Annotated in this window: 104 protein-coding genes, 1 tRNA gene and 3 pseudogenes; 38 read left to right on the top strand and 70 right to left on the bottom strand. The window is 68.1% G+C overall.

All coding sequences use genetic code 11. The features are described from left to right. The first annotated feature begins 46 nt into the window (after positions 1 to 46). The 5 genes from hpf to LGN10_RS21155 all read left to right on the top strand — a co-directional run bounded on the left by hpf (position 47) and on the right by LGN10_RS21155 (position 3,858). Positions 47 to 406 (top strand): ribosome hibernation-promoting factor, HPF/YfiA family, encoded by a 360-nt coding sequence (gene hpf / locus LGN10_RS21175; RefSeq protein ID WP_006477786.1) that lies wholly within the window; start codon positions 47 to 49, stop codon positions 404 to 406. Positions 407 to 601: 195 nt separating this feature from the next. Next, entirely contained in the window at positions 602 to 1,114 is a 513-nt protein-coding gene (locus LGN10_RS21170) for a PTS sugar transporter subunit IIA (protein WP_413227156.1), read from the top strand. Positions 1,115 to 1,243: 129 nt separating this feature from the next. Then, positions 1,244 to 2,212 carry an HPr(Ser) kinase/phosphatase gene (gene hprK, locus LGN10_RS21165; RefSeq protein ID WP_006483133.1) on the top strand — a complete coding sequence of 323 codons (969 nt, stop codon included), beginning with the start codon at positions 1,244 to 1,246 and terminating at the stop codon, positions 2,210 to 2,212. A 74-nt stretch (positions 2,213 to 2,286) separates the two neighbouring features. Further along, on the top strand, positions 2,287 to 3,195 hold the full coding sequence (gene rapZ, locus LGN10_RS21160; protein ID WP_059575656.1) for an RNase adapter RapZ: 909 nt from the start codon (positions 2,287 to 2,289) through the stop codon (positions 3,193 to 3,195). Between the two features lie 27 nt (positions 3,196 to 3,222). Beyond that, positions 3,223 to 3,858, top strand: coding sequence for an LON peptidase substrate-binding domain-containing protein (locus LGN10_RS21155; RefSeq protein ID WP_011546241.1), 636 nt, complete (start codon positions 3,223 to 3,225; stop codon positions 3,856 to 3,858). 113 nt (positions 3,859 to 3,971) lie between these two features. On the opposite strand, the gene mutY is transcribed toward LGN10_RS21155, so the two are convergent. Both mutY and mutM read right to left on the bottom strand, forming a co-directional pair. After that, positions 3,972 to 5,078: an A/G-specific adenine glycosylase gene (gene mutY, locus LGN10_RS21150; RefSeq protein ID WP_059642623.1), complete on the bottom strand. Its 1,107-nt coding sequence runs from the start codon at positions 5,076 to 5,078 to the stop codon at positions 3,972 to 3,974. A gap of 24 nt (positions 5,079 to 5,102) precedes the next feature. Then, positions 5,103 to 5,928 (bottom strand): annotated as a pseudogene (gene mutM, locus LGN10_RS21145) (bifunctional DNA-formamidopyrimidine glycosylase/DNA-(apurinic or apyrimidinic site) lyase). A 246-nt stretch (positions 5,929 to 6,174) separates the two neighbouring features. On the opposite strand from mutM, the gene LGN10_RS21140 reads away from it, so the two are divergent. The 8 genes from LGN10_RS21140 (at position 6,175) to hisC (ending at position 13,341) form a co-directional block, all read left to right on the top strand. After that, the gene (locus tag LGN10_RS21140; RefSeq protein WP_059575650.1) at positions 6,175 to 7,998 is read left to right on the top strand and encodes a tetratricopeptide repeat protein; all 1,824 of its coding nucleotides are present in this window, start codon (positions 6,175 to 6,177) and stop codon (positions 7,996 to 7,998) included. Then, positions 7,998 to 8,618 (top strand): lipoprotein insertase outer membrane protein LolB, encoded by a 621-nt coding sequence (gene lolB / locus LGN10_RS21135; protein ID WP_059575648.1) that lies wholly within the window; start codon positions 7,998 to 8,000, stop codon positions 8,616 to 8,618. The genes LGN10_RS21140 and lolB overlap by 1 nt, the downstream gene beginning before the upstream one ends. A 28-nt stretch (positions 8,619 to 8,646) precedes the next feature. After that, a complete protein-coding gene (gene ispE / locus LGN10_RS21130; protein WP_226224926.1) occupies positions 8,647 to 9,528 on the top strand; it encodes a 4-(cytidine 5'-diphospho)-2-C-methyl-D-erythritol kinase in 882 nt (293 codons plus the stop codon). Between the two features lie 55 nt (positions 9,529 to 9,583). Next, positions 9,584 to 9,660 (top strand) — tRNA-Gln (locus LGN10_RS21125). Positions 9,661 to 9,704: 44 nt separating this feature from the next. Further along, the gene (locus LGN10_RS21120) at positions 9,705 to 10,667 is read left to right on the top strand and encodes a ribose-phosphate pyrophosphokinase (protein WP_059575643.1); all 963 of its coding nucleotides are present in this window, start codon (positions 9,705 to 9,707) and stop codon (positions 10,665 to 10,667) included. 161 nt (positions 10,668 to 10,828) lie between these two features. Further along, positions 10,829 to 11,434, top strand: a complete 606-nt coding sequence (locus tag LGN10_RS21115; protein WP_059575641.1) for a 50S ribosomal protein L25/general stress protein Ctc — start codon at positions 10,829 to 10,831, stop codon at positions 11,432 to 11,434. A 118-nt stretch (positions 11,435 to 11,552) separates the two neighbouring features. Further along, a complete protein-coding gene (gene pth / locus LGN10_RS21110) occupies positions 11,553 to 12,155 on the top strand; it encodes an aminoacyl-tRNA hydrolase (protein ID WP_226224925.1) in 603 nt (200 codons plus the stop codon). Between the two features lie 118 nt (positions 12,156 to 12,273). Continuing rightward, positions 12,274 to 13,341 (top strand): histidinol-phosphate transaminase, encoded by a 1,068-nt coding sequence (gene hisC / locus LGN10_RS21105; RefSeq protein ID WP_059642635.1) that lies wholly within the window; start codon positions 12,274 to 12,276, stop codon positions 13,339 to 13,341. 80 nt (positions 13,342 to 13,421) lie between these two features. Here the strand turns inward: hisC and LGN10_RS21100 are convergent, their stop codons facing one another. From LGN10_RS21100 to rsmD, 3 genes are all read right to left on the bottom strand, one after another. Further along, positions 13,422 to 13,688 carry a YfhL family 4Fe-4S dicluster ferredoxin gene (locus LGN10_RS21100; protein ID WP_006477774.1) on the bottom strand — a complete coding sequence of 89 codons (267 nt, stop codon included), beginning with the start codon at positions 13,686 to 13,688 and terminating at the stop codon, positions 13,422 to 13,424. Between the two features lie 59 nt (positions 13,689 to 13,747). Beyond that, the gene (coaD, locus tag LGN10_RS21095) at positions 13,748 to 14,245 is read right to left on the bottom strand and encodes a pantetheine-phosphate adenylyltransferase (RefSeq protein WP_014895999.1); all 498 of its coding nucleotides are present in this window, start codon (positions 14,243 to 14,245) and stop codon (positions 13,748 to 13,750) included. Positions 14,246 to 14,356: 111 nt separating this feature from the next. After that, positions 14,357 to 14,971 carry a 16S rRNA (guanine(966)-N(2))-methyltransferase RsmD gene (gene rsmD, locus LGN10_RS21090; protein WP_124862546.1) on the bottom strand — a complete coding sequence of 205 codons (615 nt, stop codon included), beginning with the start codon at positions 14,969 to 14,971 and terminating at the stop codon, positions 14,357 to 14,359. 218 nt (positions 14,972 to 15,189) lie between these two features. Here rsmD and ftsY point away from each other — a divergent pair, with 218 nt between their 5' ends. Next, on the top strand, positions 15,190 to 16,350 hold the full coding sequence (gene ftsY / locus LGN10_RS21085; protein WP_089465160.1) for a signal recognition particle-docking protein FtsY: 1,161 nt from the start codon (positions 15,190 to 15,192) through the stop codon (positions 16,348 to 16,350). Between the two features lie 59 nt (positions 16,351 to 16,409). Here the strand turns inward: ftsY and maiA are convergent, their stop codons facing one another. After that, positions 16,410 to 17,054, bottom strand: a complete 645-nt coding sequence (maiA, locus tag LGN10_RS21080; protein WP_099316832.1) for a maleylacetoacetate isomerase — start codon at positions 17,052 to 17,054, stop codon at positions 16,410 to 16,412. Positions 17,055 to 17,234: 180 nt separating this feature from the next. Here maiA and ybiB point away from each other — a divergent pair, with 180 nt between their 5' ends. After that, entirely contained in the window at positions 17,235 to 18,206 is a 972-nt protein-coding gene (ybiB, locus tag LGN10_RS21075; protein ID WP_060312535.1) for a DNA-binding protein YbiB, read from the top strand. Positions 18,207 to 18,584: 378 nt separating this feature from the next. Next, positions 18,585 to 20,231 carry a 2-isopropylmalate synthase gene (gene leuA, locus LGN10_RS21070; protein ID WP_060312532.1) on the top strand — a complete coding sequence of 549 codons (1,647 nt, stop codon included), beginning with the start codon at positions 18,585 to 18,587 and terminating at the stop codon, positions 20,229 to 20,231. A gap of 155 nt (positions 20,232 to 20,386) precedes the next feature. Here the strand turns inward: leuA and LGN10_RS21065 are convergent, their stop codons facing one another. Continuing rightward, the gene (locus LGN10_RS21065) at positions 20,387 to 20,770 is read right to left on the bottom strand and encodes a nuclear transport factor 2 family protein (protein WP_099316833.1); all 384 of its coding nucleotides are present in this window, start codon (positions 20,768 to 20,770) and stop codon (positions 20,387 to 20,389) included. Between the two features lie 45 nt (positions 20,771 to 20,815). Beyond that, a complete protein-coding gene (locus LGN10_RS21060) occupies positions 20,816 to 21,385 on the bottom strand; it encodes an acyloxyacyl hydrolase (RefSeq protein WP_226224962.1) in 570 nt (189 codons plus the stop codon). A 359-nt stretch (positions 21,386 to 21,744) separates the two neighbouring features. Here LGN10_RS21060 and rpoH point away from each other — a divergent pair, with 359 nt between their 5' ends. From rpoH to LGN10_RS21030, 6 genes are all read left to right on the top strand, one after another. Next, complete coding sequence (rpoH, locus tag LGN10_RS21055) at positions 21,745 to 22,680, top strand: RNA polymerase sigma factor RpoH (RefSeq protein ID WP_060966632.1); 936 nt, start codon at positions 21,745 to 21,747, stop codon at positions 22,678 to 22,680. Between the two features lie 375 nt (positions 22,681 to 23,055). After that, complete coding sequence (cydP, locus tag LGN10_RS21050; RefSeq protein WP_264163220.1) at positions 23,056 to 23,331, top strand: cytochrome oxidase putative small subunit CydP; 276 nt, start codon at positions 23,056 to 23,058, stop codon at positions 23,329 to 23,331. Further along, positions 23,321 to 24,901, top strand: coding sequence for a cytochrome ubiquinol oxidase subunit I (locus tag LGN10_RS21045; RefSeq protein WP_059575619.1), 1,581 nt, complete (start codon positions 23,321 to 23,323; stop codon positions 24,899 to 24,901). The genes cydP and LGN10_RS21045 overlap by 11 nt, the downstream gene beginning before the upstream one ends. A gap of 31 nt (positions 24,902 to 24,932) precedes the next feature. Beyond that, a complete protein-coding gene (gene cydB / locus LGN10_RS21040) occupies positions 24,933 to 26,069 on the top strand; it encodes a cytochrome d ubiquinol oxidase subunit II (RefSeq protein WP_059575617.1) in 1,137 nt (378 codons plus the stop codon). Positions 26,070 to 26,138: 69 nt separating this feature from the next. Further along, positions 26,139 to 26,261, top strand: a complete 123-nt coding sequence (gene cydX / locus LGN10_RS21035) for a cytochrome bd-I oxidase subunit CydX (RefSeq protein ID WP_006477761.1) — start codon at positions 26,139 to 26,141, stop codon at positions 26,259 to 26,261. A gap of 591 nt (positions 26,262 to 26,852) precedes the next feature. After that, positions 26,853 to 29,324 (top strand): family 20 glycosylhydrolase, encoded by a 2,472-nt coding sequence (locus LGN10_RS21030; protein WP_226224924.1) that lies wholly within the window; start codon positions 26,853 to 26,855, stop codon positions 29,322 to 29,324. A 176-nt stretch (positions 29,325 to 29,500) separates the two neighbouring features. On the opposite strand, the gene nagE is transcribed toward LGN10_RS21030, so the two are convergent. From nagE to imuA, 8 genes are all read right to left on the bottom strand, one after another. Then, on the bottom strand, positions 29,501 to 31,270 hold the full coding sequence (nagE, locus tag LGN10_RS21025; protein ID WP_059642664.1) for an N-acetylglucosamine-specific PTS transporter subunit IIBC: 1,770 nt from the start codon (positions 31,268 to 31,270) through the stop codon (positions 29,501 to 29,503). 87 nt (positions 31,271 to 31,357) lie between these two features. Next, complete coding sequence (ptsP, locus tag LGN10_RS21020) at positions 31,358 to 33,940, bottom strand: phosphoenolpyruvate--protein phosphotransferase (protein WP_226224923.1); 2,583 nt, start codon at positions 33,938 to 33,940, stop codon at positions 31,358 to 31,360. Positions 33,941 to 33,955: 15 nt separating this feature from the next. Beyond that, positions 33,956 to 34,981 carry an SIS domain-containing protein gene (locus LGN10_RS21015; RefSeq protein WP_226224960.1) on the bottom strand — a complete coding sequence of 342 codons (1,026 nt, stop codon included), beginning with the start codon at positions 34,979 to 34,981 and terminating at the stop codon, positions 33,956 to 33,958. Next, positions 34,974 to 36,077 carry an N-acetylglucosamine-6-phosphate deacetylase gene (gene nagA, locus LGN10_RS21010; protein ID WP_099316839.1) on the bottom strand — a complete coding sequence of 368 codons (1,104 nt, stop codon included), beginning with the start codon at positions 36,075 to 36,077 and terminating at the stop codon, positions 34,974 to 34,976. Before nagA ends, LGN10_RS21015 begins: the two co-directional genes overlap by 8 nt. Before the next feature lie 123 nt (positions 36,078 to 36,200). Then, positions 36,201 to 36,935 carry a GntR family transcriptional regulator gene (locus LGN10_RS21005; protein WP_059575605.1) on the bottom strand — a complete coding sequence of 245 codons (735 nt, stop codon included), beginning with the start codon at positions 36,933 to 36,935 and terminating at the stop codon, positions 36,201 to 36,203. 311 nt (positions 36,936 to 37,246) lie between these two features. After that, positions 37,247 to 40,465 (bottom strand): error-prone DNA polymerase, encoded by a 3,219-nt coding sequence (locus LGN10_RS21000; protein WP_226224921.1) that lies wholly within the window; start codon positions 40,463 to 40,465, stop codon positions 37,247 to 37,249. A 6-nt stretch (positions 40,466 to 40,471) separates the two neighbouring features. Continuing rightward, positions 40,472 to 41,968 carry a Y-family DNA polymerase gene (locus tag LGN10_RS20995; protein WP_226224919.1) on the bottom strand — a complete coding sequence of 499 codons (1,497 nt, stop codon included), beginning with the start codon at positions 41,966 to 41,968 and terminating at the stop codon, positions 40,472 to 40,474. Next, positions 41,901 to 42,608, bottom strand: a complete 708-nt coding sequence (imuA, locus tag LGN10_RS20990; protein ID WP_226224917.1) for a translesion DNA synthesis-associated protein ImuA — start codon at positions 42,606 to 42,608, stop codon at positions 41,901 to 41,903. The genes LGN10_RS20995 and imuA overlap by 68 nt, the downstream gene beginning before the upstream one ends. A 212-nt stretch (positions 42,609 to 42,820) precedes the next feature. Here imuA and LGN10_RS20985 point away from each other — a divergent pair, with 212 nt between their 5' ends. Further along, positions 42,821 to 43,129: a VF_A0006 family four-cysteine protein gene (locus LGN10_RS20985; RefSeq protein ID WP_226224916.1), complete on the top strand. Its 309-nt coding sequence runs from the start codon at positions 42,821 to 42,823 to the stop codon at positions 43,127 to 43,129. Positions 43,130 to 43,133: 4 nt separating this feature from the next. Here LGN10_RS20985 and LGN10_RS20980 read toward each other — a convergent pair whose 3' ends face one another. The 3 genes from LGN10_RS20980 to LGN10_RS20970 all read right to left on the bottom strand — a co-directional run bounded on the left by LGN10_RS20980 (position 43,134) and on the right by LGN10_RS20970 (position 46,468). Beyond that, on the bottom strand, positions 43,134 to 43,466 hold the full coding sequence (locus tag LGN10_RS20980) for a DUF1493 family protein (RefSeq protein ID WP_226224914.1): 333 nt from the start codon (positions 43,464 to 43,466) through the stop codon (positions 43,134 to 43,136). Positions 43,467 to 43,800: 334 nt separating this feature from the next. Beyond that, entirely contained in the window at positions 43,801 to 44,616 is an 816-nt protein-coding gene (locus tag LGN10_RS20975) for a MetQ/NlpA family ABC transporter substrate-binding protein (protein ID WP_059576148.1), read from the bottom strand. A gap of 211 nt (positions 44,617 to 44,827) precedes the next feature. Further along, positions 44,828 to 46,468, bottom strand: a complete 1,641-nt coding sequence (locus tag LGN10_RS20970; protein WP_124862578.1) for a methyl-accepting chemotaxis protein — start codon at positions 46,466 to 46,468, stop codon at positions 44,828 to 44,830. Between the two features lie 240 nt (positions 46,469 to 46,708). Between LGN10_RS20970 and LGN10_RS20965 the strand changes: the two genes are divergently transcribed. After that, the gene (locus tag LGN10_RS20965; protein WP_006477740.1) at positions 46,709 to 46,999 is read left to right on the top strand and encodes a YciI family protein; all 291 of its coding nucleotides are present in this window, start codon (positions 46,709 to 46,711) and stop codon (positions 46,997 to 46,999) included. A gap of 139 nt (positions 47,000 to 47,138) precedes the next feature. Here the strand turns inward: LGN10_RS20965 and LGN10_RS20960 are convergent, their stop codons facing one another. From LGN10_RS20960 to LGN10_RS20940, 5 genes are read right to left on the bottom strand one after another with little or no spacing between them, the layout of a single operon-like run. Then, positions 47,139 to 47,756, bottom strand: coding sequence for an SCO family protein (locus LGN10_RS20960; protein WP_226224912.1), 618 nt, complete (start codon positions 47,754 to 47,756; stop codon positions 47,139 to 47,141). Between the two features lie 18 nt (positions 47,757 to 47,774). Further along, positions 47,775 to 48,677 carry a heme o synthase gene (gene cyoE, locus LGN10_RS20955; protein ID WP_059576139.1) on the bottom strand — a complete coding sequence of 301 codons (903 nt, stop codon included), beginning with the start codon at positions 48,675 to 48,677 and terminating at the stop codon, positions 47,775 to 47,777. 8 nt (positions 48,678 to 48,685) lie between these two features. Further along, positions 48,686 to 49,798 carry a COX15/CtaA family protein gene (locus tag LGN10_RS20950; protein ID WP_059576136.1) on the bottom strand — a complete coding sequence of 371 codons (1,113 nt, stop codon included), beginning with the start codon at positions 49,796 to 49,798 and terminating at the stop codon, positions 48,686 to 48,688. Between the two features lie 25 nt (positions 49,799 to 49,823). Beyond that, positions 49,824 to 50,450, bottom strand: a complete 627-nt coding sequence (locus LGN10_RS20945) for an SCO family protein (protein WP_059576133.1) — start codon at positions 50,448 to 50,450, stop codon at positions 49,824 to 49,826. A 60-nt stretch (positions 50,451 to 50,510) separates the two neighbouring features. Further along, on the bottom strand, positions 50,511 to 51,221 hold the full coding sequence (locus LGN10_RS20940) for an SURF1 family protein (protein ID WP_226224910.1): 711 nt from the start codon (positions 51,219 to 51,221) through the stop codon (positions 50,511 to 50,513). Between the two features lie 84 nt (positions 51,222 to 51,305). On the opposite strand from LGN10_RS20940, the gene LGN10_RS20935 reads away from it, so the two are divergent. Continuing rightward, entirely contained in the window at positions 51,306 to 51,515 is a 210-nt protein-coding gene (locus tag LGN10_RS20935) for a twin transmembrane helix small protein (RefSeq protein ID WP_226224909.1), read from the top strand. A gap of 184 nt (positions 51,516 to 51,699) precedes the next feature. On the opposite strand, the gene LGN10_RS20930 is transcribed toward LGN10_RS20935, so the two are convergent. The 8 genes from LGN10_RS20930 to LGN10_RS20895 form a co-directional block, all read right to left on the bottom strand. Next, positions 51,700 to 52,557: a cytochrome c oxidase subunit 3 gene (locus tag LGN10_RS20930; protein ID WP_006486364.1), complete on the bottom strand. Its 858-nt coding sequence runs from the start codon at positions 52,555 to 52,557 to the stop codon at positions 51,700 to 51,702. Positions 52,558 to 52,709: 152 nt separating this feature from the next. Next, a complete protein-coding gene (locus LGN10_RS20925; protein WP_059576130.1) occupies positions 52,710 to 52,910 on the bottom strand; it encodes a DUF2970 domain-containing protein in 201 nt (66 codons plus the stop codon). 16 nt (positions 52,911 to 52,926) lie between these two features. Further along, positions 52,927 to 53,538 (bottom strand): cytochrome c oxidase assembly protein, encoded by a 612-nt coding sequence (locus tag LGN10_RS20920; protein ID WP_034208453.1) that lies wholly within the window; start codon positions 53,536 to 53,538, stop codon positions 52,927 to 52,929. Positions 53,539 to 53,573: 35 nt separating this feature from the next. Then, positions 53,574 to 53,714 (bottom strand): cytochrome oxidase small assembly protein, encoded by a 141-nt coding sequence (locus tag LGN10_RS20915; protein WP_006486385.1) that lies wholly within the window; start codon positions 53,712 to 53,714, stop codon positions 53,574 to 53,576. A gap of 80 nt (positions 53,715 to 53,794) precedes the next feature. Next, positions 53,795 to 55,402, bottom strand: coding sequence for a cytochrome c oxidase subunit I (gene ctaD, locus LGN10_RS20910; protein ID WP_006477731.1), 1,608 nt, complete (start codon positions 55,400 to 55,402; stop codon positions 53,795 to 53,797). 43 nt (positions 55,403 to 55,445) lie between these two features. After that, positions 55,446 to 57,032: a cytochrome c oxidase subunit II gene (gene coxB / locus LGN10_RS20905; protein ID WP_226224908.1), complete on the bottom strand. Its 1,587-nt coding sequence runs from the start codon at positions 57,030 to 57,032 to the stop codon at positions 55,446 to 55,448. A 56-nt stretch (positions 57,033 to 57,088) separates the two neighbouring features. Next, positions 57,089 to 57,613, bottom strand: a complete 525-nt coding sequence (locus LGN10_RS20900) for a DUF2244 domain-containing protein (RefSeq protein ID WP_059576125.1) — start codon at positions 57,611 to 57,613, stop codon at positions 57,089 to 57,091. A gap of 195 nt (positions 57,614 to 57,808) precedes the next feature. Then, on the bottom strand, positions 57,809 to 58,774 hold the full coding sequence (locus LGN10_RS20895; protein ID WP_060312482.1) for a methyltransferase domain-containing protein: 966 nt from the start codon (positions 58,772 to 58,774) through the stop codon (positions 57,809 to 57,811). 81 nt (positions 58,775 to 58,855) lie between these two features. Here LGN10_RS20895 and LGN10_RS20890 point away from each other — a divergent pair, with 81 nt between their 5' ends. After that, positions 58,856 to 59,647, top strand: coding sequence for a ComF family protein (locus LGN10_RS20890; RefSeq protein WP_226224907.1), 792 nt, complete (start codon positions 58,856 to 58,858; stop codon positions 59,645 to 59,647). A 99-nt stretch (positions 59,648 to 59,746) separates the two neighbouring features. Further along, positions 59,747 to 60,219, top strand: a pseudogene (trmL, locus tag LGN10_RS20885) (tRNA (uridine(34)/cytosine(34)/5-carboxymethylaminomethyluridine(34)-2'-O)-methyltransferase TrmL). Between the two features lie 33 nt (positions 60,220 to 60,252). Here trmL and LGN10_RS20880 read toward each other — a convergent pair. The 5 genes from LGN10_RS20880 to LGN10_RS20860 all read right to left on the bottom strand — a co-directional run bounded on the left by LGN10_RS20880 (position 60,253) and on the right by LGN10_RS20860 (position 63,190). After that, positions 60,253 to 60,777: an O-acetyl-ADP-ribose deacetylase gene (locus LGN10_RS20880; RefSeq protein ID WP_059642699.1), complete on the bottom strand. Its 525-nt coding sequence runs from the start codon at positions 60,775 to 60,777 to the stop codon at positions 60,253 to 60,255. A gap of 109 nt (positions 60,778 to 60,886) precedes the next feature. Then, the gene (locus tag LGN10_RS20875) at positions 60,887 to 61,885 is read right to left on the bottom strand and encodes an NAD(P)H-dependent glycerol-3-phosphate dehydrogenase (protein ID WP_059642703.1); all 999 of its coding nucleotides are present in this window, start codon (positions 61,883 to 61,885) and stop codon (positions 60,887 to 60,889) included. A 26-nt stretch (positions 61,886 to 61,911) separates the two neighbouring features. After that, positions 61,912 to 62,403 carry a protein-export chaperone SecB gene (secB, locus tag LGN10_RS20870; RefSeq protein WP_059576108.1) on the bottom strand — a complete coding sequence of 164 codons (492 nt, stop codon included), beginning with the start codon at positions 62,401 to 62,403 and terminating at the stop codon, positions 61,912 to 61,914. A 107-nt stretch (positions 62,404 to 62,510) separates the two neighbouring features. Further along, on the bottom strand, positions 62,511 to 62,771 hold the full coding sequence (grxC, locus tag LGN10_RS20865; protein ID WP_006477722.1) for a glutaredoxin 3: 261 nt from the start codon (positions 62,769 to 62,771) through the stop codon (positions 62,511 to 62,513). Next, positions 62,768 to 63,190: a rhodanese-like domain-containing protein gene (locus LGN10_RS20860; RefSeq protein ID WP_040142128.1), complete on the bottom strand. Its 423-nt coding sequence runs from the start codon at positions 63,188 to 63,190 to the stop codon at positions 62,768 to 62,770. The genes grxC and LGN10_RS20860 overlap by 4 nt, the downstream gene beginning before the upstream one ends. A 135-nt stretch (positions 63,191 to 63,325) precedes the next feature. On the opposite strand from LGN10_RS20860, the gene gpmA reads away from it, so the two are divergent. From gpmA to LGN10_RS20845, 3 genes are all read left to right on the top strand, one after another. Continuing rightward, positions 63,326 to 64,072, top strand: coding sequence for a 2,3-diphosphoglycerate-dependent phosphoglycerate mutase (gene gpmA, locus LGN10_RS20855; protein WP_060966616.1), 747 nt, complete (start codon positions 63,326 to 63,328; stop codon positions 64,070 to 64,072). Between the two features lie 267 nt (positions 64,073 to 64,339). Continuing rightward, positions 64,340 to 65,893: a S41 family peptidase gene (locus LGN10_RS20850; protein WP_060966615.1), complete on the top strand. Its 1,554-nt coding sequence runs from the start codon at positions 64,340 to 64,342 to the stop codon at positions 65,891 to 65,893. Between the two features lie 104 nt (positions 65,894 to 65,997). Then, positions 65,998 to 66,750 carry a HesA/MoeB/ThiF family protein gene (locus LGN10_RS20845; RefSeq protein ID WP_226224906.1) on the top strand — a complete coding sequence of 251 codons (753 nt, stop codon included), beginning with the start codon at positions 65,998 to 66,000 and terminating at the stop codon, positions 66,748 to 66,750. 96 nt (positions 66,751 to 66,846) lie between these two features. Here LGN10_RS20845 and ptsP (LGN10_RS20840) read toward each other — a convergent pair whose 3' ends face one another. The 7 genes from ptsP (LGN10_RS20840) to LGN10_RS20810 all read right to left on the bottom strand — a co-directional run bounded on the left by ptsP (LGN10_RS20840) (position 66,847) and on the right by LGN10_RS20810 (position 74,274). Beyond that, complete coding sequence (gene ptsP / locus LGN10_RS20840; protein ID WP_060312566.1) at positions 66,847 to 68,619, bottom strand: phosphoenolpyruvate--protein phosphotransferase; 1,773 nt, start codon at positions 68,617 to 68,619, stop codon at positions 66,847 to 66,849. 201 nt (positions 68,620 to 68,820) lie between these two features. Further along, complete coding sequence (locus tag LGN10_RS20835; RefSeq protein WP_006477716.1) at positions 68,821 to 69,090, bottom strand: HPr family phosphocarrier protein; 270 nt, start codon at positions 69,088 to 69,090, stop codon at positions 68,821 to 68,823. Positions 69,091 to 69,163: 73 nt separating this feature from the next. Then, complete coding sequence (locus LGN10_RS20830) at positions 69,164 to 69,640, bottom strand: PTS sugar transporter subunit IIA (protein ID WP_059576100.1); 477 nt, start codon at positions 69,638 to 69,640, stop codon at positions 69,164 to 69,166. Positions 69,641 to 69,871: 231 nt separating this feature from the next. Then, the gene (gene gshB / locus LGN10_RS20825) at positions 69,872 to 70,828 is read right to left on the bottom strand and encodes a glutathione synthase (RefSeq protein ID WP_059642711.1); all 957 of its coding nucleotides are present in this window, start codon (positions 70,826 to 70,828) and stop codon (positions 69,872 to 69,874) included. Between the two features lie 27 nt (positions 70,829 to 70,855). Next, the gene (gshA, locus tag LGN10_RS20820) at positions 70,856 to 72,145 is read right to left on the bottom strand and encodes a glutamate--cysteine ligase (RefSeq protein WP_059576095.1); all 1,290 of its coding nucleotides are present in this window, start codon (positions 72,143 to 72,145) and stop codon (positions 70,856 to 70,858) included. A gap of 244 nt (positions 72,146 to 72,389) precedes the next feature. Further along, positions 72,390 to 73,898, bottom strand: a complete 1,509-nt coding sequence (locus LGN10_RS20815; protein ID WP_226224905.1) for an ammonium transporter — start codon at positions 73,896 to 73,898, stop codon at positions 72,390 to 72,392. A 37-nt stretch (positions 73,899 to 73,935) separates the two neighbouring features. Continuing rightward, positions 73,936 to 74,274: a P-II family nitrogen regulator gene (locus LGN10_RS20810; protein ID WP_006398175.1), complete on the bottom strand. Its 339-nt coding sequence runs from the start codon at positions 74,272 to 74,274 to the stop codon at positions 73,936 to 73,938. 356 nt (positions 74,275 to 74,630) lie between these two features. On the opposite strand from LGN10_RS20810, the gene LGN10_RS20805 reads away from it, so the two are divergent. Together LGN10_RS20805 and LGN10_RS20800 are read left to right on the top strand one after the other, a co-directional pair. After that, on the top strand, positions 74,631 to 74,882 hold the full coding sequence (locus LGN10_RS20805) for an accessory factor UbiK family protein (RefSeq protein WP_006489451.1): 252 nt from the start codon (positions 74,631 to 74,633) through the stop codon (positions 74,880 to 74,882). A gap of 291 nt (positions 74,883 to 75,173) precedes the next feature. After that, a complete protein-coding gene (locus tag LGN10_RS20800) occupies positions 75,174 to 76,778 on the top strand; it encodes a YifB family Mg chelatase-like AAA ATPase (RefSeq protein ID WP_226224904.1) in 1,605 nt (534 codons plus the stop codon). 333 nt (positions 76,779 to 77,111) lie between these two features. Here LGN10_RS20800 and LGN10_RS20795 read toward each other — a convergent pair whose 3' ends face one another. Further along, positions 77,112 to 77,684, bottom strand: coding sequence for a hypothetical protein (locus LGN10_RS20795; protein ID WP_226224903.1), 573 nt, complete (start codon positions 77,682 to 77,684; stop codon positions 77,112 to 77,114). A gap of 171 nt (positions 77,685 to 77,855) precedes the next feature. Here LGN10_RS20795 and LGN10_RS20790 point away from each other — a divergent pair, with 171 nt between their 5' ends. After that, positions 77,856 to 78,392, top strand: a complete 537-nt coding sequence (locus LGN10_RS20790) for a peroxiredoxin family protein (protein WP_059576053.1) — start codon at positions 77,856 to 77,858, stop codon at positions 78,390 to 78,392. Positions 78,393 to 78,463: 71 nt separating this feature from the next. Here LGN10_RS20790 and LGN10_RS20785 read toward each other — a convergent pair whose 3' ends face one another. The 9 genes from LGN10_RS20785 to LGN10_RS20745 all read right to left on the bottom strand — a co-directional run bounded on the left by LGN10_RS20785 (position 78,464) and on the right by LGN10_RS20745 (position 91,542). After that, a complete protein-coding gene (locus tag LGN10_RS20785; protein WP_060966609.1) occupies positions 78,464 to 79,816 on the bottom strand; it encodes a sigma-54-dependent transcriptional regulator in 1,353 nt (450 codons plus the stop codon). A 97-nt stretch (positions 79,817 to 79,913) separates the two neighbouring features. After that, positions 79,914 to 81,923 (bottom strand): sensor histidine kinase, encoded by a 2,010-nt coding sequence (locus LGN10_RS20780; protein WP_059642724.1) that lies wholly within the window; start codon positions 81,921 to 81,923, stop codon positions 79,914 to 79,916. Between the two features lie 4 nt (positions 81,924 to 81,927). After that, positions 81,928 to 83,220 carry a dicarboxylate/amino acid:cation symporter gene (locus LGN10_RS20775; RefSeq protein WP_059576044.1) on the bottom strand — a complete coding sequence of 431 codons (1,293 nt, stop codon included), beginning with the start codon at positions 83,218 to 83,220 and terminating at the stop codon, positions 81,928 to 81,930. Positions 83,221 to 83,588: 368 nt separating this feature from the next. After that, the gene (locus LGN10_RS20770; RefSeq protein ID WP_226224901.1) at positions 83,589 to 85,274 is read right to left on the bottom strand and encodes a cation acetate symporter; all 1,686 of its coding nucleotides are present in this window, start codon (positions 85,272 to 85,274) and stop codon (positions 83,589 to 83,591) included. Positions 85,275 to 85,285: 11 nt separating this feature from the next. After that, the gene (locus tag LGN10_RS20765) at positions 85,286 to 85,591 is read right to left on the bottom strand and encodes a DUF485 domain-containing protein (RefSeq protein ID WP_059576041.1); all 306 of its coding nucleotides are present in this window, start codon (positions 85,589 to 85,591) and stop codon (positions 85,286 to 85,288) included. A gap of 194 nt (positions 85,592 to 85,785) precedes the next feature. Further along, positions 85,786 to 86,991: a CaiB/BaiF CoA transferase family protein gene (locus LGN10_RS20760; RefSeq protein WP_060966608.1), complete on the bottom strand. Its 1,206-nt coding sequence runs from the start codon at positions 86,989 to 86,991 to the stop codon at positions 85,786 to 85,788. Positions 86,992 to 87,020: 29 nt separating this feature from the next. Beyond that, a complete protein-coding gene (locus LGN10_RS20755) occupies positions 87,021 to 88,166 on the bottom strand; it encodes an acyl-CoA dehydrogenase family protein (RefSeq protein WP_226224899.1) in 1,146 nt (381 codons plus the stop codon). Positions 88,167 to 88,180: 14 nt separating this feature from the next. Next, positions 88,181 to 89,377 carry an acyl-CoA dehydrogenase family protein gene (locus tag LGN10_RS20750; RefSeq protein ID WP_124658676.1) on the bottom strand — a complete coding sequence of 399 codons (1,197 nt, stop codon included), beginning with the start codon at positions 89,375 to 89,377 and terminating at the stop codon, positions 88,181 to 88,183. A 29-nt stretch (positions 89,378 to 89,406) separates the two neighbouring features. Next, the gene (locus LGN10_RS20745; protein WP_226224897.1) at positions 89,407 to 91,542 is read right to left on the bottom strand and encodes a 3-hydroxyacyl-CoA dehydrogenase NAD-binding domain-containing protein; all 2,136 of its coding nucleotides are present in this window, start codon (positions 91,540 to 91,542) and stop codon (positions 89,407 to 89,409) included. Positions 91,543 to 91,803: 261 nt separating this feature from the next. On the opposite strand from LGN10_RS20745, the gene LGN10_RS20740 reads away from it, so the two are divergent. Continuing rightward, complete coding sequence (locus LGN10_RS20740; RefSeq protein WP_226224895.1) at positions 91,804 to 92,766, top strand: LysR family transcriptional regulator; 963 nt, start codon at positions 91,804 to 91,806, stop codon at positions 92,764 to 92,766. Between the two features lie 95 nt (positions 92,767 to 92,861). After that, complete coding sequence (gene ggt, locus LGN10_RS20735) at positions 92,862 to 94,739, top strand: gamma-glutamyltransferase (RefSeq protein ID WP_226224893.1); 1,878 nt, start codon at positions 92,862 to 92,864, stop codon at positions 94,737 to 94,739. Between the two features lie 49 nt (positions 94,740 to 94,788). Here the strand turns inward: ggt and LGN10_RS20730 are convergent, their stop codons facing one another. The 6 genes from LGN10_RS20730 to LGN10_RS20705 all read right to left on the bottom strand — a co-directional run bounded on the left by LGN10_RS20730 (position 94,789) and on the right by LGN10_RS20705 (position 100,011). Next, a complete protein-coding gene (locus LGN10_RS20730; RefSeq protein WP_060312449.1) occupies positions 94,789 to 95,757 on the bottom strand; it encodes an ABC transporter permease subunit in 969 nt (322 codons plus the stop codon). Beyond that, complete coding sequence (locus LGN10_RS20725; RefSeq protein ID WP_226224891.1) at positions 95,757 to 96,554, bottom strand: taurine ABC transporter ATP-binding protein; 798 nt, start codon at positions 96,552 to 96,554, stop codon at positions 95,757 to 95,759. The genes LGN10_RS20730 and LGN10_RS20725 overlap by 1 nt, the downstream gene beginning before the upstream one ends. A 40-nt stretch (positions 96,555 to 96,594) precedes the next feature. After that, complete coding sequence (tauA, locus tag LGN10_RS20720) at positions 96,595 to 97,611, bottom strand: taurine ABC transporter substrate-binding protein (protein WP_059576016.1); 1,017 nt, start codon at positions 97,609 to 97,611, stop codon at positions 96,595 to 96,597. Between the two features lie 257 nt (positions 97,612 to 97,868). Further along, a complete protein-coding gene (lipA, locus tag LGN10_RS20715) occupies positions 97,869 to 98,861 on the bottom strand; it encodes a lipoyl synthase (protein WP_059576014.1) in 993 nt (330 codons plus the stop codon). After that, on the bottom strand, positions 98,854 to 99,600 hold the full coding sequence (gene lipB, locus LGN10_RS20710; protein WP_226224889.1) for a lipoyl(octanoyl) transferase LipB: 747 nt from the start codon (positions 99,598 to 99,600) through the stop codon (positions 98,854 to 98,856). The genes lipA and lipB overlap by 8 nt, the downstream gene beginning before the upstream one ends. An 84-nt stretch (positions 99,601 to 99,684) precedes the next feature. Beyond that, complete coding sequence (locus tag LGN10_RS20705) at positions 99,685 to 100,011, bottom strand: DUF2917 domain-containing protein (protein WP_059642796.1); 327 nt, start codon at positions 100,009 to 100,011, stop codon at positions 99,685 to 99,687. A gap of 102 nt (positions 100,012 to 100,113) precedes the next feature. Here LGN10_RS20705 and LGN10_RS20700 point away from each other — a divergent pair, with 102 nt between their 5' ends. Continuing rightward, positions 100,114 to 101,103 (top strand): transcriptional regulator GcvA, encoded by a 990-nt coding sequence (locus LGN10_RS20700; RefSeq protein ID WP_226224887.1) that lies wholly within the window; start codon positions 100,114 to 100,116, stop codon positions 101,101 to 101,103. Between the two features lie 22 nt (positions 101,104 to 101,125). Here the strand turns inward: LGN10_RS20700 and LGN10_RS20695 are convergent, their stop codons facing one another. The 10 genes from LGN10_RS20695 to LGN10_RS20650 form a co-directional block, all read right to left on the bottom strand. Beyond that, a complete protein-coding gene (locus LGN10_RS20695; RefSeq protein WP_011546305.1) occupies positions 101,126 to 101,434 on the bottom strand; it encodes a YbeD family protein in 309 nt (102 codons plus the stop codon). Continuing rightward, positions 101,434 to 102,360 (bottom strand): D-amino acid aminotransferase, encoded by a 927-nt coding sequence (locus LGN10_RS20690; protein WP_226224886.1) that lies wholly within the window; start codon positions 102,358 to 102,360, stop codon positions 101,434 to 101,436. Before LGN10_RS20690 ends, LGN10_RS20695 begins: the two co-directional genes overlap by 1 nt. Before the next feature lie 48 nt (positions 102,361 to 102,408). Continuing rightward, positions 102,409 to 103,719 (bottom strand): D-alanyl-D-alanine carboxypeptidase family protein, encoded by a 1,311-nt coding sequence (locus LGN10_RS20685; protein WP_099316857.1) that lies wholly within the window; start codon positions 103,717 to 103,719, stop codon positions 102,409 to 102,411. A gap of 508 nt (positions 103,720 to 104,227) precedes the next feature. Then, positions 104,228 to 104,872, bottom strand: coding sequence for an alpha/beta hydrolase (locus tag LGN10_RS20680; RefSeq protein WP_124658671.1), 645 nt, complete (start codon positions 104,870 to 104,872; stop codon positions 104,228 to 104,230). Between the two features lie 13 nt (positions 104,873 to 104,885). Beyond that, positions 104,886 to 105,203, bottom strand: coding sequence for a (2Fe-2S) ferredoxin domain-containing protein (locus tag LGN10_RS20675; protein ID WP_027785549.1), 318 nt, complete (start codon positions 105,201 to 105,203; stop codon positions 104,886 to 104,888). A gap of 144 nt (positions 105,204 to 105,347) precedes the next feature. Further along, positions 105,348 to 106,499, bottom strand: a complete 1,152-nt coding sequence (locus tag LGN10_RS20670) for a VanZ family protein (RefSeq protein WP_060312439.1) — start codon at positions 106,497 to 106,499, stop codon at positions 105,348 to 105,350. Positions 106,500 to 106,542: 43 nt separating this feature from the next. Next, a complete protein-coding gene (locus LGN10_RS20665; protein WP_059575998.1) occupies positions 106,543 to 107,166 on the bottom strand; it encodes an ABC-type transport auxiliary lipoprotein family protein in 624 nt (207 codons plus the stop codon). A gap of 38 nt (positions 107,167 to 107,204) precedes the next feature. Beyond that, positions 107,205 to 108,134 carry an MlaD family protein gene (locus LGN10_RS20660; RefSeq protein WP_059575996.1) on the bottom strand — a complete coding sequence of 310 codons (930 nt, stop codon included), beginning with the start codon at positions 108,132 to 108,134 and terminating at the stop codon, positions 107,205 to 107,207. A 17-nt stretch (positions 108,135 to 108,151) separates the two neighbouring features. After that, positions 108,152 to 109,066, bottom strand: a complete 915-nt coding sequence (locus tag LGN10_RS20655; RefSeq protein WP_226224884.1) for an ABC transporter ATP-binding protein — start codon at positions 109,064 to 109,066, stop codon at positions 108,152 to 108,154. Then, the gene (locus tag LGN10_RS20650) at positions 109,063 to 110,187 is read right to left on the bottom strand and encodes an MlaE family ABC transporter permease (RefSeq protein WP_059575991.1); all 1,125 of its coding nucleotides are present in this window, start codon (positions 110,185 to 110,187) and stop codon (positions 109,063 to 109,065) included. Before LGN10_RS20650 ends, LGN10_RS20655 begins: the two co-directional genes overlap by 4 nt. 334 nt (positions 110,188 to 110,521) lie before the next feature. On the opposite strand from LGN10_RS20650, the gene LGN10_RS20645 reads away from it, so the two are divergent. Next, positions 110,522 to 112,591, top strand: a complete 2,070-nt coding sequence (locus tag LGN10_RS20645; RefSeq protein WP_226224882.1) for a bifunctional 2',3'-cyclic-nucleotide 2'-phosphodiesterase/3'-nucleotidase — start codon at positions 110,522 to 110,524, stop codon at positions 112,589 to 112,591. Positions 112,592 to 112,599: 8 nt separating this feature from the next. Continuing rightward, positions 112,600 to 112,779: pseudogene (locus LGN10_RS20640) on the top strand (sel1 repeat family protein); the annotation flags it as partial. Positions 112,780 to 112,859: the final 80 nt, after the last annotated feature.

Here is a 112,859-nt window from a genome sequence, read left to right as displayed (position 1 = left end):
GCGCCGCCTCGATGCGGCCGGGTGGTCACTCGCTTGGAGAAGCACTATGAACCTGAAGATCAGTGGACATCATCTCGAAGTCACGCCTGCAATTCGCGAATACGTGATCACCAAGCTGGACCGGGTGCTACGGCATAGCGATCAGGTGATCGATGGCACTGTGATCCTCTCGGTCGACAACCACAAGGAAAAGGACAAGCAGCAGCGCGCGGAAATCAACCTGCACCTGAAGGGCAAGGACATCTTCGTCGAAAGCGCGAACGGCAACCTGTACGCCGCGATCGATCTGCTGATCGACAAGCTGGATCGCCAGGTCGTCAAGCACATGGAGCGCCTGCAAACGCACGCGCACGACCCGATCAAGCTTCAACCGTCGATCGACCAGATCGAGCTGCCGCCGCAGTGATCGTCACCGCAACACGCACGCCGCCCGGTTCGCCGGGCGTTTTTTTTTGCCACTCCGAGCGCAGGTGCAACCGGTCCGACCGTGCTGCGCCACGCGCGCGGCTGTGCTCTATAATGTCCCGGTTATCGCCGGGGGGTGTTGGATGCGGTAGCGGCGTTGCAGGTTGCCATGCCACATGCCTTGATATCGCCGAACATGGAAAATCAGTCCGCCACCGCAAGGAGACCCCAGGCCGCCCAATCGCCTGCCAACATGAATCGCCCAGCCAAAATCCTGCCCATAGAGAACGTCGTCATCGACCTCTCGGTCACCAGCAAGAAACGCGTCTTCGAACAAGCCGGGCTGATGTTCGAGAATCAGAACGGCATCGGCCGCAGCACCGTCACGGACAACCTGTTCGCGCGCGAGCGCCTCGGTTCGACCGGGCTCGGCGAAGGTGTCGCGATTCCGCACGGCCGCATCAAGGGCCTCAAGCATCCGCTCGCCGCGTTCGTCCGCCTCGCCGATGCGATTCCGTTCGAAGCGCCCGACGGCCAGCCGGTCAGCCTCCTGATCTTCCTGCTCGTCCCCGAGCAAGCCACGCAGCAGCACCTCGAGATCCTGTCGGAGATCGCGCAACTGCTGTCCGATCGCGACGCGCGCGAGCGTCTGCACAACGAAACGGATATCGCCGAGTTGCATCGCCTGCTCACTCAGTGGCAACCTTGAGTTGTTCCGGGCGGAATATTTCCCCGTACGAGGCGGCGCATGTCGCCGTCCAGGGCCGCCCGGCGCCGGCCCGGCATGGCGACGTCCGTCGCCGCGCGCCCGCACCGGCCCATTGGAGTGACGAGAGTCATGGATACGTCCAGCATCAACGCCCAGAGCATCTTCGACGACAACGCAGCCACGCTGAAACTGAGCTGGCTGACGGGGCATGAAGGCTGGGAACGCGGCTTTTCGGCCGACACGGTCGGCAACGCGACATCGAGCGCCGACCTCGTCGGCCACCTGAACCTGATCCACCCGAACCGGATCCAGGTGCTCGGCGAAGCCGAAATCGACTACTACCAGCGCCAGACCGACGAAGACCGCTCGCGCCACATGGCCGAGCTGATCGCGCTCGAGCCGCCGTTCCTCGTCGTCGCCGGCGGCGCGGCGGCGCCGCCCGAACTGGTGCTGCGCTGCACGCGCTCGTCCACGCCGCTGTTCACGACGCCGATGTCGGCCGCCGCGGTGATCGACAGCCTGCGGCTCTACATGTCGCGCATCCTCGCGCCGCGCGCGACGCTGCACGGCGTGTTCCTCGACATCCTCGGGATGGGCGTGCTGCTGACCGGCGATTCGGGCCTCGGCAAGAGCGAGCTCGGCCTCGAGCTGATCAGCCGCGGCCACGGCCTCGTCGCCGACGACGCGGTCGATTTCGTCCGTCTTGGCCCCGATTTCGTCGAAGGGCGCTGCCCGCCGCTGCTGCAGAACCTGCTCGAAGTGCGCGGCCTCGGCCTGCTCGACATCAAGACGATCTTCGGTGAAACCGCGGTGCGGCGGAAAATGAAGCTGAAGCTGATCGTCCAGCTCGTGCGGCGCCCCGACGGCGAATTCCAGCGCCTGCCGCTCGAAAGCCAGACCGTCGACGTGCTCGGCTTGCCGATCAGCAAGGTCACGATCCAGGTCGCGGCCGGCCGCAACCTCGCGGTGCTCGTCGAGGCGGCCGTCCGGAACACGATCCTGCAGTTGCGCGGAATCGACACGTTGCGCGATTTCATGGATCGGCAACGACTCGCGATGCAAGATCCCGACAGTCAGTTCCCCGGCAAACTGGTGTAACCCGCACGCGCCGGCCGCGCAACGCCGACGCGTCGAGCCGGTGCTATGATGAAACGTCAGGATTCTCTGCTCCCATGCGCATCGTCCTCATCACCGGCATCTCCGGCTCAGGCAAGTCCGTCGCGCTGAACGCGCTCGAGGACGCAGGCTATTACTGCGTCGACAACCTGCCGCCGCACGTGCTCCCCGAACTCGCCCGCTACCTTGCGCAGGACGGCCAGCGCCGGCTCGCGGTCGCGATCGACGCGCGCTCGAGCGCGTCGCTCGATGAAATGCCCGGCCTGATCCGCGAGCTGTCCCGCGAGCACGACGTGCGCGTGCTGTTCCTCAACGCGAGCACCCAGGCGCTGATCCAGCGCTTCTCCGAAACGCGTCGCCGCCATCCGCTGTCCGGCTCGCGGTCGCACGATGCCGACGTCGGCCTGCTGTCGTCGCTCGAGGAAGCGATCGAGCGCGAGCGCGAGCTCGTCGCGCCGCTCGCCGAATTCGGCCATCAGATCGATACCAGCACGCTGCGCGCGAACGCGCTGCGCACCTGGGTCAAGCGCTTCATCGAGCAAAAGAACAACGACCTGATGGTGATGTTCGAATCGTTCGGCTTCAAGCGCGGCGTGCCGCTCGACGCCGACCTGATGTTCGACGTGCGCGCGCTGCCGAATCCGTACTACGACCACGAGTTGCGCCCGCTCACCGGGCTCGACCAGCCGGTCATCGCCTTTCTCGACGCACTGCCGATCGTCCACCAGATGATCGACGACATCCATGCGTTCCTGATGAAATGGCTGCCGCACTTCCGCGATGACAACCGCAGCTACCTGACCGTCGCCATCGGCTGCACGGGCGGCCAGCATCGCTCGGTGTTCATCGCGGAAACGCTCGCCGCGCGCCTGGCGCGCGAGGCGAACGTGATCGTGCGGCATCGTGACGCGCCGGTGGATGTCGACGCGTCGTCGCGGCTCGTCTCCGAGGTCGACCGACCCTAGCGACACCCGCCCCCACGCCCGCGCGCCATGTCCTCCCTATCGACCACCCTGATCGACCTGCCGCTGTTTCCGCTGCACACGGTGCTGTTTCCGGGAGGGCTGCTCCCGCTCAAGGTGTTCGAGGCGCGCTATCTCGACATGTCGCGCGCCTGCCTGCGCGACGACGCGCCGTTCGGCGTCTGCCTGCTCAAGAGCGGGCCCGAAGTCGCGCAGGACGGCGCGGTGTCGGTGCCCGAGACCATCGGCTGCATGGCGCGCATCACCGAGTGCGATACCGGCGAATTCGGGATGCTGTATCTGCAGGCGGTCGGCACGCAGCGTTTCGAGCTGCTGTCGTATCGCGTCGAAGGCAACGGGCTGCTGGTCGGCATCGCGGAGCCGCTGCCCGACGACATCCCGCTCGAAGGCGAACAGGCGCTCGCGCAGTTCGGCTCGTGCGCCGAGGTGCTCGAGCGCATCATCGACGCGCTGAAGAAGTCCGATCCGGAGAAAATGCCGTTCGGCGAGCCGTTCCGCCTCGACGATCCGAGCTGGGTATCGAACCGCCTCGCGGAACTGCTGCCGCTCGACCTGCGCGCACGGCAGAAGCTGATGGAGTTTCCGGACGTCGGCGCGCGCATCGACGCCGTGCACCACGTGCTCGACCGGCACGGCTGGCTGTAACGCCCGCGCCCGCTCCGTCGCGCATCGCGCGTCGCGCCCGCCCGAAAACCTCTCCTGCGCGCGGCCACCCGGCGCCTTCCCGCACGCGGCCCGCGCCGTGCCCTTCCCGCTCGTTACAGCAGCGGCCCGCTCAGCGCGTCGAGCAGCTTGCGCACGGGCGCCGGCACGCCGTACGCGTCGAGCCGGCTCAGCGGCACCCACGCGGTGTCCGCGTCCCGCGCCTGCGACGGCAGGCCGCCGCCGTCCGCCACATCGCTCAGCCGCGGCTCGATCTCGAGCCGGAAATGCGTGAACGTGTGCGTGAGCGGCGCGAGCGGCACCGTGCCGCCGCCGCCGAAGCCGCGCGCGAGATCGGCCAGCGCGGCATCGCCGTCCGCTTGCGGCAGGCTCCACAGCCCGCCCCAGATGCCGGTCGGCGGCCGTCGCTCCAGCAGCACGGCGTCGCCGTCGCGCAGCACGAGCATCCAGGTCTTGCGCGTCGGCACGGCCTTCTTCGGCCGCGCGGCCGGCAGTTCGCGCTGGCGGCCGGTCGATTGCGCGACGCAGTCGCCCGCGAACGGGCAGCGCGCGCAGTCGGGCTTGCCGCGCACGCACAGCGTCGCGCCCAGATCCATCAGCCCCTGCGTATACGCGCTCACGTCGGCCGCGTTCGCGGCATCGGGCAGCAGCGATTCGGCGAGCGCCCACATGTCGTTCTCGACACGCTTCTCCCCCGGAAAGCCCTCGACGCCGAATACCCGCGCAAGCACGCGCTTCACGTTGCCGTCGAGGATCGTCGCGCGCGCGCCGTACGCGAACGACGCGATCGCGGCGGCCGTCGAGCGGCCGATGCCCGGCAGTTCGGCCAGCGCGTCGGGCGTCGCCGGAAACGCGCCGCCGTGCTCGGCGACGACGACCTGCGCGCAGCGGTGCAGATTGCGCGCGCGCGAGTAGTAGCCGAGCCCCGCCCACAACGCCATCACGTCGTCGCTCGGCGCGGCCGCGAGCGCGGCGACGTCGGGGTAGCGGTCGAGAAAGCGCGTGTAATACGGAATGACGGTCGACACCTGGGTCTGCTGCAGCATGATTTCCGACAGCCAGATCCGGTACGGATCGCGGGTGTTCTGCCACGGCAGGTCATGGCGGCCATGCTCGCGCTGCCACGCGACGAGACGCGTGGCGAACGTGCGATGCAGCGGCGTGACGGGGAACGGAGCGGGGGCGATGCGGGGCGGCTTCAAGTTGTCTGATCGTGGAAAAGGGTTTCAACGCTGGCACGTCGGGCAGAAATAGGTCGACCGCTGGCCCTGCACGATCTGGCGAACCGACGTGCCGCAGACGCGGCACGGCTGGCCCGCACGATCATAGACGAAGCAGTCGAGCTGGAAGTAGCCGCTTTCGCCGTTGCTGCCGACGAAGTCGCGCAACGTGCTGCCGCCGCGCTCGATCGCGTCGGCGAGCGTCGCGCGCACCGCGTCGGCCAGCCGCTCGTAGCGCGCCAGCGAAACCTTGCCGGCGGCCGTCGTCGGCCGGATGCCGGCGCGAAACAGGCTCTCCGACGCATAGATGTTCCCGACGCCGACGACCATGTCGCCCGCGAGCAGCGCCTGCTTGACCGATACCGTGCGGCCGCGCGTGCGCGCGTGCAGCAGCGCGCCGGTGAACGCCGGCGAGAACGGCTCGACGCCGAGGCTCGCGAGGAGCGGATGCGCATGCACGTCGCCTGCTTCGCGCGGGTGCCACAACACGGCGCCGAAACGGCGCGGATCGCGAAACCGCAGCACGAACTCGTCGAAGATCCAGTCGATGTGGTCGTGCTTCGCGGCGACCGGCACGCCGGCCACGGGCAGCACACGCAGCGTGCCGGTCATCCCGAGATGGACGATGAACCAGCCGGCATCGACTTCGAACAGCAGGTACTTGCCGCGGCGCTCGACGGCGAGCACCTCGCGCGCGCAACTGCTCGGCGAGCCCCGCCGGCACGGGCCAGCGCAGCATCGCGGTACGGACGTCGACACGCTCGACGCGGCGGCCCGCGACAAAGGGCTCGATGCCCCGGCGCGTGACTTCGACTTCTGGCAACTCTGGCATGTTTTGCGGGTCTGAGGCTACGGTCTGCTTGCATGGGGAACGCGCATGCGCCGCCGCGCGAGCGGCCGCTCTCGCGACTCCCCCGAATGAAACACGGGAATGCCCGAAATCGCCCGCCCGGCAGCACGCGAGGCGCGCGATTTCGGGCATTCGCATGGGGATTCCACAGGCAAGCGGACCCTATCACGATCGTGCGTGTATTGTAGCGAGCGCGTTACAATCGGTTGAAACATCGAACGGATTTCCATGACTCTGCCCTCGAAGCTGCTTCAGAAGCGCCCCGCCGCCGTGCGCGGCGCGCGCGCCTTCCCGGTCCGTCGTGCACTCGGCGCCGCGCTGTTTGCCGCCTGGACCCTCACCGCCTTCCCGGCCCACGCGCAGGATCCGGCATCGGACGACGCGCAGCCGCAGGGTGCGTTCGAGCATGTGATGCCGGACGAGCAGAAGAATCTCCCCGGCGTGCCGCTGACGAGCCAGATCGTCTACCAGGTGCTCGCCGCCGAGGTCGCGCTCCAGCGCAACCAGCCGGCGCCGGCCTACCAGACCTACCTCGCGCTTGCCCGCGACACGCGCGATCCGCGCATGGCGCAGCGCGCGACCGAAATCGCGCTCGGCGCGCAGAGCCCGGCCGACGCGCTGTCCGCCGCGAATCTGTGGCGTCAGTACGCGCCGGATTCGAACCGCGCGTCGCAGGTCGACGCCGCGCTGCTGGTGCTCGCCGGCAAGCCGGCCGACGCGCAGCCGATGCTCGCGCGCGAGCTGGCCCGCGCGACCGGCGAGACGCGCGGCCCGGCGATCCTCGCGCTGCAGGCGCTGCTCGTGCGCGGCCCCGACCGCGTCGGCGGCCTCGCGGTGCTGAAGGACATGCTGAAGAACGACCTGAGCCGCCCCGAGGCGCAGCTCGCGATCGCACGCCAGCAGCTCGCGGTCGACGACAAGGACGGCGCCGCGCAGTCGCTGAAGCAGGCGCTGCAGATCCGTCCCGACTACCTGCCGGCTGCGCTGATGCTGTCGCAGATGGGGCCGGCGGAACGCGCGGCGGGCATCGCGTCGTTCGAGAAGTATGTTCAGCAGAATCCAAAGTCGCGCGACGCACGGCTCGCGCTGTCGCAGCTCTATCTCGCCGACGACCGCCTCGACGACGCGCAGAAGCAGTTCGAGACGATGCGCAAGCTCGACGCGAAGGATCCGACGCCGCTGATGGCGCTCGCGCTGATCAAGATCCAGCAGAAGAAACTCGACGAGGCGACCGGCTACCTGAAGCAGTACGTGCAGCTCGGCGACAAGCAGCCGAACCTCGACGTCGGCCAGGGCTACATCTACCTCGCGCAGATCGCGATCGACCAGAACAACGACGCGCAGGCGTCGCAATGGCTCGACAAGGTCGACCAGACGAGCCAGCACTACCTGCCCGCGCAGATCACGCGCGCGCAACTGCTGCAGAAACAGGGCAAGACCGACGAGGCGCGCAAGGTGCTCGACAACCTGCCGATCACGGATCCGCGCGACGCGGCCGTGGTGGCGCGCACGGATGCGTCGATCCTGTTCACCGCGAAGCGCTATCCGGAAGCGGAAGCGCGGCTCGGACAGGCCGTCCAGGACTTCCCGGACGATCCCGACCTGCGCTACGACTACGCGATGGCGGCCGAAAAGACGGGCCACTACGCGACGATGGAAAAGCAGTTGCGCGAGCTGATCCGTACGCAGCCCGACAATCCGCAGGCCTACAACGCGCTCGGCTATTCGCTCGCCGACCGCAACCAGCGCCTGCCCGAGGCCAGCAAGCTGATCGACAAGGCGATGTCGCTCGCGCCGAACGACGCATACATCATGGACAGCCTCGGCTGGGTGAAGTACCGGATGGGCGACACGGCCGGCGCGACGAAGGTGCTGCAGCGCGCATACGAACTGCAGCCGAACGCCGAAATCGGCGCGCATCTCGGCGAAGTGCTGTGGAAGAGCGGCGCGCAGGACGACGCGCGCAACGCGTGGCGCGCCGCGCGGAAGCTCGAACCCGACAACGAAACGCTCGTGCAGACGCTGAAACGCCTGCAGATCAACGACCTTTGATGCGGATGTTCCCGATGTTTTCCCTGCCCTCGCGCGCGCAGCGCACGCTGGCCGCGGCCGGCGCGGCGCTCGCGCTCGCCGGCTGCGCGAGCACGCCGCCGTCGGCCAACGCGCCGACGGGCGCCGTGCTGCAGACGGCGGCGACCCATGCGTACCACGGCCGCTTCGCGGTGCGGTACGACGATCGTCTCGGCAACCCGCAGAACGTGTACGGCAACTTCGACTGGCAGGAGCACGGCGACGACGTGTCGCTCGAACTGCGCAGCCCGCTCGGCCAGACGCTCGCGGTCGTGAAATCGACGCCGCGCGCGGCGTCGCTCGAATTGCCGAACCGTCCGACCCAATATGCGCCGGACGTCGGCGACCTGATGCAGAAAGCGCTCGGCTTCGAGCTGCCGCTCGCGGGCCTGCGCTACTGGCTGCTGCCCACCGCCGCGCCGGCGACGCCCGCGGAAACGGTGCGCGACCCGGCCGACGGCACGCGCATCAAGCAGCTTCGCCAGGACGGCTGGACGATCGACTACCTTGCCTACGCGGATGCCCCGGCCACGGGCGTCAAACGCGTCAACCTCGTGCGCGCGACGCCGCCGCTCGACATCAAGCTCGTGCTCGATCAGTGAGCACGCGCGCTTAAGCCTCGATACCCGCATGACCGATTCGACCCGCTCGCTGCGCAACTGCCTGGCGCCCGCGAAACTCAACCTGTTCCTGCACATCACCGGCCGCCGTCCGAACGGCTATCACGATCTGCAGAGCGTATTCCAGCTGCTGAACTGGGGCGACACGCTGCACTTCACGCGCCGCGACGACGGCCGCGTCGCACGCGTCACCGACGTGCCCGGCGTGCCCGAGGAAAGCGATCTCGTCGTGCGCGCAGCCAATCTGCTGAAAGCGCATACGGGCGCGGCGCACGGCGTCGACATCGAGATCGACAAGATCCTGCCGATGGGCGCCGGCCTCGGCGGCGGCAGCTCCGATGCGGCGACGACGCTGCTCGCGCTGAACCGCCTGTGGCAACTGGATCTGCCGCGCGCGGAACTCCAGTCGCTCGCGGTCAAACTCGGCGCCGACGTCCCGTTTTTTATTTTCGGAAAAAATGCGTTCGCGGAGGGTATCGGAGAAGAATTAGCTGAGGTAGAATTGCCGACTCGCTGGTTCCTGGTTGTGACGCCACGCGTTCATGTCCCGACCGCTGAAATATTTTCAGATGAGTTGTTGACAAGAGATACGAAGCCCGTCACAATTGCTGACTTTCTTGCACAGCAAACCAGCGATGCGGGATGGCCAGATAGCTTCGGCCGGAACGATATGCAGGAAGTTGTAACAAGGAAGTACGCGGAAGTTGCGCAGGTGGTCAAATGGTTGTATGATGTGACCCCCGCGAGGATGACCGGCTCCGGAGCAAGCGTGTTTGCAGCGTTTCACAGCGAGCACGAGGCAGAAGCGGCGAAAGCCAAACTGCCCGCCAGTTGGAATGGCGCAGTTGCCGAGAGCCTGAACGAGCATCCGCTCTTCGCTTTCGCGTCATGAAGTTTTACTTTGCCGAACGGCCTACACGAGTTCGGTGAAGTTATCAGTTAAGTGTAGGGGAGTCGCCAAGTTGGTCAAGGCACCGGATTTTGATTCCGGCATGCGAGGGTTCGAGTCCTTCCTCCCCTGCCAAAAATTTTCCCGCATTTCCCGCCCAAGCCTGAAGCAGGTGCACGATGAGCAGCCACAGCCATGATGGCCTGATGGTCTTTACTGGCAACGCGAATCCCGCGCTCGCCCAGGAAGTCGTCAGTATCCTTGGTATTCCCCTCGGCAAAGCAATGGTCAGCCGTTTCTCCGACGGCGAGATCCAGGTCGAGATCCAGGAAAACGTGCGCGGCAAGGATGTCTTCGTCCTGCAATCCACGTGCGCACCGGCGAACGACAACCTGATGGAACTGATGATCATGGTCGATGCGCTCAAGCGCGCATCCGCTGGCCGGATCACCGCTGCCATCCCCTACTTCGGCTACGCCCGTCAGGATCGCCGCCCGCGTTCGGCGCGCGTCGCGATCTCGGCGAAGGTCGTCGCGAACATGCTGGAAATCGCCGGCGTCGAGCGGATCATCACGATGGATCTGCACGCCGACCAGATTCAAGGCTTCTTCGACATCCCGGTCGACAACATCTACGCGACGCCGATCCTGCTGGGCGACCTGCGCAAGCAGAACTACTCGGATCTGCTCGTCGTGTCGCCGGACGTCGGCGGCGTGGTGCGTGCCCGGGCGCTCGCGAAGCAGCTCAACTGCGATCTCGCGATCATCGACAAGCGTCGCCCGAAGGCGAACGTCGCCGAAGTGATGAACATCATCGGTGAAGTCGAAGGCCGCACCTGCGTGATCATGGACGACATGGTCGATACGGCCGGCACGCTGTGCAAGGCCGCGCAAGTGCTGAAGGACCGCGGTGCGAAGCAGGTGTTCGCCTACGCGACGCACCCGGTGCTGTCGGGCGGCGCCGCGGACCGCATCGCCGCATCGGCACTCGACGAGCTGGTCGTCACCGATACGATCCCGCTGTCGGCCGAATCGCTGGCGTGCTCGAAGATCCGCTCGCTGACGAGCGCGAGCCTGCTGGCCGAGACGTTCTCGCGGATTCGCCGCGGCGATTCGGTGATGTCGCTATTCGCGGAATCCTGATCGCGAATCGACGCAACAAAGCATGCGCGGAAAGCGAAGCGGCAACGCTTCGCTTTTTGCACAATCGGACGGGATAGACGAAACCCCGGCCGTTTCATCGGGGGCCGCCATTTGATGGCCCCGTTTTACTGCCTGGTCGCGGGCAGCCATTGGAGAATCACATGAAAGTCGTCGCTTTCGAGCGCCAACAGCAAGGTACGGGTGCGAGCCGCCGCCTGCGCAACGCCGGTAAGACCACGGGTATCGTTTACGGTGGCGAAGCCGCCCCGCAAAAGATCGAACTCGATCACAACGCCCTGTGGCACGCCCTGAAGAAGGAAGCTTTCCACTCGTCGATCCTCGATCTCGAAGTGGCCGGCCAGTCGCAACAGGTTCTGCTGCGCGACGTGCAATACCACCCGTTCAAGCAACTGGTGCTGCACGTGGACTTCCAGCGCGTCGACGCGAAGAAGAAGCTGCACACGAAGGTGCCGCTGCACTTCCTGAACGCTGAAGTCAGCCCGGCCGTCAAGCTGTCGAGCGCGGTCGTTTCGCACGTCGCGACGGAAATCGAAGTCGAGTGCCTGCCGGCTGCCCTGCCGGAGTTCCTCGAAGTCGACCTGTCGAAGATCGAAGCCGGTCAGTCGCTGCACGCGAAGGACATCGCACTGCCGAAGGGCGTGACGCTGGTCGCGCACGTCGACGCGGAAAACCCGGTTGTCGCGTCGGCGACGATCCCGGCTGGTGCCGTGTCGGACGCAGCAGAAGGCGAAACGCCGGCTGCCTGAGCGGCTGCCTGCGCCCCATCGATCCGTTTCGCGAAACGGTCGACGCAACCCGCCGCGGCTTGCCCGGCGGGTTTTTCTTTTTCTGCGCCCAGGCGGCCGCCGCCGCCTTCGAAACGTCATGATCAAACTGATCGTCGGCCTCGGCAATCCCGGGGCGGAATACACCGCGACGCGCCACAACGCCGGTTTCTGGCTGGTCGACCAGCTCGCCCGCGAAGCCGGCACGACGCTGCGCGACGAACGCCGCTTCCACGGCTTCTACGCGAAAGCGCGCCTGCACGGCGAGGAAGTCCATCTGCTCGAGCCGCAGACCTACATGAACCGCTCCGGCCAGTCGGTCGTCGCGCTCGCGCAATTCTTCAAGATCCTGCCCGACCAGATCCTCGTCGCGCACGACGAGCTCGATCTGCCGCCCGGCACCGTGAAGCTGAAGCTCGGCGGCGGCAGCGGCGGCGGCCACAACGGGCTGAAGGACATCACCGCGCATCTGTCGTCGCAGCAATACTGGCGGCTGCGGATCGGCATCGGCCATCCGCGCGACCTGATTCCGGAAAGTGCGCGCGCCGGCGCGAAGCCCGACGTCGCGAACTTCGTGCTGAAGCCGCCGCGCCGCGAGGAACAGGACGTGATCGACGCATCGATCGAACGCGCGCTCGCCGTGATGCCGATGGTCGTCAAGGGCGAACTCGACCGCGCGACGATGCAACTGCATCGCAACTGATCGCCCGCCGCACCGGCCCGGTGCATCGGCCGTCCCGCGCAACCCGGCGGCCTCGCCCGCCCCACCGCGACGCGCACATGCGGTAATCTGGACGTTTTTGCCCGACAGGAGCCAAGCGGTGAGCCGTTACTGGAGCGACGTCGTTCAGCAACTCGTGCCTTACGTGCCGGGCGAACAGCCCGCGCTCGCGCACCCCGTCAAGCTGAACACCAACGAGAATCCCTATCCGCCGTCGCCGCGCGTCGTCGCGGCGATCGCACGCGAACTCGGCGACACCGGCGACACGCTGCGCCGCTATCCGGACCCGGTCGCGCGCGCGCTGCGCGAGACGGTCGCGGCCCATCACCGCATCCAGCCCGGACAGGTGTTCGTCGGCAACGGCTCCGACGAGGTGCTCGCGCATGCGTTCCAGGCGCTGCTCAAGCACGACCGGCCGCTGCGCTTTCCCGACATCACGTACAGCTTCTACCCGACCTACGCGCGCCTGTACGGCGTCGAGACCACGGTCGTGCCGCTCGCGGACGATTTCTCGATCCGCGTCGACGATTATCTCGACGACGCCGGCGGCGTGCTGTTTCCGAACCCGAACGCGCCGACCGGGCGCGCGCTGCCGCTCGCGGACGTCGAGCGGATCGCGGCCGCGAATCCGTCGTCGGTCGTCGTGATCGACGAAGCGTACGTCGATTTCGGCGCGCAGTCGGCGATTACGCTGATCGACCGTCATCCGAACCTGCTCGTCGTGCATACGACGTCGAAGGCGCGCTCGCTCGCGGGCATGCGCGTCGGCTTCGCGTTCGGCGATGCGGCGCTGATCGACGCGCTGAACCGCGTGAAGGACAGCTTCAACTCGTACCCGCTCGACCGGCTCGCGCAGGTTGCCGCACAGGCCGCGTATGAAGACACCGATCATTTCAACGCCACCTGCCGGCGCGTGATCGACAGCCGCGCGCGGCTCACGCATGCGCTCGGCGCACTCGGCTTCGAGATCGTGCCGTCGGCCGCGAATTTCGTGTTCGCGCGCCATCCCGCGCACGATGCGGGCACGATCGCGGCGAAGCTGAAGGAACGGGAAATTTTCGTGCGGCACTTCCGGCTGCCGCGGATCGACCAGCACTTGCGCATCACCGTCGGCACCGATGCCGAATGCGATGCACTCGTCGCGGCGTTGCGCGAACTGCTGGCCTGACAGGGAAAGATCGGCGCCGGGCGGCGCCGATCCGACAGCGCGGCGCGCGGGCCAATCGAGGCGCGCGCGTCAGCGCAGAATCACGATGCGTCGTCGCCCTTCACGGCGATCAACGCGTGATACTTCTCCATCAATTGCGCGTGCGATTCGTCATGCTGCGGATCGCGCGGAATGCATTCGACCGGACACACCTGCTGGCACTGCGGTTCGTCGAAATGGCCGACGCACTCGGTGCACTTGTTCGGGTCGATCACGTAGATGTCCGGGCCCATCGAAATCGCGCCGTTCGGGCACTCGGGCTCGCACACGTCGCAATTGATGCACTCGTCGGTAATCATCAAAGCCATACTGATCTCACTTCTTCAGGCCGTCGGCCGGCCTCGCAACGAAACCGGCCGACGCCGCGTCACGCGGCGGGACCTCCCATCGCGGCGACTTTCTCGGTCAACCATTTCTCGACGGACGGAAACACGAATTTGCTGACATCGCCGCCCAATTGCGCGATTTCACGCACGATCGTTCCCGAGATGAACTGGTACTGGTCGGACGGCGTCATGAACATCGTCTCGACGTCGGGCAGCAGATAGCGGTTCATCCCCGCCATCTGGAACTCATACTCGAAATCGGACACGGCGCGCAGCCCGCGCACGATCACGCGCGCATTGTTGACGCGGACGAAATCCTTCAGGAGGCCCGTGAAACTCATCACCTTCACGTTCGGGTAATGGCCGAGCACCTCGTTCGCAATCGTCAGACGTTCTTCGAGCGAGAAAAACGGCTTCTTCGCGCGGCTGTCGGCAACGCCCACCACCAGCGTATCAAAAATGCTCGACGCGCGCCGCACGAGGTCTTCGTGCCCGCGCGTCAGCGGATCGAACGTACCGGGATACACGGCGACTACCATGTCGCTCCTCCTGTCATCACGCAAACGGGATGGCAGCCGTGCGATGCACGCGCCGCTGCCGAGATGGGCATGCGTCGCCTTTGCGGCGCGCCGCCTCGTATGGAACGCGCATTATTCATCATTTTCGCGCCGCAGCAAATGATAGTGAACCGCCCCGGCCTTGCCGCGCTTCACCACCTGCCAGCCAGCCAGCGCGTCGTGCGCGGCCGGATCGAGTTCCGCCCCCGTTTCCACGTACAGCGCGCCGTCCGCTGCCACGAGCGGCGCCGCCAGCGCGATCGCGCGCTCGAGCGCGGCCAGGTCGTCGAACGGCGGATCGAGGAACACGACGTCGAACGCGCCCGGCGTGAGCCCGGCCGCGAGCCGCAGCGCATCGGCTTCGGCGATCTCGACCGAACGGGCGCCGAGCTTGTCCTTGATCGCACGCAGTTGGTGCGCCGCGCGCGGATGGCGCTCGACCATCACGACGCTCGCCGCGCCGCGCGACGCTGCCTCGAAGCCGAGCGCGCCGGTGCCCGCGAACAGGTCGAGGCAGCGCCAGCCTTCGAGATCCTGGCCGAGCCAGTTGAACAGCGTCTCGCGTACGCGGTCGGGCGTCGGGCGCAGGCCATCGAGATCGAGCACCGCGAGCGGCGTGCGTTTCCAGTCGCCGCCGATGATGCGGATCGTGTGCGGCTTGCCGCGGCCGGAAGGGGCCGCTGAGCGGCCGGAAGAGGAACGGGACATTCGGGAATATCGACAACGGAGGGACCGGACGCGCGCAGCCGCGCGCCGCCAAACAGGCGCACGTTACCACAGCGGCGACGCGCGCTGACGCGAGCGCCACGCCGCACTGATAAAATGCACGGTTTCGGCCGCCGAGCGCCGCGCCCACGCGAACGCAGAACGGCCCGTCCGGCGCCCCCGCCCCCGGCGGCGGCCCGCCCTCTTCCCGACGCCAGACCATGTTCAGTTTCTTCAAACGATTCAAGAAAACGCAGGAGCCCGATCCGGCGGAATCGCAATCGGCCGACGCGCAGCAAGCGGACGAAGCGTCCGACGCCGACGCGCCCGCGCTCGACGCGCCACCCGCGGCCGAGCTGCCGCAGGCGAGCGCCCAACCGGCCGCGCCGGCCGTCGTGATGACGGTCACGCCGACCAACGACGGCCGCGACGAAGTCGTGGAGACGGTCGAGATCGTCCCGCCGCCGCAGCAGGACGCCTCCGCGAAGAAGTCGTGGCTCGCGCGCCTGAAAACGGGGCTCGCGAAGACGGGCTCGAGCATCACCGGCGTCTTCGTCAACACGAAGATCGACGAAGACCTGTACGAGGAGCTCGAAACCGCGCTGCTGATGTCCGACGCGGGCGTCGACGCGACCGAATACCTGCTCGGCGCGCTGCGCGAGAAGGTGCGCGCGGGCCGGCTGACCGATCCGCAGCAGGTGAAGGATGCGCTGCACGACCTGCTCGTCGAGCTGCTGGCGCCGCTCGAGAAATCGCTGATGCTCGGCCACGCGCAGCCGCTCGTGATGATGATCGCCGGCGTGAACGGCGCGGGCAAGACGACCAGCATCGGCAAGCTCGCGAAGCATCTGCAGAGCTTCGACCAGTCGGTGCTGCTGGCCGCCGGCGACACGTTCCGCGCGGCGGCGCGCGAACAGCTGGCGGTCTGGGGCGAGCGCAACAACGTGACGGTCGTGCAGCAGGAAAGCGGCGATCCGGCCGCGGTGATCTTCGACGCGGTCAGCGCCGCGCGCGCGCGCAAGATCGACGTGATGATGGCCGACACGGCCGGCCGCCTGCCGACGCAGCTGCACCTGATGGAAGAGCTGAAGAAGGTGAAGCGCGTGATCGCGAAGGCGCACGACGGCGCGCCGCACGAGGTGCTGCTGGTGATCGACGCGAACACGGGCCAGAACGCGCTCACGCAGGTGAAGGCGTTCGACGACGCGCTGGGCCTGACCGGCCTGATCGTCACGAAGCTCGACGGCACCGCGAAGGGCGGGATTCTCGCCGCTATCGCGCGGCAACGGCCGGTGCCCGTCTACTTTATCGGCGTCGGCGAGAAGGTCGAGGACCTGCAGCCGTTCAGCGCGGTGGAATTCGCGGACGCGCTGCTCGGCTGACCGCCGCCGGCTCGCCTCGCACGGGGCGCCTTCGGGCGCCCTTTTTCATGCGGTCGCGCTCATTCCGCGTCGGGCTGCACACCCGGCTCGGCGGCCTTGAACGCATCGATCGTCGCCGCATGGTCGACGATCCGCTGGATCGTCGGGAAACGCGTCGTATCGATCGAGAAGCGGTTCGCGTTGAACACCTGCGGCACGAGGCACACGTCGGCGAGCGTCGGCGTGTCGCCGAAGCACAGCTTGCCGGTGCGCGGATCGTTCGCGAGACGGGTCTCCAGTGTGTCGAAGCCCGCCTCGATCCAGTGCCGGTACCACGCGTTCTTTGCGTCCTCGGACACCTTCAGCGTGTGCTTCAGGTACTTCAGCACGCGCAGGTTGTTGAGCGGATGAATCTCGCACGCGATCTGCAGCGCGACCGCGCGCACGTACGCGCGATCGACCGGCCGCTTCGGCAGCAGCGCGGGCTCGGGATGGGTTTCGTCGAGATATTCGATGATCGCGAGCGACTGCTGCAGCGTCGCGTCGCCGTCGATCAGCGTCGGCACGACCGCATCCGGATTCAGCGCGCGGTACGCGTCCTTCAGTTGCTCGCCGCCGTCGCGCAGCATGTGCACGGGCGCATAGTCGAACGGCAATTGCTTCAGGTTCAGGGCGATCCGCACGCGGTACGACGCGGAACTGCGGAAATAGCTGTAGAGCTTCATGGGATGTCTCGCTTTTGGTCGTATTCGGCCGGCGGCGGCACGGGCGCGGCGCAGCCGGTGCGCGCGGCGCCGGGAACCAGAGTGTAGCGCGGCGCGATGCGCGGCCGCGCCCGTGCGATACTCGGGGCATTCCTCACCGCTCACCGCGCGGCCGATGCCGGCCGCCCGCCCCACGTTCCGATGACCGCTTCCCACGATCCCGCCGCCCCGTTCCCTTGCGCCCGCTTCATCAAGGAAATCGGCCGCGGCCCGAACGGCGCGCGCGCCCTGTCCGCCGAGGACACGTTCGAGCTCTATCGCGCGATGCTCGATGCGCGCGTGTCGGACCTCGAACTCGGCGCGATCCTGATCGCCTATCGGCTGAAAGGCGAATCGGCCGACGAGCTGGCCGCGATGCTCGCCGCCGCGCAAGCGTCGTTCGAGCCCGTGCACGTGCAGGACGCCGCGTTCCGCCCGGTGTCGATCCCGAGCTACAACGGCGCGCGCAAGCAGCCGAACCTCGTGCCGCTGCTCGCGTTGCTGCTCGCGCGCGAAGGCGTGCCGGTGCTCGTGCATGGGGTGGAGCGCGATCCGGGCCGCGTGACGAGCGCGGAGATCTTCTCGGCGCTGTCGCTCGCGCCGTCGACGTCGCACGATGCGATCGAGGACACGCTCGCCGAGCGCCGCGTCGCATTCGCGCCGATCGACGTGCTCGCGCCGCGCATCGCGCACCTGCTGTCGATGCGCAGCGTGCTCGGCGTGCGCAACTCGACGCATACGCTCGTGAAGATTCTGCAGCCGTTCGCGCCGGCCGGGCTGCGGCTCGTCAACTACACGCACCCGCCGTACCGCGACAGCCTCGCGCAGCTGTTCCGCGATCATCCGGACGCCGCGCTCGGCGGTGCGCTGCTCGCGCGCGGCACCGAAGGCGAAGCGGTGGCCGACACGCGGCGCCAGGTGCAGGTCGACTGGCTGCACGACGGCGTGTGCGACACGCTGATCGACGCCGAGCGTTCGTCGACCGACGCGCCGCCCGTCGCGCTGCCCGAGTCGCGCGATGCGGCCACCACGGCCGCGTGGACGGACGCCGTGCTGCGCGGCGAGGTGCCGGTGCCCGACACGGTCGCGCGGCAGGTCGCGACGATCGTGCGGATCGCCCGCGTCGCGCGCTGACGGCGCGGCGGCGCCCGCCCCGTTATCCCGATATTTGACACGGGAGCGCATCCTGGCATAGAGTTGGCGTCATGCGTTCCTTTCCGAACACCCTCCGAATTACCTCCGGCCGCCTAGCGCGGCCGCTATCGCTACGACTAGCCTAAGGCTGTCGTAGCGCCGTGTGCTGTCCGCACGGTCCTCCCAGCAGTTCCTCGCCGTACCCCTCTCGCAGTTTTTACAACCCGAAGTCGTCAGCCTTCGTCCGTCCATCCGTCGGCCGATTCGCGAAGATCATCCGCATCCATGGCGCCATCGCGCGCCGGGGGTGCGAGGCAGCGCCAACCATCGCCCATGCCGCCCGTCTTCGCTCGCGACTTGAGACCCGAGGTCCAGAAGATGATGCGCAATCCGCAAGACAAGTACCGTCCGTTCGAGCCCGTCCGCCTCAATGGCCGCCGCTGGCCGGCCCGCACCATCGAGCGCGCGCCCGTGTGGATGAGCACCGACCTGCGCGACGGCAACCAGTCGCTGATCGAGCCGATGAGCATCGAGCAGAAGCTCGAGTTCTTCGAGATGCTGGTCGCGATCGGATTCAAGGAGATCGAAGTCGGCTTTCCGTCGGCGTCGCAAACCGACTTCGATTTCGTCCGCAAGCTGATCGACGACAAGCGGATTCCCGACGACGTGACGATCGAGGTGCTCGTGCAGTCGCGCGAAGACCTGATCGCGCGCACGTTCGACGCGCTCGAAGGCGTGCCGCGCGCGATCGTGCACCTGTACAACGCGGTCTGCCCGTCGTTCCGCCGCATCGTGTTCGGGATGTCGAAGGACGACGTGAAGGCGCTCGCGATCGACGGCACGCGCATCATCAAGGAACACGCCGCCGCGCGCCCCGATACGCACTGGACGTTCCAGTACTCGCCGGAAACCTTCAGCATGACCGAGCTGACGTTCGCGCGCGAGATCTGCGACGCAGTCGCGCAGACGTGGCGTCCGACCCGCGACCACAAGATGATCGTCAACCTGCCGGCCACCGTCGAAGCCGCGACCCCGAACGTGTTCGCCGACCAGATCGAATGGATGGACCGCAACCTCGCGTATCGCGACAGCATCGTGCTCTCCGTGCATCCGCACAACGATCGCGGCACGGCGGTCGCGGCGGCCGAACTCGCGCTGCTCGCGGGCGCCGACCGCATCGAGGGCTGCCTGTTCGGCAACGGCGAGCGCACCGGCAACGTCGATCTCGTCACGCTCGCGTTGAACCTCTACACGCAAGGCATCGACCCGGGCCTCGATTTCTCCGACATCGACGCGGTGCGCCGCGTCGTCGAGCGCTGCAACCAGATTCCCGTGCATCCGCGCCACCCGTACGCGGGCGACCTGGTGTTCACCGCGTTTTCGGGCTCGCACCAGGACGCGATCCGCAAGGGTTTCGCACAGCAGCGCGCCGACGCGGTCTGGGAAGTGCCGTACCTGCCGATCGACCCCGCCGATCTCGGCCGCAGCTACGACGCGGTGATCCGCGTGAACAGCCAGTCCGGCAAGGGCGGCGCGACGTTCCTGCTCGAACGCGGGATGGGCTTCACGCCGACGCGCCGCGTGCAGATCGAATTCAGCCAGGCGGTGCAGACGCTCGCCGACGCGTCGGGCGAGGAAGTGACGGGCGACGCGATCTGCGCGCTGTTCGCGCGCGAATTCCTCGAAACCGACGGCCCGGCCGCACGCCACGGCAGCGGCGCGCGCTGGCGGAACCGCGAGATCGCCGCGGCGCCCGCCGCCGACGCGACGCCCGACGACACCGTGCGGCGTTTCGCCGCGGCATTTGCGACGGCCGCCGGCGCCGCCGTCGACATCGCGTCGTGCGAACACGTGCGCGCCGCGGACGGCCGGATCGCGGTATCGGTCGGCTGCCGGGTCGGCGACGCGCCGCTGCGGCACGGCGTCGGCGTGCACGCCGATGCGGCCAGCGCGGCGCTCGATGCGCTCGTCAGCGCGATCAACCGCTCGGCATGGCACTGCGCGGATCGCCGCGCGGCGGCCTGAGCGCCGGTTTTCGATGCAGGGTTGAATGTCAGCGAGCGGTGCGTGACCGCCCGTGCGCCGCGCGATCCGCGCCGCACGCGGCAGCAAAAAGCGGCTCAGAAGGCCGCTTCGGTCGAGGCATGAAAAGGGACACTACCCGGGGGCGCCACCCGCGCTCATGTTTCGGTCGCGCACCGCGTCGCCTGCCACGCGAGCAGCCGCCACTGCCCGTGCTCGTGCATGTGCACGGCCGTGTACGCGATCGGAAACACGAGGCCGCCATTGTTCGTTTCCATCTCGATCAACGCGCGCCCGGTCACGACGCAGGTGGCATCGCCGACGGGCAGCAGGTCCTGCGACTGGACCTCGATCTGACGATAGCGGCGGCGGCCGGCGACGATGGCGTCGATGAACTGCTGCTTCGTTTCGCGTTTGCCGTTGGTGTGCACGAAGAACACCTTGTCCGACAATTGCGCGTCGAGCGCCTCGCCGTCGCCGTCCACCATCGCCCGGAACCGATCGCGCTCGAGCGCGCGGATCGCATCGACCACCTTCGCCATCGCCTGACTCCTCGGCAACGCGCCCGCCGTGCGCCGGCGTGCGGATCAGAAGTTGTACTGCAGGTAGAACTGGTGGAAATTTATACCAGGATTCGGCTCTTTGATACCCGCGTTAGACACATGTTGGAAACGGTAACCAACCTGATACTGTTGCCGTTCGCCGAACTGCGCGCCGACGCCGACGACGTCCGCGAACTGGAACGATGTCGACAGCGACAGATTGTTCGAGATCGTCGGATGCGTAAGGAACCGGATGCTGGCGCCGGCCTCGACGAACGGGCGAACCTGGCCCGCGCTCTTGATGAAACGGAACATCGGCGTCGCGCCGAATTCACCGATGTTGGCGTGCACGTTGCCGCCGGTGTGCCAGTAGCCGACATGGCCTTCCATCACGAACGCGAAGTGCCAGCCGCCGATTTCCCACCAGTTCCAGCCCGGATCCCAGACCACGCCGAGATCGGCCTTGTCGATCCCGTGGCGATCGGAAAATCCGCCGCCCGCCTGGATTCCCCAGCGATCCGCGAAAGCCGCACCCGATCCGCCCAGGAGAGACGCCGCCAGCATCGCGTGCAGCACCACCCGGCCGCGGGGCCGACGGTTCTTCTTATTGTTCATCTGACACTCCAACTTTGTGGGTTGAATGGAGCCTGCCGCGACGGCCCGGCCCGAGCGAACTGAATGGTATGGTAAAGGACTTTTCGGATCGGCATCACGAAGCGAAATTGTTTGCTTCCAAAACGACAAAAATCGAAATCGTCTCCCGATTCCCATCAGAAACAACGGCTTACGGAACTTCGCGGCGGAGGCCTTGTCGCAGAATAGACTATCGACTCGACTGATTCGATAGAAAATAGGGAACTTGGATGCCCCCGTGGCCTCTAAGGAATTAGCACTCATCTTGCGGGAGTGCTAAGATGGCCTCCGGAATCTCAACCGAGACCGGGGGTTTGCCCCTGATTCCAAAGGAGTTTTTAGTGAGCAACGCCCTGACCCTCCCGAACACCCTGCGCCCGACGCCGGCCAAGGCCGAATCGGCAGGCTCGCTGGCGCTCGCAGCCCAATCGATGTTGCCCGGCCAGCTCGGCAACATCGACGCGTACATCCAGGCCGTCAATCGCATTCCGCTGCTGACCGCCGAAGAGGAACGCCGGTACGCAACCGAATTCCGCGAGGACAACAACCTCGACGCGGCGCGTCGGCTCGTGCTGTCGCACCTGCGTCTCGTCGTGTCGATCGCGCGCAACTACCTCGGCTACGGCCTGCCGCACGGCGACCTGATCCAGGAAGGCAACATCGGCCTGATGAAAGCCGTGAAGCGGTTCGACCCGGCGCAAAACGTGCGCCTGGTGTCGTATGCGATTCACTGGATCAAGGCCGAGATCCACGAGTACATCCTGCGCAACTGGCGCATGGTGAAGGTCGCGACGACGAAGGCGCAGCGCAAGCTGTTCTTCAACCTGCGCAGCCACAAGAAGAGCATGCAGGCGATGACGCCGGAGGAAATCGACGGCCTCGCGCAGGAGCTCAACGTCAAGCGCGAGGAAGTGACCGAGATGGAAACGCGCCTGTCGGGCGGCGACATCGCGCTCGAAGGGCAGGTCGACGACGGCGAGGAGTCGTACGCGCCGATCGCCTACCTGGCCGACTCGCACAACGAGCCGACCGCCGTGCTCGCCGCGCGCCAGCGCGACATGCTGCAGACGGACGGCATCGCGCAGGCGCTCGACGCGCTCGACGCGCGCAGCCGCCGCATCATCGAGGCGCGCTGGCTGCACGTCGACGACGACGGCTCGGGCGGCTCGACGCTGCACGATCTCGCCGCCGAGTTCGGCGTGTCGGCGGAACGCATCCGCCAGATCGAAGCGAGCGCGATGAAAAAGATGCGCACGGCCCTCGCCGAATACGCGTAAATCCCGGCGATTCAGAGCACTGCATCGAAACCGCTGCCCGACCGGCAGCGGTTTTTTTTCGTCCGTTTTCCACTGCTTTTGACGCGCTTTTCAGCGCGTTTCACACCCCGTTTTCCACCCCGCCTTCCACCCGTTAATTGAACTGATTCATCCGGCATTGCGCTATTTGCAGCGCTCATCCGCATAACCTTGATCCACCTCAATTTTTAACCCCTGTTTCGCGACGGTCTGCCGCAGCGCAGCACTCGGCATCGGAAAGCAGTCCTTTTAAAATTGGCACATCAGGCGCAAAAGGATTAAAACAGCTTCACGGCCGTCACCAATCCGACGTAAAGTCGCCCCCAATCCGACCTAAATCGATTCAGGATAATCGCCTTGATCTCGATCAATAAAGAGCCTGCGCCGCCCTCGCGGCCGGCCGGCCCGATCGGCTGGCGCGCGCGCATCGCCGCATGGGCGCGCGGACCGACCCTCACCCGCGACATCACCCTGGTGCTGATCGTCAAGCTGATCCTCCTGATGTCGCTCAAATACGCATTCTTCAATCATCCGCAGGCCGAGCACATGTCGTTGCCGCCTGCCGCCGTGGCCGAGAAGCTGCTCTCGGTGCCGGCGCCTGCACCCACCGAGGGAGACCACCATGATAAGTAGCGAAGTCGTCGATCTGTCGCGTCTGCAGTTCGGCATCACGGCGCTCTACCACTTCCTGTTCGTGCCGCTGACGCTCGGCCTGTCCTGGCTGCTCGTCATCATGGAAGCCGTCTACGTGATGACCGGCAAACAGGTCTACAAGGACATGACGCAGTTCTGGGGCAAGCTGTTCGGGATCAACTTCGCGATGGGCGTGACGACCGGCATCACGCTCGAATTCCAGTTCGGCACGAACTGGTCGTACTACTCGCACTACGTCGGCGACATCTTCGGCGTGCCGCTCGCGGTCGAAGGCCTGATGGCGTTCTTCCTCGAATCGACGTTCGTCGGCCTGTTCTTCTTCGGCTGGAACCGCCTGTCGAAGGTCAAGCACCTGATCGTCACGTTCCTCGTCGCGCTGGGCTCGAACCTGTCCGCGTTGTGGATCCTCGTCGCGAACGGCTGGATGAACAACCCGGTCGGCGCCGAATTCAACTACCAGACGATGCGCATGGAAATGACGAGCCTGTTCGACGTGCTGTTCAACCCGGTCGCGCAGGTGAAGTTCGTGCACACCGTGTCGGCCGGCTACGTGTCGGCGGCGATGTTCGTGCTCGGCGTGTCGTCGTGGTACCTGCTGAAGAAGCGCGACGTCGACTTCGCGCTGCGCTCGTTCGCAGTCGCGGCCGGCTTCGGCCTCGCGGCCACGCTGTGCGTGATCGTGCTCGGCGACGAATCGGGCTACACGACCGGCGAAGTGCAGAAGATGAAGCTCGCCGCGATCGAATCCGAATGGGAAACGCAGCCGGCGCCCGCGTCGTTCACGCTGATCGGCATCCCGAACCAGGAGGAACAGCGCACCGACTACGCGATCAAGATCCCGTACGCGCTCGGCCTGATCGCGACGCGCTCGATCGACGAACCGGTGATCGGCCTGCGCGACCTCGCGAAGCACAGCGAGGAGCACATCCAGAGCGGGATGATCGCGTACGGTGCGCTGCAGAAGATCAAGCAGGGCGACACGAGCGACGCGACCCGCGCGCTGTTCGACCAGCACAAGCAGTATCTCGGCTACGGGCTGATGCTCAAGCAGTTCACGCCGAACGTGACCGACGCGACGCCCGAGCAGATCAAGGCCGCCGCGAAGAAGACGATCCCGCCCGTCGCGCCGGTGTTCTTCTCGTTCCGGATCATGGTGTTCCTCGGCTTCCTGTTCGTCGCGACGTTCGTTGCCGCGTTCTGGTTCTGCGCGCGCCGGCAACTGCTGCAGGACAACCGCCGCTGGTTCCTGCGCTACGCGGTGTGGGCGATCCCGCTGCCGTGGATCGCGATCGAATTCGGCTGGATCGTCGCCGAGCTCGGCCGCCAGCCGTGGACGATCGCCGGCGTGCTGCCGACGCACCTGTCCGCGTCGAGCCTGCAGCCGAGCGACCTGTACCTGAGTCTCGCCGGCTTCATCCTGTTCTACACCGCGCTGTTCGTCATCGAGATCAAGCTGATGTTCAAGTACGCGCGCCTCGGCCCGTCGTCGCTGCATACCGGCCGCTATCACCACGAACTCGCCGCTGCCGGCGAGCGGGCCGCGGTTTGAACACGCCCTCGCAACCGAACAAGGAATCGCTATGGACTATGCAACGCTCAAGCTGATCTGGTGGGTGCTCGTCGGCGTGCTGCTGATCGGCTTCGCCGTCACCGACGGCTTCGACATGGGCGCGACCGCGCTGCTGCCGTTCCTCGGCAAGACCGACGAGGAGCGCCGCATCATCGTCAACACGGTCGGCGCGACGTGGGAAGGCAACCAGGTGTGGCTGATCACGGCCGGCGGCGCGATGTTCGCGGCCTGGCCGCTCGTCTACGCGGCGTCGTTCTCCGGCTTCTACTTCGCGATGCTGCTCGTGCTGTTCGCGCTGTTCTTCCGGCCGGTGGGCTTCGACTACCGCAGCAAGCGGCCGGACCCGCGCTGGCGCGCGGGCTGGGACTGGGGCCTGTTCGCCGGCGGCTTCGTGCCGGCGCTCGTGTTCGGCGTCGCGTTCGGCAACCTGCTGCAGGGCGTGCCGTTCAAGTTCGACAGCGACCTGCGCGTGACCTACTACGGCGGCTTCTGGGCGCTGCTGAACCCGTTCGCGCTGCTGTGCGGGCTCGTCAGCCTCACGATGCTCGTCGCGCACGGCGCGGCGTTCATCAAGATGAAGACCGACGGCGCGATCGCGCGCCGTGCGTCGATCGCGCTGCGCGTGGCGTCGTTCCTCGCGGTCGTGCTGTTCGTGCTGGCCGGCGTGCTGGTGGCCTCCTACATCGGCGGCTTCCACATCACCCACGCCGCGCCGACCGACACCGTCGCGAACCCGCTGCTCAAGGACGTCGCCGCCGGTTCGGGCCTGTGGCTCGCGAACTACGGCGACTATCCGTGGATGATCGCGGCGCCGGTCGTCGGGATCGCGGGCGGCGTGCTCGCGCTGCTGCTCGCCGGCTCGAAGCAGGAAAAGACGGCGTTCTTCTGCACGGGCCTGATGATCGCCGGCGTGATCCTGACCGCGGGCTTCTCGATGTTCCCGTTCATCATGCCGTCGTCGCTCGACCCGCGCAGCAGCCTGACCGTGTGGGATTCGACGTCGAGCCACATGACGCTGCAGGTGATGCTGTTCGCGGTGATCGTGTTCCTGCCGATCGTGCTGATCTACACGAGCTGGGTGTATCGCGTGATGCGCGGGAAGGTCACGCACCAGACGCTCGAAGAGAACAAGCACTCGATGTATTGATGCATTGAACCGGGTCGGGGCGCGCGGGCGCCTCGCCCGCCGTTCCACCGTTTCGCAAGGAGTCGGATCATGTGGTATTTCAGCTGGATTCTCGGTATCGGCGTCGCGCTGTCGTTCGGCATCGTCAACGCGATGTGGCTCGAAGCGCGGCAGAAGACGCAGGAAGCGCCCGTGCGGGCACGCCGCGACTGACGCACAGGCGCACCGGCGCACTGACGCGTGACGCGCGCGCCGATCGCGCGCCGCCACCGTCCGGAAGGGAAAGAACCTCGCTTCACGCGAGGTTTTTTTTCGTCCTGGCCGCGCGCGGGCAGGCATCGTGCATCGATGCCAATTTAGCGCCAGATTGATACCACTTGAATACCAATAAAAGGTTTCATAAGATCGTTGGACACGGCCGCTGACAGGCCGATTCCTTCTGGGTGGGGGAGACATGCGAATCCCGTGTGTGGCGTGCGCGTGCGCGCCGTGTCGACGTCCGCGTGCCGCGGCGCGCGCCGTCGTCGCGATCGCGTGCGGCCGCACGTATGCCGTCGGCCGCGGCCGCGTCGTCGTCGCGGCGGTTGCCGCGCGCCGCCGATGAATCCGCGCACGCGGCCGCGCCGATCCGATCGGCACGCATGCCCGCCTCCCGTTCCGTAACGCACGCTCCCGCGTGCCGAATGCGCGCGGTGCAGCCGCATCGCCCCGCGTGCAGGCATCTCCCGCAGCTCCACTGAAAGACCCGATCGCAGCGACGTCGCGTCACGACGCCGCCACGCCCTCTTTTTCTCAGGAGTTCGAATGAAGCGTACCTTGCCATCCCTCATTGCCGGTCTGCTGCTCGCGGTGCTGCCCCCCACCGCGATCGCCGCGGTACCGGCGTCGCCCGCCGCCGGCGCGACCGCCGGCGCCGCGCAAGCAGCCAGCCTCGCGACGGTGCTGTCGAACGGGCTCGCGTTGCGCGTGGCCGTCGACAACAACCATGCGGCCGCCGCGGGCGTACCCTGCGCCGATCTCGGCGCCGACGGCGCGGCCTGCGCGACGGGCCGCCTGATCCTGCAGAACCGCGGCCACCAGGCGATCGCCGACGGCGGCTGGAAGCTCTACCTGCACAGCATCCGCCGCCTGCTACGGATCGACCGCCCGGGCTTCGCGCTGCGGCGGCTCACCGGCGACCTGTACGAACTGACGCCGCAACCGGGCTCGGTGCGGCTCGCGCCCGGCGAGCGCATCGAGTTGCCGTTCGTCGCCGAATACTGGCTGCTGCGTTACAGCGACGTGATTCCGCGCCCGTATGTCGTCGTCGACGGCGCGCCGCCGGCCGTGCTGCGCTACAACGATACCGACAACGAGTTGCGCTACGTCGAAACCCTGCCGGCCGACGCGCAGAACAATTCGACCGGCAACGCGCCGCCCGTGGCCGCACGGCCCGATCCGGGCCGCGCGCTGCCGAGCGTGAAGCGCGAACTGCCGCTGCCCGGCACGCTCGAGCTGCGCGGCGTCGAACTCGCGCTGCCGGACCTGCCGGACGCGCAGGTCGCGGCGCTGCGCGAGCGCGCGACGACGCTCGGGCTCGACGGCGCACGCGTGCCGGTTCGCGGCTTCGTCGCGCCGCGCCGGCTGCCGGCCGACCTCGCGACACCGGGCGGCTACCGGCTCGCGATCGGGCCGCGCGGCGTGCTGATCGAAGGCTACGATCGCGCGGGCCTCTACTACGGCGTGCAGACGCTCTACTCGCTCGCGCCGGCCGGCGGCGGCCCGATTCCCGCGATGCTCGTCGAGGATGCGCCGCGCTTCACGCATCGCGGCATGCACGTCGACCTCGCGCGCAACTTCAAGCAGCCGGCGACGCTGCGCCGCCTGATCGACCAGATGAGCGCGTACAAGCTCAACCGGCTGCACCTGCATCTGTCCGACGACGAGGGCTGGCGCATCGAGATTCCCGGCCTGCCCGAGCTGACCGAGATCGGCTCGCGCCGCTGTCACGACCCGGACGAGACGCGCTGCCTGCTGCCGCAGCTCGGCTCCGGCCCCGACAACCGCTCGGGCGGCGGCTACCTGACGCGCGACGACTACGTGGCGCTCGTGCGCTACGCGGCCGCGCGTTTCGTGCAGATCATCCCCGAGATCGACATGCCCGCGCACGCACGGGCTGCCGTCGTGACGATGGAGGCGCGCTACCGGCGGCTGCATGCGGCCGGCCGCGAGCAGGAAGCGAACGCGTATCGGCTGCTCGACCCGCAGGACACGACGAACCTGACGACGGTGCAGTTCTACGACCGGCGCAGCGACCTGAACCCATGCGTGCCGGGCGCGCTGAACTTCGCGTCGAAGGTGATCCGCGAGATCGCGGCGATGCACGCGGACGCGCAGGCGCCGCTGCAGACCTGGCACTACGGCGGCGACGAAGCGAAGAACATCTTCCTCGGCGGCGGCTTCCAGCCGCTGAACGGCACCGACCCGAACAAGGGGCGCATCGATCTGGCCGCGCAGGACAAGCCGTGGGCGCGGTCGCCCGCGTGCGCGGCGCTGCTCCAGCGCGGTGAGATCAAGTCGATCGACGAGCTGCCGACGCGCTTCGCGAAACAGGTGAGCGCGGCGGTCGACGCGAACGGGATCGGCACGATGGCCGCGTGGCAGGACGGCATCAAGCATGCGAACGGGCCGCGGGATTTCAGCACGCGCCACGTGATGGTGTCGCTGTGGGACACGATCTTCTGGGGTGCGTCGGACAGCGCGCGCGACCTGAGCGGCAAGGGCTACCAGACGGTGCTCGCGCTGCCCGACTACCTGTACTTCGACTTCCCGTACACGCTCAATCCGCGCGAGCGCGGCTACTACTGGGGCTCGCACGCGACCGACGAGTACAAGGTGTTCTCGCTCGCGCCGGAGAACCTGCCGCAGAACGCCGAGGTGATGGGCGACCGCGACGGCAACGCGTTCGAGGTGACGGGCACGGGCCCCGCGCCGCGCATCGAGGGCATGCAGGGCCAGGCGTGGGGCGAGGTGATGCGCAACGACACCTTCCTCGAATACATGACCTACCCGCGGCTGCTCGCGCTGGCCGAGCGCGCGTGGCACCGGGCCGACTGGGAGCTGCCGTATGCGGCCGGCGTGCGCTTCAAGCGCGGCGACACGCACCACGTCGACATCGCCGCGCTGCAGCGCGACTGGGCCGGCTTCGCGACGCTGCTCATGCAACGCGAATTGCCGAAGCTCGACCGGGCCGGCATCGGCTACCGGAAACCGACCTTCACGCTGACGAATCCGTGAACGGTTGAACGGCCTGGCAGTCGGCGCGTCAGGCGAAGCGGGCCCACGCATCGCCTGTCGCGCATCGAGCATTGCCCGCGCCAAAGAAAAAACGGCTTGCGACGTACGCGTCGCAAGCCGTTTTTCGTTTCATCCCCGGCCGGACCCGCCACGCGGCTCCGGCCGGCTTCACCGCCTCACGCCGGTTGTGCCGCCGCCCCGCCGCCCGACGGCGGCAGGCGCGCGCCGAGCTGTTCGGCATAGCGTGCGGCCGCGTTGCCGCAGACGATATGGAACGTGTCGAGCGACACCCATGCGACGTCGAGTGCGCCGAGACGCTCGCGATCGACCGCCGACGGATCGCGCACGACCACGCGCAGGCGCGTGGTGGCCACCGCATCGAGCGACACGACGTTGGTCGCGCCGCCGAATACCGCGAGCCAGCGCGTCGGCTCCGGATCGAGCGGGCCGGCGGCCGCGCCCGTGACGGGCTGCGCGGCGGCGGCCGGCGCCGTCGCTGCCGCGCCGGTCGCGCCGCTGCCGATCGCGGCGCGCATCTCGTCGGCAATGATGTCGGCCTCGGGCCCGATGATCACCTGCACGCTGTTGCCGCCGCGCTTGAGCACGCCGCGTGCGCCGATCGACTTCAGTTCCGGCTCCGATACCTTTTCCGGATCGACGACGCTCAGGCGCAGGCGCGTCGTGCACGCGTCGACGACCGACAGGTTGGCCGCCCCGCCGAGCGCGGCGATGTAGCGTTGCGCGCGCGGTGCGGCAGCCGTTGCAGCCGCGCCCGCGGCCGGCGCGACGAAGCCGCCCGATGCATACGATTCCGTGGCCGCATCGGCCGAGGCCGGCTCGCGGCCCGGCGTGGCCATGTTGAACTTGCGGATGAAGAAGCGGAACAGCCCGTAGTATGCGACGCCGTACGCGATGCCGAGCGGGATCGCGATCCAGCCCTTCGTCGACAGCCCGTAGTTCAGCACGTAGTCGATCGCGCCGGCCGAGAACGTGAAGCCGAGCTTCACGCCGAGGATCTGGCAGATCGCGAGCGACAGCCCGGTGAGCACCGCGTGGATCACGTACAGCACCGGCGCGAGGAACATGAAGCTGAATTCGATCGGCTCGGTCACGCCGGTCAGGAACGACGTCAGCGCCATCGAGAACAGCAGGCCGCCGACCATCGCGCGGCGCTCCTTCGGCGCTTCGTGCAGCATCGCGAGACACGCGGCCGGCAGGCCGAACATCATGATCGGGAAGAAGCCGGCCATGAAGGTGCCCGCGGTCGGATCGCCCGCGAAGAAGCGGTGCAGGTCGCCGTGCACGATTTCGCCGCCGGCCGGCGGCGTGAAGTTGCCGAACACGAACCATGCAAGCGAGTTGATGATGTGGTGCAGGCCGGTGACGAGCAGCAGCCGGTTCAGGAAGCCGAACACGAACGCACCGATCGCGCCCGCCGTCGTCAGCCACTGGCCGGCCGCGTCGATCGCATGCTGGATCGGCTGCCACACGTACCCGAACGCGATGCCCAATATCACGCACACCAGCCCCGTGATGATCGGCACGAACCGCTTGCCGCCGAAGAACGCGAGGTAGTCCGGCAGCTTGATGTCCTTGTAGCGGTTGTACAGCAGCCCCGCGACGACACCCGCGATGATCCCGGACAGCACGCCCATGTTCAGCTTGGGATCGATGTCCTTCATGATCGCGGTTTCGATCAGGTAGCCGATCGCGCCCGCGAGCGCCGCCACGCCGTTGTTGTCCTTCGCGAAGCCGACCGCCACGCCGATCGCGAACAGCAGCGGCAGGTTGTCGAAGATCGCGCCGCCGGCGTCGGCGATCATCTTGATGTTGAACACGTCCGGCTGGCCGAGCCGCAGCAGGATGCCGGCGACCGGCAATACCGCGATCGGCAGCATCAGCGCCCGGCCCAGGCCCTGTATTTTCAGAAACGGATTCCCGTCCATTCGATCCTCCAATCCATGTCTCGTCGTTAAGCGTCGTTGACCTAATTGCTTTCGTAGTAAAACGGGCCGCGAGCCCGCCGTCGACGCTCAGTCGAGCGGCCAGACCTCGCGGCTTGCTGCCCTTACCGCCTGTGCCGAATCGAGCGCGAGCAGATCCTGCGCGCGCTGACGACACAACTGGTAATCGAGACGGCGCACACGCGCCTTGATGCCCGGCACCGCCACCGGATCGACCGACAGCTCGGTCACGCCGAGGCCCACCAGGACCGGCACCGCGAGCGGATCGCCGCCGAGCGCGCCGCATACGCCGACCCACTTGCCGTGCTTCGCGGCGCCGCGCACCGCGATGTCGATCAGGCGCAGCACGGCCGGATGCAGGCCGTCGGACTGCGCGGCGAGATCGGCCTGGCAGCGATCCATCGCGAGCGTGTATTGCGTGAGGTCGTTGGTGCCGATCGACAGGAAATCCGCATGCTGCGCGAGCTGGTCGGCCAGCAGCGCGGCCGACGGCACCTCGATCATCACGCCCACCTCGATCGGCTCGGTGCGGCCCTGCGCGCGCGCGAATTCGTCGATGCGCTTCCTCAGCCGCACGAGTTCGCCCGCGTCGGTCACCATCGGCAGCAGGATGCGCACCGCGCCGAACGGTTTCACCGCGAGCAGGCCCTGCAACTGATCGTCGAGCAGATCGGGGCGCACCTGCGCGAGACGGATGCCGCGCAGCCCGAGCGCCGGGTTCGGCTCGGGCGGCAGCGTCAGGTAGTCGACTTCCTTGTCCGCGCCGACGTCGAGCGTGCGGATGATCGCCGTGCGGCCCTGCAGCGCGTCGACGATCGACTGGTAGCTCTGCTGGTGCTCGACGACGGTCGGCGCGGCCTGGCGGTGGATGAACATCAGTTCGGTGCGCAGCAGGCCGACCGCATCGGCGCCGTTGTCGACCGCGGTGTTCGCGTCGTCGAGCGTCGCGATGTTCGCGGCGACCTCGATCGCGCGGCCGTCGACCGTCGCGGCCGCAACGCCCGCCTGTTGCCGGTTCGCCTCGCGCACGCCGTCCAGGCGCTGGCGCTCGTGCCGCGCGCGCTCGACGTCGAGCGCGGTCGGCGCGTGTTCGAGCCGGCCCGCGCTCGCATCGACGACGACCTGCGTGCCGTCCGGAATCGTGTACAGCGCATCGCCGACCGCCACCAGCGCCGGGATGCCGAGCTGCCGCGCGATGATCGCCGCGTGCGACGTCGCGCCGCCGCGCGCCATCACGAGCGCGGTCACGCGCTCGCGATCGAGCGACGACAGGTCGGACGGCGTGAATTCGTCGGCCGCGAGCACGGCTTCGTCGGGTAGCGTGCGCGCCGCGCCGTTCGTGTGGCCGAGCGCGCGCAGCACGCGCTTCTCGATGTCGCGCAGGTCGGCCGCGCGCTCGGCGAGCAGCGCGTCGTCGAGCTTCGACAGCGTGTCGATCTGCGTGCGGATCGTCTCGCGCCACGCGAAGCCGGCACCCTTGCCGAGGCTGATCAGGTCGCGCGCCGCGTCGATCAGCGTCGGGTCTTCCAGCAGCACGCGATGCACCGCGAAAATCCCCGCCTCGCCGACCGCGCCGCGCGCCGACGCGTTGCGAACCGTTTCGGCGAGTTCGGCGTCGATCGCCTTCAGCGCCTGGTCGAGCCGGCGGCTCTCGGACGCGGGCGTGCCGGACGCCTGTTCGGGCGGCACGATGTCCGCATCGTCGAGACGCACCAGCGTGCCGACCGCGATGCCGGGCGCCGCGCACACGCCGGCGAGCGTGTTCGGGTCGAGCGCCGCGCCGGTGGCGTGCACGATGGTTTGCGGCGCGGGCGATTTCAGCCGCGCCGGCTTTTCCTCCACTTCGCCGTGCGCTTCGCGCAGCAGCTCGCGCTCGACCGCATCGACGGCCTGCTGCGCGTGCGCGCCGCGGCCGACCAGTTCGACCGTCGCGCCTTCGCCGGCGCCGAGACCGAGCAGACCGACGACGCTCGCGATCGACGCCTTGCGGCCGTCGAACAGCACGTCGACGCTCGCGTCGAACCCGCGCGCGGCTTCGCGCGCCCGCGCGGCCGGCCGCGCATGCAGGCCGCCCGGCTGCGCGAGCACGATCTCGCGGCGCACTTCGTTGTGCGCGGCCGCGCCGGCCTGCGCCGCCTGCGCGGCGGCTTCGCCCTTGCCGCGCAGCACGAGCAACGGCGTCTCGCCGGCCGTCGCGAAACCGCTCGCGCGGTCGACCACCTCGAACGCATCGGAATTCGCGATCGCGATCACCGACACGAGCGAATGCGCGTGACGCGCCACCGCGTCCTGGTCGAACTCGATCAGCAACGCGCCCGCTTCGACGCGTGCGCCGGCTTCGACGTGCGCGATGAAGCCCTGCCCGTTCAGCTCGACGGTGTCGATGCCGATGTGCAGCAGCACTTCCGCGCCTTGCGGCGTCGTGATCGTCACCGCGTGGCCGGTGCGCGCGAGATGCGACACGACGCCCGCGCACGGCGCGACGAGCCGGCCCGCGAGCGGGTCGATGCCGATGCCGTCGCCGAACATCCCGCCGGAGAACACGGGATCGGGCACGTCGGCCAGTGCGACGATCGGCCCCGTCAACGGGCTGAGCAGGACGATCTGATCGTGGGTGGGGCTCTTCAACTGGGACTCCTCGGCGCGTCTCATCGGCTTTCTCGGCTATCAGTGCGTTTCGGTGACTTTGTTCAGGTGGCGCGGCGTATCGGGATTGCGGCCGCGCGCGACGGCGAGATCCGCCGCCATCACGTAGAACGAAAGAATGGCGGCGATCGGGTCGAGCGCCGGATGGGCGGACCGCGCGAGCGGCAGCACGGTGCCCTTTACGTCGGGCGTGCCGGGCGTGCCGGCGGGCGCCGCGAGCAGCACGGCGGCGCCGCGTGCGCGCATGTCGGCGGCGAGCTGCAGCAGCCCGGCCTGTTCCGGCCCGGGCGGCGCGAACACGAGCAGCGGATAGTCGCGGTCGATCAGCTCCATCGGGCCGTGGCGGACTTCGGCGCTCGAGAATGCCTCGGCCTGGATGCCGGACGTTTCCTTCAGCTTCAGCGCGGCTTCCTGCGCAATGGCGAGACCGAGGCCGCGGCCGATCACGATCATCCGCTCGACGCCCGCGAGCGCCGCGACGGCCGCCGACCAGTCGAGCCGGCCGGCCTGCGCGAGCACGTCGGGCAGGCCGCGCAATGCGGTGACGAGCGCGGCGTCGCGCTGCCAGTACGCGACGATCTGCGCGGAGGCCGACAGCATCGCGATATAGCTCTTGGTCGCCGCGACCGACAATTCGGGGCCGGCCAGCAGCGGCAACTGGTGCTCGCACGCGTCGGCGAGCGGCGACGGCAGCACGTTCACGGCGGCGACCGTGCGCGCGCCGGCTTCGCGCAGCGCGGCCATCGTGTTGACGAGATCGGGGCTCTTGTCCGACTGGGAGAATGCGATCGCGAGCTGATCCTGCACCTTCAGCGGCGCCTGCTGCAGCGTCGCGACCGACATCGGCAGCGACGCGACCGGCACGCCGAGGCGGCTCATCGTCAGGCTCGCGAAATAGCTGGCGGCATGATCCGAGCTGCCGCGCGCGACCGTCAGCGCGACGGCCGGCGGGTGATCGAGCAATTGGCCGGCGAGCGCTTCGACGCGCGCGGTGTCGGCGAGTTGCGCGGCGACGACCTGGGCGGACTCGCGCGCTTCCTTAAGCATATTCGACAATCGATTCTCCTTCGACGTAGGTCGCGGTGAGGTTCAGGTCGCGATCGAACACCGCGAGGTCGGCCCATGCGCCGAGCGCGAGGCGGCCGCGATCGGCGATGCCGAGGTAGTCGGCCGCGTAGCGCGACATCCGGTTCGACACGTCGGCGATCGGCAGGCCGAGCGACACGAGGTTGCGCAGCGCCTGGTCCATCGTCAGCGTGCTGCCGGCGAGCGTGCCGTCGGCGAGCCGCACGCCGCCGAGGCATTTCGTCACGTGCTGGCTGCCGAGCCGGTATTCGCCGTCGGGCATGCCGGTGGCGGACGTGCTGTCGGTCACGACGTACAGGCGCGGGATCGCGCGCAGCGCGGCGCGAATCGCGCCCGGATGGACGTGCAGCAGATCGGGAATGATTTCCGCGTATTCGGCATGCGCGAGCGCCGCGCCGACGAGGCCCGGGTTGCGGTGATGCAGCGGCGACATCGCGTTGAACAGGTGCGTGAAACCGCACGCGCCGTGCTTGAGCGCGGCGACCGCGTCGTCGTAGGTCGCGAGCGAATGGCCGAGCTGCACGCGCACGCCGCGCGCGGCCATCTCGCCGATGATCTCGATGTGGCCCGCGATTTCCGGCGCGAGCGTGACGACGCGGATCGGCGCGATCGACAGGTACTTCAGCACTTCGTCGAGCACGGCCGACACGGCCGCGTCGGGCTGCGCGCCGAGCTTGCCGGGGTTGATGTACGGCCCTTCGAGATGCACGCCGAGCACCCGTGCGCCGCCCGGCGTGCGGGTGCGCGCGACGGTGCCGAGATTCGCGACGACCTCCATCAGCTCGTCGCGCGGCGCGGTCATCGTCGTCGCGAGCAGGCTCGTCGTGCCGAATTGCGCATGCGTGCGGGCGATCGTTTCGATCGCGTCGCCGCCTTCCATCACGTCGGCGCCGCCGCCGCCATGCACGTGCAGGTCGATGAAGCCGGGCAGGATGTACGGCGCGTCGTTCGTCGCGGGATCGACGGGCGTGCCGTCCAGCGTGGTGATGCGGCCGTTCTCGCTATCGAGCGAGCCGTGAATCCAGCCGTCGGGGGTGAGGATGTTGCCAGTCAGCATGACGTGTCTCTTGATGATCGGGTGACGCGGGCATCCGCGTCGCGATTGGCCAATTCGTTGCGATTCATTGCGCACGATTGCGTTCCATCGCGATCGCGCGAGGTGCGCAGGCAGTCGCGCGCGTCAGCGTTTCAGTTCGGCGACGAAGTCGTAGTAGTCGTCGCGGCAATACGTTTCGGTCACTTCGATCGCGCGCTGGTCGACGCCGTAGCCGATGCGCGTGATCACGAGGAGCGCCGAGCCCGGCTTCACCGCCATCCATTTCGCGATCGCGTGCGTCGCGTTGGCCGCGCGAAAGTGCTGCAGCGCGCGCACGACGGTCATGCCGCGCGCCTCGAGGTATTCGTACAGCGACGCGCCGAGCACCTGCGGATCGGGCACCACCGCGGCCGGCAGCGTCGAATGCTCGACCGCCATCACGATGCCGTCCGCGCGGCGCAGCCGTTCGAGCCGCGCGACCGTCGCGCCGGGCGCGAGGCCGAGATGCGTGAGCTCGTCGCGGCTCGCGGCGCGCAGCGTGCGCGACAGCCACACCGAATCGGGCACGAAGCCGCGCTGCCGCATCTTCGCGGTGAAGCCGACGAGACGCGACAGCGGATCGGCGACGCGCGGCGTGATGAAGCTGCCCGCGCCGCGCGCCCGCTTGATCAGCCCCTGCTCGACCAGCAGCGCGAGCGCACGACGCGCGGTGATCCGCGATACGCCGACCGACACCGACAGCAGCCGCTCCGACGGCAGCGCCTCGCCGGCCCGCCACGCGCCGGCGTGGATCGCGCTCGCCAGATTGCGGGCGAGCTGCAGATAGAGCGGCGTGTCGTCGAGGGGATCGGGCGCCAGTTCGGCCCAGCCGGTTTCCATGTGCCTCCGCGTGTCGGACGACGATCTCGGACCGTCGAAAGTGAATGCATTATATAACCACCATAATACCAGTCAACGAACTGGTATTAGCGCCGCGGAAACCGCCGAAAGCCTTGCACGGCAAGCGTTTTAGTAGCGGGAAAGCCTTTGTTTACAATGCGGTGTGGGATAGGGATTTACCCGAAGTGGTATGCAAGGGGACAGTTCCAGTGCACGGTTCGACCAGATTTCGGGCGTGAAGATGAGACCGGAATAGAACCAGTTAGGCCAACTGGTATGCACCTGCCGAGCAGGCCTGCGCGATGCAAGCGTCAGTGGAATTCGCGGCTCAACGTGCGCAAGCCGCCGAGCAACGGCGTCAGATCCTCGAAATGCTGCGCGACGAGGTGCCTCACGTCGCTGACGACCTGCCACACGCCGGACGCCGCGAGCAGCCGCGAATCGAGCGTTTCGCGACGCTGCCGCGCGAGCAGTTCGGGCCGGACGATCACGTTCACGCAGCCGGTTTCGTCCTCGAGCGTCATGAACATCACGCCTTTCGCGGTGCCCGGCATCTGCCGTGCGATCACGAGCCCGCACGCGCGCGCGAGCCGGCCGTCGGGACGGTCGCGCAACTCGGCCGCGGACGACAGGCGCTGCGCGCGCAGCGCCGGCCGTAGCAGCGCGACCGGGTGGCGGTTCAGCGTGAGGCCGGTGGTGTGATAGTCGGCGAGGATGTCGTCGGCTTCCGACGGCGCGCCGAGCGCGGGCTGCTCCGCCTCGTCGATCGGCGCGGCGGCGAGCAGGTCGCGCTCCGGCGCCGCGGCGACGGCCTGCCACAACGCATCGCGGCGATGGCCGGCGAGCGTCGCGAGCGCGTTCGCGGCGGCGAGCGCTTCGAGATCGCGGCGCTCGAGCTGCGCGCGGCGGGCGAGGCTGTCGACGGTGTCGAACGGGCCGGCGGCGCGGGCGGCTTCGATGCGCCGCGCGGCGGCTTCGCCAAGGCCGCGCACGAGCGACAGGCCGAGCCGCACGGCCGGTTGGCCATGTGGAGGCGGCTGATCGGGCAGCGCTTCGAGCGACGCTTCCCAGCCGCTTTGCGTGACGTCGATCGGCAGCACCTTCACGCGATGGCGCTTCGCATCCTGCACGAGTTGCGACGGCGGATAGAAGCCCATCGGCTGGCTGTTCAGCAGCGCGGCGAGAAAGATCGCGGGCTCGTGGCATTTGAGCCAGCTGCTCGCGTACGCGAGCTTCGCGAAGCTGGCCGCGTGGCTTTCGGGGAAACCGTATTCGCCGAAGCCCTTGATCTGCTCGAAGATCTGTTCGGCGAATTCGCGCGTGTAGTTGCGTTCGAGCATCCCGCTGATGATCTTGTCCTGATATTTCTCGAGATTGCCCTTGCGCTTCCATGCGGCCATCGCGCGACGCAAGTCATCCGCTTCGCCAGGTGTAAAACCCGCGGCGACGATCGCGATCTGCATGACCTGCTCCTGGAAGATCGGCACACCCAGCGTGCGAACGAGCACTTCCTTGAGCGCGTCGCTCGGATACGTGACCTCGCCCTCCTCTTCGCCGGCCACGATCCTGCGCCGCTTCAGGTACGGATGCACCGCGCCGCCCTGGATCGGGCCGGGCCGCACGATCGATACCTGGACGACGAGATCGTAGTAGTTGCGCGGCTTCAGCCGCGGCAGCATCGACATCTGCGCGCGCGATTCGATCTGGAACACGCCGACCGTATCGGCACGGCAGATCATGTCGTAGGTTTCCTTGTCATCCTGCGGAATGTGTTTCAGCGTGAACGGTTCGCCGTCCGGTTCCGGCGGCCCGCGCCACGCGGTGCGCAGGTCGAACGCGCGATGCAGCGCCGACAGCATGCCGAGCGCGAGCACGTCGACCTTCATCAGCCCGAGCGCCTCGAGATCGTCCTTGTCCCACTGGATCACGCGCCGCCCGTCCATCGCCGCGTTCTCGACCGGCACGAGCCGCGTGAGCTTGCCGCGACTGATCACGAAGCCGCCCGAATGCTGCGACAGGTGACGCGGAAAATTGAGCAAGCGCCCCGCCAGTTCGGCCCATGCCTTGATCATGGGCGTCGCCGGATCGAGCCCGGTCGACGCGAATTGCTGCAGCAGATCGCGGCTGCCGTCGAACCAGCGATGCCCCTTCGCGACCCGATCGACCAGCATCGGATCGACGCCGAGCGCCTTGCCGGTTTCGCGCAGCACGCCACGCGGACGATACGTCGAGACGGCGGCCGCGAGCGCGGCGCGGTCGTGCCCGTATTTTTCGTAGATGTGCTGGATCACCTCTTCCCGACGCTGATGTTCGAAGTCGACGTCGATGTCGGGCGGCTCGCCCCGTTTCTCGCTGATGAAGCGCTCGAACAGCATCGTGCTCTGATCGGGATCGACCTCGGTGATGCCGAGGCAATAGCAGACGACCGAATTCGCGGCCGAGCCGCGGCCCTGGCACAGGATATTCTGGCTGCGCGCGTATTTGACGATGTCGTAGACGGTCAGGAAAAACGGTTCGTAACTCAGCTTCGCAATCAGGTCGAGTTCATGGCGGATCAGCTTCTCTACCTTTTCCGGGATGCCGTTCGGATAACGCACGGCCGCGCCCGCCCGGGTTTCCTGTTCCAGATAGCGCGTCGGCGTGAGCCCCTTCGGCACGATCTCGTCGGGATACTCGTAGCGCAGCTTGCCGAGATCGAAATCGCACGCGTCGAGCATCGCGCAGGTTTCACCAATCTCTTGCGGCGAAAACAGCTTCGCTATCCGTCCACGCGCACGCAGATGCTGCTCCGCATTCGGCGCGAGCGCATACCCGCACTCGGCCACCGGCATGCCGATGCGAATCGCCGTCATCACGTCCTGCAACGCCTTGCACGAACGCCGGTGCATCGTCACGTCGCCGAGCGCGACGATCCGCACGCCGCGCCGTTTGCCGGCCGCACGAATCTCGTCGCGCTGCGCGCCGTCGAGCGCACGCTGCAACTGCACGAGCCCGAGCCGCGCGCGCTCGCCGAACGTCGCGCGAAACCAGGCGACCTGCGCATCGAGCACGTCCGCCCGCACTGGATACGTCGGCACGAGGATCGCGAAGCAGTCGGGCATCCCGCGCAAGTGGGCAAACTCCGCCGGCGGCGCCGACAGCATCCGCGACGTCAGCGTGTAAGTGCCCTTCGGCGCCGCCATCCGCCGCCATGAGATCAGCTCGGAGAGATTGCCGTACCCGTCGCGGTTCTGCGCGAGCAGCACGAGCCCGAACGCACCGGGGCCCGGATCGTGGCCGGGCGCGACTTCATCCGGCGTGACGTCGAAATACGAACCGACGACGAGCGGCAGCCCTTTCGCCTTCGCGGCGACATGCATGCGCGGCGCGCCGGCGAGCGAACACTCGTCGGTGATCGCGATCCCGCGATAGCCGAGTTCCGCCGCGCGCTCGACCAGTTCTTCCGCATGCGACGCGCCATGCAGGAACGAAAAATTCGAGCGACAGAACAACTCCGCGTAATCGGGCAGCAAACTGAATTCCGCAACCATCTCCGCTCACCCGAACAAACCGTGCAGAAACCAGCGCGGGGCCGCCTGACTGCTCGTCCGCTCCTTGAATACCCAGTAGCACGCGCCCTCTTCGTCCTGCGCGACGTGGTAATCGCGTGCGATCAACTGCCCGTCGAACCACCCGGCTTCGATTCGCTCGGCCGACGACATCATCCGGAGCGGCGTATGGAATACCGGCCGCTCGCCGCGCATCAGCAGCGGCAACGGTTCGGCCAGCAACCACGCGGGACGCGGCGGCGCAGCGGGCGGACCGGCGACCGGCTTGCCCGCTTGCGCATCGAGCGGCAGCCAGCGGTTCGCGGCCTCGGGCCGGTAATCGGCGACGGGCGCCGCGCGCAGCACGTTGTCCGCGCCGAGCCGCGCGACCAGCAGTTCGAGCAACCGCTCGCGGGTTTCCCGCGTACCGCCCGGCTCCGGAAAAAGATCGTCGGCCGGCGGCGCGACCGATTCGACGCGCGTGGCCTTCAGCCGCACCGCGATCACCGCGGCCGGCAGCTCGACGCGCGCGAGCCGCTCGCCGAGCAGCCGCATGAAATGCACCTCGTCGCGCACGGGTGCGGCGAACGCGAGCGCGAGCGGCGTCGGCGGCACGGCCTGACGGCCGCGCTCGTGCTCGAGATCGAACGTCATCGCGGCCAGCGACAGTTGCCGCGCGGCCAGCCAGCCGCATAGCTGCACGACGAGCCGCCGCGCGGCGAACAGCACGGCTTCCGCGTATTCGACGCGCTCCGCCAATTCGAGCCGCACGTCGAATACCGGCGGCACCGCCATCCACGCAAGCGGCTCGACCGCTTCACCGTATGCACGATCGAGCGCGGCCAGCAGCGCGGGACCGCAGCGCCGCTGCAGCCCCGCGCGCGGCAGGCGGCGCAGATCGGCGAGCGTGCGGCAGCCGAGACCGTCGAACCAGCCCGCATATGGGCGCGCATCGGGCAGCAGCACACAGGGCAGCCGGTCGAGCGTGCGGACGAGCGAGGCCTGGCGCGCGACACGCCGCCGGATGCGGGCGCGGGCCGACGTGCGCGCGAGCAGCCACGCGCCGCGTCCGGTCGGCGCGGCGGACAGGCGCACCGCATAGCCGAGCGCCGCGAGCGTCGCCCGCACCTGGCGGCACAGCGACGGCAGGCCGCCGAACAGGCGCAGGCTCGGGCCGACGTCGACGATCAGCGTGGCTTCGTCGTCGAGCGCGACGCACGGCGAGAAGCGCAGCAACGCGAGCGCGACCGCGCGCAGCGCATCGGCTTCGCGGGCGGGATCGCGTTCGACGAGCTGCGTCGCGGGTGCGAGCGTGAGCACGCCGCCGCGCTTCATGCCCGCACGTACGCCCTGCCGGCGCGCGGCCGCATCGGCGATCAGCACGACACCCTGCTCGAGCACCGCACAGCCGGCCTCGCTGGCCTCGCCGGCTGCTGCATCAGACGGCGGCGGGACGCACACGTCGAGCGACAGGCGCGGCAGATGGATGCCGAGCAAGACGCGCATAGCGGCTCTCCACGATGGGTGACGGCAAATCGAGCACGAGCGGCTCGCTGCGCGCGGGCCCGCGACGCTTGACGATGTCGAGCGATACGCCGCCCGGCACCGGATGCAGCGCGACGCGCAGCACGGCCGGCGACGGCTGCCGCGCGACCGACAGCGGACGCAGCATCACGAACAGCGTGTCGCCCGTGCGCGCGGCCGCGAGATGCAGACGCCGCAGCGCATCGGGCCGCGCGTCCTGCCAGAGCAGCAGCGCGCCGCAACAGCCGGTCTTGAGCGCCTGCTCGGCGGCCCACAGCGCATCGGTGCGGCTGCCTGCGCGCAGCCACAGCAGCGCGTCGGCCGGCACGCCGAGACTGGCGAGCGCGGTAGCATGCGGCGCCTGCGGCGGCGCGACGAGCGCGAGCGGCCGCCGCGCGCTGACGGTGCGGGCGAGCGCGGGCGCGAGCAGCCGCATCTCGCCGCAGCCGGGCTGCGCGGCCAGCAGTTCGACGAGACCGCCGACCGGCCAGCCGCCACCCGGCAACTCGGCGGACAGCGGCGCGAAGCCCGTTTCGACCGTGCGGGGACCGCCGCGCGCGAGCTGCGAGCCGCGCCAGAGGGACGGATGAAGGGATTCGGGAGTAATGGAGGATGCGAGCATGACGCCACCCACAACTGTATGGATATACAGTATATGGCAATGCGTCCGCGTCGCACAGTACTGGTACGAAACCGGTTTTCGTCGGAAGAAATCGGGGAAAAGCCGGCGCGCCCGTCATGACCCGCCGCGCCGGTTCGGGCGCAACGCGCCAGCCGCGTTGATCGCTTTACGTTATGCTGTCCGCCGACCCGATCCACACCATCGGAGGAGACTTGAAACGAACGATTCGTGCAATCGCATTCGCGACGGTCGCGCTGGCACTGCCGGGAGCAGCCTTCGCGCTGACCGACGGCAACGCGCAATACGACGACTGCATGCTCAATGCGCTACGTGAGAGCCGCAACGGCGCCGCCGCGCAGCTGATCCAGCGCTCGTGCGACGCGCTGTACCGCAACAACGCGATGCTGCTGCCGCGCGAACGGCGCTTTCACGAATGCGTCGTGCAGTCGCTGCCGGGTGTGCGCGACAACTACGCGATCCAGCAGATCATGTCGATCTGCTCGCGGCGCGGGGAGATGTGAGCGGTCAGTCGTAGAGCCAGCGCCCCGCTTTTGCCGATGCGATCAGCATTCGAACATTCAGATCCGGAACACGATGGATCACTTTTTTCTTGAATGGATTGATCAAGTCTAAAAATGAGGAATCGTCTGCCGGGTAATATTTTTTTATATCGAATCCACTTAAATCAACATTAAATTTCACCGAATACTCCCGCATCAGATCCTCGACCTCACAATCATCAAAACTCAAGTCCAGATCCAAATCGGTACCTTCCGTAATCTCATCAACCACGAATGAAATAGGTAATCCAGATTTCTTCCTTACAAACTCAATCACCCTTTTCTCAAGATCTACCATAGCCTATCTCCCTCCCTTGCCACTCTATTGTAGTGGGCCACCGTCTTGCCGGCGACAATGGCGGCGGGATGCAGGCACCGGAAGCGACATACTGGTTTTAGCTTCAAACGACGGCGCCGAAGATAGATGCGAATGTGGCAGACCGTTAGAAAACCTCATTATCGGCGACACGCGAGTGCAATTTCGAGATCGTTTTTCCTGCCTCGCCCGTGCAAATCAAACGCGTGAAAGCGGGTTTGAGCAACGCCTACGCGACGGCAACAAAATACGGTTCACCGCCGACGAAAAAAAGGCCCGCACACGTGCAGGCCTTCATTCGATCAACCGATCGCGTTCAGAACGACGCGACCATCGAGCCCTTGAACTGCTTCTTGATGAATTCCTTCACTTCCGGCGACTGGTACGCCTTCACCAGCTTCTTCACCCACGGCTGATCCTTGTCCTTCGCGCGCACGGCGATCAGGTTCGCGTACGGGCTCGTCAGCGCTTCGAGCGCGATCGCGTCCTTGGTCGGCTGCAGGTTCGCGGCCAGTGCGTAGTTCGTGTTGATCACGGCCGCGTCGACGTCCGACAGCACGCGCGGCAGCTGCGCGGCGTCGAGTTCGGAGATCTTCAGCTTCTTCGGGTTCTCGGCGATGTCGAGCACCGTCGCGTTGTTGCCGCCCGTGCCGGCGCCCGCCTTCAGCTTGATCACGCCTTGCGTCTGCAGCAGCAGCAGCGCGCGGTTCTCGTTCGACGGATCGTTCGGCACCGCGAGCTTCGCGCCCTGCGGCAGATCCTTCAGCGACTTGAACTTCTTCGAATACACGCCGATCGGCGAGATGTAGGTCAGGCCCGCGCTGACGAGCTTGTAGCCGCGCTGCTTCACCTGGCTGTCGAGGTAAGGCTGATGCTGGAAGCTGTTCGCGTCCAGGTCGCCCGAATCGAGCGCCGCGTTCGGCTGCACGTAGTCGTTGAACTCGATGACCTTCACGTTCAGGCCTTCCTTCTCCTTCGCGACCTTCTGCACGACTTGCCACACTTGCGCATCCGGGCCGGCGACCGTGCCGACCTTGATCACCTTGTCTTCGGCGTGCGCGCCTGCCGACAGCGTCAGCGCGGCGCCGGTGGCCAGCACGGAAAATACCTTCAGGAGACTGCGACGCTTCATCTGTTTCTCGCTTTCTTGCTTGACTGAAATGGGGCGCGATACGGGTATGCCCGGACTCGCACGAAGGGGCAAATGGTGTCACAGGATCGGCGCGAAGTGAAATACATCCCGCTCATATGGGTATGCACCAGCGCAGTGCCGGCGACCGCGGCGCGACTCGGCCGTTAGTTGCGTACCCGCCGCGACGCATCTCCTCCTCACGCGGCATGCGTCACGCCGCCGCCAGCCCGTCGGCCGCCTTCGCGCTACCGAATGCCGGTTCGGCGGCCGTGCCACGGCCGCCCTGCGACGACGGGCCGCCGGCATTGCCGACCCGGAACGCGCCGACCGCGTCGCGCAGCCGCGCGGCCTGTTCCTGCAGCGACGCGGCCGCCGCCGCGGCTTCCTCGACCAGCGCCGCGTTCTGCTGCGTCACCTGGTCCATCTGCGTGACCGCGCGGCCGACCTGCGTGATGCCGCTCGCCTGCTCCTCGGACGCGGCCGCGATCTCGCCCATGATGTCGGTCACGCGCGCGACCGCCTGCAGGATCTCGCCCATCGTCGTGCCGGCCTGGCCGACCAGCGCCGAGCCGTTGCGCACGCGCTCGACCGAATCGACGATCAGCGCGCGAATCTCCTTCGCGGCCGTCGCGCTGCGTTGCGCGAGCGAGCGCACCTCGCCCGCGACCACCGCGAAGCCGCGGCCCTGCTCGCCCGCGCGCGCGGCCTCGACCGCCGCGTTCAGCGCGAGGATGTTGGTCTGGAACGCGATGCCCTCGATCACGCCGATGATGTCGGCGATCTTGCGCGAGCTGTCGTCGATCTCGCCCATCGTGCCGATCACGCGGTTCACGACGTCGCTGCCCGTGCGCGCGATGTCCGACGCGTTGTTCGCGAGGCCGCTCGCCTGTCGCGCGTTGTCGGCGTTCTGCTTCACCGTCGCGGTCAGTTGCTCCATGCTCGCGGCCGTTTCCTCGAGCGACGCGGCCTGCTCCTCGGTGCGCTGCGACAGGTCGTCGTTGCCGGCCGAGATCTGGCGGCTCGCCGACGCGATCGATTCGGCCGACTGGCGAATCCCGCCGATCGTCGCCTGCAGCCGCGCCTGCATGTCGTGCATCGCGGCCATCATGCTCGTGCGGTCGCCCGCGCGCACCGGCACCGGCTGCGTGAGGTCGCCCCGCGCGATGCGCGCCGCGAGCGCGGCCGCTTCGTCCGGCTCGCCGCCGAGGCTGCCGCGCACGTTGCGGATAATCACCAGCATCGCCGCGCTGATCACGAGGCCGATCACGAACACCACGGCCAGGTGGCCGAGCAGCGTCCGGTAGTAGACGGTGTCGATGTCCTTCAGGAACACGCCGCTCGAGATGTTCCAGTCCCACGGCGCGAACCGCGTGACGTAGCTGATCTTCGGCACGGCCGTCTCGCTGTGCGGCAGCCGCCCGCGATACTCGGCGAACCCGCTGCCGGTCGCCTTCGCCGCGTTCAGGATCGTCACGAACAGCGGCTTGCCGTCCGGATCGAGATAGTCGCCGACCTGCGTGTTGACGAGCTTCGGCAGCGTCGGATGCATCAGCACGACCGGCTTCGAATCCATCACGAACACGTAGCCCGAATCGCCGTAGCGCATCGCGGCGAGGCTCGCGAGCGCGTCGCGCTTCGCGTCGGCCTCGGGCAGCGTGCCGCTCTGCGCGAGCGCGTGATAGGCCTTCACGATGCCCGCCGCCGAATCGACGAGATTCGCGATGCCGGCCTTGCGTTCGGCGAGCATCGTCGCGCGCGTCTCGTAGGCGCTCCATGCGCCGACGCCCAGAAGACCGATCCATACCAGCGCAAGCGCGAGCCACAGCTTGCGGTTCAAACTCATTCTGCTCATCTGCGTGCCTCTGTCGATGTCGATGCCTCCGGCGCGCGAACGGCCTGCCGCGCGCAAACGGTTGCTCTTTCATTTACGGCAACGAGGCTTACATCTTGAATACGCGTGGCCGCGGCGAACCGGCGATCGACTGGCAGCGCCGCCCGCCACGCGGCTCGCCGGCGCGACAGCCCGCATCCGCTGTGCTAAAAAGACCGGCTGGCCGGTGCGCGGCGCGCCGGCATCATTCCAGGGCCATCCATGTACGTCATCGACATCCACTACACCGCGTCGCTCGAGCGCATCGACGACGCGCTCGAACGCCACCGCGCGTATCTGCAGCCGCAGTTCGACAAGGGCATTTTCATCGCGGCGGGGCCGAAAGTGCCGCGCGAAGGCGGCGTGATCCTCGCGGCCCGCATCGATCGCGACGAACTCGACGCGATCCTCGAGACCGACCCGTTCGTCACCGAGGGGCTCGCCACCTATCGCGTGACGGAATTCCGGATCACGCGCGCCGCCTCCGGCTTCAACGTGCCGGCGCTGCCGTAACGCGGCTGCGGCGCGACGCACGCGCATGCCGACGCGCCGCCCGGCGGGCAGCGCATGCGCACACAATGAGAGAGGGAAACGTGACGGCGCGAAACGGCCGTCACGTACAACGCCGGGCCGGGCGCCCGGCTGCTGCCGGTCAGTCGACCAGCAGCTTCAGGTCGTGGACCCACGGGGCCGGGCCCTGGCCGTCGCGCACGAACAGGCGCAGCTTGCCGTCGCGGTCGAACACGTAGCTCGCGGCCGTGTGATCCATCGTGTAGCTGCCGGGCGTCTTGCCGGGCACCTTCGAGTAATACACGCGGAAATCCTTCGTGACCTTCTTCAGCGCCGCTTCGTCGGCCGGCCGCAGGCCGATGAACGACGGATCGAACGCGGGCACGTACTGGCCGAGCAACGCCGGCGTGTCGCGCTCCGGATCGACGGTGACGAACAGCACCTGCACGCGCTTCGCGGCATCGGGCCCGAGCTGCTTCAGCGCTTCGGAGAGCTCGGCCATCGTGGTCGGGCACACGTCCGGGCAGTGCGTATAGCCGAAGAACATCACGACGGCCTTGCCCTTGAAATCGGCGAGCGTGCGGACCTTGCCGGTCGTATCGGGCAGCGAGAAGTCGCTGCCGAACTGCGTGTTGCCGGTGATGTCGAGATTCTGGAATTTCGGCGCGTTGTCGCATCCGGCAAGCAGCAGCGCTGCCGCGAATGCGCACGCGAGCATCCAGCCTTGGCGCGCGCGGCGCCCGAACCGTGATGGGAGCATTGCGTTCAAACCGTGCGGTTACACGCCGAGCAGCGGGCGTGCATAGTGATCGACGAGCAGCGCGACGAACAGCAGCGACAGATAGACGATCGAGTAGCGGAAGGCCTTGCGGGCGAGTTCGTCCGAATAGTCGCGATGGATCTTCCACGCATACGCGAGGAACACCGCGCCGAGCAGCACCGCGCTCGTCAGGTAGACGGCGCCGCTCATGCCGGAAATGAACGGCATCATCGTGACCGCGAACAGGATCACCGTGTACAGCAGGATGTGCAGCCGCGTGAACTGCTCGCCGTGCGTGACGGGCAGCATCGGCAGCCCGGCGTTCTCGTAATCCTTGCGGCGATAGAGCGCCAGCACCCAGAAATGCGGCGGCGTCCATACGAAGATGATCAGCACGAGGATCCACGCGTCGCCCGGCACCGCGCCGGTGACGGCGGCCCAGCCGAGCGCCGGCGGCATCGCACCCGACGCGCCGCCGATCACGATGTTCTGCGGCGTCATCGGCTTGAGCAGCAGCGTGTAGACCACCGCGTAGCCGACGAACGTCGCGATCGTCAGCCACATCGTCAGCGGATTCGTGAACGTATAGAGCGTCCAGGCGCCGACGCTGCCGAGCACGGCCGAGAACAGCAGGATCTGCGGCGTCGTGATCTCGCCGCGCGCGGACGGACGCCACGCGGTGCGGCGCATCATCGCGTCGATCTTCTGTTCGACGAGGCAGTTGATCGCGAACGCGGCGCCGGCCAGCAGCCAGATGCCGACCGTGCCGCCGATCAGCACATGCCACGGCACCATGCCCGGCGTCGCGAGGAACATGCCGATCACCGCGCAGAACACCGCGAGCTGCGTGACGCGCGGCTTCGTCAGCGCCATGTACTGGGAAAAGCGGCTACCGGGCGATTGGGAGAGGGTGCTTTGCATGGGGGCGGTCACGCCGGGGCGGCGTCGCGCGCAGGCTGCGCGACACGGCCGGGGCGGCTTGAAAGGATGCGAAAGTTTAACATGACGACGAGCAGCAGCAGGATCGCGGCCCCGCCGTTGTGCGCGACGGCGACGGGCAGCGGCCACTGCAGCACGATGTTGGTCAGCCCCGTCACGAACTGCAGCAGGACGACCAGCAGCACGCCGTTCGCGGGCCGCCGCAGCGACTCGAAGCGGCGCATTTTCAGCGCGAACGCGACCAGGTACGCGACCACGACGAACGCGAACGTGCGGTGCGTCCAGTGGATCGCCACCAGCGCGTCCTGCGTGATCGCGTCGCCGTCCTTCGTCATCCCGAGCGCGCGCCACAGGTGGAAGCCGTGCTGGAAGTCCATCGGCGGAATCCACTGGCCGTTGCAGGTCGGGAAGTCGGTGCACGCGAGCACCGCGTAATTGGTGCTCACCCAGCCGCCGAGCGCGATCTGCACGACGAGCAGCACGAGCGCCGCGAGCGCGGCCGCGCGGTAACGCCCGGCCTCCGGGTCATGCGACGGCAGCGGCGTCTGCCGCGCCGCGAGCCAGCCGAGCGTGCCGAGCAGCGTGAGGCCGAGCAGCAGGTGGATCGTGACGATCACCGGCTGCAGCTTCATCGTGACCGTCCATGCGCCGAACGCGCCCTGCACGAGAATCAGCAGCAGCAGGCTCGTCGGCCACCACGGCGACACGTGCAGCGGGCGGCGGCGCAGCCGCGCGGCCCACGCGATCACCACCTGCGCGATGATCAGCACGCCGATCGCCATCGCGAAATAGCGGTGGATCATCTCGATCCACGCCTTCGTCATGCTGACGGGCCCCGTCGGCATCGCCTGATGCGCGGCCGTGATCGCCGCGTGCGCGATGAACGGCGACGACGTGCCGTAGCAACCGGGCCAGTCGGGGCAGCCGAGGCCCGAATCGGTCAGCCGCGTGAAGCCGCCAAACATCACGAGGTCGAGGGTCAGGAACGTGGTGATCCACACGAGCTTGCGGAACTTGTCGTCGTCGGCCTTCACCCACACGTACGACAGCGGCAGCAGCGCGATGCACAGGCCGATCAGGCCGAGTTGCAGTAGATACGACATCGGAATGGTGCCTCGTTCTCTCGCCTTAACCGATGCTCGACCACTTCAGCAGCTTCGTCACGTCCGACTTGATCTTGCTGGGATTCGGGTCTTTCGGGAAACGCATCATCAGGTTGCCGTTCGGGTCGACCAGGTAGAGGTGGTCGCTGTCCTTCGTGCCGGCGTCGGCGGGCAGCCACGCGGCCACCGCGGCCGGATCGGCGACGAGCCGGCGCGTGTCCGGATACGCGTCCAGCACCTTCTGCGGCACCGCGCCCGCATCGCTGCGCAGCCACACCATCGTGATCCGGTGCCGCTCGCCCGCCTGCGTGACGCGGATCTGCCGCATGAAATAGAGCTTCTTCGCGCACGCGTCGTCGCACGCGCTGCGGTCGGTCATCACGAACAGCCAGACGCCGCGCAGCGACGACAGCGGCACCGTCTTGCCGGTTTCGTCGGTCACCTGCAGATCGGCCGGGATCGGGCGCTGCGGCTCGATCAGCGTGCCGTAGTTCGTCGATCCGCCCTTCGGCTTGATCACGTAATAGGTGAAGTACGACGCGATCATCGGCGCGGCGCACACGAGCCCCAGCAGCACGAGCATCCAGCGGCCGCGCTTGCGGGCCGCCTGCGACATCGGCGCGGCGGCCGGACCCTGACGGGAAGATTGCATGGACAAATCAGACCTCTCGAAACGAACCCGCGGCGCCGGCGCCGCGTCCTGGCACGACGCTCACGCGCCGGCCGACTTCTTCGCCGCACGCCGCGCGGCGTACAGGCCGAAGCCGAGCGCGGCGGCCGCCATCGCCCACCACTGAAACATGTAACCGTAATTGCGCTCGACGCCGGTCGTCGCCGCCGGCCAGTCGCGCACGAGCTTGTCGCCGTCGTCGCTCGTCTGCTGGATCACGAACGGCTGCAGCGGCAGCCCGGTTTCCTTCGCATACGCGGCGACGTCGAGGTTCTGCCGGATCTTCTGGTGCGCGGCCGACCCGCCTTCGCCGAGCTCGAACGCGCGCGACGCGTCGGCGCGCGCGATGCCGACGATCTCGACGTCGCCCGCCGGCGTCGCGAACGGCTCGATCGCCGTGCGATCGGCGATGTTGCGCGGCAGCCAGCCGCGATTCACGAGCACGACGCCGCCGCCCGTGAGTTTAAGCGGCATCACGACGTAAAAGCCCGGCTGGTCGTTATACGGCCGATTGTCGAGGAACACCGCCTGCTCGGGCATGAAACGGCCCTTTGCCCGCACCCGATGAAACTCGATCGACGCGAGCGGAACCGGCTGCGCGCCGATGTCGACGGGCGCCGCCCGCTCGTAGCGCGCGATGCTCGCCTGCAGCGCTTCCTTCTGGTGCGCGCGGTCGCGCTGCCAGAAACCGAGACGGATCGTGACGGCGACGACGACGAGGATCAGCAGCGCGGGCAGCCAGCGAATCTTCATCGTGCGGCCCGCCCGGCACATCCGCGAAAACGAAGTGCGATAATTATCCTCTTCCTTTCGAATTGCCGTCGTCCGGTTCGTGTCATGCACATCCTCGTTCCCATCGCCTTCGTCCTCATCATTGCCAGCATGGGCTCGGCGCTCTACTTCATGATCCACGACCGCGGCCACACGAAACGCATGGTCTGGTCGCTCGCCACCCGCGTCGGGCTGTCGGTGTCGCTGTTCCTGCTCATCCTGTTCGCGAACTGGATGGGCTGGATCCATTCGACCGGCCTGCCGATCGGGCGTTGATGCCGTTGCCGCTGTGGCACGCCGTGACCGCTGTGACATTTAGCCGCACGGCCGCGCCACCAAGTAAAAGCGCCGCCTGACTGAGTCGCGGCGGCGCCGGGGCCGTGTCGCTCGCGGCTTCGCCGCCGCGCCCACGACACCAATGAAAACGGCCCGCGCATCGCTGCGCGGGCCGTTTTTCCATTTACAGCCAGTAGACGACGACGTACAGGCCGAGCCAGACGACGTCGACGAAGTGCCAGTACCACGCGGCGCCTTCGAATGCGAAGTGATGATCGGGCTTGAAGTGGCCGCGGATCATCCGCACCAGCACCACCGCGAGCATCGTGCCGCCGAGGAACACGTGGAAGCCGTGGAAGCCGGTCAGCAGGAAGAACGTCGAACCGTACACGCCGGAGTTCAGCGTCAGGTTCAGTTCGTTGTACGCGTGGTAGTACTCGAAGCCCTGCAGGAACAGGAAGCAGATCCCGAACACGAGCGTCGCGGCCAGCCATGCGATCGCCTTCTTGCGATGATCGTCGCGCAGCGCGTGGTGCGAGATCGTCAGCGTCACGCCCGACGACAGCAGGAACGCGGTGTTCAGCGTCGGGACCGGCCACGGACCCATCGTCTTGAAGTGACCGGCGAGCGCGGCGGGGCCTTCGTTCGGCCACACGGCGGAGAAGTCCGGCCAGATCAGCTTGTAGTCGAGGCTGCCGAGCTGGTGCAGCGCGATTTCACGCGCATAGAACAGCGCGCCGAAGAACGCGCCGAAGAACATGACTTCCGAGAAGATGAACCAGCTCATGCTCCAGCGGTACGACTTGTCGACGTTCTTGCCGTAATGACCGCCTTCCGATTCGGCGATCGCGTCGCCGAACCAGTGATACAGCGTGAAGAGCAACCACAGCAGGCCGAGCAGCGCCGTGAACGGCGCCCAGTCGTGACCGTTGATCCACAGCGCTACCGAGCCGAGCATGACCAGCAGGCCGATGGCCGCGCTGATCGGATGCTGCGACGGATGCGGCACGAAATAGTACGGGGTCTGGTTTTGACCGCTCATGCTTGATTCTCCACTTCAGTCCAATTTGTGTACCGGAAACCGCTCCGGCTTTATTTCTTGCGCGGCGAGACCGCCACCGCTCGTTCCTGCACGCCGCGCCGTGGCGCCGCGCACTGCATTCTGTCTGGCCGCTAGCCGTGCACGCCGCGCCCTCAACCCACCACCGCACGCACGATCAGGATCAGCACGCCGATGAACACGCCGGCCGCGATCAACGCGACGATTAGCACGTGCAGCGGATTGAGCTGTGTCGCATCGGCCTCCAGGTCGCGCCGCTTACGCACCCCGAAGAACGACCACAGCACCGCTTTCAGCGCCTGACCGAACGTTCCGCTCCGCTTGGCTTCCGTCATCGCCCCGTCTCCTTCGTCATGCGTCCGGCTTCGCCGCACCCTGCGCCGCCGCCGTACTGCGCTGCGCCGGGGCCGGCGTGGCCGGGGTATTCAGCTCGAAGAACGTGTACGACAGCGTGATCGTCTTCACGTCCTTCGGCAATTTCGGGTCGATCACGAACACCACCGGCATCTTGCGCGACTCGTTCGCGGTCAGCGTCTGCTGCGTGAAGCAAAAGCACTCGATCTTCTTGAAGAACTCCGTCGCCTGCTTCGGCGCGTAGCTCGGAATCGCCTGCGCGACGACCGGCCGGCCCTGCCCGTTCGTCACGTCGTACACGATCGTCGTCAGTTCGCCCGGGTGCACGTCGAGGCTGTTGTGCTCCGGCTTGAACCCGAGCGGCCCGCGTGCGTTCGCATCGAACTCGACCGACACCGTGCGGCTGTAGTCGACCTGCGAGTTCTTCACCTCGCGCTCGCTGACATCGCGCTGCACCAGGTTGTTGATGCCGGTGATCTGGCAGATCGCCCGATACATCGGGATCAGCGCGAAGCCGAAACCGAACATCAGCCCGGCCACGACGAAGAGCTTCACCAGCATCGAACGATTGAACGCGCGATCCACGGCGCCCTCTTCCGGCTTCGACATACGACGACTTCCTCGCTACTGCGTCAGTTGCTGCATCAGTGGGTGGACAGCCACCACTGCTTGATCACGACACCCACGAAAAAAACGGCGGCGATGACGAGCAGGGTGAGGCCGAGCCGCTTGTTGCCCGCGCGGATCTGCTCGGGCGTTCGTCTTTCTTGTGGATTCCGGGTCATCTGAAACTTCGCTGAAACTTCAGTTTCGCGCCCGCCGCGCCTGCCTGCGCGGCAGGCAGCGGCGGAGCGCTCGGTAAAACTTATTCGACGTGCGGCGGTTGCTCGAACGTGTGGAACGGAGCCGGGCTCGGCACCGTCCACTCGAGGCCCGTCGCGCCGTCCCACGGCTTGTCCGACGCCTTTTCCAGCTCGCCGCCGCCACGGTAGGCCGGCAGCGCGACCGCGAACAGGAAGTACACCTGCGCGAGGCCGAAGCCGAATGCGCCGATCGTCGCCACCTGGTTGAAGTCCGTGAACTGCGCCGGGTAGTCCGCATAGCGGCGCGGCATGCCCGCGAGACCGACGAAGTGCATCGGGAAGAACGTCAGGTTGAAGAAGATCATCGACGCCCAGAAGTGGATCTTGCCGCGCGTCTCGTTGTACATCCAGCCCGTCCACTTCGGCGCCCAGTAGTACCAGCCCGAGAACAGCGCGAACAGCGAGCCGGCCACCAGCACGTAGTGGAAGTGCGCGACCACGAAGTACGTGCCGTGATACTGGATGTCGAGCGGTGCCATCGCGAGCATCAGGCCCGTCAGGCCGCCGAACGTGAACACGAACAGGAAGCCGATCGCGAACAGCATCGGGGTTTCGAACGTCATCGAGCCGCGCCACATCGTCGCGAGCCAGTTGAACACCTTCACGCCCGTCGGCACCGCGATCAGCATCGTCGCGTACATGAAGAACAACTGGCCGGTGACCGGCATGCCCGTGGCGAACATGTGGTGCGCCCAGACCATGAACGACAGGATCGCGATCGACGCCGTCGCGTACACCATCGAGCTATAGCCGAACAGCGTCTTGCGTGCGAACGCCGGGATCACCTGCGACACGATCCCGAACGCCGGCAGAATCATGATGTACACCTCGGGGTGGCCGAAGAACCAGAAGATGTGCTGGTACATCACCGGGTCGCCGCCGCCTGCCGCGTTGAAGAACGACGTGCCGAAGTGACGGTCGAACAGCACCATCGTGATCGCGCCCGCCAGAACCGGCATCACGGCGATCAGCAGGTACGCGGTGATCAGCCACGTCCACGCGAACATCGGCATCTTCATCAGCGTCATGCCCGGTGCGCGCATGTTCAGGATCGTCACGACGATGTTGATCCCGCCCATGATCGACGACGCGCCCATGATGTGGACCGCGAAGATCGCGAAGTCCATGCCCGGGCCCATCTGCGTCGACAGCGGCGCGTACAGCGTCCAGCCGGCGGCCGTCGCGCCGCCCGGCGCGAAGAACGAGCCGACCAGCAGCACCGCCGCGACCGGCAGCAGCCAGAAGCTGAAGTTGTTCATCCGCGCGAACGCCATGTCGGATGCGCCGATCTGCAGCGGAATCATCCAGTTCGCGAAGCCGACGAACGCCGGCATGATCGCGCCGAACACCATGATCAGGCCGTGCATCGTCGTGAGTTCGTTGAAGAACTCCGGACGCATGATCTGCAGGCCCGGCTCGAACAGCTCGGCACGGATGCCGAGCGCCATCACGCCGCCCGACAGGAACATGATGAACGAGAACAGCAGGTACAGCGTACCGATGTCCTTGTGGTTGGTGGCGAACAGCCAGCGACGCCAGCCGTGCGGGGCTTCGTGCGCGTGGTCGTCGTGCGCGTGGTCCGCGGCTACGTCGTGCCCGATGCTAGACATGAGAATCTCCTAATGCGAATACGTCGACTAACTCAGCGACACGTCAAGCCGCCGGGCCGATCTCGACACGCCGGGCTTCCTTCGCGTCAGCCCCGCCCGTGATCGTTTCCGGCTTTTTGAGAATGATGTGGTCTTCCGCCACGCCTGCTGCCTTCAGCGCATCGCGCACGGCTTGTGCACGATGCTTCGCGAGTTCGGCGTTCGCGTCGGCCGAGCCCGTCTTGTCGGTGAAGCCCGACAGCGCGAGCTTCGCGTCCGGATGCGCCTTCGCATAGTCGGCCGCGGCGGCGATCGCCGCTTTCGCGTCGGCCGGCAGCACGCTCTTGCCCGTCTCGAAGTAGATCGTCGACAGCGCGGCCGATGCCGCCGGCTGCTCGGCGCCCGACGCGGCTTGCGCCGGCGCCGAAGCCGCTTCAGCCGGTGCCGCTGCCGCGCCCGCCGTGTCTTCCGGCAGCTTGCCGTTGCGTGCGTCGGCCACTTGCTTCGGCTGCAGCAGGTCGTTCTTGTGGTTGCCCCACGAGTTGCGTTCGTACGTGACGACCGAAGCGATGTCGAGATCCGACAGCGACGCCCACGACGGCATCGCGCCCTTGCCGTGCAGCACGCGCTCGACGTGCGCGGCGATCGGGCCGTTCACGATCGGGCTGCCGTCCATCGCCGGGAATGCGCCGAGGCCCTTGCCGTTCACCTGGTGGCAGGCCGCGCAGTTCGCCTTGTAGACTTCCTCGCCGTGCGCGACGAGTTCGGCCATCGTGTAGACCTTGTTCGGATCGACCGCGGCGCTCGCCAGCTTGGCCTTCTGCGCGGTGACCCACTTCGCGTAATCGTCGTCCGACAGGACTTCGACCACGACCGGCATGTACGCGTGTTCCTTGCCGCACAGCTCGGTACAGAAACCGCGGAACGTGCCGACCTTGTCGGCCTTGAACCACGTGTCGCGCACGAAGCCGGGGATCGCATCCTGCTTCACGCCGAACGCGGGCACGTACCACGAGTGGACGACGTCGTTCGCGGTCGTGATGATGCGGATCTTCTTGTTGACCGGCACGACGAGCGGGTTGTCGACTTCCTGCAGATAGGTGTCGGTGATCGGCTTCTTGCCCATCACTTCGTCGCGCGGGGTGGTCAGCGTCGACAGGAAGCCGATGCCCTCGCCCGGGCCCTTCACGTAGTCGTAGCCCCACTTCCACTGGTAGCCGGTGACCTTGATCGTGAGATCGGCGTTCGTCGTGTCCTTCATCGCGACGACGGCCTTCGTCGCCGGCAGCGCCATCAGCACGACGATGACGAACGGCACGATCGTCCAGATGATCTCGACGGTCGTGCTTTCATGGAAATTGGCGGCCTTATGGCCCTTGGATTTGCGGTGCGCGAAGATCGAATAGAACATCACGCCGAACACGCCGACGAAGATCACCGTACACAGGATCAGCATCATCGTGTGGAGATCGTAGAGCTCCTCGGCGATCTTCGTGACAGGCGGCTGAAAGTTGATCTCGTTGACACGGGGGCCGCCCGGGCTATCACCGACCGCCAGGGCCGCACCGGCAAAGAGCAATCCGCTGCATGCCAGCACGCCCGCGAGGGCTCGCTTGATTGTTTTCATAGCATCCTTACCCAAAATTTCCATTCAAACCCTCCCCCGTCGCAAGCCGCCGGCCTGTTCCGGCCATTGGCCGCGCCTCGTCAGCCGCAGCGCCTGAGCGACGCACGCAGCTCGTCGGCGAACTGCGCACGCTTGTACTGCGCGAGATGCTGCCCGATCACGACGGTCTGCCCGCGCGACACCAGCCGAATCGGATCGCGTGGCGTCGCACCCGGCTCGACCCGCACCCAGCGCGGGTTGAATTCGATCTGCGTGAGCCGCTCCGCATCCATCCGCTCGATCACGAGCCGGTGCGGAAACAGCCTGATGCGCTCGTAGTCGACCGCATGGCGAGCGTAGATCGCGAATGCGACACCCACCGCCAGCAACTCGATCCCGGTGAAGGGCATGACGAGCCAGGCCCCTCTCCACATCAGCAACGCCGCGATCGCCAGCGAGAAGCCCGCGAGCGACGCGTAAAACAGCACGAACTGGCGCGGCGACACCGAACAGTTGCGTTTCATGAGCCAGTCTTCGAGGACCGGTTCGCTGTCCGCCGTCTCCGCCAAAACGTTCGCTGCTTCCATCGCCGCCTCACGCGAATGGCATGCGATGCATGCCTGCATCGGACTCGCCGGCCCGTATTGCGGGGACCCCGGGACGACAAGCTGACGCATTATAGGCGGGTTCAATGGCATCCACAAGCAAGCGCCTATCGCCCGCCAAGCCAAGCGCGACAAGCTTTCCGGCCGTTTTAGCCGCCAATTCGACCCCGCTTTGCACCGCTAATTTCGGACATAACAAAACCCCTCTTTACCGCTTTATCGATTCTTCGGGCGCCCCTTGCCGATGTCCTCGATGCGCACGATCCCGTGCCCTTCGGCGGTCGTGCGCGGCACGGCCTTCCACGCGTGGCCGTAGATCACCTCGAACGTCAGCGGGATCGTGCCGTCGTCGCGCCGGCGCGCGTCCAGCGCGTCGCCGAGCGCCGCGCGAAAGCGCCGCGCCGCGTGCGGCGGCGCCGTGCGCGCGAACGGATAGGCGCCCCAGCGGCGCACGTCGGCCAGCAGGGAATCGGCGGATTTGTACGTGACGGTCAGCACTTCCTGGTCCATCACGGGAATCTCGAAGCCGCTTTCGACGAGCATGTCGCCGAGGTCGTGCATGTCGACGAAATCGATCACGCGCGCGGCGGGGGGCGCGATGCCGAGCGCGGCTTCGGCGTCCGCGCAGGCCGCGCGCAGCTCGCGCAGCGTGTCCGGGCCGAGCGTGCTGAACATCAGCAGCCCGTTCACGCGCAGCACGCGCTGCCATTCGGGGAAGACGGTATCGGGACGCGAATGCCAGTGGAGCGCGAGATTCGACCAGATCAGGTCGAATGCGCCGCCGGGAAACGGCAGCGCCGCGAAATCGGCCTGCGCGACGCGCGGGCCGCGCTGGCCCAGCGCCCGGCCGAGCGAGGCCGGCAGCCAGCGGCGCCAGGTGGTCTGCTCGACCTCGCGCTGACCGGCCCGCGCGAGCATCGCGCCGGACAGGTCCACGCCGAACACCGGCGCCTCCGGAAAGCGCGCGCGCAGCGCCGGCAGGTCGTCGCCCGGGCCGCAGCCCGCATCGAGCACGGCCGCGGGGCTCACCTTGATGTATTCGAGGCGCTCGTTCATCCGCTGCGCGATCTCGCGCGGCAGGAACGCAACCGCATCGAACGTGGCGGCACGGCGGTCGAAGATCCGCCGCAGGCGCCTGGCGTCATTGGCCGGACGGCCGGTTGAAGTCGAAGCTGGGGACATGTCGGGCACACTGGCGAAGAGCCCGAAGTATACTCGCTCGCCTCGCAAGCTTCATTGAGGCGGCATGCCAGGAGTGTTGCGATGGTCCGCGGTTCCGCCGGGCGCACGATGCGCGTCGTTTTGTCGCAGGTTCGAACGCTGGTCGTGCGCGTTGCCGCGGTCACGTTGCCGAATCGCTGCGCGTTGTGCGGCAATTTGTCACACACCGTAATTTGCGGCGCCTGCGATGCCGCGTACTGGAATGAAGCGCGGCTGCGCTGCGACGTGTGCGCGCTGCCGCTCGGCGTCGGGCAGGCACGATCGCCCGCTGGCGGACGCACCGGCCGCGCGGCCGCGTACCGGTGCGAAGCGTGCCGCACCGCGCCGCCGCCGTTCGATGCGACGCTCGCCCTCGCCGATTACCGCGCGCCGCTCGACGGGCTCGCGCGCGGCCTGAAGTTTCACGCACGGCTCGCGCTCGGCGGCGAATTCGCGGCCCGCCTCGCACGGCTGGTCGACGATACGCGCGGCGCGAGCGGCTTCGACCTCGTCGCGCCGGTGCCGCTGTCGCACCGGCGGCTCGTCGCGCGCGGCTACAACCAGGCGTGGGCGATCGCGCGTCCGCTCGCGCGCCGGCTCGGCGTGCCAGCGGACGCGGCCCTGCTCGCGCGCGTCGCCGACACCGCGCCGCAATCGCGGCTCGATCGGCGCGCACGGCACGACAACGTGATGGCGGCGTTCGCGGTGGCAGGCGGCGTCGCCGGCCGCCACGTCGCGCTCGTCGACGACGTGATGACGTCCGGCGCGACGCTCGCGGCGGCCGCGCAGGCGCTGAAGGCGGCGGGCGCCGTGCGCGTGACGAATCTGGTTGCGCTGCGCACCGCCAAGGATTAATTAGATGGAAAGGCCGGCCGCCCGCGCGCGGCCGTCACGAACCGGCCGGCCGGATGCACGCGCGTTGCGCCGCTCCGGCCGCCCCAGCCAAACCGAAACATGTTCAACGTCGTCCTCGTCGCCCCCCCGAAATTCCGCCGAACACCGGCAACGTGATCCGCCTGTGCGCGAACACCGGCGCGCACCTGCACCTGATCGAGCCGCTCGGCTTCCCGCTCGACGACGCGCGGATGCGCCGCGCCGGCCTCGACTATCACGAGTATGCGCAAATGCGCGTGCACCGCGACTGGGACGCGTTCGTCGCCGCCGAAGCGCCCGATCCCGCGCGGATGTTCGCGTTCACGACGCGCGGCTCGGGCCGCTTCCACGATCATGCGTTCCTGCCCGGCGACTGGTTCGTGTTCGGCTCGGAAACGCGCGGCCTGCCCGCCGAGCTGCTCGACCGCTTCCCGAACGAACAGCGCGTGCGCCTGCCAATGCGGCCGGACAACCGCAGCCTGAACCTGTCGAACACGGTCGCGGTGGTCGTGTTCGAGGCGTGGCGCCAGGCCGGCTTCGAAGGCGGCGCGTGACGCTCGCTGGCGCAATCCGCGGCGCGGAGCCCGTCAGGTTCGCGCGAGCCGCGCGCGGTACAGGTCGTAGATGTCGGGGGAAAAGCACGCGAACACCACGCGGGCGAGATTCGGCGCCTGCGCGAGCATCTCGGCGACGGTGCCGACCGCGATGTCGACGGCGGCTTCGGCCGGATAGCGGTAGACGCCGCAACTGATCGCGGGAAACGCGATCGACGTCGCGGCCACTTCTTCGGCCAGCTCGATCGCGCGCCGGTAGCACGACGCGAGCAGCTCGGCCTCGCCGCGCGCGCCGCCGTGCCAGACGGGCCCGACCGCGTGGATCACGTAGCGCGCCGGCAACCCGTGGCCGCGCGTGAGCTTCGCGTCGCCGGTGTCGCAGCCGCCGAGCGTGCGGCACTCGGCGAGCAGGCCGGGGCCGGCCGCGCGGTGGATCGCGCCGTCGACGCCGCCCCCGCCGAGCAGCGAGCCGTTCGCGGCGTTGACGATCGCATCGACGTCGAGCGTCGTGATGTCGACGAGCTGTGCATCGAGCGTGGTGGAATGGATCTGCAGCATGACAACCTCGCGGAACGCGGGAGACCGTTCAAGCGTAGCCCGCTTTTTGGCGCCGCGCGCCCGGCGCAATCGTGCCGGGCGATCCGGTCGCGCGCGACGCGGACCGCGCCTATTCGGCGCGCGCGTCGCGGCGCAGCAGGCCGCTCACGGCGTCGCGCGGCGCGATGCCGTCGAACAGCACGCCGCATACGGCTTCCGTGATCGGCATTTCGATCGACTGCGCGCGCGCGAGCGCCAGCACGGCCTGCGCGCAGCGCACGCCTTCGGCCACGTGGCCGAGCGCGCCGAGGATGTCGTTCAGCGTGCGGCCGGCCGCCAGTTGCAGGCCGACCGTGCGGTTGCGCGACAGGTCGCCCGTCGCGGTCAGGATCAGGTCGCCGAGGCCCGTGAGCCCCGTGAAGGTTTCCGCGCGGCCGCCGAGCGCCACGCCGAGCCGCGACATTTCGGCGAGGCCGCGCGTGATCAGCGCGGCGCGCGCGTTCAGCCCGAGGCCGAGGCCGTCGGAAATGCCGGTCGCGATCGCCAGCACGTTCTTCACCGCACCGCCGACCTCGACGCCGACCACGTCGTCGCCCGTATAGATCCGCATCGCGCCGTGATGGAACGCGGCGAGCGTGCGCTCGCGGCATTCGGCCGACGCGCTCGCGACCGTCAATGCGACGGGCAGCGACTGGCCGACCTCGCGCGCGAAACTCGGGCCCGACAGCACGCCGTTGCTCCGCTGTTCGGGCAACTCGGCCGCGATCACCTGATGCGGCAGCAGATGCGTGTCGGCCTCGAAGCCCTTGCAGACCCAGACGATGTGCGCGGGCACGCAGCCTGCATCGCGCATCGCGTGACACAGCGTGCGCAGTCCGGCCACCGGCGCGGCGATCACGCACAGCGCGTCGTGAGCGGCGCCGTGCGCGAGCGCGGCGCCGAGATCGGCGTCGTAGCGCAGCGCATCAGGCAGCGCGATGCCGTCCAGATAACGGGAATTTTCGTGCCGGGCCTGCAGCCCGGCGATGAGCGCGGCGTCGCGCGCCCACAGAAGCGTATCGTGCCGCGCGGCCAGATGGCCCGCGAGCGCGGTGCCCCAGGCACCGGCGCCGAGAACGGCTACTTTCATACCCAGCACCGGTCCGGAGTGAAACGTCAGTTCAGCGTCGTGCCGTTCGGCGCACCGTTCGCGCCTGCCGCGGCGCCGGCCTGCTGCTGAAGCTGCGCGAGACGCTGCTCGTACAGCGCCTGGAAGTTGATTTCGGCCAGGTGGATCGGCGGGAAGCCGGCACGCGTGATCGCGTCGGCGATGTTCGAGCGCAGGTACGGGAACAGGATCGTCGGGCACGCGATGCCGACGAGCGGGTCGAGCTGTTCGTCCGGAATGTTGCGGATGTCGAAAATGCCGGCCTGCTTCGCTTCGATCAGGAACGCGACCTTGTCCTTCACCTTCGCGGTGACGGTACCCGACACGATGACTTCGAACACGCTTTCCGCGAGGCGGTCGGCCTTGACGTCGACTTCGACTTCAACCGACGGCATGTCCTGCTCGAGGAAGATCGCCGGCGAATTCGGCTGCTCGAGCGACATATCCTTCAGGTAGACGCGCTGGATGTTGAAGAACGGTTGGTTTTCGACGTCGGACATGGTGTTTCCCTAAAAGTGGTGACGGGGCGGCCCGGCTGTTCGCCGGCCGCCACGGATGTATCGTGCGCGCCCAAGCCGCGGCGCGGCCGGCGGCCATTCTGCCCTAATCAGGCCGCTTGCAGAAGCGGCACGAGGCCGCCTTCGCGGTCGAGCTTCGACAGATCGTCGTAACCGCCGACGTGCGTGTCGCCGATATAGATCTGCGGGACCGTGCGGCGCCCCGTGCGCGTCATCATTTCCTCGCGGCGGGCCGGATCGCGATCGATCAGCACCTTTTCGATCTGCTCGACGCCGCGCAGCTTCAGCAGGCGCTCGGCCTGCATGCAATACGGACACACCTGCGTGCTGTACATCAAAACCTTGTTCACTTCGCCACTCCTTGTTTGACGACCGGCATCCCGGCCTGCTGCCAGGCGGCCACGCCGCCTTCGAGCACGTGCACCTCGGCGTAGCCCGCCGCCTCGACCTCGCGCGCCGCCTTCTGCGACTGCTGGCCGTTCTGGCAGACGAGCAGCACCGGGGTGCTCTTGTTCTTCGCGACCTGCGCAATTTTCGCGCCGATCTCGCCCGCGGCGACCTGACGCGCCGACGGCAGATGGCCGGCCGCGAAATCGGACGGCGCGCGCAGGTCGATCACGACCGCGTTGCGACGATTGATGAGCTGCGTCGCCTCCGCGGCCGACAAGCCGCCGCGGCCGCGGCGCAGCGCCGGCCATGCAAGCAGGCCGCCGGAAACCAGCAGGATCGCGATAAGGGCCAGGTTCGTGTAATTGGTAAAGAACGTCACGGAATGTCGCCGGAAAAGAGAAATCGGATGAGGACAATCCTGCCATTATAAAATAACCGTCTTGCGCGATGGCGGGCCCGAACCGGGCGCCGCGCGACGCGCCCCGCTTCCCTCTCACTACCGACCGCAAGATCCATGTACAAACTCGTTCTCATCCGCCACGGCGAATCGACGTGGAACAAGGAAAACCGCTTCACCGGCTGGGTCGACGTCGACCTGACCGAACAGGGTCGCAACGAAGCCTACCAGGCCGGCGAATTGCTCAAGGAGGCCGGCTACACGTTCGACATCGCGTACACGTCGGTACTCAAGCGCGCGATCCGCACGCTGTGGCACGTGCAGGACAAGATGGACCTGATGTACCTGCCGGTCGTCCACTCGTGGCGCCTGAACGAGCGCCACTACGGCGCGCTGTCGGGCCTGAACAAGGCGGAAACGGCCGCGAAGTTCGGCGACGAGCAGGTGCTCGTGTGGCGCCGCAGCTACGACACGCCGCCACCCGCGCTCGAGCCGACCGACGAACGCGCGCCGTTCGGCGACCCGCGCTATGCGAAGGTGCCGCGCGAGCAACTGCCGCTCACCGAATGCCTGAAGGACACGGTCGCGCGCGTGCTGCCGCTGTGGAACGAGTCGATCGCGCCCGCGGTGCGCGCCGGCAAGCAGGTGCTGATCGCCGCGCACGGCAACTCGCTGCGCGCGCTGATCAAGTACCTCGACGGCATCTCGGACAGCGACATCGTCGGCCTGAACATCCCGAACGGCGTGCCGCTCGTGTATGAACTCGACGAGAACCTGAAGCCGATCACGCACTATTACCTCGGCGACCAGGAAGCGATCGCGCAGGCGCAGGCCGCCGTCGCGAAACAGGGCAAGGCGGGCTGACGCCCGTCGCGGCGGGCGGCCCGCGTCCCGGCGCGGCCGTCCGTCCGCGCTTCGGGCCGCGGCCCGCACGCCGCGCGAACCTTCGCGGCCCTGCCGCGGTCGAATCCGCTTTCGAACTCCGCTGCGCGCCCGGCGGCGCCCTGCCGGGCCCTCAGCGGCCGTTGCGGCGCTTTTCGCGCCGTTCCACTGAGTTATCGGACGAACAGTTATACTTGTCCGCTACATCCCCGCTACCGCCACGCGCTTCCCGACCGCACCCGACTCTCTATGCGAATGAATTTGAAGAACATCGGCCTGATTGCCGCGGGCCTCGCCACGGGCGTATTCGCCACGCTGCAGGTTTCCGCATCGGCCGAGCAGACCGCCACGGCGCCGCTTCCCCTCGACCAGCTCCGCCTGTTCGCGGAAGTATTCGGGCAGATCAAGCGCGAGTACGTCGAGCCGGTCGACGACAAGAAGCTGCTGACGGCCGCGATCAAGGGCATGGTGTCGAGCCTCGATCCGCACTCGTCGTTCCTCGACAAGACCGACTATGACGAGCTGCAGGAGCAGACGAAGGGCCGTTTCGCGGGTCTCGGCATCGAGATCTCGCAGGAAGACGGCCTCGTCAAGGTGATCTCGCCGATCGAGGACACCCCCGCGTTCCGCGCCGGCATCCGTCCGGGCGACCTGATCACGCGCATCAACGACAAGCCGGTGCGCGGCATGACGCTCGACAAGGCCGTCAAGCAGATGCGCGGCGAGCCGGGCACCAAGGTCACGCTGACGATCTTCCGCAAGAGCGACGACCGCACGTTCCCGGTCACCGTCACGCGCGCGATCATCAAGGTCCAGAGCGTGAAGATGAAGATGCTCGATCCGGGCTACGCGTATATCCGCATCACGAGCTTCCAGGAGCGCACGACGCCCGATCTCGCGCAGAAGCTGCAGGACATCGCGCGCCAGCAGCCGAACCTGAAGGGCCTGATCCTCGACCTGCGCAACAACGGCGGCGGCCTGCTGCAGAGCGCGGTCGGCGTGGCCGGCGCGTTCCTGCCGCCCGACTCGGTCGTCGTGTCGACCAACGGCCAGATCCCCGATTCGAAGCAGGTCTACCGCGATACGTACGACAACTATCGCCTGCCGTCCTTCGACGGCGATCCGCTGAAGAACCTGCCGCCCGTCTTCAAGACCGTGCCGATGATCGTGCTGACGAACGCATATTCGGCGTCCGCGTCGGAAATCGTCGCCGGCGCGCTGCAGGATTCGAAGCGCGCGCAGATCATGGGCAAGACGACGTTCGGCAAGGGTTCGGTGCAGACGGTGCGCCCGATGACGGCCGACACCGCGCTGCGCCTGACCACCGCGTACTACTACACGCCGAGCGGCCGTTCGATCCAGAACAAGGGCATCACGCCGGACGTGCCGGTCGATCAGTACGCGGACGGCGATCCGGACGACGTGCTCGTGACGCGCGAGGTCGACTACACGAACCACCTCGCGAACACGCAGGATCCGAACGAGAAGAAGGAACAGGAAGAGCGCGAGCAGCGCCGGATGGATCAGCTGCGCGTGCTCGAAGAGCAGAACGACAAGAAGACGCCGGAACAACGCCAGAAGGATCGCGATCGCAAGCCGATCGAGTTCGGCAGCGCCGACGACTTCATGATGCAGCAGGCGCTCAACAAGCTCGAAGGCAAGCCGGTCCAGGAATCGAAGTCGCTGCTCGCCGAGAGCACGACGAAGAGCCCGGCCGCGAAGGCTGCCGCGAGCGCGAAGGCATCGGGCGCGAGCGCCGCGAAGCCGGCTTCCGCACCGAAGCCCGCCTCCGCGCCGAAGTAAGCGCCGGCCGGCATCCGACGGGCCATCGCGGGAAGACCGCGATGGCCCGTTTTTCATGCGCGCCTAAAATAACGAACGTCCGCCCGCCTCGCCCACGACTGCCCATGAACGACGATCAACTCCTTCGCTACTCCCGCCACATCCTCGTCGACGAAATCGGCATCGAGGCGCAGCAGCGCTTTCTCGACGCGCATGCGATCGTCGTCGGCGCGGGCGGCCTCGGCTCGCCCGCCGCGATGTACCTCGCGGCGTCGGGGGTCGGCACGCTCACGCTCGTCGACGCCGACACGGTCGACCTCACGAACCTGCAGCGGCAGATCCTGCACGTGACGGCATCGGTCGGGCGCAGCAAGGTCGAGTCGGGACGCGACGCGCTGGCGCAACTGAATCCCGAGGTGAAGGTGAACGCGGTCGCGGCGCGCGTCGACGATGCATGGCTCGACGCGCACGTGCCGCACGCGAGCGTCGTGCTCGACTGCACCGACAACTTCGCGACGCGGCACGCGATCAACCGTGTGTGCGTCGCGCACGGCGTGCCGCTCGTGTCGGGCGCCGCGCTGCGCTTCGACGGCCAGATCAGCACGTTCGACTTCCGCGACGCGGCCGCGCCCTGCTATGCGTGCGTGTTCCCGGAAGACCAGCCGTTCGAGGAAGTCGCGTGCGCGACGATGGGCGTGTTCGCTCCGACCGTCGGGATCATCGGCGCGATGCAGGCGGCCGAGGCGCTGCGCGTGATCGGCGGCATCGGCAAGACGCTCAACGGGCGGCTGATGATGCTCGATTCGCTGCGGATGGAATGGACGACGATGAAAATCGCGCGCCAGGCCGATTGCCCCGTGTGCGGCGGGCGGCACTGACGCGCGCATCACGCACGCGCCGGACCGCGTATGCGTGACACTTCGCTACAGTTCGCGGCCAGCGGCGGCTGAACGCCCAAGCGCGCCCAAGCTTGCCTAGGCGGCCGCGTCCGCGCGCGGCTCGGCGACCGACAGCCGCTGCAGCGCCGCCTGCACTTCTTCCGGCTCGAACGCGGCCAGCACGTCGGCCGTCGGCTTTTCGAGCGCCTTCAGGTGCGCGCGCAGGATCTCCTGCTTCACGACGAGCAACTGGCTCGGATGCATCGAGAACTCGGTGAGCCCCATCCCGAGCAACAGGCGCGTGAGCGCCGGATCGCCCGCCATCTCCCCGCACACCGACACCGACACGCCCGCGCGCTTCGCCTCGCGCAACGTGTACGCGATCAGATGCAGCACCGCCGGATGCAGCGGATCGTACAGATGCGCGACCGCGTTGTCGGCGCGATCGATCGCGAGCGTGTACTGGATCAGGTCGTTCGTGCCGATCGACAGGAAATCGAAGCGCTTCAGGAACAGCGGCAGCGCGATCGCCGCGGCCGGGATCTCGATCATCGCGCCGATGCGCACGTTCGGATCGTACGCGAGCCCCGCGTCGTCGAGCTGGCGCTTCGCCTCGCGGATCAGGTCGAGCGTCTGGTCGATCTCCTGCGCGTGCGCGAGCATCGGGATCAGGATCTTCACCTGGCCGAACGCGGACGCGCGCAGGATCGCGCGCAACTGCGTGAGGAACATCTGCGGCTCGGACAGGCTCCAGCGGATCGCGCGCAGCCCGAGCGCCGGGTTCGGCGCCGTTTCGTAGCCTTCGTCGAGCGCCTCGAGCGGTTTATCGGCGCCGACGTCGATCGTGCGGATCGTCACCGGCATGCCCTTCATCCACTCGACGGCCCGCTTGTACGCGGCGAACTGCTCCTCCTCTTCCGGCATCTCCTTCTGATGCATGAACAGGAACTCGGAGCGGAACAGGCCGACGCCGACCGCGCCGGCCTCGACGGCCGCCTTCGCGTCGTCGGGCAGCTCGATGTTCGCGTACAGGTCGATCTTCGTGCCGCACAACGTTTGCGTCGGCGAGAACTTCAGGCGCTGCAGCTTGCGTTGCTCCAGCAGCTTCTCGGACTGGCGGTACGAATATTCCTCGAGGACGATCGGCGCCGGATCGACGATCACGATGCCCGCGTCGCCGTCGACGATGATCAGGTCGTCCTGGCGGATCAGCGCACTCGCATGCTGGACGCCGACCGCGGCCGGAATGCCGAGGCTGCGCGCGACGATCGCGGTGTGCGACGTGCGCCCGCCGAGATCGGTGACGAACGCCTGGAACGACTGCGTCTTGAACTGCATCATGTCGGCCGGCGCGATGTCGTGCGCGACCACGATCATCTCGTTCGTGCCGTTCCTGGCCGCGCCGTCGAGCGCCTGCGACGCCGACGGCGCACCGGCGAGCGCCTTCAGCACGCGCTCGACCACCTGCTCGATGTCGGCCTTGCGCTCGCGCAGGTATTCGTCCTCGATGTCGTCGAAATGGCGCGTGAGCAGCTCGAGCTGCTCGGTCAGCGCCCATTCGACGTTGTAGCGGCGCGTGCGGATCAGGTCGATGGTTTCCTGCACGAGCATCTCGTCGCTCAGGATCATCGTGTGAACGTCGATGAAAGCGCCGACTTCGCTCGGGGTGTCGTCGGTCAGGTCGGCGCGCAGCGCTTCGAGCTCGCGGCGCACGACGTCGAGCGCCGTGCGGAATCGCTCGACTTCGGCGTCGATCTGGTTGGCCTCGATCAGGTAATGGGCGACGTCGAGCGCCGCCGGCGCGATCAGATACGCTCGCCCGATCGCGATACCTCGTGAGACGGGAATGCCATGCAGCGTGAAGGACACGCGCACCTCCTCTGTACAAGTAAAGCCGCGGCACACTGCTGCGATGCGCTTATGACCCCGGTTAGCGATTATAAATTCCGCGACTCCCTGCTGACTGCATGCACCGCAGCATTGCGCATTTCGCATCAATGCTTCCGACGAAAAAAATGCCGCGAAACCCGCGGCATTCTCAGTCGAAACGGCAACGATCGCGCGCGGCGATCACTGACCTTCGCCGAACTTGTCGGCGATCAGCTTCAGCAGCGCGTCCATCGCTTCCCGCTCGTCGGGCCCTTCGGTCTCGATCGTCACGGTGCTGCCGATACCGGCCGCCAGCATCATCACGCCCATGATGCTCTTCGCGTTGATCTTGCGCCCGTTGCGTGTCATCCAGACTTCCGACTGGAAGTTGCCGGCCAGTTGCGTGAGCTTGGCCGATGCGCGCGCATGGAGCCCCAATTTATTGACGATGGTGGTTTCTTGTTGAAGCATGATTCTCGGTCGGGTCGGTCGGGACCGCCGGCGGCGCGCGCCGGCGGGTCGGTCTAAAACGGAAAACGGATGCTCAGTGCGATTCGCTCGGGGTACGCGGCTGCGGTTCGGGCGGAATCGGCGCGCACTGGCCGCAGCCGGTTTCCGTCGGCGGCGGCGGCGTGCCGGACGACACCTCGTGCACGCCCTTCGCGCCGCCGGACAGCGCCTTGTCGACCAGCTTGTCGAGCGGCACGGTGCGATAGCAGACGGCCCGCACGAGCATCGGCAGGTTCACGCCGGCCAGCACGCGCACGTTGTCGAGCTTCGCGAGCTGGCCCGCGATGTTCGCGGGCGTCGCGCCGTACATGTCGGTCAGCACCACGACGCCGTTGTCTTCGCGCAGCCGCGCGAGTTCCGCGTGCGCAAACGCCATCACCTGGGCCGGATCGCTGTCGGCCATCACGTCGATGCAGCCGATGCGGGCGGGCACGCCGCCGTAGATGTGCGCGATGCAGTCGCGCAGCGCGGTGGCGAGCGGGGCGTGCGCGATGATCAGGATCCCGGCCATGTCAGATCGCTCCCGGCCGCCCCTGGCGGGCCGATACCCCGCGGCGGGGCAATGAGCGTAGCGAGTGTGGGGAACGTTTCATGTTCAGCCTTGCAACAGTATCGGCCCGACCGCCGGGCCTTCGGTGCGCCGATCACGGCACCGGGCAAGCGGGCATTGTAGCAGGCCGGTCAAGCGGCTCCGGCGACGGGGGACCTGCGCGGCCGCCGCCGGGGTTGCACGGGCGGCGGCCTACGCGGCCGCACGCTCCAGCGCGTCGATGAACATCGCGGCGACGTCGAAGCCCGTCTGCTCCATGATCTCGCGGAAGCACGTCGGGCTCGTGACGTTCACCTCGGTCAGCCAGTCGCCGATCGCGTCGAGACCGACCAGCAGCAGCCCGCGCGACGCGAGCACGGGCCCGAGCGTCGCGGCGATCTCGCGGTCGCGCTCCGTCAGCGGCTGCGCGACGCCGAGGCCGCCCGCGGCGAGATTGCCGCGCACCTCGCTGCCTTGCGGAATCCGCGCGAGCGAATACGGCACGGGCTCGCCGCCGATCAGCAGGATGCGCTTGTCGCCGGCCTTGATCTCGGGAATGAACTTCTGCGCCATCACCGAGCGCGTACCGTCGTGGCTCAGCATCTCGACGATCGAGCCGAGGTTCATGCCGTCCGGCTTCACGCGGAACACGCCCATCCCGCCCATCCCGTCGAGCGGCTTCAGGATCACGTCGCCGTGCTCGGCGTGGAACGCGCGCAGCCGTTTCGCGTCGCGCGTGACGAGCGTCGGCGCGACGAACTGTGGAAACTCGCCGATCGCGAGCTTCTCCGAGTGATCGCGGATCGACTGCGCCTTGTTGAACACGCGTGCCCCCGCGCGCTCGGCCAGCTCGAGCAGCCACGTCGACGTCACGTATTCCATGTCGAACGGCGGATCCTTGCGCATCAGCACCGCGCCGAACGATTCGAGACGGCGCGCGTCGACCGGGCCCGCGTCGAACCAGGTGTCGCGATGCAGGTCGTCCAGTTCGCCGACGAACGCGATGCGCCGCACGTCGGCCTCGACCGCCGAGCCCGTCCACGCGAGGTGGCGCGGCTCGCACGCGTACACCGCATGCCCGCGCCGGGCGGCCTCCGCCATCATCGCGTAGGTCGAATCCTTGTAGATCTTGAAATGCTCGAGCGGGTCGGCGATAAAAAGAATGTCCATGCGGGTCCTGTACGTAGCGAAGGTCCGTTACACCTGGATGGCTTCGGGGTCGGTCTTTTCCAGTTCGATCGACGACGCGATCAGCGACAGCCGCGCGACGACGCCGTACATGTAGAAACGGTTCGGCGGCGCGGCGCCCGGCTTGGCGCCTGCATCCGGCAGCGCGGTGTGCTCGAAGCCGAGCGGCACGTAGTGCATGCCGGGCGCGTTCAGGTTCTGGTCGCGCTCGCGGCCGCCGTGCGTACGGTAGAAGCCGCCGACCACGTAGCGGTCGATCATGTACACGACCGGCTCGGCCACTTCGTCGCCGACGCGCTCGAACGTGTAGACGCCTTCCTGCACGATCACGTCGCGCACCGCGAGGCCGGCCTTCGATTCGGCCATCTGCGCGCGCTCGGCCTTCGTCATGCGGCCGATCTCGGCCGCGTCGTGCACGGTCATCACGCCACGGCCCGCGGTGCCCGCGTCGGCCTTCACGACGACGTACGGCTTCTCGCTGATCCCGTATTCGCGATACTTGCGCGCGATCTTCTTCAGCACGCCGTCGATCGCGTCGGCGAGCGCCTGCTCGCCTTCATGCGCCTGCCAGTCGACGCCTTCCACGTGCGCGAAATACGGATTCACCATCCACGGATCGACGCCGACCATCTTCGCGAACTTCTTCGCGACGTCGTCGTAGCACGCGAAGTGCGTCGACTTGCGGCGCACGGCCCAGCCCGCGTGCAGCGGCGGCAGCAGGTATTGCTCGTGCAGGTTTTCCAGCACGGCCGGGATGCCGGCCGACAGGTCGTTGTTCAGCAGGATCGAGCACGGATCGAAATTCTTCAGGCCGAGGCGGCGCTGCGAACGCTCGAGCGGTTCGAGCACGATCTTCTGGCCGTCGGCCAGCGTGATCGGCGTCATGTCGGTGATGCCGGGGTCGAGCGAGCCGAAGCGCACGTTCAGGCCGGCCTGGCGCATGATCGTCGCGAGACGCGCGACGTTTTCCAGATAGAACGCGTTGCGGGTCGGCAACTCGGGAATCACGAGCAGATTCTTCGCGTCCGGGCAGATCTTCTCGATCGCGGCCATCGCGGCCTGCACGGCGAGCGGCAGCACTTCGGACGGCAGATTGTTGAATGCGCCGGGAAACAGGTTCGCATCGACGGGCGCCAGCTTGAAGCCGGCATTGCGCAGGTCCACCGAACAATAGAACGGCGGGGTGTGTTCCTGCCATTCGAGCCTGAACCAGCGTTCGATCGCAGGCGTCGCGTCGAGGATCTTCTGCTCGAGTTCGAGCAGCGGACCGTTCAACGCGGTAACGAGGTGGGGAACCATGAATCACTCGCGAGCGGGAGAATGAAGATTGTAGAGCAATTGCCCTGCCCATTTGGGGATTGTTCCCGGCTTCACAAGGATTATGGAGGCAGTTTTCGGCTATTGACCCGATAGAGTGAAGGGTTATCCGCTACGTCAGCGCGTGACAGGAGAAAAAAAGCCCGCCGGTGAGGCGGGCCGAAGTCGCTGCGCTCATTCGGAGCGGGCGCCGTCGTCGCGGCGGCCCGCCGTTGATTCGTGTGACTTATTCCACGTGCTCGCCGTGCAGGATCACGTCGAGACCTTCGCGCTCTTCCTCTTCGGTCACGCGCAGGCCGATCGTCAGGTCGATCAGCTTCAGCAGCACGAAGCTCAGCACGCCGCTGTAGACCAGCGTGATCAGCACGCCCTTCGCCTGCAGCAGCAGGCTGCCGTCGAAACCGCCGATGTCCTTGACCGCGAATACCCCGGTCAGCAGCGCGCCGAGAATCCCGCCGATGCCGTGCACGCCGAACGCGTCGAGCGAATCGTCGTAGCCGAGCTTCGACTTGAGCCAGGTGGCCGACCAGAAGCAGATCACGCCCGCCGCGATGCCGATCACGAGCGCGCCCGCCACGCCGACGAAGCCGGCTGCCGGCGTGATCGCCACGAGACCCGCGACCGCGCCCGACACGATGCCGAGCACCGACGGCTTGCCCTTCGCGATCCACTCGGCGAACATCCAGCCGAGCGCCGCGCAGGCGGTCGCGACTTGCGTCGTCAGCATCGCGAAGCCGGCACGGCCGTCGGCCGCGACCGCCGAACCCGCGTTGAAGCCGAACCAGCCGACCCACAGCATCGAGCCGCCGATCATCGTCAGCACGAGGTTGTGCGGCGCCATCGATTCACGACCGTAGCCGACGCGCTTGCCGAGCACCAGGCACGACACGAGGCCCGCGATACCGGCGTTGATGTGCACCACCGTGCCGCCCGCGAAGTCGAGCACGCCGTCGGCCGACAGCCAGCCGGTCGGCTCCCACACCATGTGCGCGATCGGCACATAGACGATCAGCGACCAGAGCGTCATGAACACGAGCATCGCCGAGAACTTCATCCGGTCGGCGAACGCGCCGCAGATCAGCGCCGGCGTGATGATCGCGAACGTCATCTGGTAGACGAAGTAGACCGATTCCGGAATCGTCGTCGCGAGGTGGCTGACGGTCAGCGTCGTCGCCTTGTCGCCCTTCACGTAGGCCATGCCGTGCAGGAACACGCGCGACAGGCCGCCGATGAAGCCGTTGCCCGGCGTGAACGCGAGGCTGTAGCCGACCACCGTCCACAGCACCGTGATCAGCGCGGTGATCGCGAAGCTCTGCATCACGGTCGCGAGCACGTTCTTCTTGCGGACCATGCCCGCGTAGAACAGCGCGAGGCCGGGGATCGTCATGAACAGCACGAGCGCGGTGGACGTCAGCATCCACGCGGTGTCGCCCGCGCTGATCTTCGACGAATCGACCGAGAACGGGGCCGTCGGTGCGGCCGGGGCGGCCGGCGCGGACGCGGCGGCGGCAGCCGATGCGTCGGCCGCGCCCGAAGCCGGTGCGGCGGCGGATGCGTCGGCGGCCGGTGCGGAAGCCGCCGGGGCAGCCGGAGCTGCGGCAGCCGATGCGTCGGAAGCCGTGGCGGCGGGCGTGGAACCAGCCGCGGCGGACGCCGCGTCGTCCGCGAGCGCGGAGCCGACGCCGGCCGCGATCAGCGAGCCTGCCATCAGCAGGGACATCAGAAGTTTGCGCATCTTGGGTTTCCTCTTGTCGCTTGTCTTGTCTGTTCTGTTACAGCGCGTCGGCGCCCGTCTCCCCGGTGCGAATCCGGATCACCTGTTCGATCGGCGTGACGAAGATCTTGCCGTCGCCGATCTTGCCCGTGCGCGCCGCCCGCTCGATCGCTTCCACCGCCTGGTCGACGAGATCGTCGGAGACGGCCGCCTCGATCTTCATCTTCGGCAGGAAATCGACCACGTATTCGGCGCCGCGGTACAGCTCGGTGTGCCCCTTCTGGCGCCCGAACCCTTTCACCTCCGTCACCGTGATGCCCGAGACGCCAAGCGCCGACAGCGCCTCGCGCGTCTCATCGAGCTTGAACGGCTTGATGATTGCGGTAATGAGTTTCATGAAGTCCTCTCGCTGGGTTGTCCCGTCGAATTGGTTGGAATGTTGTAACGGACTCTTCTCAGCAACTCGCATGCCATGTCGGCCCGAACACCGTCTCGAGCGGCTTCGGAACGGGGTCACATCGCGTGGTGTAAGGCGCGGAAGCCCGGCCGAATGGCCAACATGGGCCGCTTTGCTGGCGCGGCGAAAGGATCGTTGCTAGAGTGCACGCACGTCCCGGAACGCCGGGCCATTCACCCATGCGGGCGCCATGCCCGGAATTCGCGCCCCGCGCGCACCATTTCCGGTCATGCGTGCATCATGGGCACGTACGCAACTGAAGATGCACATTTTTTGTGCAAGGAAGGGGAATCACCATGAAGCAACCCAGCGACGTTTTCAACGACCTGCAATCGCGCGTCAGCGATTTGCTGAAAAACTCGCCGGCCAAGGACGTCGAGCGCAACGTGAAGGCCATGTTGTCGCAAGGCTTCTCGAAGCTCGATCTCGTCACGCGCGAGGAATTCGACACCCAGGCACAGGTGCTCGCCCGCACCCGCGTGCGCCTCGAGGAACTCGAAAAGCGCGTCGCGGAACTCGAGCAGAAGCTCGCCGCCCCGCAGGCCTGACGCCCCACCCGGCCGCGAGGGCCGGGCGCGGGCCGCCACGTGCGGCCTGCGCCCGCCACCTTCCTCCACGCTTCGTCGTCCGTCGTTCTTCGCCGTACCCTCCGCTCTTCGCCGTTCATCGTTCTTCGCAGCATCCTCCGCTCTTCGCAGTCCATCGCTCTTCGCAGTTCGTCGTTCGCAACACCTCGTTCTTTCCCCGCGCCACGCCGGCAAGCGCGCACCGATTTCTCCGATTCCCGCGGCGTGCGGCCCCGAACGGCCGTCGTCCGCCCGTCATGCAGGAGCCTCGCCATGTCGCTCGCCGTGGTGCGCAGTCGCGCGCCCGCCTCCGGCCGCGCGCCGGACGTCACCGTCGAAGTCCATCTCGCCAACGGATTGCCGTCGTTCTCGATCGTCGGGCTGCCCGATCTCGAAGTCCGCGAAAGCCGCGAGCGCGTGCGCGCCGCGCTGCAGAACTGCGGATTCGAATTCCCGGTGCGCCGCATCACCGTCAATCTCGCGCCGGCCGATCTGCCGAAGGAATCGGGCCGTTTCGACCTGCCGATCGCGCTCGGCATCCTTGCCGCGAACGGCCAGATCCCGGCCGACGCGCTGGCCGGCCGCGAGTTCGCGGGCGAGCTGTCGCTGACGGGCGCGCTGCGGCCGATGCGCGGCGCGTTCGCGATGGCCTGCGGCGCCGCGCGGGACTGGCGCGCGGCGCAATCCGGCGCAGGCAGCGCCGGCGGCCCGGGCCTTGATTTCCCCGCCCCGCGCGATTGCACCGCGACATCGCGGCCGCCCGAGCTGTATCTGCCGCTCGACAGCGCAGCCGAGGCCGCGCTCGTGCCGGGCGTGACCGTATTCGGTGCACGCGACCTGCCCGCACTGTGCGCGCACCTCGCCGATGCGCCGGACGGGCGGCTCGCGCCGGTCGCGGCGCCCTGCCTCGACGGCCTGCCGGCGCCGGCCGCCCCCGACCTCGCGGACGTCGTCGGGCAGCGGGGCGCCCGGCGCGCGCTCGAAGTCGCGGCCGCGGGCGGCCATCACATGCTGATGGTCGGGCCGCCCGGGGCCGGCAAGTCGATGCTGGCCGCGCGCCTCGCGGGGCTGCTGCCGCCGCTCACCGACGACGAGGCGCTGACCTCGGCCGCGCTGCTGTCCGCGAGCCGGCTCGGCTTCTCGCCCGCGCAGTGGCGCCGCCGGCCGTTCCGCGCGCCGCATCACTCGTCGAGCGCCGCCGCGCTGGTGGGCGGCCGCAATCCGCCGCAGCCGGGCGAAATCACGCTCGCGCACCTCGGCGTGCTGTTTCTCGACGAGTTGCCGGAATTCGACCGTCACGTGCTGGAAATGCTGCGCGAGCCGCTCGAAGCCGGCCGCATCACGATCTCGCGCGCGGCCCAGCAGGCCGACTTCCCCGCCGCGTGCCAGTTGATCGCCGCGATGAACCCGTGCCCGTGCGGCTGGCACGGCGATCCGTCCGGGCGCTGCCGCTGCTCGCCGGACGTCGCCGCCCGCTATCTGCGCAAGCTGTCGGGGCCGCTGCTCGATCGCATCGACATCCAGATCGACCTGCCCGCGCTGTCGCCGGCCGAGCTCGCGACGCGCGCGACGGCGCCCGGCGAGCCGAGCGCGGCGGTGGCCGCCCGGGTCGCGCAGGCGCGTGCGCTGCAGCTCGAGCGGCAGGGCAAGACGAATCACATGCTGAGCGGCCGCGAAACCGACGACCTGTGCCGGCCGACCGACGAAGGCGAGCGGTTGCTGCGCGAGGCCGGCGAGCGCTTCGGCTGGTCGGCGCGCGCGTATTTCCGCGTGCTGAAAGTCGCGCGGACGATCGCCGACCTGGCCGGCGACCCGCTGCCGACGGCCGCGCAGATCGCCGAGGCGATCCGCTACCGGCGCGCGTTGACGGCGCTGTGAGCGCGCGAGGAGGACAAAATCAGGCTGTCAAGACTTGACTTATGCACAATTTCGCGAATCCGGCCCCGGATCGCGGCTCGCCGCGGCCTTTGCCGGAGGGAATTCGTATCCCGTTGTTTTAATTGATTTTTCTCAAAGGGCGAACGGGCGACCAAACGGGCCGGAAGGCCGGCCGGCGCGGCTCTGCGGGAGATACGCGCGACTTTTCAACAAAGTTATCCACATGCGCTGTGGATAGTCGAAAAACCCTCGCAAAATCCGGCGATTAGCGTCGAAAGCTGCGAATGAACTTTCAGTTGTCGCAGCGTGTCTGAGCGCCCTCGCCGGCCGTCGTCAATCGAGTTTGAACGAGCCGAAAAACTGGTCGAGCTGCTCCTGCGCGAGCGGCCCGTCGGCGATCACGACGGCCTGGTACGCGTGCCGGCCGCGCGCGGCGAGCCGCGCGATGATCGTCTTGCGGGCACGATCGCCGCCGGCGGCCGCGCCCGCGATGCGCAGCTCGACCCCGCTCACCGCGCCGCCGGCCGCGAGCGGCACCGGCACTGCCGCCGTCCGCGGCGCGCCGTCGAGGTTGCGCGACAGCCCGGCGCGCAGGAATTCGAGCGCCGCGCGGCGCGTGTCGTCGCGATCGTCGGGCAGCGTCAGCGTGCCGACCGCGAATACCGCGCCGTCGACATGCGCGGCCTGCATCCGCATCGGCATCGACGTGCCGCCGAGCACCACCGGCTGCTCCTCGACGGTCGGCTTCGCCGGCAGGTCGATCGTATAGCCGGCATCGTTGTGCAGCGTGCGCCAGTCGTACGACGGCGAGCACGCGGCCAGGGCGGCGCTCAGGCAGGCCAGCGCGGCGAAGTGTCGCAGCGGACGAAAAAGGCGGCACAACGAATCGATGACTTCCTTCGGCATGGCGTGGATCGCGGCAGGCAAAAAGGGCCATTATCCGCCGAACCCGAAAACCGGGATGCAGGCCGCCGCCGGTGCGCGCGCCGCATTCGCGCTAAAATGAGCGCCGAATTTCGACGTCCTTTTGTCGACGTCGTTTGCATCGATCCGCGTCATCGACTCCGAGAGCACCAGATGAACACCACGCCTTCCACCCGCCGCAGTGCCGGCCCCGTGCGCTACCTCGTCGCGGCGGCCGTCGTCGCGGCGATCGCCGTCGCCGGCTTCTTCGCGTTCAACGGCAAGTCCAGCGTGCCGGACGCGACCTTCACGCTGCTGTCGGGCCAGAAGGTCTCGACCGCCGGCGACCTGAAGGGCAAGGTCTATCTCGTGAACTTCTGGGCGACAAGCTGCGCGACCTGCATGCAGGAAATGCCGCAGATGGTCGATACCTACAATCGCTTCAAGGGTCAGGGGCTGGAATTCGTCGCGGTCGCGATGAACTACGATCCGCCGATGTACGTCGCGAACTACGCGCAGACGCGCCAGTTGCCGTTCAAGGTCGCGCTCGACGACGGCAGCGTCGCGAAGCAGTTCGGCAACGTGCAGCTCACGCCGACGACCTTCGTCGTCGACAAGGACGGCAAGATCCTGAAGCGCTACGTCGGCGCGCCGCAATTCGCGGAACTCGACGCGCTGCTCAAGAAGGCGCTCGACGGCAACGCGGCCTGAGCGCCGGACTTGCAGGGCCGCACACCGCGCCCTGCTCCGCAAAACGGACCGCACCGCGGTCCGTTTGCATTTCAGCGCTCGGTTTCGCCTTTCGCCGACAGCCCGTAGCGCTTCATCTTCTCGTACAGCGTCGCCTTGCCGACATGCAGCCGGTCGGCCGTCGCCGCGACCGCGCCGCCCGTCTGGTTCAGCGCCTCGGCGATCACCGCGCGCTCGAACTGCTCGATGCGCTCCTTCAGCGTCTGGTCGTTGCCGGCGGCATCGCCCGCGCCCGTTTCCTGCGGCATGTCGGCCACGCCGAGCACGAAGCGGTCGGCTGCGTTGCGCAGCTCGCGCACGTTGCCCGGCCAGTCGCGCTGCATCAGGCTCGCGCGCTGCCGGTCGGTCAGCACCGGCGCGGGCCGCCCGTAGCGCACGGCCGCGTCGAGCATGAAGTGCTCGAACAGCGGCACGATGTCCTCGCGGCGCTCGGCGAGCGGCGGCAGCGCGATCGTCACGACGTTGAGCCGGTACAGCAGGTCGCGCCGGAACGTGCCGGCCGCGACGAGCTCGCTCATGTCGCCCTTCGCGGCCGCGACCACGCGGCAGTTCACGCGGATCGGCTGGTTCGAGCCGAGCCGCTCCAGCACGCCGTCCTGCAGCACGCGCAAGAGCTTCACCTGCAGCGCGAGCGGCATGCTTTCGATTTCGTCGAGGAACAGCGTGCCGCCGGACGCGTATTCGAGCTTGCCGACGCGCCGCTTCGCCGCGCCGGTGAACGCGCCGGGCTCGTAGCCGAACATCTCCGACTCGAACATCGGCTCGGGCAGCGCGCCGCAATTGACCGCGATGAACGGCTTGTCGCGGCGCGGCGACAGCTCGTGCAGGCTGCGCGCGATCAGCTCCTTGCCGGCGCCCGTGTCGCCGTTGATCAGCACCGACGCGTCGGTCGGCGCGATGTTCGCGATCAGCTTGCGCACCTGCTCGATCGCCGGGCTGCGGCCGATGATGCGCGGCGCGACGACGTTCTGCCCGGCCAGCTCGCGCCGCAGCGCGTGGTTCTCGAGCACGAGCTCGCGGCGCTCGAGCGCGCGGCGTACCGTCTCGATCAGGCGCTCGGCCGCGAACGGCTTCTCGATGAAGTCGTACGCGCCGTCGCGCATCGCCTGCACGGCCATCGAGATGTCGCCGTGCCCGGTGACGAGGATCACCGGCACGTCGGGCACGCGCTCGCGGCACTGCGCGAGCACGTCGAGCCCGCTGGCACCCGGCAGCCGGATGTCGCTGACGATCGCGCCGGCGGTATCCGCGACGATCGCCTTCTCGGCCGCCTCGGCCGACTCGAAGCCGGCGACGTCGAAGCCCGCCAGTTGAAGGCTCTGCACGCTCGCCCGGCGCACGAGCGCATCGTCTTCGATATAGATCACTTGCAGCCGGTTGGCCATCTTGGTCACTTGCTCCTGACAGGCCGCGCGGCGCCCGCGCGGCTCTCGTTGATGCCGGTCGTCGCCGACCGGGCCTGCATCCTGCCGCCCGTCCAGGCTAATGCGAGCCCGCCGGCTCGGACACGGAGTCCGGATGATGCGTGCGGGCGCGCCGCAGCGTCAAGACGAACAGCGCGCCGCCCGACGGGGCATTGCGGGCGGTCAGCGCGCCGCCCGCGTCGCTGGCGATCGACGACGAGATCGCGAGGCCGAGCCCGAGCCCGCGCCCCATTTCCTTGGTCGTGAAGAACGGCTCGAACAGGCGCGGCAGCAAATCGGGCGCAATGCCGGAGCCGTTGTCGCGCACCTCGACCGCGAGCGTCGCGGCCGACACCGCGATCGTCACCTCGATGGCCGGCGCCGCGACGCCGGCCACCGCGTCGAGCGCGTTGCCGAGCAGATTGATCAGCACCTGTTCGAGGCGCAGGTCCTCGCAGCGCGCGACGAGTTCGGGATAGTCGCGCGCCAGATCGAGCGGCGCATCCCGCGCGGGCGACACGGTGGCATCCTGCAGCGTCAGCGTGAGCGCGACGCCGCGCAGGCGCTCGTCGAGCAACGACAGCACGCTGCGCAGCGCACGCACGACGAGCGCCTGCTCGTTGCGCGGCTTCGCGCGGCCGACGAACAGTTTCAACTGGTTGGTGATCTTGCCCATCCGCTCGGTGAGCGCGGCGATCGCCTCGAGATTCTCGCGCGCGGCGGCCTGCTCGCCGCGATCGAGCAGCACGCGCGTGTTGTCCGAGAAGCTGCGCAGCGCCGCGAGCGGCTGGTTCAGTTCATGCGTGATGCCGGCCGCCATCTGGCCGAGCGCGGCGAGCTTGCTCGCCTGGATCAGTTCGTCGTGCGCGGCGCGCAGCTCCTGCTCCGCGCGGATCCGGTCGCCGACTTCCTTCTGCAACTGCTCGTTCGCTTCAGACAAATCGGCCGTACGCTCCTCGACGCGCCGGTTCAGCTCCGCGTACGCCTGCTGCAGCAGCGCGCGGCCACGGATCATCTCGCGCACGCGGGCACGGCGCATCCGCCAGTAGAACGCGAGCAGCGCGACCGACACGAAGCCGAAGCCGGTGACGATCGTCGCGTTGCGCGCGTCGGCATCGATCGGCGCGATCGGCGCGAGCGTGACGAGCAGCCAGTCGGGCTCGCCGATCCGGCGCTTGCTGGCGAGAAAGCGCGGCGCGCGCCGGCCGGCGCCGAGGCGCACGATTTCCGCATCGGCGCCGAGCGTCTGCTCGACGCGCAGCGGCAGCGGCGTGACCGGTTGCTGCGCGTACTGGCGCGTTTCGTAGATCGATGCGGCGACGGGCCCCGTGAGCGGGCGCAGCGTGTGGTACTTCCATGCGGGCACCGACGACAGGAACACGACGCCGTGATCGTCCGCGACGACGAGCGGCTCCGACGCATCGGCGCCCTGGAACCATTCGAGATTGAGCTTCACGACGACGACGCCCGCGATCCTGCCGTCGCGCCACACCGGCTGCGAGATGTAGTAGCCGGGGTCGCGCGAGATCGTGCCGATCCCGAAGAAGCGGCCGACCCGGCCGTTCATCGCATCGACGAAATACGGGCGGAAACGGTATTCGATCCCGACGAAGCTGTCGGGCGCGCGCCAGTTGCTGGCGGCGACGCACAGGCCGTCCGCGCCGATCACGTAGGTGACGGTCGCGTGCGCGTGCTCGTTGAGGTCTTCGAGATAGCGGTTGACGCGCGCGGTGTAGTCGGCGCGCTTCGGCTCGGCGAGCAGATCCTGCACGTACGGATGGCTGCCGAGCAGATAAGGCAGCGATTCGTAGCGGTCGAGCGTGCTCTTGAGCGCGTTGGTGGTGCGATCGACGCGCACCGCGGCATTGCGCTGCAGCTCGGCGACGCCGCGCTGCCAGGTGATCGTCCACGTCAGCGCGCACGCCGCGGCGAGCGCGGCGGCGAGCACGACGAGGATGAGCAGGCGGCGCGTCACGGTCGAGGCTTCCTGACGATGCGGATCGCCTATTGTGTCATAGGGCTCCGCATCGATGCCCGGGCCGCCGCGCGGCGCGCCGCCCGCGGGCGACACCGCCGCCTGCTCGCTCATGCCGTCAGACGCCGGCCGTCGTCTCGGTCGGCGCGACTTCGCCGCCGCCCTTCAGCGCCTGGCGCAGCTTGTTGCGGTCGAGCTCCTTCTCCCACGCCGACACGACGACGGTCGCCACGCCGTTGCCGACGATGTTGGTCAGCGCGCGGCATTCGCTCATGAAGCGGTCGATGCCGAGGATCAGCACCATGCCCGACAGCGGGATCGTCGGCACGACGGCCAGCGTCGCGGCGAGCGTGATGAAGCCCGCGCCGGTCACGCCGCTCGCGCCCTTCGACGTGAGCATCGCGACGGCCAGCAGCGTGAGCTGCTGCATCCACGTCAGCTCGATGTTGGTCGCCTGCGCGATGAACAGCACGGCCATCGTCATGTAGATGTTGGTGCCGTCGAGGTTGAACGAATAGCCGGTCGGCACGACGAGGCCGACGACCGAACGCGAGCAGCCGGCCTTCTCGAGCTTTTCCATCAGCTGCGGCAGCGCGGCTTCCGACGAGCTCGTGCCGAGCACGATCAGCAGCTCTTCCTTGATGTACGACACGAAGCGGATGATCGAGAAGCCGGTGAAGCGCGCGATCGCGCCGAGCACGACGAGCACGAACACGAGCGACGTCAGGTAGAACGTGCCGATCAGCTTGAGCAGCGGCACCAGCGAGCCGACGCCGTACTTGCCGATCGTGAACGCCATCGCGCCGAACGCGCCGATCGGCGCCAGCTTCGTGACGATGTGCACGATGCCGAACAGCACGCGCGTCAGGCCGTCGATGAAGTCGGTCACGACCTTGCCGCGCTCGCCGAGGTGCGCGAGCACGCTGCCGAACAGCAGCGCGATCAGCAGGATCTGCAGGATTTCACCCTGCGCGAACGCATCGACCATCGTGTTCGGGATGATGTGCATCAGGAAGTCGACCGTCGACTGCCCGTGCGCCTTCGCCGCATACGACGCGACGGCCTTGCCGTCGAGCGTCGCCGGATCGATGTTGAAGCCGACGCCCGGACGCAGCAGGTGCGTGGCCGCGAGGCCGAGCAGCAGCGCGAAGGTCGACACGATCTCGAAGTACAGCAGCGCCTTGCCGCCGACGCGGCCGACCTTCTTCATGTCCTCCATGCCGGCGATGCCGGTGACGACCGTACAGAAGATGATCGGGCCGATCACCATCTTGATCAGCTTGATGAAGCCGTCGCCGAGCGGTTTCATGTCGGTGGCGATCGACGGGTAGTAGTGGCCGAGGATCACGCCGACGATGATGGCGAAGATCACCTGCACATAGAGCACTTTGTAGAAGGGTTTCTTCTTCACGATGGTTCCTGCTGAAGTAGATGAGCCGGTGGAAACGGCGTCACGCGCGCAGGGATGAATGAGAACGGGGGGCAATCCCCCCGAAGGCATTCGCCCGCGCGGCTGCCGTGCCGCAACAAGCGATGCCTCAGGACATCCGGAGGGGGAGGAAGGCATTGGTCATCGGTTGTCTCCTTGGTTTAATAGTCAGGCCGGGGGGCCGGCCATGCGCTTTATATTGCAAGGTCGATGCCAGGTTTCCGGAACCCCTCAAGCCGTTGTTTTCATTGTATTTCTCATAATGCGGCAGGCAAGGAAATCCGGTATTACGGATTTCCGGAAAATATCCGTCCGGCGATCCGGACGGATCCATCGTTTCATCGGACGAATCAGTGCTGCACGGCCCGGCTCGCGAGCACGCCCGTCTGCGCGTAGAACTCCTGCCGCGCGAACGCGTCGCGCTCGCGGCGTGCGCGCTCGCCGCGATCCAGGAGCGAGCCGACGACGATCCCGACGAACGCGAGCGGCACCGACACGAGCGCCGGATTGTCGAGGAACACCGCCGCATGCGCGTGGTGCAGCACGTCGACCCACACCGACTTCGACAGCACCGTGAGCGCGACCGCCGACACGAGGCCGAGGCCGCCGCCGAGCACCGCGCCGCTTGTGGTCATCCCGCGCCAGAAGATCGACATCGCGAGCACCGGGAAATTGGCGCTCGCGGCCACCGCCGCGACGAGCCCGACCATGAACGCGACGTTCACGTGCTCGAACAGGATCGACAGCGCGATCGCGACGGCCGACAGCCCGATCGTCGCCGCGCGCGAAATGCGCATCTCCAGCCGCTCGTCGGGCTTGCCGCGCGCCCACATCTGCGCATAGAGATCGTGCGAGATCGTGGTCGCACCGGCGAGCGTCAGCCCGGCGACCACCGCGAGGATCGTCGCGAACGTGACGGCCGCGATGAATCCGTAGAACCAGTTGCCGCCCACCGCCTGCGCGAGCTTCACCGCGACCATGTTCGAGCCGCCGAGCAGGTCGTGCGTCAGGTTGAACGTGCCGTTCGCGCCGAGCCGGAAGAATTCCGGATGCTGCGCGAGCAGCACGATCGCCGAGAAGCCGATCACGAAGGTCAGCAGGTAGAAGTAGCCGATGAAGCCGGTCGCGTACAGCACCGACTTGCGCGCCTCCTTCGCGTTCGGCACCGTGAAGAAGCGCATCAGGATGTGCGGGAAGCCGGCCGTGCCGAACATCAGCGCGATGCCGAGCGACAGCGCGTTGGCCGGGTCGCGGATCAGCTTGCCGGGCCCCATGATCGACAGCGCGCCCGGATGCACGGCCACCGCGCGGCGGAACATCGCGTCGATGCTGAAGCCGAATTCGCCGAGCGCGAGCCACGCGAGCAGCGTCGCACCGGCGAGCAGCAGCACGGCCTTGATCACCTGCACCCAGGTGGTCGCGGTCATTCCGCCGAAGAATACGTAGACGACCATCAGCACGCCGACGATCAGCTCGGCCGTGCCGTACGACAGCCCGAACAGCAACTGGATCAGCTTGCCCGCGCCGACCATCTGCACGACGAGGTACAGCACGACGATCGTCAGCGCGTTCGCGGACGTCAGCAGCCGGATCGGCCGCTGCGCGAAGCGATACGCGACGACGTCGACGAACGTGAACTTGCCGAGGTTGCGCAGCGGCTCGGCGATCAGGAACATCACGAACGGCCAGCCGACCAGGAAGCCGATCGAGTAGATCAGCCCGTCGAAGCCGAACATGAACACCATCCCCGACAGCCCGAGGAACGACGCGGCCGACATGTAGTCGCCCGCGATCGCGAGCCCGTTCTGCAGCCCGGTGATGCCGCCGCCGGCCGTGTAGAAATCGCGCGTCGAGCGCGTGCGGCGCGCGGCCCAGCGCGTGAGCGCGAGCGTCGCGAACACGAACGCGAAGAACATCGCGATCGCGACCGGGTTCAGCTCGACCTTGTCGGGCATCGGGCCGGCGACGCCGGTCGCATGGGCGGTGGAGGCAACGAGAACGGCCAGCGCGACGGGCGCGCTCGAAATGAATCGCATGTCGGCCTCCGTCACGGACGTTGCAGGATCGCGTCGACGCGGCGGTCGAACGCACGGTTCGCGCGCAGCACGTAGCACGCGGTCAGGCCGATCGCGATCAGGATGATCGCGACGCCCGCGGCGATCCCGACCGTCGTCGTCGCGCCGCGGTACAGCGGCGCGGCGAGCACGTGCGGCGCGAGCGCGACGAGCAGGATGAAGCCGTAGTACGTGGCGATCATCAGCGCGGTGAGCGTGAAGCTGAAGCGGCGCCGTGCGCGCACGAGTTGCTGGTAGTCGCGGCGCGCCGTGACCGATTCGATGACGGAAAGCTCCATGTTGTCTCCGGTGTCGACCAGAGTTAGTGCTTTAGCACTTACTCTGGTCCCATGCTTCGCGGACGAACTGAGTTGGCGCTTCAGCGCCTACTCAGGTCCCCGCAGGGCAAGTCGCCTCGTCGTCGCGAGAGCTGTCTTGTGGATGATCGGCGCGTGATCGGCATCCGCCCGCGCCGTGGCGGCACATCAATGCGTTACACGACGCGATCCGCCCGCAGCCGCGCGACGTCCTCCGCCGACATCCCGAGCCAGCCGCCGAGCACCGCCTCCGTATCCGCGCCGAGCACCGGCGGCGCGCCGCGCACCGGCAGCCGCGCGCCGTCGAAGCGGTACGGCGGCGCGAGCACGTCGACGCCGCCCGCGACCGGATGCGGCTGCCGCGTGACGAGCCCGGCGCGGGTCGCGCGTTCGGACGTCAGCGCTTCGTGCAATCCGAGCACTTCGCCGCACGGAATGCCCGCCTCGGCGAGCGCCGCCAGCAGCGTCGCGCGCGACCGGCGCGCGAGTTCGCCACGAATCTCGGGCAGCAGGTCGGCGCGATTCTCCGAGCGGCCGAGGTTGGTCCTGTAGCGTTCGTCCGCCGCGAGATCGGGCCGCTCGATCGCATCGCAAAAGCGTGCGAACTGCGTGTTGTTGCCGACCGTGATCACGAGCGGGCCGTCGGCCGCGTCGAACACGCCGTACGGCACGATCGACGGATGCGCGTTGCCGTAGCGCGGCGGGTCCGCGCCCATCAGCAGCGCGTCGAGCCCGTAGTACGCGGTGATCATCAGCCCGCAGTCGAACAGCGCCATCTCGATGCGCCGCCCGCGTCCGGTCGCATGGCGTTCGTACAACGCGGCGAGGATCGCCTGCGCCGAATACATGCCGGTGAACAGGTCGACCGCCGCGACGCCGAACTTCAGCGGCGGCTGGCCGGCCTCGCCGTTCAGCGCCATCAGCCCGGCCTCGCCCTGCACGACGAGGTCGTAGCCGGGCCGCGCGGCCTCCGGGCCGGAGCGGTCGTAGCCGGAGATCGCGCAATGCACGAGCCGCGGATTCAGTTCGGCCAACGCGTCGTAGCCGAGCCCGAGCTTCTCCGCGCCGCCGCACTTGAAGTTGTGGATCACCACGTCGGCCTGCGCGGCCAGCTCGCGCGCGATGCGCCGGCCGGCTTCCGTCTGCAGGTCGACGCAGATCGACCGCTTGCTGCGGTTCACGCTGTTGAAATAGGTGGTTTCGGTGTCGCCGATCCGCAGCCCCCAGTCGCGCGTATCGTCGCCGCGCGCCGGATGCTCGACCTTGATCACCTCCGCGCCGAAATCGGCGAGCACCATCGCGCACCACGGACCCGCGAGCACGCGCGAGAAATCGAGCACCTTCACGCCGGCCAGCGGCAGCGCGCGCGTGTCGTTCGTCATCCTTGTCTCCTCCATTCGCGTTTCGCCGCTTATTGTTTCGACAGCGCGATGTAGCGCGCGAGGTGGTGATCCTCGTCGCCGAGCTGGTGATCGATCATCACGAGACGCTTCGCGTAATGCGACAGCGGCAGCTCCCACGTCATCCCGATCCCGCCGTGCAGCTGAATGCTTTCCTCGGCGACGAGCGTGCCGATCCGGCCAACGCTGTACTTCGCCGCGGCGAGCGCGCGCTCGCGCACCACGCGCGGCGCATCGAGCTGCGCGGCGGCGTTGATCACGGCCGAGCGCGCCTGCTCGACTTCGAGTAGCAGATCGGCCATCCGGTGCTGCAGCGCCTGGAAGCTGCCGATCGGCATCCCGAACTGCTTGCGCGTGCGCAGGTAGTCGAGCGTGTGCGCCTTCGCGACGTCCATCGCGCCGAGCGCTTCCGCCGACAGCGCGAGCAGCCCGTAGCCGAGCACGCGTTCGAGCAACTCGGCGCCCGCTTCGCCGTCGAGCGCATCCGGCGCGCCGAGCGCGGCGTCGGCCGGCAGCGCGACGCGCTCGAAGCGCACTTCGGCCGCACGGCCGCCGTCGATCTTCCTGTAATCGCGCAGCGACACGCCCGGCGCATCGGCCGGCACGACGAACAGGCCGATGCCGGCCGCATCGTCGTCGCGCCCCGACACGCGCGCGCTGACGACGAAGAACGCCGCCTGCGCGGCCTGGTCGACGACGCCCTTCGCGCCCGTGAGCACCCAGCCGTCGCCCGCACGTTCGGCGCGCGTGCGCACGGTCGTCAGCTCGTAATGCGAGCCCGGTTCGTCGTGCGCGAACGCGGCGCTCGCGCTGCCGTCGATCAGCGCGGCGAGCCGCTCGCGATGCGCGTCGCCGCCGGCGAGCGCGAGCGCACGGCCCGCGAGCAGCGCGCCGAGGAACGGCTCGACGACGAGCCCGCGCCCGAGGCATTCGAACACCACGGCGATATCGAAGCCCGCGCCGCCGAAGCCGCCGTCGGCTTCGGCGAACAGCGCGCCGACCGTACCGAGTTCGGCGAAGCGCCGCCACATCGCGCGGTCGAAGCCTTCGGCCGACTGCGCGATGCGGTCGCGCACCGGGAACGCGTACTGTTCGGCGATGAAGCGGTTCAACGTGTCCGCCAGCATCCGGCGGTCTTCTGTGTGCTGGAAATCCATCGTCGCGTCCCTCGTCACAGCCCGAGCATCATCTTCGCGATGATGTTCTTCTGGATCTCGTTCGAGCCGCCGAAGATCGACAGCTTCCGGTTGTTGAAATACTGCTGCGCGGCGCTCGCGGCTTCTTCCGGGCCGACCGGTTCGCCGTCGTAATCGGCATCGAGCGCTTCATCGACGAACGGCTGCGCGTACGGCCCCATCGCTCGCCGCATCAGCGCGGTGATCTCCTGGCGGATCTGCGTGCCGCGAATCTTCAGCATCGAGCTTTCCGCGCCCGGCACGCCGCCGCCCGCGACTGCGGCCAGCACGCGCAGATTGGTCGTGCGCATGTTTTCCAGCTCGATCTCGACGCGTGCGACGCGCGCCGCGAAGAACGGATCGTCGGCGAGCGGCCGGCCGTTCTTCATGACCTTCGCGGCCACCGCGCGCAGCCGGTCGAGCGCGGCGGTCGAGAAGCCGATCCCCGCGATGTTGGTGCGCTCGTACGTGAGCAGATATTTCGCGTAGGTCCAGCCGCGATTCTCCTCGCCGACCAGGTTCTCCACCGGCACGCGCACGTCGGTGAAGAAGACCTCGTTCACCTCGTGCTCGCCGTCGAGCGTGATGATCGGGCGGACCTCGACGCCCGGCGTGTTCATGTCGATCAGCAGGAAGCTGATGCCTTCCTGCTTGCGCACGTCGGTCGCGGTGCGCACGAGGCAGAAGATCATGTTCGCGTAGTGGCCGAGCGTGGTCCATGTCTTCTGGCCGTTCACGACGTAGTGATCGCCGTGGCGTACCGCGGTGGTCTTCACCGACGCGAGATCGGACCCGGCGCCCGGCTCCGAGTAGCCCTGGCACCACCAGTCGGTGCCGTCGAGAATGCGCGGCAGCCAGTGGCGCTTCTGCGCGTCGCTGCCGTACTTGATCAGCACGGGGCCGAGCATGTTCACGCCGAACGGCACGATGCGCGGCGCGCCGGCGAGCGCGCATTCGTTGTCGAACAGGAACTTCTGCGCGACGCTCCAGCCGGGGCCGCCGTATTCGCGCGGCCAGTGGCTCGCGAGCCAGCCGCGGGCATGCAGGATCGCGTGCCATTCGCGCATGTCGTCGCGCGTGAGATGCAGGCCGCCCTTCACCTTGCGCGCGATGCGCTCGGGCAGTTCGGCTTGCAGGAAGCGCTGCACTTCGGTGCGGAACGCCTCCTCTTCGGGAGTGAAATCGAGGTTCATCGTAGGTCCGTTGCGAATGCGGTGGGCGTTCAGTCGATGCGGTTCAGGCTCGCGAAATCCGCGCCGCGCGCGACGAGATCGACGAGCAGCGGCGACGGCTTCCAGAACAGCGGATCTTCCTTCGCGAACGCGCGGATATCGGCGAGCACGTTCGCGAGGCCGACCGTGTCCGCGTAGTGCATCGGGCCGCCGCGGTAACGCGGAAAACCGTAGCCGTACAGGAACACCGCGTCGACGTCGAGCGGGCGCAGCGCGATCTTCTCGTGCACGACGTTCGCGCCTTCGTTGATCATCGCGGCGAGGTAGCGGCGCAGGATTGCTTCATCGGTGAACGTGCGCGGCGTGACGCCCTTCTTCGCGCGTTCTTCCGCGACGATCGCGTCGACTTCCGGGTCGGGCGTGCCGACACGCGCGCCGTCCGGATACAGGTAGTAGCCGCGGCCGGTCTTCTGCCCGAACCAGCCGCGCTCGCACAGCCGGTCGGAAATCTCCACGTAGCGCGCGTTCGGATCGCGCGTCGCCGCGCGGCGCTTGCGGGTCGCCCAGCCGATGTCGCCGCCCGCGAGGTCGACCACCTGGAACGGGCCCATCGGGAAGCCGAACCCGCGCACCGCGCGATCGATCTGGTACGGCGACGCGCCGTCTTCCATCAGGTAGTCGGCCGCGGTGCGATAGACGGCGAGGATCCGGTTGCCGATGAAGCCGTCGCACACGCCCGCGCGCACCGGCGTCTTCTTCAGTTGCCTGGCCAGCGCGAACGCGGTCGCGACGACGTCCGCGCTCACGCGCGCCGGCACGACGATCTCGAGCAGCTTCATCACGTTGGCCGGCGAGAAGAAATGCAGGCCGATCACGTCGGCCGGCCGGTCGATGCTCGCGGCGAGCGCGTCGATGTCGAGATACGACGTGTTGGTCGCGAGCACCGCGCCCGGCTTGCACACGCGGGCGAGTTCGGCGAACACCGCCTGCTTCACGGCCATGTCCTCGAACACGGCTTCGATCACGACGTCGGCCTGCGCGAGCGCGTCGTACGACGTGCTGCCCTTGAAGCGCGCGAGGCGCGCCGCGTGCGCGGCCGGCGTCATCCGCCCTTTCGCGACGAGGCCGTCGTACACCTTCTCGACATGCGCCCGGCCGCGCGCGAGCGACGCTTCGTCGCGCTCGATCATCGTCACCGGCAGCCCGGCGTCGAGCGCCGCGACCGCGATGCCCGCGCCCATCGTGCCGCCGCCGACCACGCCGATCCGCTCGACCGGCCGTGCGCTCGCGTGCCGCGCCTCGGGCGCCTTCGCCGCCTCGCGTTCCGCGAAGAACGCATGCACGAGGCCCGCGCGCTGCGGGCTGTCGACGCACTGCAGGAACAGGCCGCGTTCGAGCTTCATCCCCGCGTCGAACGACTGCGTGAGCGCGGCCTCGACCGCGTCGACGATCTTCGCCGGCGAGAAAAGGCCACGCGACTTCTTCGGCAATTCCGCGCGCGCCGCATCGATCGCGGCCTGCGCGGCCGCGCGGTCGGCGAGGCCCTGCGCGTCGCGCGTACGGCGCACCGGCGCGCCGAGCGACACGAGTTCCTGCGCATAGGCGAGCCCTTCGGCAAGCGTGTCGTCGCTGTGCGCGATGCGATCGACGAGGCCGAGCGCGAGCGCTTCCTCGGCGCTCGCATGGCGGCCCGTCAGCATCAGGTCGAGCGCGGCCTTCGCGCCGATCAGGCGCGGCGCGCGCTGCGTGCCGCCCGCGCCGGGCAGCAGGCCGAGCGTCACTTCCGGCAGCCCGAGCTTCGCGCCGGGCACCGCGAGCCGGTAATGCGCGGCCAGCGCGACCTCGAGGCCGCCGCCGAGCGTCGCGCCGTGCAGCGCGACCACGACCGGCTTCGCGCCCGATTCGATCCGCTCGCACACGTCGGGCAGCGACGGCGGCACGGGCGGCTTGCCGAATTCGCGGATGTCGGCGCCCGCGATGAAGTTGCGGCCGGCGCCGACGATCAGCACCGCGCGGATCGCGTCGTCGGCCTGCGCGGCGTCGATCGCGTCGGCGAGGCCGCGCCGCACGTCGGCGGACAACGCGTTGACGGGCGGGTGATCGATCGTGACGACGAGCACCTTGTCGCGCCGTTCGCGCGTGACGGTGCCGGTGGCGGATGTTTCGGGGGAAGCGGGTGAATTCATCGTGTCTCCAGGTGCGGTGCGCCGGGCGGGCGGGACCGGCCGCCGGGTCGGCGGCGACGCCGGTTCGCGAGCGGGGTCCCGCGCGGCGGGAAACGGTCCGGCGTGGTTGCCGGGCATGACTCGATTCTCGATTGATCGAGATTCATTGACAATTCCCGCGCGCCTTTACAAGCTGTCAAGCCCGACTTGACATTGAATGCTTTCGAACCGTTTCGGCCCGTTGTTTCGGCCCTTTAAGCGGAACGGATCAGGAGACCCCGGATGGACCTGAACGCGCTGACGCTGCTCGTCGAGATCCTCGACGCGGGCAATCTCAGCAAGGCCGCGCAGCGGCTCAAGATGAGCCGGGCGAACGTCAGCTACCGGCTGAACCAGCTCGAACGCTCGATCGGCCAGCAGCTCGTGCGGCGCACGACGCGGCGCATCGAGCCGACCGAGATCGGGCTCAAGCTGTACGAGCATGGCCGGCGCATCCGCAACGAATTGCTGGCCGCGCAGGAATCGGTGACGACGCTCGGGCAGGACCTGCAGGGCCGCGTGCGGCTGTCGGTGCCGAGCGGCTATGGGCAGATGGTGATGTCCGAGTGGCTGCTCGCGTTCAAGCGGCTGCATCCGGGCATCGTGCTCGACGTGGTGTTCGAGAATCGCGTGGAAGACCTGATGCGCGACGAAGTCGACATCGCGATCCGCGTGATGTCGGAGCCGCCGCAGAACCTCGTCGCGCGCGACATGGGCGCGGTGCGCTACGTCGCGTGCGCGTCGCCCGCGTTCGCGGCCGCGCACGGGATGCCCGCGACGCTCGGCGCGCTGGCCGCCGCGCCGGTCGTCACCGCGACGGTGCTCGGCCGGCAGTTGCGGATCGCCGCGTATCTCGGCGACGAGCGCCACGAGGTGCTGCTCGAACCGACGCCGATTTCGGAGAACTTCCTGTTCCTGCGCCAGGCGATCCTCGCGGGGATCGGCGTCGGCATCGTGCCCGACTACGTGATGCAGGACGACCTGCGGCACGGCACCGTCGTCACGTCGCTCGACGCATACCGGCTCAGTATCTTCGGCACGCACATGTACATGCTGTACATGCCGAACCGCCACCACACGCGCGCCACCGCCACGTTCATAGAGTTCATCCTCGAACAGGCCGGAAAGACCGGCCGGGGCGGGCACGGCGGGATGCGTCAGGGTTTCCTGTCGGATGACAAGCCGCCGGGCGCGCGGCGACAATAGCGCGCCGGGGCGGGCGGCGCCGCTGCGCCCGTGCCGACGGCAACGTCGACATCGACGCCGCCGTCTCGTTCGAATTCACTGCCGCCGAGGGTTCAATGTTCGACCGGATTCGTCCGCATTCGCGTCCCTGGACGCTCGCTGCCGCCGTCGCGCTCGTCACGTTCGGCGCCGGCTGCACGTCCCCGTCCGCGCCGTCGTCCAGCGCGGTGGTGCCCGTCGTCGCCGCATCGGGCGCGGCCGTGCCGCTGCCCGGCTTCCACGCGCCCGAGCTGTCGTCCGGCTGGACCGACAAGCCGGGCTGGACCTCGCAGCACTTCATGATCGCGGCCGCGAACCCGCTCGCGACGCAGGCCGGCTACGACATGCTGAAGGCGGGCGGCACCGCGATCGACGCGGCGATCGCGACGCAGATGGTGCTCGCGCTCGTCGAGCCGCAATCGTCGGGCATCGGCGGCGGCGCGTTCATGCTGTACTTCGACGGCAAGGCGACGCAGGCGTACGACGGCCGCGAAACCGCGCCGGCCGCCGCGACCGAGCGCCTCTTCTACGGGCCGACCGGCCAGCCGATGAGTTTCTACGAAGGCGTCGTCGGCGGACGCTCGGTCGGCACGCCGGGCGTGCTGCGCATGCTCGACGCCGCGCACCGCGCGCACGGCAAGCTGCCGTGGCGGCGGCTGTTCCAGCCGGCCATCCGGCTCGCCGAGCGCGGCTTCACGATCAGCCCGCGCCTGGCGATGCTGATCGCGAACGACAGGTACCTGAAGAACGATCCGGCCGCCCGCGCCTATTTCTACAACGCCGACGGCACGCCGAAGGCCGCCGGCACGGTGCTGAAGAACCCGGCGCTCGCGACCGTGCTGCGCCAGGTCGCCGACCGCGGCGCGAACGCGTTCTACAACGGCGCGATCGCGCGCGACATCGTCGCGAAGGTGCGCAAGCACCCGACCAACCCCGGGCTGCTGTCGCTGCAGGATCTCGCGCGCTACCAGACGAAGGTGCGTGCGCCGCTGTGCGCCGACTACCGGCGCTCGGTCGTGTGCGGGATGCCGCCGCCGCCGTCGGGCGGCCTCGCGATCGCGCAGATGCTCGGCATGCTCGAGGCGATGCCCGACTGGCAGCAGATCGGCGCGCAGAAGCCGGTGCGCAACGAAGTCGGCTACGAGCCGACGCCGTTCGCCGCGCATCTGTTCAGCGAGGCCGGGCGCCTCGCGTATGCGGACCGCGCGCGCTACGCCGCCGATCCCGATTTCGTGCCGCTGCCGGGCGGCAACTGGGCGAGCCTCACCGACAAGGCCTATCTCGCGCAGCGTGCGCGGCTGATCGGCGACACCAGCATGGGCGTCGCGCAGGCCGGCACGCCGCAGGGCGCGACGCTCGCGCTGGCCGACGACCGCAGCCCCGAATTACCGTCGACGTCCGACATCGCGATCGTCGACCGCTACGGGCAGGCGCTGTCGATGACGACCAGCATCGAGGATGCGTTCGGCTCGCGGCTGATGGTGCGCGGCTTCATGCTGAACAACCAGTTGACCGATTTCTCGTTCGCATCGAACGACAACGGCCGGCCGGTCGCCAACCGCGTGCAGCCCGGCAAGCGGCCGCGCTCGGCGATGTCGCCGGAACTCGTGTTCGACAAGAAGACGAAGCAGGTGACGATGATCGTCGGCTCGGCCGGCGGCCCCGCGATCATCAATCACGTCGCGAAGACGCTGGTCGGCGTGCTCGACTGGGGCATGACGATGCAGCAGGCGATCGCGCTGCCGAACTTCGGGTCGATGAACGGGCCGACGCAGCTCGAACGCGGCCGCGTGTCGGACGCGCTCGCCGACGGGCTGAAGGGCCGCGGGCACGACGTGAAGGTCGTCGAGATGAACTCGGGGATTCAGGGGATCCAGCGGTTGAACGTGCAGGGGCAGACGGTGTGGTTCGGCGGGGCCGATCCTCGGCGGGAAGGGGTCGCGATGGGGGAATGAGTGCGACAGGCAGCGGCGACGCGCGTGCGCCGCCGCTGCCTGCATGACGTCAACCCCTTCCCTTCCACGGCACCACTCGCCGCTCGACCCAGCGCATCGCGAGATCGAACAGCCACGCGATCGCGCCGATGATCAGGATGCCCATCACGACGATGTCGGTGCGCAGGAAGCTCGATGCGTTGAGCACCATCTGCCCGAGCCCGGCCGTCGCGGCGACCATCTCGGCCGCGACGAGCGTCGTCCAGCCGAACCCGATCGCGATCCGCAGCCCGGTGAGGATTTCCGGCAGCGCGGCGGGCAGCACCACGTGGCGCACGATCTGCGCGAAGCTGCCGCCGAGCGAATACGCGGCGTTGATCTGCTCGACCGTCGCCGCGCGCACGCCGGCGCGCGCGGCCATCGCGATCGGCGCGAAGCACGCGAGGAAGATCACGACGAGCTTCGCCGTCTCGTCGATGCCGAACCAGATCACGACGAGCGGCAGATAGGCGAGCGGCGGCAGCGGCCGATAGAACTCCAGCAGCGGATCGAGCACGCCGCGCGCGATGCGGCTCACGCCCATCAGGATGCCGGCCGGCACGCCGATCGCGGTTGCGAGCACGAACGCGCCGAACACGCGCGCGGCACTCCACAACAGATGGTCGGACAGCGGCAGGCCGCCCTGGATACGGCCGTGCCACGCGTCGACGAACGCGGTCCACACCGCTTCGGGCGCGGGCAGGAACAGCGGCGGCAGCCACTGCAGATGCGTCGCGACCCACCACAGCACGGCCAGCGCCGCGATCGTCGCCGTGCTGAGCGCGGCCGTTTTCCCTTGCCCCGGCAACCGGTAGCGGTGCGATGGGCGTGCGGGACGCGCCGCGTGGCGCCGCTGCGCCGCGCGCGCATCCCGTTCTTCGAAATCGGCGGGCGCGCGATCGGCCGCCCAGGAATCCTGCGTGCTCATGTCGTCCTGCCTGTGCAAAGTGCTGTTCCGGCCGCGCCCGACGGCCACGCCGTGTCGCGCGAGCTCGCTCATCACGCGGGCTCCGCGACTGCGTCGTCGCGATGCAGATACGCGATCAGCCGCTCGCGCCAGCCGATGAATTCCGGCGACGACTTCACCGCGCGCGCATCGCGCGATTCGACGTAACGCCGAGCGAACGGCAGCGCGAAGGTTTCTGCGATGCGGCCGGGGCCTGGCGTCATCACGACGAGACGCGTCGCGAGAAACAACGCCTCCTCCACGTCGTGCGTGATGAAGAACACCGTCTTGCCGGTGCGCGCCCACACGTCGAGCACGAGCGCCTGCATCGTCCCGCGCGTCATCGCGTCGAGCGCGCCCATCGGCTCGTCCATCAGCAGCACGCGCGGGTCGCTCGCGAGCGCACGCGCGATGCCGACGCGCTGCTGCATCCCGCCCGACAGCTCGTACACGCGCGCATGCGCATGACGCTCGAGGCCGACGAGCGCGAGCATCTCGCGCGCCCGCGCTTCGCGCTCGGCCTTCGGCACGCGCGCGAAGCGCAGCCCGAGCGCGACGTTGTCGAGCACGTCGAGCCACGGCAGCAGCGCGTACTTCTGGAACACGACGCCGCGATCGGCGCCGGGGCCCGTGACCGGCACGCCGTCGACGCGCACGTCGCCCGTCGTCGGCGCGACGAAGCCGGCCATGCAGTTGAGCAGCGTCGTCTTTCCGCACCCGGATGCGCCGAGCGCGACGACGAATTCACCGGACTCGATGCGCAGGTCGACGCGCGCGAGCGCCTGCGTCGTCGGCCTGCCGCGCTCGCCCGGGTAGGCGACCGATACCTGACGGACTTCCAGCGTGCTCATGATCGAAGGGCTCCGCGACGAGTGGGCTGAACGGCCGCGCTCAGCGCGCGGCCTTCTGCACGAACTGCGGATCGACGCCGACCGAATAGTCGGCGAGCACCGTCTGGATCGTGCCTTGCGATTTGAGGAACGTGGCCGTGGCCGCGAGCGACTTCGCGGCGCCCGATTGCGCGCCGCCGCCGAGCCACGTCGGCGAAGCCTGCTCGGCCGCCGTCGGGAACGCGTAGAGCGCGAGGCTGGCCGGCACGTCCTGCGCGTTCGCGCCGGACACCTTCGCGACCGCCGCGACCTGCGGCGAGCCGACCTTCCACGCCGCCGCGTGCGCGCGGTAGTCGGCGTCCGCCGCCGCGAGCACCTTCACGAAACGCGTGACGAATTCGGGGTTCTCGCGCGCGAACTTGCGGCTCACGACGAAGCCGTCGAAGGTCGCCTTGCCACTTTCTTTCGCCACCTGGCCGGACGTCGTCAGCACGGTGCCCGACTGCTTGACCTTCGCGAGCACCGGATCCCAGATATAGGTCGCGTCGATGTCGCCGCGCGTCCATGCGGCCGCGACTTCGGGCGGGCGCAGGTTGACGATCTTCACGTCGTTCGGATTGACGCCCGCGGCCTGCAGCGCGACGAGCGTATGGAAATGCGACGTCGACACGAACGGCACGCCGATCTTCTTGCCCTTCAACGCCGCGATGCTCGTGACGCCCGAGCCGTTGCGCGCGACGAGCGCCTCGGCGTCGTTGATGTTGTCGAGCACCCAGAACAGCGAGATGTCGAGCCCCTGCGACAGGCCGGCCGCAATCGGGCTCGACCCGGCTTCGCCGAGCTGCACGGAGCCCGACGCGAGCGCGCGGATCACGTCGGCGCCGCTGTCGAGCTTGCGGAACGTGACCTTGTAGCCGGTCGCCTTTTCGACTTCACCGCTCGCCTGCGCGTAGCGCCACGGCACGACCATGTCCTGGTACGCGATCACGACCTCGCGCGATTCGGCGTGCGCCGCGCCGAGCGCGGCAAAGGCGGTCAGCGCGACGACGGCGCGGCGGATGAAGCTGAAACGGGACATGCGGCTCTCCTTCGGAATACGGGCATTGCTGCGGGAGAGCCGACTTTACGGGCTTTGCGCGCGGCGGGAGCGAACTTATCCTGCGAAGCTATCGATGCCGTTTCAGCTTTGCTTTTCATGCTCGACCGGATTGCGCGTCCGGTCGGGTAACGATTGCCGTGCGCAGGCACGGATAACCGCCGCGCCAACGAAAAAGCCCGCATCGCTGCGGGCTTTGGGAACTGCGGGACTTCTGCCGATGGACGCGAGCGCGGCGCTCAGACCACCCCCGCCCCATGCGCCTGCAGATCGGCGTGATAGCTCGAGCGCACCATCGCGCCGACGGCCGCGTGCGTGAAGCCCATCTTGTACGCTTCTTCCTCGTACATCTTGAACGTATCGGGATGCACGTAAGCACGCACCGGCAGGTGGTGCTCGGACGGCTGCAGGTACTGGCCGATCGTCAGCATGTCGACGTCGTGCGCGCGCAGGTCGCGCATCACCTGCAGGATTTCCTCTTCGGTCTCGCCGAGGCCGACCATCAGGCCCGACTTCGTCGCGACGTCCGGATGCAGCGCCTTGAAGTCCTTCAGCAGCTTCAGCGAGTGCGCGTAGTCCGAACCCGGGCGCGCTTCCTTGTACAGGCGCGGCACCGTTTCGAGGTTGTGGTTCATCACGTCGGGCGGCGCGGCGTTCAGGATCGAGATCGCGCGGTCGAGACGGCCGCGGAAATCCGGCGTCAGGATCTCGATGCGCGTGTCGGGCGACTGCTCGCGCACTTCGCGGATGCATTCGACGAAGTGGGCGGCGCCGCCGTCGCGCAGGTCGTCGCGGTCGACGCTCGTGATCACCACGTACTTGAGCTTCAACGCGGCGATCGTGCGCGCGAGGTTCTTCGGTTCGTCCGCGTCGAGCGGATCGGGACGGCCGTGGCCGACGTCGCAGAACGGGCAGCGGCGCGTGCACTTGTCGCCCATGATCATGAACGTCGCGGTGCCCTTGCCGAAGCATTCGCCGATGTTCGGGCAGCTCGCTTCCTCGCACACGGTGTGCAGGTTGTGCTCGCGCAGGATCGTCTTGATCTCGTTGAAGCGCGAGCTGCCGGTGGCCGCCTTCACGCGGATCCACTCGGGCTTCTTCAGCTTCTCGATCGGAATGACCTTGATCGGAATGCGCGCCGTCTTCGCCTGCGCCTTCTGCTTGGCGGTCGGATCGTAGGCCGGGGTCGCGGCCGAATCGGCCGGTGCGGGAGAAGCGGTAACGTCAGTCATTCGATTGTTCCAGTGCGTGCGGCTTGTCGGCGGCCGCGGGTGCGCCGTCGAGGTTGGCGATCAGACGCCCCACCAGCGTGTGGGCGACGTCGTTCCAGTCGGCGGCAACCTCGAGGCTCGCCATGTCGACGGTTTCCAGTCCGGCATAGCCGCACGGATTGATCGCAAGAAACGGGCGCAGATCCATCTTCACGTTCAGGCTCAGCCCGTGATAGCTGCAGCCGTTGCGGATCTTCAGGCCGAGCGCGGCGATTTTCGCGCCCTCGTGCACGCCGGATGCCACGTAGATACCCGGCGCGCCCGCCTTGCGGACCGAAGCGAGATTATACGCCGCGAGGGTTTCGATCACGGCCTCCTCGATCTTCGTCACGAGCGTGCGCACCATCAGCTTGCGCCGGCGCAGGTCCAGCAGCAGGTAGACGACGATCTGGCCGGGGCCGTGGTAGGTGATTTGCCCGCCGCGGTCGACCTTCACGAGCGGCACGCCGCTGTCGGCCACCAGCAGGTGCGCGGGGTCGCCGGCCTGGCCGAGCGTGTAGACGGGCGGATGCTCGACCACCCAGATCTCGTCGCCGGTGTCGGCCGTGCGCGTGTCGGTGAACGCGCGCATCGCGTCGAAGCTCGCTTCGTACGCCTCGCGGCCCCGCCACCGCACGGTGACCGGCTGATCCGGGGCTCCGGCGGGCGATGCGGAAACGGCGACAGGCGTGGACACGATGGAAACCGGCGAAACGGACATGGGCGGTAGTTTACCGAAAACCCGTGGGTCTCGCCGGCCTGGGCAGGGGGACGGATCGCCGGTATCCGTCGGATGAAACGAGGGTCAGACAGTGCGCCAGCCGTCGTGGAACAGCGCGCTCACGCGTTCGCGCAGCCGGGTCAGCCCGCCGAGCGCGACCTCCCGCGGCGGCCGCGACACCGAGAACGCGACACACGCGCCCTCGCGGCCTTCCGCGCTGAGCCACAGCCGTTCGCCGCGGCGCAGCTTGAGCGTCTCGCCGTCGGCCAGGAAGTAGTCGTCGACGTCGTTGCTGCGCGTCGCCCAGACCGGCCCGCACTGGACGGTCAGCCGCGTGCTGCGTTGCACCTTCATCGGCACGGTTTCGCCCGGGGGAATTTCGAACGTGATGCTTGAAGAGATTTCTTGCATGATCGACTCCGCCAATAAGTGCTTCGATGGCTACAATCGTAGTCATTCAAAGGCGTCCGACCAAACGACCAATTTTCACGACGATGTGAGGAAAATTAGCAAATGGACCTCCGCCAGCTCCCGGCGCTGAACGCGATTCGCGCGTTCGAGGCCGCCGCCCGCCACGAGAACTTCTCGCGCGCCGCCGACGAGCTGTTCGTCACGCATGGTGCGGTCAGCCACCAGGTGCGCGCGCTCGAGGAGGAGCTCGGCGTGCAACTCTTCACCCGCAACGGCAAGCGGCTGTGCCTGACCGACGCCGGCATGCGCTATGCGCAGCAGATCCGCACCGCGCTGATGGTGATCGCCGACGCGACGCGCGACGTGCGCGCGAGCGACCGCGACCGGCGGCTGGTGGTGTCGATGCTGTCGTCGTTCGCCGCGCGCTTCATCACGCCGCGCATCGGCACGTTCATTGAACGCCATCCGGAAATCGACGTCGAGCTGCAGTCGACCAACTCGCTCACCGATTTCGCGCGCGACGACGTCGATCTCGCGATCCGCTTCGGCTTCGGCAGCTATCCGGGGCTCCATGTGGAGCCGCTGTTCGAGGAGGTGTTCTTTCCGGCGTGCGCGCCGACGCTGAACGGCGGCAAGCTGCCGCAGACGCCCGCCGATCTCGTGCACTACCCGCTGCTGCGCTCGGACGACGAACTGTGGCGGCCGTGGTTCGACGCGGCCGGGCTCGATACGTTGACCGAGCCGAAACGCGGGATCCTGTACCAGGATTCGTCGAACCTGCTGCTGGCCGCGATCGAGGGCCAGGGCATCGCGCTGGTGCGCCGCTCGCTCGCGGTGCACGACCTGCTCGACGGGCGCATCGTGCGCCTGTTCGACATCGACGGGCCGAGCCCGTGGCACTATTTTTTCGTGTGTCCGCCGCCGCTGCTGAACACGCCGCGCGTGCAGGCGTTCCGGACCTGGCTGTTCGAGGAAGTGGCCGAATTCAAGCGGCTGTGCGACGAGCTGGACGCGCGGCGCGCGGCGGGGAAATGCCCCGCCGAGTGCGCGCTGGAGGGCGGATGGAAAGGGATCAGCGGCCGTTTGCGCTGATCCCGCACGCCGGAACGGACGCTTAAAGGACGACCTTGACCATCGGATGGCCGGTCAGCGCGCGGTAGATGTTGTCGAGCTGTTCCTGGCTCGTCGCGCGCACGGTGATCGTGAGGCCCGTGTAATTGCCGCCGCTCGATGCGCGCTCCTCGATCTTCTCCACGTCGATCTCGTTGTCGTGAACGGCGACGACCTTGAAGATCGTGTCCTTGAACTCGGGGTGCGCCTTGCCCATGATCTTGATCGGGAAATCGCACGGAAACTCCAGCAGCGACTCCTTCCGGGTCTCGATCGCGCCGGTCACCTCGACGGTTTTGGTCGGTTCGCTCATCACTTTCTCCGGGTTAGGTCAAACTGTTCAAACTCGCGTGCCTTCGCACGCTGGTACGCGTCGTACAACGCCGCGAACACGGGCCCCGGCTTGCCGCCCTGCACGGGCAGATCGTCGAGCGACGTGACAGGCAGGATTTCCTTCGTGGCCGACGTGATCATGATTTCGTCCGCCGAGCGCAGCTCGACCTCGCTGATCTCGCGCGCGACGAACCGGATCCCGCATTCCTCGGCCAACTGCTCGACGAGCGCGTAGCGGATCCCTTCGAGGATCCTGTTGCTGCGCGGCGGCGCGAACAGTTCGCCGTTCTTCACGATCCACACGTTCGACGACGACCCTTCGGTCACGTTGTCGTCGCGCAGCTGGATCGTCTCGAACGCATCGCGTTCGGCCGCATGCTGCGCCATCAATACGTTGCCGAGCAGCGAGATCGACTTGATGTCGCAATGCAGCCAGCGGCGATCCTCGGCCGTCACGCAGCGCACGCCCTTCGCGCGCTCCTCCGCCGACGGCAGCCGCAGCGGGCTCGTCATCGCGAACACCGTCGGCACCGCGTTCGCCGGGAACGCGTGGCCGCGCTTCGCGACGCCGCGCGTGACCTGCAGGTAGACGAGCGCGTTGCCGTCGCCGAGGCCTTCGGCGTTCGCCGCGACCAGCCGCTCGATCAGCGCGCGCCAGCCCGCCGCGTCGTGCGGGTTGTCGATGCCGATCTTCTTCAGGCTGCGCGCGAGCCGCTCCAGATGCTGCTCGATCCGGAACGGCACGTGCGCGCCGTCGTGCGCATAAACGGGGACGACTTCATACACGCCGTCGCCGAAGATGAATCCGCGGTCGAGCACCGGCACACGGGCTTCGGACAGCGGCACCAGTTCCTCCTGCGACGAGACGCTGAGGTAGACGATCGGTTCGAATTCGGCTTGGCTCATGGCTATGTCAGATGGGGATGAAGTCGTGAAAACAAAGGCCCGTCGCGCTTACTTCTTCTTGCTGAACATCAGCAGGATCGAGTCCCAGATACGACCGAAGATACCCGCTTCCGGCACGGCCTGCAGCGCGACGACCGGGAATTCGGACAGCGTCTTGCCGTCGGCGACGATCTTCACGGTGCCGACCTGCTGGCCTTGCGCGAGCGGCGCGATCAGCGGCGCGTTGACGTCCACTTCGGTCTTGACCTTGTCGCCGAGGCCGCGCGGCACGGTTGCCCACTGGTCGCTCTTCACGCCGACCTGCACGGTATTGTCCTTGCCCTTGTAGATGCGCGGCGTCGAGATCGCCTGGCCGCCCTTGAACAGGCGCACCGAATCGAACGCGCTGTAGCCGTAGTTCAGCATCTTCATGCTGTCCTGCGTGCGATCGCTTTCCTTCTGCTCGCCCATCATCACGGACACGAGGCGGCGCTGGCCGTCGACGCCCGGAATCGCCCGCTTGGCCGATGCGATCAGGCAGTAGCCGGCCGCCTGCGTGTGGCCCGTCTTCAGGCCGTCGACCGTCGGGTCGAGCCACAGCAGCCGGTTGCGGTTGCCCTGGCGGATGTTGTTGTACTTGAATTCCTTCTCCGAGAAGATGCCGTAGTACTGCGGAAAATCGCGGATCAGGTGGGCGGACAGCTTCGCGAGGTCGCCGGCCGTCGTGTAGTGGTTCGGGTCGGGCATGCCGTTCACGTCGGCGAAGTGCGTGCCCTTCATGCCGAGGCGCTGCGCCTCGTCGTTCATCAGCGTGACGAACTGCCCTTCGCTGCCGCCGACGAGTTCGGCCAGCGCGATCGCGGCATCGTTGCCCGACTGGATGATCATCCCGTACACGAGGTCGTGCACGGACACCGGCTTGTTCGCCTCGATGAACATGCGCGACTCGTCGCGGCCGACGCGGCGCACGGCCTCGCTCGGCGTGACGATCTGCTCCATCGAGATCTTCTTCTTGTCGAGCGCCTCGAACACGAGGTACGCCGTCATCAGCTTCGTCAGCGACGCCGGCTCGACGCGTTCGTCCGCGTTGCCCGATGCGAGCACCGTGTTGCTCGTCGCGTCGACGAGCACCCACGAGCGCGCGTTCACGCCCGGCGGCGGCACCGCGCCCGGCATGTAGGTCGCGGGCGCGCCGGTGAACTGCTCGGCGGCCGGCGCCGCATGCGCGGCCTTGGCCTTGGCGGCCGGCTTCGCCTCGGCGACGACGATCGTCGAGGCGAGCGCGACGGGCAGCATCACGCCGAGCGCGACGTTGCGCGCGGCGGTGCCGAAGGCGATGGAGGAAGCGAGGGACTTGAGGCCTTGGGAAGACAGACGCATGATCGATTCAGGCTGATGGCAGAAAGTGCGGTGCGAAACGCGCAGGGTTGAACGGCAAGGCGGCGGGCGTGTCGGGCGCTCGCCCGACACCGTCGGGCGACGCGAAACGCGCCGGTTGGACTCGTGCGGGCGCGTTCGGTTCGCGGCCGTCGCGAGCGGGCGGACAGGCGGCGAAACGAGCGCCGCATGGGCCCAGCCGGGCCGCGGGCAACGCGGAAGCGGCCATTATACGTGGCCGCGAACGGCGTTTTCGCGAACCGGGCGGCAGGCGCCCGGCTATCGGCTGCGAGAGCATGACACGGGAATGCAGCGGGCAGGCATGCGCGAAGCCGCGCGAAAGGCGGGCGCAGGCGGCGTGCAAGCCGCGTTGCGCGGCCCCCGAGCCGGCACCGCGCCGCGCAGTGTGGCGCGATGTCGCGCGAGGTTGCGCGCGGCAAGGAGTGCGCACCGACCGGATGCGCCGGTACGTGATACGGGCGCCGGGCTCAGGCCGGCGCCCGCATGCGGGCTAGCGCCACGCGTCGACGATGATGCGCTTCAGCACGTGCAGCTTGCGATGAAGGAAATGCTCGGCGCCGGGAATCACGACGACCGGCAGCTCCTGCGGCCGCGCCCAGTCGTACACCGACGCGATCGGCACCGTGTCGTCGGTCTCGCCGTGGATCACGAGCGTGTTCTCGGGCACGTCGGCCACCTGCCAGCGGCTCGCGGCCGTGCCGACGAACACCATCCGCTCGATCGTCTCGCCCGCGTCGCGCAGGCGCTTCGCGACGTGCGACAGCACGAAGGTGCCGAACGAGAAACCCGCGAGCACGAGCGGCAGATCCGCATACGCGGGCTGCGCGCGCATGTGCGCGAGCACCGCGAGCAGGTCGTCGGCCTCGCCCGAGCCGTTGTCGTGCACGCCTTCGGTCGCGCCGACGCCGCGGAAGTTCGACCGGTAGACGACGTAGTTCAGCTGCACGAGCGTGCGCGCCAGTGTTTGCGCGACCTTGTTGTCCATCGTGCCGCCGAACAGCGGATGCGGATGCGCGACGAGCGCGATGCCGCGCGGCGCGGCGCCGCCCTCGCGCACGGCGTCGGGCAGGTCGACCGCGATTTCGATCTGGCCGACCGGGCCCGCGATCAGCGATTTCTGCGTATGAACGTTCATTGCGCCGGCCCGCTCAGATCTTCAGGCGGTCGACGACCTTGCCGTCGCGCAGGTGCGACTCGACGATCTCGTCGATGTCGGCCTGGTCGACGTACGTGTACCACGTGCCTTCCGGATACACGACCATCACCGGCCCTTCCTCGCAGCGGTCGAGGCAGCCGGCCTTGTTGATGCGGACCTTGCCGGGCCCCGCGAGACCGAGCTCCTTCACGCGCTTTTTCGCGTATTCCTGCATGGTCTGCGCATTGCATTGCGCGCAGCTCGGACGCTCGGCGCCCGGATCGCGCTGGTTCAGGCAGAAGAAGACGTGGTGCTGGTAGTAGGAATCCATGGTGATGACGAGCGGCCCGGCGCGAGGCCGTGCGCAAAGAGGGGCGATGAATTGCCGTTGCGCGACGCGGCAACGGAGGATGCGGACGATTATAGCGACCGGCGCACGCGGCTGCCCGCGGCGCGGCCGCCACCGGCTGCCGCGTCAGCGGCGCAGCGCGGCCGGCAGCCACGCGTGCTCGACGCGCTGGCCGAGCCAGATCAGCGCCGCGTAGGGCCAGATCCACGCGAGCCAGCGCGCGAGGCTGTTGAAGTGCACGTAGCGGCCCTGCCGCCAGCCCGACAGCGTGAAGTCGAAGAACGGGTTGACCGGCAGCAGGTTCACGAGCGCGACGCCGGCCAAGAGCGCGAGCGCCGCGAGCATCGCGCGCCACGTTGCCGGCACGCGCAACGCGACGAGCGCCGCCGCGAAACCGAGCTCGATGCCGAGCCGCGCGCCGGGCGTCGCCCACACGACGACGAGGCCGGTGGCCGACTGCATGAACGTCGCGGCCGCCTTCAGCACGAGCGTGGCGACCACCAGCGCGATCAGCAGCCGGATGCGCGGCGCGCGCGGGCGCATCGCGAGCGACGCGATCGCCAGCGCCGCGAACAGCATCAGCCCGCCGAGCACGGCTTCCCACGCGGAATCGGACAGCCAGCCGTCGACCCGCTCGGGCCATTCGCTGACGTGCCACGCGGCCGGCAGCCACGCGAGCAGCGCGTCCTGCATCGACGCGTCGGCGCGCTCCCACAGCGCGGCCGGCCAGTCGCCGATGCCGAACAGGAACGGCGACGGAAACACGATCGCGAACGGCCACAGCGCGGCGAGCAGCAGCGGCGTCGAACCGTCGGCCTCGAGCCACGCGAAGCGCAGCCGGCGCAGCACGCCGCGGTCGAGCAGCGCGCCGGTGGCAGGCGCGGCGAGCGCCGCGCCCAGCAGCGCGCCGAGCGCGTTGGCGCCGAGATCGAGATTCGATGCGACGCGCGTCGGCAGGTAGGTCTGCAGCGCTTCCATCGCGCCCGACAGCAGCACGCCGAGCGCGCCCGCGATCAGCGTCGCGGCCACGCCCCGCCAGCGCGGGTGCAGCGCCAGCACGCCGAGCGCGCCGAACGGCAGATAGCCGAGCACGTTCGTGACCACGTCGAACGCCGTCACGTAGCGCTGCATCGGCGCGAGCAGGTAATCGAACGGACCGATGCCGAGCGACACCCAGCCATCGAACGGATACAGCGACGCATAGACGATCAGCGCCGCGTAAGCGGCAAACGCCTGCCGCGCGAGCGGCGACGCGCGATGCGTGCCCGGCACGTTCATCGCGGATGCAATCGCGGATGCAATCGCGGCTGCGCGTCGGGCGTCACGGCGTGCCCGCGTACGCCTGCACGCCGACCCACGCGGCGATCTGCGACACGAGTTCGTCGCTGGCCGCGGCGAGCGCACGCGCGCCGCCGGCCGCGTCGGGCGTGCTCGACGGCGCGCGCGCGACGAACGTGCGCTGGCCGAGCACCTTGCCGTCGAGCGTCAGCGTCGCGCGCGCGGTCACCGCGCCGTGGCTTTGCGACTGCCCGTCGAAGACCTGCTCGAATTCGCTCAGGTCGACCTTGAGGGTCGGCGCGCGCACGCCGTCGACGCCTTCGAGCACCGTGCCGCGCGACGACAGCGCGCCGCGCAGGCGCTGCGTGAGCAGTTGCGCGGGCGGCGCGGTCCAGCGGCTGTCGCGATAGACGGCCACGTGCTGCGCATCGGCATAGGCGAGGCGGTACGCGAACTTGTCGGAATCGAGCGCGTCGGGCGCGGCGACGTCGAGCACCTTCAGCGCGGGGCCCGAACCGGTGGTCGCCACCGACGACGCAGGCCCCAGGTCGTAGCGGATGTTCGACAGCACCGCGCTGTTGCCGGCGCAGCCGGCTGCCGCCGCGAGCGTCAGTACGGCAAGCGCGGCCGCTGCCGGGCGCAGCGCGCGGTCAAGGATTCGTGGCATGGCGTATTCCTGCGTAAGGTTTCCGGTTTCGATGGGCGTCAGTGCCCGGCCGTCGCACCCGGCCAGACGAAGCCCGCTTCGCCCGGCCCGGGCGCCGCGCCGGGCGATCCGAACAACAGACTGCGCGGGTTGCGGCCGAGTTCACCGGCGACGTCCTTCAATTGCCGCGACGCGTCGCCGACGCTGTCGGCCAGCGCATTGAAGCGCGGCAGCGTGTCGTACTGCACGCGCGCGTTGAGGCCGTTCAGCGCGACGCCGACCTGCTCGGCGGCCGTGCCGGCCTTGTTCAGGTTCGACACGAGCGGCCCGTTCGGCTGCAGCAGCGTGTTCGCCGACGCCATCGCGCGGTTCACCTCGTGCATCGTCTCCGGCAGCGCGGTGACGGCCGGGCCGAGCTGCTTCGTCAGCGTCGCGGCGCCGTCGGCCGCGTGCTGCAGGCTTTCGGCGGTCGCACGCAGCTGCTCGCGCATCTCGGGCGACATCAGCGCGTTCGCGCTCTTCGCGGCCAGTTCGAGCTGCCGCAGCAGCACGTCGCCGCGTTCCTGGATCTGGTCGAACAGGCTCGGCCGCATCGGGATCTGCGCGATCGCCTTCGGCGACGACGGCAGCGGCGACAGATCGCGCCCCGTATCCTCCAACTGCACGAACGCGATGCCGGTCACGCCCTGGAAGCCGAGGCTGCCGTAGGTCGACTGCGTGATCGGCGCGTCGTGATCGACGAGGATGCGGATCCGGATCTGGCCCGGATGCGTGCGGTCGAAGCCGATCGACTGCACCTTGCCGACGTCGAGGCCGCGAAAGCGCACGGCCGCGTCCGGAAAGAGCCCCGTCACGTTGGTGCGCGCGAGCAGGTCGTACGGCACGCGCACGGTGCGGTCGACGTTGAACCAGAACACGGTGCCCGCGATCGCGAGCGTCAGCGCGATCGTGAACAGGCCGGCCCAGAACGCATGTGATTTGTTTTCCATTCGCGGGTTCCTTGCTTCTACAGCTCGACGCTCGACAGCGCCGGTTCGAGGGCCGCCTTCGGCAGCTTCGCGCGCCGCTCGGGCGGCAGCGCCTGCAATGCGCGGCGCCCGCGCAGCCCCAGGAAATATTCGTGGATGAACGGATGGTCGACGTTCGCGGCCTCCTCGACGGGCGCCGCGACCAGCACCTTGCGGTCGGCCAGCACCGCGACGCGCGTCGACAGCGCGACCATCGTGTCGAGGTCGTGCGTCACCATCACGACGGTCAGCCCGAGCGTGCGGTGCAGCGTCGCGATCAGCTCGACGAATTCGTCCGACGCCTGCGGATCGAGGCCGGCCGTCGGCTCGTCGAGAAACAGCAGCTCGGGCTCCAGCGCGATCGCGCGCGCGATGCCGACGCGCTTCACCATCCCGCCCGACAGCGCGGCCGGCATCTTCGACGCGTGCTTGCACGGCAGCCCGACCATCTCGAGCTTCAGCATCACGATGTCGTGCAGCAGATCCGGCGGCACGCGGCCGAGCTCGCGCAGCGGCTGCGCGACGTTGTCGAACACCGTCATCGACAAGAACAGCGCGCCCTGCTGGAACAACATCCCCGAGCGCGTGCGCATCATCCGCGCGCTTGCGTCGTCGATCGTCGCCGTATCCTCGCCGAACACCTTGATCGTGCCCGACGTCGGCCGTTCGAGGCCGAGGATCTGCCGCACGAGCGTCGTCTTGCCGGAGCCCGACCCGCCGACGATCGACACGATCTCGCCGCGCCGCACGTCGAAGTCGAGCTTCTGGTGAATGATGTTGCGCCCGTAGCGCTTGGTCAGGTTGCGCACCTCGATCACGAGATCGCCGGCATCGACGGCCGTGCCCGGCCGGGGGCCGACCGACCCGGCGCCGATGGCCGCGGCATGTGCGGTCGTTTCGTTCGATGCGTTCATCCGAGCCCCACGTTCTGGAACAGGATCGCGAACACCGCGTCGGCGAGGATCACGACCGTGATCGACGACACGACCGACGTGGTCGTGCCTTCGCCGAGGCTCTGCGAGTTCGCCTTGATCCGGAAGCCGAAATGGCACGCGACCAGCGCGATCAGCATGCCGAACACGACGCCCTTGCCGACGCCGATGTACAGGTTCGCGATCGGCACGACGCCCGGCAGCGAACGCACGAAATAGTTGATGTCGATGCCGAGCACGATCTTCGCGGCGAGCGCGCCGCCCGTCAGCGCGATGATGTTGGTCCACATCACGAGCAGCGGCATCGCGACGCCGAGCGCGAGCACGCGCGGCAGGATCAGCCGCAGCCCGTGCGGGATGCCCATCACGCGCATCGCGTCGAGCTCTTCCGTCACGCGCATCACGCCGATCTGCGCGGTGATCGCGGAGCCCGAGCGGCCCGCGACGAGGATCGCCGACAGCACGGGGCCGAGTTCGCGGATCACCGACAGCCCGAGAATGTTCACGATGTAGCGGTTCGCACCGAACATCTGCAGCTGCTGCGCCGACAGGTAGCTGAGCACGATGCCGATCAGGAACGCGACGAGCGCGGTGATCGGCAGCGCCTGCGCGCCGGCGCTGTAGATGTTCGCCGAGGTTTCCTTCCACGGCATCGTCTTCGGGCGGCGCAGCACCGACAGCGCGTCGAGGATCACGAGGCCGAACATCGCGATGCCGCCCTGCAGGTGTTCGCCGAACGCGAAGATCGCCTGGCCGAGCCGCGTGACGGGATCGACGCGCACCACGCGCTCGGGCGCCTCGCGCGCGCTGTCGAGCCGCTCGATGCGCTCGAAGATCGTGCGCTGCGTGGCGCTCAGCGCGACGCCCGCCGGCAGCTTGCGGCCCCACACGCGCCACAGCGCCTGGCCGCCGACGTGGTCGAGCCGCTCGATGCCGGACAGATCCCATTCGATGACGCGCCCGGCGGCGATGCTCGCGATGCGGCGCGCCACGGCGCCGCGGTTGCGCGCGAGCGAGAGCGCGGTCCACTGGCCGGTCAGGCGCACCGTCTGGCCCTGGCCGCCGGCGTCGACCGACAGGCCGGGAGGGGTCTCGAAGTCCAAGGGCAGGTTGTTTGCAAAAGGATGACAGCGGCCATTGTAGCGAACCGCCCGGCGCCGCGACGTGAGGATGTGGGCGGGGCACCGGGCTCGGGGCGCGGCCGGGCGCCGGGCCGGAGCCGGGCCGGCTGTGCCGTGCCCCGACGCCGCCGAGCGTCGCGGGGCCTGTTCATGCCGATAACGGGCCTGGGCCCGTGGCCGGCATCGCGACCTTTCATTGTTCCGTCACGTTTCCTTTCGATACTCTCACGCGCCGCACGTCAGGCCGTCGGCGCGCCGCGCCGCCATTCGTGCGTACCTCGCGTTTGATAAAACAGAACACCGAACAGGACATCCGATGCGTCTCCCCCCGCTTTCCCGCCGCCACGCGCCGGCCGCCGCCGCGCTCGCCAGCCTCGCCTTCGTCCTCGCCGGCTGCGGCGGCGACGACGTCACCGCCACGCCGCCGTCGCGGCCCGAGGCCCAGGCGCCCGCCGGCACGACGGCCACGCTCGCGCTGCTCGAGACGACCGACCTGCACACCAACGTGCTGTCGTACGACTATTTCAAGCTCGCCGCCGACAATTCGCTCGGCTTCGAACGCGTGGCGACGCTGATCGCGCAGGCGCGCAAGCAGTACCCGAACACGCTGCTGCTCGACAACGGCGACACGATCCAGGGCACCGCGCTGTCGGACTACCAGGCGCTCGTGAAGCCGGTCGGCTGCGACCAGACGCTCGCGATCTACAAGGTGATGAACGCCGCGAAATTCGACGGCGGCGGGATCGGCAACCACGAGTTCAACTACGGGCTGCCGTACCTGTCGCAGGTGACCGGCAACACGTTCGAGATCGACGGCCTGCCGGCGCCGGCCCAGCAGAAGAAGTGCGCGGGCCCGAATTTCCCGCAGGTGCTCGCGAACGTGATCAGCGCGAAGACCAACGCGCCGCTGTTCGCGCCGTACACGATCCTGACGCGCACGGTGACGGCCACGACGCCGGACGGCAAGACGGTCAGCGCGCCCGTGAAGATCGGCATCATCGGCTTCACGCCGCCCGCGATCATGAACTGGGACAAGCGCTGGCTCGACGGCAAGGTCTACACGACCGGGCTGAAGGAAGCGGCCGAGAAGTACATTCCGGAAATGCGCGCGAAGGGCGCCGATCTCGTCGTCGCGATCTCGCACGGCGGCCTCGACAATTCCGCGTACTCGCCGACGATGGAAAACGGCAGCTGGTGGCTGTCGAAGGTGCCCGGCATCGACGCGATGCTGATCGGCCACTCGCACCAGGTGTTCCCGGACGCGAACAGCACCGTGGCGCAGTTCAACCTGCCGGGCGTCGACAAGGTCAAGGGCACCGTCAACGGCGTGCCGACCGTGATGGCCAACTACTGGGGCAAGCACCTCGGCGTGATCAAGCTCGGCCTGAAGTTCGACGGCAAGACGTGGGCCGTCGACAAATCGCAGACGACCGTCGAGGCGCGGCCTATCCAGAACGCCGACAAGAGCTACGTCGCGGCCGACCCGTCGGTCTCCGCCGCGATCGCGGCCGAGCACCAGGCGACGATCGACTACGTGAAGACGCCGATCGGCTCGACCGACTACCGGATGAACACGTACTTCGCGGACGTCGGCGATCCGGGCGCGATCCAGATCGTCAACGAGGCGCAGGCCGACTACGTGAAGACGTACGTGCAGGCGAACCTGCCGCAGTACGCGTCGCTGCCGGTGCTGTCGGTCAGCGCGCCGTTCAAGAGCGGCTTCGGCGGCGGCACCGACTACACCGACGTCGCGCCGGGCGCGCTCGCGATCAACAACGCGGCCGACCTGTACCTGTATCCGAACACCGTGTACGCGGTGAAGGTGAGCGGCGCCGACGTGAAGAACTGGCTCGAGACGGCCGCGAAGCGCTTCAACCGGATCGACCCGACGCAGGCGACCGTGCAGCCGCTCGTCAGCACCTTCCCCGGCTACAACTTCGACATGTTCACGTCGGCCGATCTCGCGTATGAAGTCGACGTCACGCAGCCGGTCGGCAGCCGGATCAGGAACCTGACGTACAAGGGCGCGGCGATCGACCCGAACGCGCAGTTCATCGTCGCGACCAACAACTACCGCGCGAGCGGCGGCGGCAACTTCCCGGGCCTCGACGGCAGCAAGACGATCTTCGCGTCGCCCGACGCGAACCGCGACGTGCTGATCGCGTTCATCAAGAAGCGCGGCGCGATCACGCGCGCGGCCGACGGCGCGCAGCGCAGCTGGCGCTTCACGAAGCTCGCGAGCTCGGTCGCGCACGTGCGGTTCGCGTCCGCGCCGAACCGCCTCGGCGACGCGGCGGCGGCCGGCCTGACCGGCATCACGCAGGTCGCGGCCGACGACGGCTCGGGCAAGAACCTCGCGACCTACGAAATCGACCTCACGCAATGAGACACGCGATGCAACCGATCCGGACGATGCGGCCCGCCGAAACCGGCCTCGCCGCCGCCGCGCGGCGCGTGCTGCGCGCGAAACTCCCGCCGGCCGCGCTGCTCGCGGCGGCGGCCGTGACCGTCGCGGCCGTCGTCGCGGCCGCCGGCCTGCGCGGCGCCGGCCCCGCGCCGAGCCCCTGTCTCTTATACACATCTGACGCTGCCGACGACAGCAATCGTGTGTAGATCTCGGTGGTCGCCGTATCATTAAAAAAATTTTTTGACTA

The sequence above is a fragment of the Burkholderia sp. AU32262 genome (assembly GCF_020419985.1).
In the GTDB taxonomy this organism is placed as follows: Bacteria; Pseudomonadota; Gammaproteobacteria; order Burkholderiales; family Burkholderiaceae; genus Burkholderia; species Burkholderia semiarida.
The sequence above is the reverse complement of the archived record's forward strand: the minus strand, read 5'-3'. Positions and strand labels throughout refer to the sequence as shown.

Bases quoted from the DNA above. Each gene is read 5' to 3' on its own strand.
- lipB (WP_226224889.1), bottom strand. From the start codon at position 99,600: ATGTCCGTTTCGCCGGTTTCCATCGTGTCCACGCCTGTCGCCGTTTCC.
- gpmA (WP_060966616.1), top strand. From the start codon at position 63,326: ATGTACAAACTCGTTCTCATCCGCCACGGCGAATCGACGTGGAACAAG.
- rapZ (WP_059575656.1), top strand. From the start codon at position 2,287: ATGCGCATCGTCCTCATCACCGGCATCTCCGGCTCAGGCAAGTCCGTC.
- LGN10_RS20680 (WP_124658671.1), bottom strand. From the start codon at position 104,872: ATGAACGTTCATACGCAGAAATCGCTGATCGCGGGCCCGGTCGGCCAG.
- LGN10_RS20930 (WP_006486364.1), bottom strand. From the start codon at position 52,557: ATGAGCGGTCAAAACCAGACCCCGTACTATTTCGTGCCGCATCCGTCG.
- ctaD (WP_006477731.1), bottom strand. From the start codon at position 55,402: ATGTCTAGCATCGGGCACGACGTAGCCGCGGACCACGCGCACGACGAC.
- LGN10_RS20660 (WP_059575996.1), bottom strand. From the start codon at position 108,134: ATGGAAAACAAATCACATGCGTTCTGGGCCGGCCTGTTCACGATCGCG.
- LGN10_RS20995 (WP_226224919.1), bottom strand. From the start codon at position 41,968: ATGCGCGTCTTGCTCGGCATCCATCTGCCGCGCCTGTCGCTCGACGTG.
- LGN10_RS21005 (WP_059575605.1), bottom strand. From the start codon at position 36,935: ATGGAAACCGGCTGGGCCGAACTGGCGCCCGATCCCCTCGACGACACG.
- ggt (WP_226224893.1), top strand. From the start codon at position 92,862: ATGTTCGACCGGATTCGTCCGCATTCGCGTCCCTGGACGCTCGCTGCC.
- LGN10_RS20815 (WP_226224905.1), bottom strand. From the start codon at position 73,898: ATGCGCAAACTTCTGATGTCCCTGCTGATGGCAGGCTCGCTGATCGCG.
- LGN10_RS20960 (WP_226224912.1), bottom strand. From the start codon at position 47,756: ATGCTCCCATCACGGTTCGGGCGCCGCGCGCGCCAAGGCTGGATGCTC.
- LGN10_RS20685 (WP_099316857.1), bottom strand. From the start codon at position 103,719: ATGCGTCTGTCTTCCCAAGGCCTCAAGTCCCTCGCTTCCTCCATCGCC.
- LGN10_RS21155 (WP_011546241.1), top strand. From the start codon at position 3,223: ATGTCCTCCCTATCGACCACCCTGATCGACCTGCCGCTGTTTCCGCTG.
- ybiB (WP_060312535.1), top strand. From the start codon at position 17,235: ATGACCGCTTCCCACGATCCCGCCGCCCCGTTCCCTTGCGCCCGCTTC.
- LGN10_RS20950 (WP_059576136.1), bottom strand. From the start codon at position 49,798: ATGTCGTATCTACTGCAACTCGGCCTGATCGGCCTGTGCATCGCGCTG.
- LGN10_RS20935 (WP_226224909.1), top strand. From the start codon at position 51,306: ATGCACATCCTCGTTCCCATCGCCTTCGTCCTCATCATTGCCAGCATG.
- LGN10_RS20895 (WP_060312482.1), bottom strand. From the start codon at position 58,774: ATGTCCCCAGCTTCGACTTCAACCGGCCGTCCGGCCAATGACGCCAGG.
- LGN10_RS20880 (WP_059642699.1), bottom strand. From the start codon at position 60,777: ATGCTGCAGATCCATTCCACCACGCTCGATGCACAGCTCGTCGACATC.
- LGN10_RS20830 (WP_059576100.1), bottom strand. From the start codon at position 69,640: ATGGCCGGGATCCTGATCATCGCGCACGCCCCGCTCGCCACCGCGCTG.
- LGN10_RS21015 (WP_226224960.1), bottom strand. From the start codon at position 34,981: ATGCTTAAGGAAGCGCGCGAGTCCGCCCAGGTCGTCGCCGCGCAACTC.
- LGN10_RS20940 (WP_226224910.1), bottom strand. From the start codon at position 51,221: ATGAAGATTCGCTGGCTGCCCGCGCTGCTGATCCTCGTCGTCGTCGCC.
- coaD (WP_014895999.1), bottom strand. From the start codon at position 14,245: ATGGTAGTCGCCGTGTATCCCGGTACGTTCGATCCGCTGACGCGCGGG.
- LGN10_RS20805 (WP_006489451.1), top strand. From the start codon at position 74,631: ATGAAGCAACCCAGCGACGTTTTCAACGACCTGCAATCGCGCGTCAGC.
- ptsP (WP_226224923.1), bottom strand. From the start codon at position 33,940: ATGAGACGCGCCGAGGAGTCCCAGTTGAAGAGCCCCACCCACGATCAG.
- gshA (WP_059576095.1), bottom strand. From the start codon at position 72,145: ATGGTTCCCCACCTCGTTACCGCGTTGAACGGTCCGCTGCTCGAACTC.
- LGN10_RS20645 (WP_226224882.1), top strand. From the start codon at position 110,522: ATGCGTCTCCCCCCGCTTTCCCGCCGCCACGCGCCGGCCGCCGCCGCG.
- LGN10_RS20925 (WP_059576130.1), bottom strand. From the start codon at position 52,910: ATGACGGAAGCCAAGCGGAGCGGAACGTTCGGTCAGGCGCTGAAAGCG.
- nagE (WP_059642664.1), bottom strand. From the start codon at position 31,270: ATGGACGGGAATCCGTTTCTGAAAATACAGGGCCTGGGCCGGGCGCTG.
- LGN10_RS20920 (WP_034208453.1), bottom strand. From the start codon at position 53,538: ATGTCGAAGCCGGAAGAGGGCGCCGTGGATCGCGCGTTCAATCGTTCG.
- gshB (WP_059642711.1), bottom strand. From the start codon at position 70,828: ATGGACATTCTTTTTATCGCCGACCCGCTCGAGCATTTCAAGATCTAC.
- pth (WP_226224925.1), top strand. From the start codon at position 11,553: ATGATCAAACTGATCGTCGGCCTCGGCAATCCCGGGGCGGAATACACC.
- lolB (WP_059575648.1), top strand. From the start codon at position 7,998: ATGCGGATGTTCCCGATGTTTTCCCTGCCCTCGCGCGCGCAGCGCACG.
- LGN10_RS20845 (WP_226224906.1), top strand. From the start codon at position 65,998: ATGAACGACGATCAACTCCTTCGCTACTCCCGCCACATCCTCGTCGAC.
- LGN10_RS20785 (WP_060966609.1), bottom strand. From the start codon at position 79,816: ATGGCCAACCGGCTGCAAGTGATCTATATCGAAGACGATGCGCTCGTG.
- ftsY (WP_089465160.1), top strand. From the start codon at position 15,190: ATGTTCAGTTTCTTCAAACGATTCAAGAAAACGCAGGAGCCCGATCCG.
- LGN10_RS20890 (WP_226224907.1), top strand. From the start codon at position 58,856: ATGGTCCGCGGTTCCGCCGGGCGCACGATGCGCGTCGTTTTGTCGCAG.
- LGN10_RS20780 (WP_059642724.1), bottom strand. From the start codon at position 81,923: ATGAGCGAGCAGGCGGCGGTGTCGCCCGCGGGCGGCGCGCCGCGCGGC.
- maiA (WP_099316832.1), bottom strand. From the start codon at position 17,054: ATGAAGCTCTACAGCTATTTCCGCAGTTCCGCGTCGTACCGCGTGCGG.
- LGN10_RS21030 (WP_226224924.1), top strand. From the start codon at position 26,853: ATGAAGCGTACCTTGCCATCCCTCATTGCCGGTCTGCTGCTCGCGGTG.
- LGN10_RS21170 (WP_413227156.1), top strand. From the start codon at position 602: ATGGAAAATCAGTCCGCCACCGCAAGGAGACCCCAGGCCGCCCAATCG.
- LGN10_RS20850 (WP_060966615.1), top strand. From the start codon at position 64,340: ATGCGAATGAATTTGAAGAACATCGGCCTGATTGCCGCGGGCCTCGCC.
- LGN10_RS21140 (WP_059575650.1), top strand. From the start codon at position 6,175: ATGACTCTGCCCTCGAAGCTGCTTCAGAAGCGCCCCGCCGCCGTGCGC.
- LGN10_RS20965 (WP_006477740.1), top strand. From the start codon at position 46,709: ATGTACGTCATCGACATCCACTACACCGCGTCGCTCGAGCGCATCGAC.
- LGN10_RS20700 (WP_226224887.1), top strand. From the start codon at position 100,114: ATGGACCTCCGCCAGCTCCCGGCGCTGAACGCGATTCGCGCGTTCGAG.
- LGN10_RS20740 (WP_226224895.1), top strand. From the start codon at position 91,804: ATGGACCTGAACGCGCTGACGCTGCTCGTCGAGATCCTCGACGCGGGC.
- rsmD (WP_124862546.1), bottom strand. From the start codon at position 14,971: ATGTCCCGTTCCTCTTCCGGCCGCTCAGCGGCCCCTTCCGGCCGCGGC.
- LGN10_RS20670 (WP_060312439.1), bottom strand. From the start codon at position 106,499: ATGAACGTGCCGGGCACGCATCGCGCGTCGCCGCTCGCGCGGCAGGCG.
- LGN10_RS20725 (WP_226224891.1), bottom strand. From the start codon at position 96,554: ATGAGCACGCTGGAAGTCCGTCAGGTATCGGTCGCCTACCCGGGCGAG.
- hpf (WP_006477786.1), top strand. From the start codon at position 47: ATGAACCTGAAGATCAGTGGACATCATCTCGAAGTCACGCCTGCAATT.
- LGN10_RS20770 (WP_226224901.1), bottom strand. From the start codon at position 85,274: ATGCGATTCATTTCGAGCGCGCCCGTCGCGCTGGCCGTTCTCGTTGCC.
- LGN10_RS20760 (WP_060966608.1), bottom strand. From the start codon at position 86,991: ATGACGAACGACACGCGCGCGCTGCCGCTGGCCGGCGTGAAGGTGCTC.
- ispE (WP_226224926.1), top strand. From the start codon at position 8,647: ATGACCGATTCGACCCGCTCGCTGCGCAACTGCCTGGCGCCCGCGAAA.
- cydX (WP_006477761.1), top strand. From the start codon at position 26,139: ATGTGGTATTTCAGCTGGATTCTCGGTATCGGCGTCGCGCTGTCGTTC.
- LGN10_RS20745 (WP_226224897.1), bottom strand. From the start codon at position 91,542: ATGAATTCACCCGCTTCCCCCGAAACATCCGCCACCGGCACCGTCACG.
- imuA (WP_226224917.1), bottom strand. From the start codon at position 42,608: ATGCTCGCATCCTCCATTACTCCCGAATCCCTTCATCCGTCCCTCTGG.
- LGN10_RS20810 (WP_006398175.1), bottom strand. From the start codon at position 74,274: ATGAAACTCATTACCGCAATCATCAAGCCGTTCAAGCTCGATGAGACG.
- LGN10_RS20665 (WP_059575998.1), bottom strand. From the start codon at position 107,166: ATGCCACGAATCCTTGACCGCGCGCTGCGCCCGGCAGCGGCCGCGCTT.
- LGN10_RS21060 (WP_226224962.1), bottom strand. From the start codon at position 21,385: ATGAACAATAAGAAGAACCGTCGGCCCCGCGGCCGGGTGGTGCTGCAC.
- LGN10_RS21000 (WP_226224921.1), bottom strand. From the start codon at position 40,465: ATGGTTGCGGAATTCAGTTTGCTGCCCGATTACGCGGAGTTGTTCTGT.
- tauA (WP_059576016.1), bottom strand. From the start codon at position 97,611: ATGTCCCGTTTCAGCTTCATCCGCCGCGCCGTCGTCGCGCTGACCGCC.
- LGN10_RS20875 (WP_059642703.1), bottom strand. From the start codon at position 61,885: ATGAAAGTAGCCGTTCTCGGCGCCGGTGCCTGGGGCACCGCGCTCGCG.
- LGN10_RS21065 (WP_099316833.1), bottom strand. From the start codon at position 20,770: ATGGCGAAGGTGGTCGATGCGATCCGCGCGCTCGAGCGCGATCGGTTC.
- LGN10_RS20695 (WP_011546305.1), bottom strand. From the start codon at position 101,434: ATGAGCGAACCGACCAAAACCGTCGAGGTGACCGGCGCGATCGAGACC.
- LGN10_RS20835 (WP_006477716.1), bottom strand. From the start codon at position 69,090: ATGCTTCAACAAGAAACCACCATCGTCAATAAATTGGGGCTCCATGCG.
- LGN10_RS20765 (WP_059576041.1), bottom strand. From the start codon at position 85,591: ATGGAGCTTTCCGTCATCGAATCGGTCACGGCGCGCCGCGACTACCAG.
- leuA (WP_060312532.1), top strand. From the start codon at position 18,585: ATGATGCGCAATCCGCAAGACAAGTACCGTCCGTTCGAGCCCGTCCGC.
- LGN10_RS21045 (WP_059575619.1), top strand. From the start codon at position 23,321: ATGATAAGTAGCGAAGTCGTCGATCTGTCGCGTCTGCAGTTCGGCATC.
- cydB (WP_059575617.1), top strand. From the start codon at position 24,933: ATGGACTATGCAACGCTCAAGCTGATCTGGTGGGTGCTCGTCGGCGTG.
- LGN10_RS20945 (WP_059576133.1), bottom strand. From the start codon at position 50,450: ATGCAATCTTCCCGTCAGGGTCCGGCCGCCGCGCCGATGTCGCAGGCG.
- hprK (WP_006483133.1), top strand. From the start codon at position 1,244: ATGGATACGTCCAGCATCAACGCCCAGAGCATCTTCGACGACAACGCA.
- lipA (WP_059576014.1), bottom strand. From the start codon at position 98,861: ATGACTGACGTTACCGCTTCTCCCGCACCGGCCGATTCGGCCGCGACC.
- cyoE (WP_059576139.1), bottom strand. From the start codon at position 48,677: ATGCAAAGCACCCTCTCCCAATCGCCCGGTAGCCGCTTTTCCCAGTAC.
- LGN10_RS20690 (WP_226224886.1), bottom strand. From the start codon at position 102,360: ATGAGCCAAGCCGAATTCGAACCGATCGTCTACCTCAGCGTCTCGTCG.
- secB (WP_059576108.1), bottom strand. From the start codon at position 62,403: ATGTCCGACGTCGAAAACCAACCGTTCTTCAACATCCAGCGCGTCTAC.
- LGN10_RS20915 (WP_006486385.1), bottom strand. From the start codon at position 53,714: ATGACCCGGAATCCACAAGAAAGACGAACGCCCGAGCAGATCCGCGCG.
- LGN10_RS20980 (WP_226224914.1), bottom strand. From the start codon at position 43,466: ATGGTAGATCTTGAGAAAAGGGTGATTGAGTTTGTAAGGAAGAAATCT.
- LGN10_RS20705 (WP_059642796.1), bottom strand. From the start codon at position 100,011: ATGCAAGAAATCTCTTCAAGCATCACGTTCGAAATTCCCCCGGGCGAA.
- LGN10_RS20790 (WP_059576053.1), top strand. From the start codon at position 77,856: ATGAACACCACGCCTTCCACCCGCCGCAGTGCCGGCCCCGTGCGCTAC.
- LGN10_RS20800 (WP_226224904.1), top strand. From the start codon at position 75,174: ATGTCGCTCGCCGTGGTGCGCAGTCGCGCGCCCGCCTCCGGCCGCGCG.
- LGN10_RS20730 (WP_060312449.1), bottom strand. From the start codon at position 95,757: ATGAGCGAGCTCGCGCGACACGGCGTGGCCGTCGGGCGCGGCCGGAAC.
- LGN10_RS20750 (WP_124658676.1), bottom strand. From the start codon at position 89,377: ATGAACCTCGATTTCACTCCCGAAGAGGAGGCGTTCCGCACCGAAGTG.
- LGN10_RS20970 (WP_124862578.1), bottom strand. From the start codon at position 46,468: ATGAGCAGAATGAGTTTGAACCGCAAGCTGTGGCTCGCGCTTGCGCTG.
- nagA (WP_099316839.1), bottom strand. From the start codon at position 36,077: ATGCTGACTGGCAACATCCTCACCCCCGACGGCTGGATTCACGGCTCG.
- LGN10_RS21100 (WP_006477774.1), bottom strand. From the start codon at position 13,688: ATGGCTTTGATGATTACCGACGAGTGCATCAATTGCGACGTGTGCGAG.
- LGN10_RS20975 (WP_059576148.1), bottom strand. From the start codon at position 44,616: ATGAAGCGTCGCAGTCTCCTGAAGGTATTTTCCGTGCTGGCCACCGGC.
- LGN10_RS20675 (WP_027785549.1), bottom strand. From the start codon at position 105,203: ATGGATTCCTACTACCAGCACCACGTCTTCTTCTGCCTGAACCAGCGC.
- LGN10_RS20655 (WP_226224884.1), bottom strand. From the start codon at position 109,066: ATGAACGCATCGAACGAAACGACCGCACATGCCGCGGCCATCGGCGCC.
- LGN10_RS21115 (WP_059575641.1), top strand. From the start codon at position 10,829: ATGAAAGTCGTCGCTTTCGAGCGCCAACAGCAAGGTACGGGTGCGAGC.
- LGN10_RS20900 (WP_059576125.1), bottom strand. From the start codon at position 57,613: ATGCAGGCATGCATCGCATGCCATTCGCGTGAGGCGGCGATGGAAGCA.
- LGN10_RS20795 (WP_226224903.1), bottom strand. From the start codon at position 77,684: ATGCCGAAGGAAGTCATCGATTCGTTGTGCCGCCTTTTTCGTCCGCTG.
- LGN10_RS21120 (WP_059575643.1), top strand. From the start codon at position 9,705: ATGAGCAGCCACAGCCATGATGGCCTGATGGTCTTTACTGGCAACGCG.
- coxB (WP_226224908.1), bottom strand. From the start codon at position 57,032: ATGGAAATTTTGGGTAAGGATGCTATGAAAACAATCAAGCGAGCCCTC.
- LGN10_RS20755 (WP_226224899.1), bottom strand. From the start codon at position 88,166: ATGGATTTCCAGCACACAGAAGACCGCCGGATGCTGGCGGACACGTTG.